General features: G+C 67.1%; 85 protein-coding genes, 1 tRNA gene and 3 pseudogenes (1 of these 89 cut by a window edge). 34 read left to right on the forward strand and 55 right to left on the reverse strand.

What is annotated here, in order from left to right; translation table 11 throughout:
- Positions 1–93, forward strand: partial view of a Ku protein gene (locus tag AE618_RS26495; protein ID WP_054212048.1) — the end only. 750 nt of this gene lie to the left of the window's left edge; 93 of the gene's 843 nt are visible here — the last part of the coding sequence; the start codon falls outside the window, past its left edge; it ends in the stop codon at positions 91–93.
- Between the two features lies 1 nt (position 94).
- Here AE618_RS26495 and AE618_RS26500 read toward each other — a convergent pair whose 3' ends face one another.
- The 12 genes from AE618_RS26500 to AE618_RS26555 form a co-directional block, all read right to left on the reverse strand.
- Positions 95–883: a Ku protein gene (locus AE618_RS26500; protein WP_054212049.1), complete on the reverse strand. Its 789-nt coding sequence runs from the start codon at positions 881–883 to the stop codon at positions 95–97.
- Between the two features lie 72 nt (positions 884–955).
- Positions 956–3,580: a DNA ligase D gene (gene ligD, locus AE618_RS26505; RefSeq protein ID WP_054212050.1), complete on the reverse strand. Its 2,625-nt coding sequence runs from the start codon at positions 3,578–3,580 to the stop codon at positions 956–958.
- A 158-nt stretch (positions 3,581–3,738) separates the two neighbouring features.
- Positions 3,739–3,987 (reverse strand): hypothetical protein, encoded by a 249-nt coding sequence (locus AE618_RS26510; protein WP_054212051.1) that lies wholly within the window; start codon positions 3,985–3,987, stop codon positions 3,739–3,741.
- A 46-nt stretch (positions 3,988–4,033) separates the two neighbouring features.
- Positions 4,034–5,203, reverse strand: coding sequence for a mandelate racemase/muconate lactonizing enzyme family protein (locus tag AE618_RS26515; protein WP_054212052.1), 1,170 nt, complete (start codon positions 5,201–5,203; stop codon positions 4,034–4,036).
- 9 nt (positions 5,204–5,212) lie between these two features.
- Positions 5,213–7,234, reverse strand: coding sequence for an NADH:flavin oxidoreductase (locus tag AE618_RS26520; RefSeq protein ID WP_082365609.1), 2,022 nt, complete (start codon positions 7,232–7,234; stop codon positions 5,213–5,215).
- Between the two features lie 35 nt (positions 7,235–7,269).
- Positions 7,270–8,217: an ornithine cyclodeaminase family protein gene (locus AE618_RS26525; protein WP_248311036.1), complete on the reverse strand. Its 948-nt coding sequence runs from the start codon at positions 8,215–8,217 to the stop codon at positions 7,270–7,272.
- A gap of 5 nt (positions 8,218–8,222) precedes the next feature.
- Positions 8,223–9,776 (reverse strand): FAD-dependent oxidoreductase, encoded by a 1,554-nt coding sequence (locus AE618_RS26530; RefSeq protein WP_054212055.1) that lies wholly within the window; start codon positions 9,774–9,776, stop codon positions 8,223–8,225.
- Between the two features lie 31 nt (positions 9,777–9,807).
- A complete protein-coding gene (locus tag AE618_RS26535; RefSeq protein WP_054212056.1) occupies positions 9,808–11,499 on the reverse strand; it encodes an ABC transporter ATP-binding protein in 1,692 nt (563 codons plus the stop codon).
- A gap of 7 nt (positions 11,500–11,506) precedes the next feature.
- Complete coding sequence (locus AE618_RS26540; RefSeq protein ID WP_054212057.1) at positions 11,507–12,325, reverse strand: ABC transporter permease; 819 nt, start codon at positions 12,323–12,325, stop codon at positions 11,507–11,509.
- Positions 12,322–13,284, reverse strand: a complete 963-nt coding sequence (locus tag AE618_RS26545; protein ID WP_054212058.1) for an ABC transporter permease — start codon at positions 13,282–13,284, stop codon at positions 12,322–12,324. Before AE618_RS26545 ends, AE618_RS26540 begins: the two co-directional genes overlap by 4 nt.
- Before the next feature lie 34 nt (positions 13,285–13,318).
- Positions 13,319–14,890, reverse strand: a complete 1,572-nt coding sequence (locus AE618_RS26550) for an ABC transporter substrate-binding protein (protein ID WP_054212059.1) — start codon at positions 14,888–14,890, stop codon at positions 13,319–13,321.
- A gap of 319 nt (positions 14,891–15,209) precedes the next feature.
- Entirely contained in the window at positions 15,210–16,235 is a 1,026-nt protein-coding gene (locus AE618_RS26555) for a GlxA family transcriptional regulator (protein WP_054212060.1), read from the reverse strand.
- Between the two features lie 738 nt (positions 16,236–16,973).
- Here AE618_RS26555 and AE618_RS26560 point away from each other — a divergent pair.
- The 7 genes from AE618_RS26560 (at position 16,974) to AE618_RS26585 (ending at position 22,375) form a co-directional block, all read left to right on the forward strand.
- Positions 16,974–17,369 (forward strand): hypothetical protein, encoded by a 396-nt coding sequence (locus AE618_RS26560; protein ID WP_054212061.1) that lies wholly within the window; start codon positions 16,974–16,976, stop codon positions 17,367–17,369.
- A gap of 110 nt (positions 17,370–17,479) precedes the next feature.
- Positions 17,480–17,668 carry a hypothetical protein gene (locus AE618_RS28315; protein ID WP_156330508.1) on the forward strand — a complete coding sequence of 63 codons (189 nt, stop codon included), beginning with the start codon at positions 17,480–17,482 and terminating at the stop codon, positions 17,666–17,668.
- 90 nt (positions 17,669–17,758) lie between these two features.
- Entirely contained in the window at positions 17,759–18,244 is a 486-nt protein-coding gene (locus AE618_RS26565; RefSeq protein WP_054212062.1) for a copper chaperone PCu(A)C, read from the forward strand.
- A 14-nt stretch (positions 18,245–18,258) separates the two neighbouring features.
- Positions 18,259–19,380 (forward strand): ABC transporter substrate-binding protein, encoded by a 1,122-nt coding sequence (locus AE618_RS26570; RefSeq protein ID WP_248311037.1) that lies wholly within the window; start codon positions 18,259–18,261, stop codon positions 19,378–19,380.
- 81 nt (positions 19,381–19,461) lie between these two features.
- Positions 19,462–20,571 carry an ABC transporter substrate-binding protein gene (locus tag AE618_RS26575; RefSeq protein WP_054212063.1) on the forward strand — a complete coding sequence of 370 codons (1,110 nt, stop codon included), beginning with the start codon at positions 19,462–19,464 and terminating at the stop codon, positions 20,569–20,571.
- Positions 20,568–21,632, forward strand: a complete 1,065-nt coding sequence (locus AE618_RS26580; RefSeq protein ID WP_054212064.1) for a FecCD family ABC transporter permease — start codon at positions 20,568–20,570, stop codon at positions 21,630–21,632. The genes AE618_RS26575 and AE618_RS26580 overlap by 4 nt, the downstream gene beginning before the upstream one ends.
- Positions 21,629–22,375, forward strand: a complete 747-nt coding sequence (locus AE618_RS26585; RefSeq protein WP_054212065.1) for an ABC transporter ATP-binding protein — start codon at positions 21,629–21,631, stop codon at positions 22,373–22,375. The genes AE618_RS26580 and AE618_RS26585 overlap by 4 nt, the downstream gene beginning before the upstream one ends.
- Positions 22,376–22,639: 264 nt before the next feature.
- On the opposite strand, the gene AE618_RS26590 is transcribed toward AE618_RS26585, so the two are convergent.
- From AE618_RS26590 to AE618_RS26610, 5 genes are all read right to left on the reverse strand, one after another.
- The gene (locus tag AE618_RS26590; protein ID WP_197280895.1) at positions 22,640–23,623 is read right to left on the reverse strand and encodes a helix-turn-helix domain-containing protein; all 984 of its coding nucleotides are present in this window, start codon (positions 23,621–23,623) and stop codon (positions 22,640–22,642) included.
- Positions 23,624–23,830: 207 nt separating this feature from the next.
- The gene (locus tag AE618_RS26595; protein ID WP_054212067.1) at positions 23,831–24,058 is read right to left on the reverse strand and encodes a hypothetical protein; all 228 of its coding nucleotides are present in this window, start codon (positions 24,056–24,058) and stop codon (positions 23,831–23,833) included.
- A 43-nt stretch (positions 24,059–24,101) separates the two neighbouring features.
- Positions 24,102–25,940 (reverse strand): SLC13 family permease, encoded by a 1,839-nt coding sequence (locus AE618_RS26600; protein ID WP_054212068.1) that lies wholly within the window; start codon positions 25,938–25,940, stop codon positions 24,102–24,104.
- A gap of 53 nt (positions 25,941–25,993) precedes the next feature.
- The gene (locus tag AE618_RS26605) at positions 25,994–27,205 is read right to left on the reverse strand and encodes a M20/M25/M40 family metallo-hydrolase (protein ID WP_054212069.1); all 1,212 of its coding nucleotides are present in this window, start codon (positions 27,203–27,205) and stop codon (positions 25,994–25,996) included.
- A 62-nt stretch (positions 27,206–27,267) separates the two neighbouring features.
- Entirely contained in the window at positions 27,268–28,818 is a 1,551-nt protein-coding gene (locus tag AE618_RS26610; RefSeq protein ID WP_054212070.1) for an AbgT family transporter, read from the reverse strand.
- Positions 28,819–29,210: 392 nt separating this feature from the next.
- Between AE618_RS26610 and AE618_RS26615 the strand changes: the two genes are divergently transcribed.
- From AE618_RS26615 to AE618_RS26655, 9 genes are all read left to right on the forward strand, one after another.
- Positions 29,211–30,389, forward strand: a complete 1,179-nt coding sequence (locus AE618_RS26615) for an alpha/beta hydrolase (protein ID WP_248311038.1) — start codon at positions 29,211–29,213, stop codon at positions 30,387–30,389.
- 139 nt (positions 30,390–30,528) lie between these two features.
- The gene (locus tag AE618_RS26620) at positions 30,529–31,623 is read left to right on the forward strand and encodes an AraC family transcriptional regulator (protein WP_156330509.1); all 1,095 of its coding nucleotides are present in this window, start codon (positions 30,529–30,531) and stop codon (positions 31,621–31,623) included.
- A 140-nt stretch (positions 31,624–31,763) separates the two neighbouring features.
- On the forward strand, positions 31,764–32,897 hold the full coding sequence (locus tag AE618_RS26625; RefSeq protein WP_082365612.1) for an efflux RND transporter periplasmic adaptor subunit: 1,134 nt from the start codon (positions 31,764–31,766) through the stop codon (positions 32,895–32,897).
- Complete coding sequence (locus AE618_RS26630; protein WP_054212073.1) at positions 32,894–35,983, forward strand: efflux RND transporter permease subunit; 3,090 nt, start codon at positions 32,894–32,896, stop codon at positions 35,981–35,983. The genes AE618_RS26625 and AE618_RS26630 overlap by 4 nt, the downstream gene beginning before the upstream one ends.
- Positions 35,980–37,131, forward strand: a complete 1,152-nt coding sequence (locus tag AE618_RS26635) for an efflux RND transporter periplasmic adaptor subunit (protein WP_054212074.1) — start codon at positions 35,980–35,982, stop codon at positions 37,129–37,131. The genes AE618_RS26630 and AE618_RS26635 overlap by 4 nt, the downstream gene beginning before the upstream one ends.
- Before the next feature lie 58 nt (positions 37,132–37,189).
- Positions 37,190–37,708, forward strand: coding sequence for a DUF1269 domain-containing protein (locus tag AE618_RS26640; RefSeq protein WP_054212075.1), 519 nt, complete (start codon positions 37,190–37,192; stop codon positions 37,706–37,708).
- A complete protein-coding gene (locus tag AE618_RS26645) occupies positions 37,705–39,444 on the forward strand; it encodes a hypothetical protein (protein WP_248311039.1) in 1,740 nt (579 codons plus the stop codon). Before AE618_RS26640 ends, AE618_RS26645 begins: the two co-directional genes overlap by 4 nt.
- A 101-nt stretch (positions 39,445–39,545) precedes the next feature.
- Positions 39,546–40,547 carry a patatin-like phospholipase family protein gene (locus AE618_RS26650; RefSeq protein WP_248311042.1) on the forward strand — a complete coding sequence of 334 codons (1,002 nt, stop codon included), beginning with the start codon at positions 39,546–39,548 and terminating at the stop codon, positions 40,545–40,547.
- Between the two features lie 50 nt (positions 40,548–40,597).
- Positions 40,598–41,653, forward strand: coding sequence for an AI-2E family transporter (locus tag AE618_RS26655; RefSeq protein WP_156330517.1), 1,056 nt, complete (start codon positions 40,598–40,600; stop codon positions 41,651–41,653).
- Here the strand turns inward: AE618_RS26655 and AE618_RS26660 are convergent.
- A complete protein-coding gene (locus tag AE618_RS26660) occupies positions 41,588–43,399 on the reverse strand; it encodes a metallophosphoesterase family protein (protein WP_082365626.1) in 1,812 nt (603 codons plus the stop codon). The two genes, AE618_RS26655 and AE618_RS26660, sit on opposite strands and share 66 nt — an antisense overlap.
- A 373-nt stretch (positions 43,400–43,772) precedes the next feature.
- On the opposite strand from AE618_RS26660, the gene AE618_RS26665 reads away from it, so the two are divergent.
- Genes AE618_RS26665 through AE618_RS26700 form a run of 8 tightly spaced genes read left to right on the forward strand, consistent with a single transcriptional unit; the run spans position 43,773 to position 51,148 of the window.
- Positions 43,773–44,285, forward strand: a complete 513-nt coding sequence (locus AE618_RS26665) for a Na+/H+ antiporter subunit E (protein WP_054212079.1) — start codon at positions 43,773–43,775, stop codon at positions 44,283–44,285.
- A complete protein-coding gene (locus AE618_RS26670) occupies positions 44,278–44,565 on the forward strand; it encodes a monovalent cation/H+ antiporter complex subunit F (RefSeq protein ID WP_054212080.1) in 288 nt (95 codons plus the stop codon). The genes AE618_RS26665 and AE618_RS26670 overlap by 8 nt, the downstream gene beginning before the upstream one ends.
- Entirely contained in the window at positions 44,565–44,855 is a 291-nt protein-coding gene (locus tag AE618_RS26675) for a cation:proton antiporter (protein WP_054212081.1), read from the forward strand. Before AE618_RS26670 ends, AE618_RS26675 begins: the two co-directional genes overlap by 1 nt.
- Positions 44,852–45,790 (forward strand): MnhB domain-containing protein, encoded by a 939-nt coding sequence (locus AE618_RS26680; RefSeq protein WP_054212082.1) that lies wholly within the window; start codon positions 44,852–44,854, stop codon positions 45,788–45,790. Before AE618_RS26675 ends, AE618_RS26680 begins: the two co-directional genes overlap by 4 nt.
- A complete protein-coding gene (locus AE618_RS26685) occupies positions 45,787–46,128 on the forward strand; it encodes an NADH-quinone oxidoreductase subunit K (RefSeq protein WP_248311040.1) in 342 nt (113 codons plus the stop codon). The genes AE618_RS26680 and AE618_RS26685 overlap by 4 nt, the downstream gene beginning before the upstream one ends.
- Entirely contained in the window at positions 46,125–47,645 is a 1,521-nt protein-coding gene (locus AE618_RS26690) for a complex I subunit 5 family protein (protein ID WP_054212083.1), read from the forward strand. Before AE618_RS26685 ends, AE618_RS26690 begins: the two co-directional genes overlap by 4 nt.
- Positions 47,642–49,285 carry a complex I subunit 5 family protein gene (locus tag AE618_RS26695; RefSeq protein ID WP_054212084.1) on the forward strand — a complete coding sequence of 548 codons (1,644 nt, stop codon included), beginning with the start codon at positions 47,642–47,644 and terminating at the stop codon, positions 49,283–49,285. The genes AE618_RS26690 and AE618_RS26695 overlap by 4 nt, the downstream gene beginning before the upstream one ends.
- 48 nt (positions 49,286–49,333) lie before the next feature.
- The gene (locus AE618_RS26700; protein ID WP_054212085.1) at positions 49,334–51,148 is read left to right on the forward strand and encodes an SLC13 family permease; all 1,815 of its coding nucleotides are present in this window, start codon (positions 49,334–49,336) and stop codon (positions 51,146–51,148) included.
- A gap of 171 nt (positions 51,149–51,319) precedes the next feature.
- On the opposite strand, the gene AE618_RS26705 is transcribed toward AE618_RS26700, so the two are convergent.
- The 12 genes from AE618_RS26705 to AE618_RS26760 all read right to left on the reverse strand — a co-directional run bounded on the left by AE618_RS26705 (position 51,320) and on the right by AE618_RS26760 (position 62,676).
- Entirely contained in the window at positions 51,320–52,807 is a 1,488-nt protein-coding gene (locus AE618_RS26705) for an alpha/beta hydrolase (protein WP_054212086.1), read from the reverse strand.
- A gap of 254 nt (positions 52,808–53,061) precedes the next feature.
- Complete coding sequence (locus AE618_RS26710; protein WP_054212087.1) at positions 53,062–53,469, reverse strand: LysR substrate-binding domain-containing protein; 408 nt, start codon at positions 53,467–53,469, stop codon at positions 53,062–53,064.
- Between the two features lie 214 nt (positions 53,470–53,683).
- Entirely contained in the window at positions 53,684–54,586 is a 903-nt protein-coding gene (locus AE618_RS26715; RefSeq protein ID WP_054212088.1) for a LysR family transcriptional regulator, read from the reverse strand.
- Between the two features lie 115 nt (positions 54,587–54,701).
- Positions 54,702–55,037: a ferredoxin gene (gene fdxA, locus AE618_RS26720; protein WP_054212089.1), complete on the reverse strand. Its 336-nt coding sequence runs from the start codon at positions 55,035–55,037 to the stop codon at positions 54,702–54,704.
- A gap of 13 nt (positions 55,038–55,050) precedes the next feature.
- Positions 55,051–55,830, reverse strand: coding sequence for an enoyl-CoA hydratase-related protein (locus tag AE618_RS26725; RefSeq protein ID WP_054212090.1), 780 nt, complete (start codon positions 55,828–55,830; stop codon positions 55,051–55,053).
- The gene (locus tag AE618_RS26730; RefSeq protein WP_282568532.1) at positions 55,830–56,996 is read right to left on the reverse strand and encodes a CaiB/BaiF CoA transferase family protein; all 1,167 of its coding nucleotides are present in this window, start codon (positions 56,994–56,996) and stop codon (positions 55,830–55,832) included. The genes AE618_RS26725 and AE618_RS26730 overlap by 1 nt, the downstream gene beginning before the upstream one ends.
- The gene (locus AE618_RS26735) at positions 56,993–58,348 is read right to left on the reverse strand and encodes an FAD-dependent oxidoreductase (RefSeq protein ID WP_082365613.1); all 1,356 of its coding nucleotides are present in this window, start codon (positions 58,346–58,348) and stop codon (positions 56,993–56,995) included. The genes AE618_RS26730 and AE618_RS26735 overlap by 4 nt, the downstream gene beginning before the upstream one ends.
- Before the next feature lie 17 nt (positions 58,349–58,365).
- A complete protein-coding gene (locus AE618_RS26740) occupies positions 58,366–59,199 on the reverse strand; it encodes an ABC transporter permease (protein WP_054212091.1) in 834 nt (277 codons plus the stop codon).
- Positions 59,196–60,020 carry an ABC transporter ATP-binding protein gene (locus AE618_RS26745; protein ID WP_054212092.1) on the reverse strand — a complete coding sequence of 275 codons (825 nt, stop codon included), beginning with the start codon at positions 60,018–60,020 and terminating at the stop codon, positions 59,196–59,198. Before AE618_RS26745 ends, AE618_RS26740 begins: the two co-directional genes overlap by 4 nt.
- Positions 60,021–60,024: 4 nt before the next feature.
- Positions 60,025–61,038, reverse strand: coding sequence for an ABC transporter substrate-binding protein (locus AE618_RS26750; RefSeq protein ID WP_082365628.1), 1,014 nt, complete (start codon positions 61,036–61,038; stop codon positions 60,025–60,027).
- Positions 61,039–61,193: 155 nt separating this feature from the next.
- Entirely contained in the window at positions 61,194–61,622 is a 429-nt protein-coding gene (locus AE618_RS26755; protein ID WP_054212094.1) for a deoxycytidylate deaminase, read from the reverse strand.
- 238 nt (positions 61,623–61,860) lie between these two features.
- Positions 61,861–62,676, reverse strand: a complete 816-nt coding sequence (locus AE618_RS26760) for a GntR family transcriptional regulator (RefSeq protein ID WP_082365614.1) — start codon at positions 62,674–62,676, stop codon at positions 61,861–61,863.
- A gap of 140 nt (positions 62,677–62,816) precedes the next feature.
- On the opposite strand from AE618_RS26760, the gene AE618_RS26765 reads away from it, so the two are divergent.
- Genes AE618_RS26765 through AE618_RS26790 form a run of 6 tightly spaced genes read left to right on the forward strand, consistent with a single transcriptional unit; the run spans position 62,817 to position 70,367 of the window.
- The gene (locus AE618_RS26765) at positions 62,817–64,163 is read left to right on the forward strand and encodes a M20 family metallopeptidase (RefSeq protein ID WP_054212095.1); all 1,347 of its coding nucleotides are present in this window, start codon (positions 62,817–62,819) and stop codon (positions 64,161–64,163) included.
- Positions 64,150–65,709, forward strand: coding sequence for an ABC transporter substrate-binding protein (locus tag AE618_RS26770; RefSeq protein WP_054212096.1), 1,560 nt, complete (start codon positions 64,150–64,152; stop codon positions 65,707–65,709). Before AE618_RS26765 ends, AE618_RS26770 begins: the two co-directional genes overlap by 14 nt.
- A 17-nt stretch (positions 65,710–65,726) precedes the next feature.
- Positions 65,727–66,674 carry an ABC transporter permease gene (locus tag AE618_RS26775; protein WP_054212097.1) on the forward strand — a complete coding sequence of 316 codons (948 nt, stop codon included), beginning with the start codon at positions 65,727–65,729 and terminating at the stop codon, positions 66,672–66,674.
- Positions 66,667–67,491, forward strand: a complete 825-nt coding sequence (locus tag AE618_RS26780; protein WP_054212098.1) for an ABC transporter permease — start codon at positions 66,667–66,669, stop codon at positions 67,489–67,491. Before AE618_RS26775 ends, AE618_RS26780 begins: the two co-directional genes overlap by 8 nt.
- A 22-nt stretch (positions 67,492–67,513) precedes the next feature.
- On the forward strand, positions 67,514–69,133 hold the full coding sequence (locus AE618_RS26785; RefSeq protein WP_054212099.1) for a dipeptide ABC transporter ATP-binding protein: 1,620 nt from the start codon (positions 67,514–67,516) through the stop codon (positions 69,131–69,133).
- Between the two features lie 16 nt (positions 69,134–69,149).
- Entirely contained in the window at positions 69,150–70,367 is a 1,218-nt protein-coding gene (locus AE618_RS26790) for a M20 family metallopeptidase (RefSeq protein WP_054212100.1), read from the forward strand.
- A 273-nt stretch (positions 70,368–70,640) separates the two neighbouring features.
- Here AE618_RS26790 and AE618_RS26795 read toward each other — a convergent pair whose 3' ends face one another.
- The 4 genes from AE618_RS26795 to AE618_RS26810 form a co-directional block, all read right to left on the reverse strand.
- Positions 70,641–71,774 carry an ABC transporter permease gene (locus AE618_RS26795; RefSeq protein ID WP_054212101.1) on the reverse strand — a complete coding sequence of 378 codons (1,134 nt, stop codon included), beginning with the start codon at positions 71,772–71,774 and terminating at the stop codon, positions 70,641–70,643.
- Between the two features lies 1 nt (position 71,775).
- On the reverse strand, positions 71,776–74,517 hold the full coding sequence (gene rbbA, locus AE618_RS26800) for a ribosome-associated ATPase/putative transporter RbbA (RefSeq protein ID WP_054212102.1): 2,742 nt from the start codon (positions 74,515–74,517) through the stop codon (positions 71,776–71,778).
- A complete protein-coding gene (locus AE618_RS26805; RefSeq protein WP_054212103.1) occupies positions 74,514–75,524 on the reverse strand; it encodes an HlyD family secretion protein in 1,011 nt (336 codons plus the stop codon). The genes rbbA and AE618_RS26805 overlap by 4 nt, the downstream gene beginning before the upstream one ends.
- Before the next feature lie 241 nt (positions 75,525–75,765).
- Positions 75,766–77,523 carry a PHA/PHB synthase family protein gene (locus AE618_RS26810; protein ID WP_054212141.1) on the reverse strand — a complete coding sequence of 586 codons (1,758 nt, stop codon included), beginning with the start codon at positions 77,521–77,523 and terminating at the stop codon, positions 75,766–75,768.
- 422 nt (positions 77,524–77,945) lie between these two features.
- Here AE618_RS26810 and AE618_RS28980 point away from each other — a divergent pair.
- Positions 77,946–78,136, forward strand: a pseudogene (locus tag AE618_RS28980) (IS3 family transposase); the annotation flags it as partial.
- Positions 78,137–78,192: 56 nt separating this feature from the next.
- Here the strand turns inward: AE618_RS28980 and AE618_RS29345 are convergent.
- The 5 genes from AE618_RS29345 to bcsA form a co-directional block, all read right to left on the reverse strand.
- Positions 78,193–78,390 (reverse strand): diguanylate cyclase domain-containing protein, encoded by a 198-nt coding sequence (locus AE618_RS29345; protein ID WP_432704530.1) that lies wholly within the window; start codon positions 78,388–78,390, stop codon positions 78,193–78,195.
- A gap of 174 nt (positions 78,391–78,564) precedes the next feature.
- Positions 78,565–80,310, reverse strand: coding sequence for a hypothetical protein (locus AE618_RS28985; RefSeq protein WP_054212104.1), 1,746 nt, complete (start codon positions 80,308–80,310; stop codon positions 78,565–78,567).
- Positions 80,301–81,413: a glycosyl hydrolase family 8 gene (locus tag AE618_RS26820; RefSeq protein ID WP_054212105.1), complete on the reverse strand. Its 1,113-nt coding sequence runs from the start codon at positions 81,411–81,413 to the stop codon at positions 80,301–80,303. Before AE618_RS26820 ends, AE618_RS28985 begins: the two co-directional genes overlap by 10 nt.
- Entirely contained in the window at positions 81,413–83,734 is a 2,322-nt protein-coding gene (locus tag AE618_RS26825) for a cellulose biosynthesis cyclic di-GMP-binding regulatory protein BcsB (RefSeq protein ID WP_054212106.1), read from the reverse strand. The genes AE618_RS26820 and AE618_RS26825 overlap by 1 nt, the downstream gene beginning before the upstream one ends.
- Before the next feature lie 35 nt (positions 83,735–83,769).
- On the reverse strand, positions 83,770–86,127 hold the full coding sequence (bcsA, locus tag AE618_RS26830) for a UDP-forming cellulose synthase catalytic subunit (RefSeq protein WP_082365618.1): 2,358 nt from the start codon (positions 86,125–86,127) through the stop codon (positions 83,770–83,772).
- Between the two features lie 126 nt (positions 86,128–86,253).
- On the opposite strand from bcsA, the pseudogene AE618_RS27670 reads away from it, so the two are divergent.
- Positions 86,254–86,460: pseudogene (locus tag AE618_RS27670) on the forward strand (integrase core domain-containing protein); the annotation flags it as partial.
- A gap of 241 nt (positions 86,461–86,701) precedes the next feature.
- Here AE618_RS27670 and AE618_RS26835 read toward each other — a convergent pair.
- The 13 genes from AE618_RS26835 to AE618_RS26895 form a co-directional block, all read right to left on the reverse strand.
- Positions 86,702–87,745, reverse strand: a complete 1,044-nt coding sequence (locus tag AE618_RS26835) for a TRAP transporter substrate-binding protein (protein WP_197280898.1) — start codon at positions 87,743–87,745, stop codon at positions 86,702–86,704.
- A gap of 37 nt (positions 87,746–87,782) precedes the next feature.
- The gene (locus AE618_RS26840; protein ID WP_054212109.1) at positions 87,783–89,087 is read right to left on the reverse strand and encodes a TRAP transporter large permease; all 1,305 of its coding nucleotides are present in this window, start codon (positions 89,085–89,087) and stop codon (positions 87,783–87,785) included.
- The gene (locus AE618_RS26845; RefSeq protein WP_054212110.1) at positions 89,084–89,698 is read right to left on the reverse strand and encodes a TRAP transporter small permease subunit; all 615 of its coding nucleotides are present in this window, start codon (positions 89,696–89,698) and stop codon (positions 89,084–89,086) included. The genes AE618_RS26840 and AE618_RS26845 overlap by 4 nt, the downstream gene beginning before the upstream one ends.
- A gap of 163 nt (positions 89,699–89,861) precedes the next feature.
- A complete protein-coding gene (locus AE618_RS26850) occupies positions 89,862–91,517 on the reverse strand; it encodes a hydantoinase B/oxoprolinase family protein (protein WP_054212111.1) in 1,656 nt (551 codons plus the stop codon).
- Positions 91,514–93,571: a hydantoinase/oxoprolinase family protein gene (locus tag AE618_RS26855; RefSeq protein ID WP_054212142.1), complete on the reverse strand. Its 2,058-nt coding sequence runs from the start codon at positions 93,569–93,571 to the stop codon at positions 91,514–91,516. The genes AE618_RS26850 and AE618_RS26855 overlap by 4 nt, the downstream gene beginning before the upstream one ends.
- A 361-nt stretch (positions 93,572–93,932) precedes the next feature.
- A complete protein-coding gene (locus AE618_RS26860) occupies positions 93,933–94,586 on the reverse strand; it encodes an ATP-binding cassette domain-containing protein (RefSeq protein ID WP_156330512.1) in 654 nt (217 codons plus the stop codon).
- Entirely contained in the window at positions 94,583–96,259 is a 1,677-nt protein-coding gene (locus AE618_RS26865; protein ID WP_054212112.1) for an ABC transporter permease, read from the reverse strand. The genes AE618_RS26860 and AE618_RS26865 overlap by 4 nt, the downstream gene beginning before the upstream one ends.
- Entirely contained in the window at positions 96,259–96,864 is a 606-nt protein-coding gene (locus tag AE618_RS26870; RefSeq protein ID WP_054212113.1) for a TIGR04282 family arsenosugar biosynthesis glycosyltransferase, read from the reverse strand. Before AE618_RS26870 ends, AE618_RS26865 begins: the two co-directional genes overlap by 1 nt.
- A gap of 3 nt (positions 96,865–96,867) precedes the next feature.
- A complete protein-coding gene (locus AE618_RS26875) occupies positions 96,868–97,560 on the reverse strand; it encodes a TIGR04283 family arsenosugar biosynthesis glycosyltransferase (RefSeq protein ID WP_054212114.1) in 693 nt (230 codons plus the stop codon).
- A 24-nt stretch (positions 97,561–97,584) separates the two neighbouring features.
- Entirely contained in the window at positions 97,585–98,817 is a 1,233-nt protein-coding gene (locus AE618_RS26880; RefSeq protein ID WP_082365630.1) for an ABC transporter substrate-binding protein, read from the reverse strand.
- Between the two features lie 52 nt (positions 98,818–98,869).
- Complete coding sequence (locus AE618_RS26885) at positions 98,870–99,937, reverse strand: radical SAM protein (RefSeq protein ID WP_054212115.1); 1,068 nt, start codon at positions 99,935–99,937, stop codon at positions 98,870–98,872.
- Complete coding sequence (locus AE618_RS26890) at positions 99,938–100,591, reverse strand: CDP-alcohol phosphatidyltransferase family protein (protein WP_054212116.1); 654 nt, start codon at positions 100,589–100,591, stop codon at positions 99,938–99,940.
- Between the two features lie 2 nt (positions 100,592–100,593).
- Positions 100,594–102,747, reverse strand: a complete 2,154-nt coding sequence (locus tag AE618_RS26895) for an FAD-dependent oxidoreductase (protein WP_054212117.1) — start codon at positions 102,745–102,747, stop codon at positions 100,594–100,596.
- A gap of 194 nt (positions 102,748–102,941) precedes the next feature.
- Here AE618_RS26895 and AE618_RS26900 point away from each other — a divergent pair, with 194 nt between their 5' ends.
- The gene (locus tag AE618_RS26900; RefSeq protein ID WP_054212118.1) at positions 102,942–104,081 is read left to right on the forward strand and encodes an FAD-dependent oxidoreductase; all 1,140 of its coding nucleotides are present in this window, start codon (positions 102,942–102,944) and stop codon (positions 104,079–104,081) included.
- Between the two features lie 22 nt (positions 104,082–104,103).
- Here AE618_RS26900 and AE618_RS28325 read toward each other — a convergent pair whose 3' ends face one another.
- The 3 genes and pseudogenes from AE618_RS28325 to AE618_RS28655 all read right to left on the reverse strand — a co-directional run.
- On the reverse strand, positions 104,104–104,259 hold the full coding sequence (locus tag AE618_RS28325) for a hypothetical protein (protein WP_156330513.1): 156 nt from the start codon (positions 104,257–104,259) through the stop codon (positions 104,104–104,106).
- A 171-nt stretch (positions 104,260–104,430) separates the two neighbouring features.
- A tRNA-Leu gene (locus AE618_RS26905) sits at positions 104,431–104,517 on the reverse strand.
- Between the two features lie 136 nt (positions 104,518–104,653).
- Positions 104,654–104,877: pseudogene (locus AE618_RS28655) on the reverse strand (hypothetical protein); the annotation flags it as partial.

Below are 104,877 nucleotides of genomic sequence, written 5' to 3' on the forward strand. Positions count from 1 at the left end.
CTGCGCGAAAGTGCCGAGGCGGGCGGGGGAAAGACGTCGGGGAAGGCGGCAGCTCCCAGGAAGACGGCCGCACCCCGCAAGAAGGCGAGCTGACTTAGGTCTTGCGCGGCTCCAGGCTCCGCTTGAGAGCATCCATGATGTTCACGACATTGCCCTCGCTGGCTTGAGGCTTGGCCGCCTTGGCGGGCTTGCGGCCCTTCTGCTTCGCCTTGATGATCGTCAGCAGTTCGTCCTGCACGGGGTCCGTCGCGAGGTCCGGCGACCAGTCCTTCGTGCGGCTCGTGATCAGCTTGTCCATCAGCGGGCGAAGATCGGCGTCGGGCTCGGCCTTCTTGATGCCTGCGAAATAATCCTTCTCCGGCCTGACCTCGTCGCCATAGCGCAGGGTCCACAGCACGATGCCGTTGTCGCGCGCCTCCAGCAGAACCGCGCGCTCCCGGCGATAGAGCACGACGCGCGAGATGCCGACCGTCCTGGTGCGCTTCATGGCTTCGCGAATGACCGCGAAGGCCTCCTCGCCGACCTTGCCGTCCGGCACCAGGTAATGCGGCGTATCGAACCAGATCCAGCCGACCGACGACCGAGGCGCGAAGGTCTCGATGTCGATCGTGCGCGTGCTCTCCAGCGCGACGGCGTCGAGCTCGTCATCCTCCAGCATCACATACTCGTCGTCGCCCTTGGGGTAGCCCTTGACCTCGTCGTCATCCGCCACGGGCTTTCCCGTCACGGCATCGACGTACCGGCTCATGATGCGGTGGCCGGTCTTGCGGTTGAGTGTGTGGAAGCGGACCTTCTCGCTTTCCGATCGGGCCGGCATCATCGCCACCGGGCAGGTCACGAGTGAGAGCTTCAGATAGCCCTTCCAAAACGTCCGCGGCGCCATGTCAGCTCTCCCGATGTGTCCCGGAGAACGCCGCGCGCAGGCTGATCGTTCCCGGCGATACCGAGGTCGGCATCAGGCTGCCTCGGCCCGCTTGCCCAGCTTCTTGATGGCATCGACGATCGAGCCGGCTGCGTCGTCATAGCCCTCCCAGGCCTTCGTCTTCTTCAGCAGCCCGGGCACGGTCCGGATGGTATAGCGCGAGGGATCGAGGCCGGCCTTCACCTGCGACCAGGTCAGCGGCATCGAGGCATGGGCGCCTGGCCGCGCGCGGGGCGAGAGCGGCGCGACTGCGGTGGCCATGCGATCGTTGCGCAGATAGTCGAGGAAGATGCGGCCGTTCCTCAGTCTCTTGGCCATGTTGACGACGTAGCGCGAGGGTTGGTCGTTGGCGAGTTCGGCACAGACGGCCCGGGCGAAGTTCTTCGCAGCCGGCCAGTCGACCGATGCGCGGCGTCCCGATGCCAGCGGTGCCACGACGTGAAGGCCCTTGCCGCCGGTCGTCTTGCAGAAGCTGGTGAGGCCGAGTGCGTCCAGCCTCTCGCGCATCTGCACGGCCGCGTCGATGACATCGTCGAAGCTGACGCACGGTCCCGGGTCAAGATCGAAGACGAGGCGTCCCGGCACCTCGGGGTCACCGGGCACGCAGTTCCAGGGATGCAGCTCGATGCCGCCGACCTGCGCGGCGGCAGCCAAGGCCTCGATGCGGTCGATCTGGAGATAGGGCTTCTTGTCGCCGAAGACGCGCACGAGCTCGAACAGGTTCGACGTTCCCATGCCCGCATGGCGCTGGAAGAACATCTCGCCATCGACTCCATCGGGCGCGCGGACGAGCGAGCAGGGGCGCCCCTTGATATGCGGCAGCATCCAGTCGCCGACCGCGGCGAAATACTCGGCCAGCTCCTGCTTGGAGACGGGCCGCCCATCCTCGGCATCTGGCCAGAGCGCCTTGTCGGGATGGCTGATGCCGACGCCCATCACATCGGCCCTGCCGCCACGCGAGCGCGAGAGCGAGTGTTGTGGCGTCGGCGTTTGCGTCGCTTCCGGGTCTGCGGGACGTTCGGTCTCGACCTCCTCGGCCGGCTTGTCGTCACGCAGCCCCTTGAAGGCGGCCTGGCGCACCATGCCGTCTCCGGTCCAGCCGGCGAACTCGATCTCGGCAACGAGCTCCGGCTTCAACCAGGTCACGCCCGGGTCGCGCTTGGGCGCCCCCACGCCAGTGAAGGGCGACTTTGCGGCTTCTGCTGCCCTGAGCCGGGGCAGCAGAGTGGCGACCTTGGCGGCGCTGTAGCCGGTCCCGACGCGGCCGATATAGACGAAGTGCGAGCCGCGGTAGACGCCGACCAGCAGCGACCGAAACTTGCCAGCAGTCGTGGACCAGCCGCCGATGACAACCTCGTGCCCCGCGCGGCATTTCGCCTTGGTCCAGCTGTCGCTGCGCCCGGAGACATAAGGGGCATCGACGGCCTTGGAGACGATTCCCTCCAGGGACAGCCTGCAGGCGGACTTCAGAACGGCGTCCCCGCCCGTTTCGAAATGCTCGACATAGCGGAGGACGACGCCGTCGGCATGCTGTGCGAGGCAGGTCTTGAGCTGCTCCTTGCGCTTGAGCAGCGGCTCCTCGCGCAGATCGGTCCCGCCGTCGAAGAGCATGTCGAAGGCGAAGAAGACCAGGTCGTCGGTCTTCTGTTCGGATAGGGCGGCCTGCAGCGCTGCGAAATCAGGCGAGCCATGGCTGTCGAGCGCGACGATCTCACCGTCGATGATCGCGTCGGGCAGGCCGGCCGCCGCCGCCGCGATCGCCTTGAATTTCGCCGTCCAGTCGAGCCCCTTGCGTGTCTTGAGCGTGACCTTCCCGGCCTCGATGCGCATCTGGATGCGGTAGCCGTCGAACTTGATCTCATGGACCCAGCCGGCATCATTGGCGGGTCGCTCCACGATCCTGCACAGCTGCGGCTCGATGAAGGCCGGCATCTCGGCAGAGGGGGCCTTGCGACCTGATCGCGCCTTCTGGGGCGCGCTTCGTTGCCGTGCGGCCAATCCCTTGCGACTGTCCCATTCCGCATCGGGTGCCAGCACGTCCTTCGCCAGCAGGAACGGTTTCGGGGATTTGCCCTTGCCGGCTGCAATCGCAGCCATTGTGCGTCCCGACGCGACAGAGGTGTCCACCTCCAGCACGGCCTCGCCATCGCCATCGACGGCATGCTCGTCCCGGTGCTTGATCAGCAGCCAGTTGGTCCGCTTGCCGCCGTCCCGATCCCGGCGCATCCGCACCAGCACGAAGCTTCCGTGCAGCCTTTCGCCATGGAGCGTGAACTTCAGATCGCCCTTTTCGAGCTGCCTCTCGGGGCTGAGCTTGCCCTCGGGCTCCCAATAGCCTCGGTCCCACAGCTGGACGGTGCCTCCGCCGTACTCTCCCTTGGGGATCGTTCCCTCGAAGTCGCCATAGGCGAGCGGATGGTCTTCGACCTCGACGGCGAGGCGCTTGTCCTGCGGATCGAGCGAGGGGCCCTTCGTCACGGCCCAGGATTTGAAGACGCCGTCGAGTTCGAGACGCAGATCATAATGCAGCCGCGTCGCATCGTGCTTCTGGATGACGAAGCGCAGGCGGTTCGAGGCCGCTACCGCAACATCGTCGCCAGGCTCCTTCGTCTTCTCGAAGTCGCGCTTGGCACGGTAGGTCTGGAGCTTGCTGGTCAAGGATCGGTCCCTCCGCGCTCGCTCAACGCCAGCGCCAGGGACCGGTTCCCGATGATGCAATTCGGTCAGGTGACGAGCGCGAGATCTGGCCCGGGGAATCGGGACAGACCGCGCCAGTCCATGCGCGCGACTGTGTCAGGCGCGAGGGGGGGCGACTGTCAGACGAGCGCGTCGATCGAGGTCAACTTGCCCTTGATGTCGGCGAGCGAGCCTTCATACTCCCATGTCTGCACGGTATCGTGCGGGCACTCGATGAAGATGTAATCCTCGGTGAAAGACAAAATCCTGTCGATCTTGATGATTTTCTCGACGAAGCCCTTCGACTCCACGGGGTCGATGATCAGTCGTCCTTCTTCGTCGTAGCCGTGATAGACGGATTTTGCCTTGATCTTCAGAGCGATGAACATCGTGTTACCTGCTTTTGTCGGGAGTGGGGGCGTCCTTGGACGACTGTCATGACAGCGCGTATTCGCCATAGATCGAATTGTCGAGCGCGGTGCGGCGCAACTGGACGCCGAAGCCCGCCGCATCGCTGACGGGAATGACGCCGCCCTTGACCGAGGCCTCGATCGGGTTCTCCAGCACCTCGACATGGCCGGGAATGCGCGCCCAGTAGGGGAAATGCTCCTGGATGTAGAAGTTCGGGATCGAGGCGGAAAAATGCATCCCGACCGCCGTCGACAGCGCGCTGGCGCAGATATGGGGCTGCACCTTCATGCTGTAGGCCTCGGCCATCGCCGCGATCTTGCGCGCTTCCAAGAGGCCGCCGGTGTTGCCGATGTCCGGCTGCAGGATGTCCACGGCGCGGCTCTCCAGGATGTCACGGAAGCCGTAGCGCGAATACACCCGCTCGCCGACCGCGATGCGCTGCGAGATGTTCTGCGCGATCTTGACCAGCGCGCCGACATCGCCGGGCACGGCCGGCTCCTCGACATAGGTGATGTCGAGGTTCTCCACCTCGCGGCAGAAGCGGATCGTGTCGTCGGTGGTCAGCCCGGCCGAGAGGTCGAGCATGATTTCGACATCGGGCCCGACGGCGCGGCGGATCTCGCTCACCGTCTGGACGGCGCGCTTGACGATGCTGCGGTCGCTGGCGGCGCGGAAGGAGGGATGACGCAGCCTGCCCTCGGGCATGATCGTGACGAAGGGGTAGAATTTCAGTGCATCATAGCCGTCCGTGACCGCCTTCGCGGCGGCGTCCGGCAGCTGGCTGTCCTGCGTGCAGCCGAAATACCAGCCGTTGCAATAGGTCCGCAGGCTGTCCTGGACGCGCCCGCCGAGGAGTTCGTAGACCGGGATGTTCAGGCTGCGCGCCTTGATGTCGAGCATCGCCTGCTCGATCGCGCTCATCGCCGCATACACGATCGGCCCGCCGCCCTTGGCCCAGAAGCCGTGGTCGTAGATCTCGGTCCACAAGGCCTCGATGCGGAACGGGTCGATCCCGCCCATCATGTAGCGCTCGATGATGTCCTTGAGCATGCCGGCCGACGCCGTGCCGCCGATGCCATAGGCGATGCAGGCCTCGCCGAGACCGATGATGCCCTCATCGGTCTCCAGTTCGAGGATGACCGGGCGGATGCCGCCGCTTTCGATCAGGTAGATGCGTGCCGAAGTGATCTTCATGTCGCTGTCTCAGATGTCCTTGCAGAGCCGCATCGCATCCAGCATGACGGCGTGGATGTCGCGCGACGAGATCGCGTCGCCGATGCGGTGCAACTCGTAACGCCCCTCGGGATTCAGCGAGAGCGACTGCCGCCCGCCCGCGACGAGCGCGTCGAGATCGGTCACGCCGTCATTGACGGCGCCCGCGCGCATCTCGTGATAGAGCTCATCCATCGGTATCGTCCCGCGCTCGATCACCATGCGGTCGCAGGACATCGTCTCCTCGACCTCGGTGTATTCGTTGACGAAGGTCGCATCGAGCCGGTTGCCGTTGCGTATGATCCGCTTCAGGCGCCGGTCGGGATGCAGCGCCGTGCCGGCGCGGTAGAGCTCGCGCATGATGAACGGCCGGTCGAGATAGCTGGTCTCGATGCCGGCCTGCTTGTCGGGCGTGACATAGACCAGCTGCGCGCCCTGGTCGGCCAGCATCTCGGCGCTGGCCGCGCCGGTGATCGTGCCGAGCCCGTCATAGAGCAGAACCGTGCCTTGCGAGACGCGCGGCGTCTCCAGCATCTCCCAGACCGTCTCGGCAAGTTCGGCACCCGCGACCTCGTTCTCCATCCTGTCCGGCAGCCCGCCGGTCGCGATGATCACGACGTCCGGATTCGCCGCTGCGATCGTCTCGGCATCGGCATAGCTGTTGTAGTGGAAGACGACGCCGAGCCGCTCGGCCTCGGCCAGGCGCCAGTCGACGATGCCGATCAGGTCGCGCCGCCGCGGAATGCGGGTTGCGAGCAGAACCTGCCCGCCGGCCTGCGAGGCGGCCTCGTGGACGATCACCTCATGGCCGCGTTCGGCGCAGATCCGCGCCGCCTCGAGCCCTCCGGGCCCGGCGCCGACGATGACGACGCGACGCTTCGTCTGCGCCTTGGCAATCAGATGCGGCAGCGTCGCCTCGCGACCGATCGAGACATTGTGGATGCAGCGTCGCTGCCAGGAGCAGTAGGTCGCGCCGACGCAGGGACGGATACGCTCCTCCTCACCACGGGCCAGCTTGTTGACGATATGGGGGTCGGCGATGTGGGCGCGGGTCATGCCGACCAGTGAGATTAGCCCTTCCTGAATGGCGTAGCGCGCCGTGGCGAGATCGGTGATCCGCGCCGCGTGGAAGACGGGCAGCGACAGCTGCTTTTTGACGGCGGCGACGGGCGCGAGCTGCGGCGCCAGGCCAACATGCATGCCCGGCATGTAGTCGGCGAGGCCGACCTCGGTGTCGATGCGGCCGAAGGTGAGGTTGAAGAAATCGATCAGGCCCGAGCGCTCGATCAGCTTGGCCATGTCGAGATATTCGGCGCCCGTCATGCCCTCCTCATGGCCCTCGCCGACGGCCATGCGTACGCCGAGGAGGAAGTCGTCGCCGACCCGCCTGCGGATTTCCTCCAGAACCATCAGCCCGAAGCGGGCGCGGTTCTCCAGCGAGCCGCCGAATTCGTCGGTGCGGCGGTTGACGAGCGGGTTCCAGAACTGGCCGACGAGATGGCCGTGGACATGGACCTCGCAGCCGTCGAGCCCGCCTTCCCGGCAGCGCCAGGCCGCATCGCCGAACTGGCGGATGATGCGGTCGATGTCGTGCTTGTCCATCTCCTTGGTGAAGCCGCGATGCGACGGTTCGCGATAGCGCGAGGGCGAGACGGTCGGCAGCCAGTTGTCGGAGCGCCAGTGGCTGCGCCCGCCGAGATGCGTGATCTGGCACATGATGGCTGCGCCGTGGCGATGCACACGCTCCGAGAACTCGCGGAAATGCGTGATGATTCGGTCGTCGCCGACGCTGAGCTGGCCGAAGACCGAGCCGGAATCGGGCGAGACGTTGGAGGAGCCGCCGAACATGGTCAGCCCGATGCCACCCCTGGCCTTCTCCTCGTGATAGAGCTGGTAGCGCTCCTTGGGCATCGCATCCTCGCCATAGCTGATGGCGTGGCTGGTGCTCATGATGCGGTTCTTCAGCGTCAGATGCTTGATCGTCAGCGGTTGCAGCAGCGGATCGGAGGACATGGCCGGGCTCATTTGTGAGGCAGTGAAAAGGCGGCTCAGCCTTGATCCGCGGGGGCAAGGCGCCCCAGCAGATGGCTGGCGAGGAAAAGGTCGAGATGGCCGGCGCCGCCATTCTTGAAGAGCGTCGGGCGCGTTCCGGGCTGAAGCGCAATCTCACCGCGACAGAGCGCGAACAGGTCGCCGCGGACGTCGTCGCGGGTGATGACGCCGCTGCGCAGCGGCTCGATGAATTCGCCGGATCGCTCCAGGCAGGCATAGTCGTCGACGAAGATCGCGGCGCGGCGGAGCAGCGCATCGTCGCCCTCGCGCATCTGGGGCGTGAAGGACCCGATCAGCCCGACATGCGCGCCCGGCGCGACGAGATCGCCCTTGACCAGCGGCTCGGTCGCCATGGTGGCGGAGATGACGATGTCCGCCTGCGGCAGTTCGGCATCGAGGTCGAGGCAGGCCTCGGCCGGTGTGCCCGCAGCCTGCAGCGTCGCTGCCAGCGCCTGCGCGCGCTCGGGCGTCCGGTTCCAGATCGAGACGTGCTTCAGGGACGGGCGCACGGCGCGCATCGCTGCGATGACATAGGGCGCCAGCGCGCCCGCCCCGATCATCAGCATCCGGCTGGCATCCGGGGGCGCCAGGAAGCTCGCGCCGAGCGCGCTGTCGCAGGCCGTCTTGCGGAAGATCAACGCCTCGCCGTCGATCACAGCCTGCGCCTTGCCGGTATGGGGATCGAAGACGAGGTAGAGCGCATCGACCGTCGGCAGGCCGTAGGTTTCGACGTTTCTCGGAAACGAGGTCACGACCTTGATGCCGAGCGCCTCGCCCGCCTGCCAGGCCGGCACGGCCAGCATCATGTCGGGGTGCCCGCCCTCATGCGGCTGGTCGAGCGCCAGCCTCGCGATGGTCGGCTTGTCCTTGAGATGGCCGAGCCGCATCGCCTCGATGGCGCCGGGCCAGTCGAGCAAGCGGTGGACCGTGTCTGCGTCGACCATCCGCATCAGGCGGCGACTTCGGACGAGGCGGCGTCGGCGGGCAGAGCGCGCGGCTGGAAATTCTCGGCGATGAAGCGACGATAGGCTTCGACCTCATGGCCGATCCGGGCCTCGTCCCAACCCAGCAGGTCCGCGACCGTCTCGGCCGCCTGGCGTGCGTCGGCAAGGCCCATCCCCGGCGTCCAGCCGACAGGCACGCGACGGAACAGGAGATCGATCAGCGTCTCGACCTGCTCATGCATGGCGGCGTGGCGCAGTCGCTCGGACGACAGCGGCGCGTCGCCCGGCATCGGTTTGGCGGCATAGGACAGCGGCGTCGGAGCGCCCGATGCCTGCCCCATCTGCGCGACGCGTGCCGCGATCGTCCGTCCGGCATGGCGATGCGTCATGATCGGGCAGCCCGTCACGGTCAGCGCGCCAGGCATGCCCTCAGTGGCCATGTCGTGAATCATCAGGGATTTCACGCCCGAGGCGGTCTCGCTCGTCGTGCGCGGTCGCACGCCGGCCCAGCGATAAACGATGTCCTGCGTGGTCAGGCTGAGCGAGGGCAGGGCGCGATTGGCCTCGGCGATGATGAACTCGGCCTCCTCGGGCAGCACGCGCACCGAACCCGGCTCGTCCTCGAAGATCGTCTCGGTCGGGCCGAAGAAGTGATGGTCGCCCCAGGGCATGCAGTAGAAGGGCTGGCCGATGCTGCTGATCATCTCGAAGCCCGTGCCCCGGCAGGAATCCGGCAGCTTGACGACGAGGTTGACGCCTTTGATGCCGACGAGATGCTTCTTCGTCGGCACCGGCCCCGATGTCTTGCGCAGCAGGCGGTCGGCCCAGGGGCCGGCCGTGTTGACCAGCGTGGCGGCCTCGACGGTCGCGGTCGTGCCTGGCGAGGTCGCGTCCTCCAGCGTCACGCGCCAGCCGCCGCCGGGCAGCGGATCGAGCCGCGTCGCGGTGGTGTAGTTGCGGATGGTCGCGCCGCAGCGCTCGGCGTCGAGCATCGTGTCGAGGCAGATCCGCTCCGCCCACTGATACTGGTACTCGTCAAAGACGGCGACACTGGCCAGGCGCTTGCTGTCCATCAGCCCGACCATGCCGAACTGCCGCGCCGCCTCTGCCGCCGGCAACCGACGATAGGACAGCGGCACCTTGGAGGATCCGAACAGGCCGAGCGCGCGATAGCCGAGATCGACCTTCCAGCCGGGATACTCGCCACCTTCGAAGACGGGGAAGAAGAAGCTATGCCGGCTGACGCGCTCGGGCATGGTGCTGGCGAGTTCGGTCCGGCACTCCATCGACAGCTTCGCCATGCGAAGGCGCTGGAGCAGGTCCTTCGGGCGGTAGGCGAAGCGCCACAATGCGTAGTCCGGCGAGAAATAGGCCAGGCCGGAATAGAGCAGCCGGCTCGAGCGGCTCGACGTACCCGAGCCGAAGTCGCCCTTGTCGACCACGAGCGTGGTGCGCCCGCCAGACGCGATGTGCTGGGCGGCGCTGGCGCCGACGACGCCGCCGCCGACGATGATCACATCGAAGGAGCGGCCGTCGAGTTCCGTGAGGGGAGCGCGCATCTGGGGTCTCCGATGGGCTTGAGGTCGGCGGTCAGGCGGCGTCGGGTCGCGAGGCTTCGAGTTGCGTGGCGAGCGCCGCGCGCATCGCAGCGGCGTCTTCGAGCCAGCCCTGCCGCAGCTCCGGCACGGAGGCCACGAGCAGGCGGGTATAGGGGTCGGTCGGCGCGCTCAGCACGGCCGCGCTCTCGCCAGCCTCGACGACGCGGCCATGGCGCAGCACCGTGACGCGATCGGCGATCGAGGCGACCGTCGCGAGGTCATGGCTGATGAAGATGATGGTCAGGCCGAGCTCGTCGCGCAGCCGCTTCACCAGGGCGACGATCTGGCCGGCCACGATCGTGTCCAGCGCCGAGGTGATCTCGTCGCAGATCAGGATCTCGGGTTCGGCGGCGAGCGCGCGCGCGAGATTGACGCGCTGCTTCTCACCGCCCGAGATCTCCGTCGGATAGCGATCGAGATAATGCGCGGGCAGGCTGACCATGGCGAGCAGCTCGCGCATCCGGGCCTCCGCGGCCGCGCCCTTCAGCCCGTGGAAGAAGAACAGCACGCGCCCGAGAATGCGCCGCAGCCGGTGCTTGGGGTTGAGCGCCGTGTCGGCCATCTGCACCGCGAGCTGGACCCGGCGGCGCTGGGCCGCGGTCCGCTGCGCATCAAGCCCGGCCAGCATTTCGCCGTTCAGCGTCACGGTTCCCAAGGCGGGCGCATGCAGGCCGGCGATCACGCGCGCAAGCGTCGTCTTGCCCGAACCGGATTCGCCGATCACCGCGACGATCTCGCCCTTGCCGACCTGGAGATCAACGCCGTGCAGCGTCGGGATCTGAGGCACGCCGCCGGCGACCTTGCCATAGCCGGCAGTGAGGCCGGCGACCGTGAGGGCCTTCGCCGCGCCCTGCGCGGCGCGGGGCGGCTTCTGCGCGAGGGCACCGAGGGACAGGTGCTGGCAGGCGGCGATCAACTCGCGGGTGTAGTCCTCGCGCGGGCTCTCGATGATCTGGCGGGTCTCGCCGATCTCGACGATGCGGCCGGCCCGCATCACGGCGATGCGCGTGGCGATCTGCGCGACGACGGCGAGGTCGTGACTGACGAAGAGCGCGGCCGTCTGGTTGTCGGCGATGACCTGCTTCAGCAGGCGCATCACCTCGACTTGGGTGGTCACGTCGAGCGCGCTGGTCGGCTCGTCGCAGACCAGCAGCAGCGGCTCCTCCTGCATGCCCATCGCGATCATGAAGCGCTGAAGCTGCCCGCCGGAAACCTGGTAGGGGAAGCGGGTGCCGATGCGGTCGGGAGTCGGCAGGCTGATATAGGAAAACAGCTCCCGCGCCCGGGCCCGCGCCTGGTCGGGCGTCTGGCTGCGATGCAGCAGCGCCGATTCGATCACCTGGTCGCCGAGGCGGATGCGCGGGTTGAAGGCGGCCGCCGCGCTCTGTGCGATATAGGACGCGGTCTGGCCGCGCATGCGGTTCAGCACCGCCTGGGGCGCCTTCAGCATGTCCGTTCCGTCCAGCCGGACGCTGCCGCCAGTCGTCACGAGACCCGGCCGCAGATGCCCGAGCGCCGCGAGTGCCAGCGTCGTCTTGCCCGAGCCGGATGCGCCGATCAGCGCCAGAACCTCGCCGCGCCTGACCTGCAGCGAGACCGCGTCGAGCACGGTCGTGCCGGCCATGCTGGCGATCGAGAGATGATCGACCGCGAGGATGGTGTCGTCTGCGCCCGTGCCGCTCATGGCCGCCTCAATGCCGTGCATCGCCGTCGAGCGCGTCGACGAGCATGTTGAGAGCGATCGAGACCAGCGCGATCGCGATCGCGGGTCCGACGGCTGCGAGCGGATTGGTCGAGAGCCCGCCGAGATTCTCGCGGGCCATGCCGCCCCAATCCGCCATCGGCGGCTGCACGCCGAGGCCCACGAAGCTGAGGCTGCTCATGAACAGGATGGCGAAGCTGGCGCGGATCGCGAAATCGGTCGCGAGTGGCTTGACCACATGGGGCAGCATCTCGCCGAACAGGATCCAGGCCATGCCCTCGCCGCGGGAACGCGCCAGCTTGATGTAGTCCATCTCCTTGAGATCGTTGCCGAGCGCGCGCGCGATCCGGAACACGCCGGCCGAATACACCACCGCGGCGATGCCGATGATGACCGAGACGGAAGACCCCAGCGCGGCGACGACGACCAGGCCGACGATGATCTTCGGCAGGGCCAGCACGACATCGACGATGCGGCTGAGGACCGCGTCGACGAAGCCGCCGCGCGTCGCGGCCAGCAAGCCGAGCGTATCGCCGATCAGATGGGCGAGCAGCGTCGCGCTCAACGCCATGAACAGGGTGATGCGCGTGCCGTCCATCAGCCGCGAGAGCACGTCCCGGCCAAGGTAGTCGGCGCCGAGCCAGATGCCGGCGACGGGCGGGCTGAACGGCTCGTCGGAGACGAAATCGAACGGATCCTGCGGCAGCGCAAACAGCGAGACGACGGCAATCAGCGCAAAGGCGATCAGGATCGCGGCGCTGAAAACCAGCGTCGGCGAGAGCCGCCTGCGGGATGCGACGCGGCTCATATCGCGTCCATCGGGCGTTGCGGCAGGGAGCGCGGATCGAAGACGCGCGCCATCACGTCGGCGAGCAGGATCAGCAGCACATAGGTCGCGCAGAAGATCATGGCGCAGGCCTGCACCACCGGCAGGTCGCGCGACTGCACCGAATCGATCATCAGTCGTGCCAGGCCGGGATAGGCGAAGATCGTCTCGACCACGACGATGCCGCTGACCAGATAGGCCGTGTTCAGCGCCACGACATTGGCGATCGGCCCGACCGCATTGCGCAGCGCATGGCGCGCCACGACCCGGCGGCCGGGGACGCCTTTCAGGATCGCCATCTCGATATAAGCTTGCGTCAGGATGTTGCCGAGGATGGCGCGCGTCATCCGGGCGATCTGCGCGGTGACGACGACGACGAGGCTTGCCGTCGGCAGGAGCAGCGCGCGTGCCGTCTGGCCGAGGCCGGACCCTGTGCTGAGATAGGCGACGGCCGGCAGCCAGCCGAGATTGACGGCAAACAGCAGCACCAGCAGCGTCGCGAGCAGGAATTCCGGCGTGGCCGAAAGCGCCAGGATGACGATCGAAGCGCCGCGGTCGAGCGCCCGCCCGTTCCACATCGCCATGACCACGCCGAGCGCGATCGCCAGCGGCACGGCGATCAGCGTGGTGATGCCAGCCAGCAGGGCGGTGTTGGCGACGCGCTCGGAGAGCAGGCCGCTGACCGGCGACTTCGTCACCAGCGAGCGGCCCCAATCGCCCTGAACGGCGCCGACGAGCCACTGCAGATAGCGCTGCAGCGGCGGCTGGTTCAGGCCCATCTCGATGCGCAGCGCCTTCACGTTCTCCGGCGTCGCATACTGGCCGAGCGCGACCTGCGCGACGTCGCCGGGCAGGATCTCGCAGGCCCAGAACACGAGCAGCGAGACGATGAAGAGCAGCAGCAGCGTGGCCAGCAACCGCCAGGCGATGAAATGAGCCACGCTCCTACTCCGCTCCGCTCCGACCCGTCATGGATCAGGCGTCGAGCCAGATGCGGTCGGTGAAGTTGAACCCGCCCAGGCTTCCGATCGGCAGCGGCGTCAACCCCTTGATCTTCTTCGAGACGCCGTCGACGTAGTTGAGGAAGGTCGGGATCATGATCGCCCCCGAATTGTGGATGATCGTCTGGATCTCGCCGTACTGCTCCTTGCGCTTGGCAAGGTCGAACTCGGCGCGGGTCATGTCGATCAGCTTCTCGAGGCGTTCGTTCTCGAAATGCGAGAAGTTCCAGACCGCGCCCTTCTTCCAGCTCAGATTGAGCAGCATGTTGTAGGTCGGGCGGGGGTGAAAATTGGTCGCGAAGAACGGGCGCTTGCCTGCGACCGCGGTCCAGTAGCTCTCGGCCGGCTCGCGCTTGATCTGCAGGTTGAGGCCGGCGCGCATCGCCTCGCGCTGCATCAGCTGGCCGATATCGACGCTGTAGAGCACGCCGTCGCCCATCGAGAGCTCGATCGGGCTGGCACCGATGCCCGATTTGCCGAAATGGAACTTGGCCTTGTCCACGTCGAGTTCGCGCTGCGGCAGCGCCGCGTTGTAATAGGGGCTCGCGGGGCCGATCGGATGGTCGTTGGCGATCGTGCCGTAGCCGCGCAGCACGGTGTCGAGCACGCGCTTGCGGTCGATCAGGTACGACAGGCCAAGCGCGAGGTCGGTGTTGTTGGAGGGCGCACGGTCGACCGCGGCCTGGATCGCGGTGTAGCGCGTGCTGGGTGTGACGAAGACCTCGGCATTGCTGGACTTGGCGACCTGCTCGATGCCGTTGCCGCGCAGTTCGAGGATCATGTCGACATCCCCCGAGAGCAGCGCGTTGGCGCGCGCCGACGCATCGGGGATCGGGAACATCTCAAACTGGTCGATATAGGGCTGGCCCTGTTTCCAGAAATTCGGGTTGCGCACCAGCACGGTGCGGATGCCGGGCTGGAACTCCTTGACCGTGAAGGCGCCTGTCCCGATCGGCCTGGCGAAGTCATAGGTGCCGTTCTTGACCAGCGCGAACTGGAAGATGCCGATCAGGATCGGGAAGTCGACATCCGGCTGCGCCAGCTCGAAGACGATCTTGCCGGGGCCGTCCGCCGTCACCGAGCTGATGTTGGCGATCAGCTGCTTGGCCGTCGAGGCGACCTTGTCCTCGCGATGGCGCAGGATCGAGAAGATGATGTCGTCGGTGGTGAGCGGTGCGCCGTCGCTGAAGCTGACGCCCTTGCGGATCGTGAAGACCCAGCGCGTCGCTTCCTTGTTGGCTTCCCAGGACTCGGCGACCTCGGGCTGGGCCTCGCCCTTCTCGTCCATCCGGGTCAGGTAGCTGTAGACGCTGGTGCCGCGGATATAGTCGTTGCCCTTGTCGTAGCGGGCGGAATCGAAGGTGTCGCCCGTCGACTGCTGGAACAGCGCCAGCCTCACCGTGCCGCCGCGCTTGGGCGTGCCCTGTGCCAGGCTGCGGCCGGAGCCCGCGAGCAGTCCCGTCGTCAGCAGGCCTGCGCTGAAGGCGCGCCGCGTGAGTGCGCTTGCCGGCAGGGAACTGCCGGTCATCATCGAACCGTCTGCCATTCCATTCACCCTCTTGTTTGACGGCGTCTTTGACGCTCGCAGGTCATGTTGCTTCACCGCTCCCACCCGCCGGCCGGGTTAGACAGTGCAGGTGCGGAGGACCATGCGCATCTGCATTGGATACTGACATCGAGTCAGTGCGGAACTGCGATATTATTAAAATAAACTCAGTATTCGATGATCGAATATTGAATTCAACAAAATCAGAACAAGATGATCTTTGGAAAAAGCGCGGCCGGACGATACGCCTGATATGGACAAACGAAGTTCCCGGTATGGACAGGGACGGCCGTGCCGGCCTGGTGGTTCCGGCTTCGCCTCAGACCATGCGCTTCGGGTCGAGCTGGACCTGGTAGGGGTGCAGGTCTGTCAGCGGCGAAACCCGGTCCGGCTGCGTCGGCTGAAGCAGTTCCGAGGCCCGGTCCTCCGAAGGCGAGACGCCATAGGCCTCGCGATAGCGCTCGAGAAAACGCGGATAGGAGCGGAAGCCGCAGCGCATCGCGATGGCGGTGAGGTCGATGCGCGTCGCCCTCACCAGCTTCCGCGCCCGCGCCAGGCGGATCATGCGGTAATAATCGAAGGTCGAGCAGTTGAAGGCGATCTCGAAGAGGCGATCGAGGTGGCGGCGCGACAATCCGAGATGCTCGGCGATCGCCTCGATGTCGAGCGGGCGGTGGATCGCCTCCTCCATCATGCGGCAAGCCTCGCGCACGGGCTGCGGGAAGCCGTTATAGGCCGAGGTAAACAAATCGTCCTGATAAGCGCCGATCTCGCGCCGATAGGGGAAGATGATGATGTTGGCGACGCGCGCAGCGACCGCCTTGCCAAGGTGCTCGGAGACCAGATGCAGCATCATGTCGGTGGCTGCGGCGCCACCGGCGCAGGTCATGCGTTTCTCGCTCCAGGTGTAGACCTTCTTGACGAAGCTCACCTTCGGGAAGAGCGCCGCGAACATCGGCAGGTTGTTGAAATGCGCCGTGGCCATGTGCCCGTTGAGCACGCCGGCCTTGGCGATGTGATACACGCCGCTCTCGATCGACCCGATCATCTTGCCGTGTCTGTCGAAGCGCCGGATCAGGCTCAGCGTCTCGGCGTTCTCGTAACTGTCGTGCCGGAAGCTCGACAGCACGACGAGCGCGTCGAACTCCTTGAGGTCGCGGACATGCATCTCGGCCTGAAGCGGAATGCCCGAACTCGACGCGACCTGCGCCTGCGTGTCGTGGACAAAGACGGAGCGGAAGGGGGGCTCGGGATAGAGCGAATTGGCGACCCGCAGCGTCTCGCTCGCGCAGACGGCACCGAGCAGCGAGAACTCCGGCAGCAGCAGGAAGGCGATTGTGTACATTCGCTGTTCTCAACAAAGCGTCGCGCATGACCGGACGAGGGACGTCGCCGGAGCCGATGGTGCTCGACGACATCCAGAGGTTACAGCACGATCCGCACGCGCTCGGCCATCGGCTATCTCAACCCGGTCCAGTTCGAAACGAGCCCGGGCCTCGCTTGACGGAGCGATTAGAGGATTGGCGGCAGGCCACTCCTCGCACCTCCGGCGGCCTCGAACGCTGCGGCTAGCACCCCATGGAGCGGCCAACGCATGCGCTTGACGCAGCGGTATGAGGATGCATTGTGGCGCTTCGGCGCGTTACCGGGGGGCGACCATGAACCGATCGAGCAGCAGACTTCTGGCAATCATGGGAGCCGCCTTGCTGTGGTCGGCGTCCAATGTGGCAATCGTGAGCCCCGCTGAGGCGGTTGTCTGTGCGAAGGGCGTCTATCGCGCCGGATGCGTCGGGCCCAACGGCGCCGTCGCAACCACGCGCGTCGCCCCGCGTCGCCACGGAGCAGCCTGCCGCCGTTACGGAGTCGTCGGCGGTGTCCGCCGATGCGTGGTCTGGTAGGCGCACCGAACACGTCGAGGTCGATACGGCTTGATGCATCCTGCCGCGTCGCAGCGTTGGGGGCGTAGCGGCGTCTTTGCGCGCCGTCGCCCTCTCTGGATCGTCGCGTCCTGGACGCTGGGTCGCGGCGCTTTGTCCCTTCCCGTTCGCCGCTTCAGCGATTAAGCAGAAGGCAAGGAGACATCATGTCGTCGAGTGGCCTGGGCAGCAGCAGAAAGAACTGGGTCGCGATCTGCGCGGCCTATCTGCTCGTGCTGCAAGTGCTGTTCGCCGGCTGGGCCGCGGGTAGCTACGCCCATGACGTCGCTCTCGACCGAACCCTGGCGCTGACGAACTGCCTGCCGGGCAGCGATTCCGGATCTGCCGGCGGTCACGGCGATACGCAGGCTCACGCCGGCATGGACTGCTGCACGGCCGGCTGCCCGATGCTCGTCGGTGCCGATCGGGTCCGGCCGGAATTCCAGCTCCTGGCACGGCGGCCCGCCGATCACGTCGCCTTTGCTCGCCGGCTCGACCGGCCTGTCGGATACCTGTCCGACCACTCGCCGGGCAATCCGCGCGCACCACCCGCTCTCGCCTGAACCGCCGTCCGGCGCCTGGCGTCCGCGACGGCTGTCTTCAGCCTGCCGCCGGTCGTCGCTAGGGTGATTTTCGCCTGGTCCGACGCCGTGACGGCGCGGAATCCGGTGCCATGCCATCCCATCCATTGGCTCGCTTCGCGGGCTGCTTCGCGACTGGCGCAGGTGCCGCTGCGATCGCGCTCGTCGGTCTCGATCAGGCCGCCCCGCTCGCCGTCCCGCTGAAGGCCGCCTGGCTTTGGCTCAGCGGTACCGGCGCGGTCGCGCTCGGCATCGCTCTCCCGACGATCGCGCGCCTCTGAAAGCCCGCCGACAGGCCGGGCTCAAGCGCCTTCGCGCCCGACATCGAAAACAGGACAGGAAATGCCCACCACAACCGAGAGGACGCCTTCATGAACAAGCCCATTCACTACATCGCTGCGATCGCGCTCACCCTGACCAGCGCTGTAGCGCTGGGGCATGATTTCGCCGCCGGAGCACTGAAAATCGGCCATCCCTGGACGCGTGCGACGCCAGACGGCGCCAAAGTCGCCGGCGGCTATCTCACCCTGCAAAACGGCGGCTCGGCTCCCGATCGCCTCCTGGGCGGCAGCAGCGACATCGCCGGCCGCATCGAGATTCATGAAATGGCGGTCAAGGACGGCGTGATGACCATGCGCCCGCTCGACAAGGGCCTCGAGGTCAAGCCCGGAGCCAGCGTCGAGCTAAAGCCCGGCGGCTATCACGTGATGTTCATGGACCTGAAGCGCCAGCTCAAGGAGGGCGAGACCGTCAAGGTCACGCTGAGCTTCGAGAAGGCCGGAATGCTGCCGGTCGAGTTCGCTGTCCAGTCCGTCGGCGCTCGCGAGCCGAGCCAGGGCTCCGGCCACAAGCACTGAAAACGGGAACCGTCATGTCCATGCACAAGCTCGCATCACTCGCGCTCGGCGCCTTCGCCCTCGTCGCCTCGGCCGTCTCGGCGCTCGCCGCCCCCACCGAAATCTCCGATGCGCTCGGCCGCAAGGTCACGGTCGATCTGCCGGTCAAGCGCGTCGCGATGAATTTCAGCTTCGAGGAGTTCACGGCCGTCTCCGGGATCGATGGCTGGAGCAAGGTCGTCGGCATCTCGAGAGGGCCATGGGAGGGCTGGCGGCCGCTGAACTTCAGCCGCTACGTGGCTGTGATCCCCAACCTCGCCGCCATGCCGGATATCGGCCAGACCGATGACGGCAGCTTCAGCGCCGAGAAGGTGATCGGGCTGAAGCCCGACGTGCTGCTGATGTCGGAATGGGGCTACAAATCCGCCAAGGCGCAGATGGAGCAGATCGAGGGTGCCGGCATTCCGGTCGTCATCATCGATTACAACGCCCAGCTCCTGGAACGCCATCTCGCTTCGACCCGCGCACTCGGCAAGGTCATGGGGCAGGAGGCCCGAGCCGAAGAGCTCGCGACACTCTACCAGAACAGCTTCGACGACATTCTAGCCCGCGTCGCCAAGGCCAAGGCCGCCGGCGTGCCGACGAAGAAGGTCTATGTCGAACTCGGCCAGGCCGGAGCCGACACCATCGGCAACACCTACAACGACACCATGTGGGGCAAGATCGTCACCACGCTCGGCGCGCAGAACATTGCGACCGGCAAGATCCCCGGCCCCTGGGGGCCGCTGAACGCGGAAGCGGTCATCGCCGAGAACCCGGACCTGATCGTCTTCACCGCCTCCTCCTGGGTCGGCAAGCCGAAGGCCGTGCGGACGGGCTACGACGTCACCCCGGAACAGACCCGCGCCGGCCTGAAACCTTATTCCGAGAGGCCCGGCTGGACGGAGATCAGGGCGATGAAGGCCGGCGAGGTCAATGCTATCGAGCATGGCCTGTGCCGGGCGCTCTATGACTTTGTCGGGATGCAGTATCTCGCCAAGCGGCTCTATCCCGACCAGTTCGCAGACGTCGATCCGGTCGCGAGCCTCAAGGCCTATCACGAAAAATACCTTCCGATCGCCTTCAGCGGCACCTGGATGCTGCCGCTGAAGCCCTGAAACGCACGCGGGTCGTCCGGGTCGAGCCTGCTGATTGCGCGTGCCCCGGGTGAAGCCTTCCTCGCCATCACGGAGACTATCATGATCGGTCTTTTCAGGGCCCTGCTGGTTGCAGCTGGCCTGCTTTTCAGTTGCGCGGCATCCCTGGCGGCGCCCACCGAGATCACCGACGCGCTGGGGCGCAAGGTCACGGTCGAGCTGCCGATCCGCCGCGTCGCGGTCAATTTCAACTTCGAGGAGTTCACGGCGGTCGCGGGCGTTGGCGGCTGGCAGAAGGTCGTCGGCATCTCGCGCACGGCCTGGGAAGGATGGCGGCCGGCGATCTTCAAGCGCTATGCCGCCGTTATCCCCAACCTCGCGGCCATGCCCGATATCGGCCTGATCGAGGATGGCAGCTTCAGCGCCGAGAAGCTGATCGCGCTGAAACCGGATGCCTTCCTGCTCGCCGACTGGATGTTCACGGCGCTAGGCAGCGAGCGCGAGCGCATTGAGGCGGCGGGCATCCCGATCCTCGTCATCGACTACAACGCCCAGATCCTCGAACGCCACTTGGCCTCGACGCGGGCGCTCGGCAAGATCATGGGCGCCGAGGCGCGGGCGGAGGAGCTCGCGACCTTCTATGAGAGCCAGTATCGCGACGTTCTCGCCCGGGTCGCGAAGGCCAACGTCGCGCGCAAGCCACGCACCTATGTTGAGGTCGGGCCGGACGGCGCCGAGACCGCGGGCGTCAGCTACGCCACGACGATGTGGGGCAAGATCCTGACCTTGCTCGGCAGCGACAACATCGCCGTCGGCAAGCTCGCCGGGGCTTCCGGGCGGATGAACCCGGAAGCGGTCATCGCCGCCGATCCGGAGGTGATCTTCATCGCCGGCTCATCCTGGGCCAACAAGCCGAAGGCGGTGAAGACGGGCTACGACATGACGCCCGAGCAAACCCGCACTTCGCTCGCGCCCTATGCGGCGCGGGCCGGATGGGCGGATCTGTCGGCCGTTCGATCCGGCAACGTCAACGCGATCGAACACGGGCTGAGCCGCTCGCTCTTCGATTTCGTGGCCATGCAATATATCGGCAAACGGCTTTATCCGGCGGCCTTTGCCGACGTCGATCCCGACGCCTCATTCCGGGCCTATCACGAGAGGTATCTGCCCGTGGCCTATGGCGGCAGCTGGATGCTGCCGCTGAAGCCATGAGCGCGCCGCTCTCCACCGCGCTCGGCGAGGGCGCCGTCGATGCGTTGTATGCCCGTCTCGCCGGGCGGCGGCGCATGGTCCTGCTCGTCGGGCTCGCCGCGATCGCCGTCAGCCTGGTTCTCGATGTGGCGACGGGGCCGGCACTGCTTCCGATCGGAGCCGTCGCAAAATCGGTCTTCGGTCTTGCGCAGGACCGCACCATCGATGCGATCGTCTGGTCGATCCGCCTGCCGATCGCCTTCGTGGCGCTGGCCGTCGGCGCCGCGCTCGGTCTCTCCGGCGGGATCATGCAGACCATCCTGAACAACCCGCTGGCATCGAGCTACACGCTCGGCGTCTCGGCGGGGGCGGGCTTCGGCGCGGCGCTGGTCATCGTTTTGGGCGTCGCCTTCCCGTTGCCCGAAACCTGGGCGATTCCCGCGATGGCCTTCCTCTTCGCAGGGCTTGCCTGCGCTGGCGTCTATGCGATCGGCAGCCTGCGTGGCTCGTCTCCGGAGATGCTGGTGCTGGGCGGCATCGCGCTGCTCTTCCTGTTCCAGGCTCTGCTGGCTCTGCTGCAATTCGTCGCGTCGCCCGAAGCGCTGCAGCAGATCGTGTTCTGGCTGTTCGGCTCCCTCCAGAAAGCCAGCTGGTCGAAGCTCTGGATCATCGTCGCGGTGCTTGCGCTGGCGCTGCCGCCGCTGCTGCTCGATGCCTGGCGGCTGACCGCGCTGAAGCTCGGCGACGAGCGGGCGAGGGGCCTGGGCGTGGATGTCGCCCGTCTGCGCATGCGCTCCTTCGCGATCATCTCGGCCCTGACCGGCGTCGCGGTCGCCTTCGTCGGGACGATCGGTTTCGTCGGCCTCGTCGCCCCGCATATGGCGCGCATGCTGGTCGGGGAGGATCAGCGCGGGCTGCTGCCGGCCTCGGCGCTGTTTGGAGCGCTGCTGCTGTCGCTTGCCTCCATCGCAAGCAAGACGGTGCTGCCGGGCGCGATCGTGCCGATCGGGATCGTCACCTCGCTGATCGGCGTGCCCTTCTTCGTCTGGCTCATCATCCGCAGCCGGAGGGCCTTCTGGTGAAAGTCCGGATCGAGGATCTCTCCGTCCGCTACGGTGCGACGACGGCGCTCGCCGGCCTCGACCTGACAGCCGAACCCGCCGCAGTCCTGGCCGTCATCGGACCCAACGGCTCGGGCAAGTCGTCGCTCATCAAGGCCGTCGCAGGGCTGGTGCCGCATCGAGGCCATATCGTCTTCGAAGCCGGGAACGGATCGGAGCGACGCATCGGCTACATGCCACAGGATATTTCGAGCCGTGCCGCGCTCACGGTTCTGGAAGCGGTCCTGCTGGGGCGCCTGGGTCGGCTGGGCTTGCGTGTGAAGTCGAGCGATCTCGCCATGGCAGGCGCGGTGCTGGACGAACTCGGCCTTCGCCATCTCGCGGGGCGCTATCTGGGCGAGCTCAGCGGTGGTCAGCGACAGCTCGTCTTCCTGGCGCAGGCGCTGGCATCCGAACCCAACCTGCTCCTGCTCGACGAGCCGATCAGTGCGCTCGACATCCGCCACCAGTTGGAGGTCATGCAGATCGTTCGCCGGCTGACGCATCAGCGTCGCCTGACGACGATCGTCATCCTCCATGACCTCAACATCGCCGCTCGTTTTGCAGACCGCATCGCGGTCATGTGCCGGGGGCGGTTGATCTGCCATGGCTCGCCGAAAGCCGTGATCGAACCCGCTATGATCGCCGAGGTTTTCGGCGTCGAGGCGGCCATGTCCTCGACGCCGGATGGTTCGTTGATCGTCACACCGCTGAGGGCGGTGTGACGGCCTGCTGCAGCGGAAAGGCGGCTGACATCGGAGGCCCCGGGGCCCAGAGTACGGCGCTTGGGGCATGCCTCGATGCCCGTGTCATGGTCGCAATGCGCTTCTGGTCGATCGCATGCGCCTGCGACCGGGCGACGACCCTTCGGCCCGTTCTCGCTTGGCATGTGCGATCGTTCTTTGCCGCACAGCGCAGGCGGTCGGCGTCGAAGGAGTGTCGCAAGGCGACCAAGCCAACTCCGGTCGCCAGCGCGATCGTCGATCCCATCAGAACTTCAGCAGGCATTCCCGCAACGTCACTGGCAGATCTGACGCCGGCGCGGTTTGCCTGACGCGCAGCATCTGGCCCGCGACCGCTGCGGCGCGGACATCGCGCGGGTTCAGGTCGAATTCCTGCTTGAAGGCGCGGCTGAAGCTGGATGCATCCTCGAAGCACAGCGCATCGGCGATGGCGTTGATGCTGGCGCCATTGGCGGTATCGGAGAGATCCGCATATCCGCGCAGCAGGCGCCGGTGCCGGATGTAGCGCGCGACACCGCCATCGTCCTGGAAAAGGCGGTAGAGCTGCGTGCGAGACATCCCGACCGCGCGGCAGAGCATGGTTGCGTCGAGCCTCGGCTCGCGCAGGTTCTGGTCGATGAACTGCCGGACCTTTTCCCGCCGCGTCACACTGATCTGGCTGGAGGCGAGGTCGAGACGGTCCGCCGAGGGGGCGGTACAGGCCAGCACCATGGCGCGTACAGCATTGGTCAAGCGCGGCATGTCCGCTGCCTCGAGCTCACCGAAGCTGCGCTGGAGCAGGCCGATATAGTCTCCCAGGAGCCGGCCGAGAGGCGTGTCGAGGGCCTGTGCCTGCGCCGCGTCGAGCAGCGGCGCGAGTTCCCGGAAGCTGTCGCGGGGCAGGTAGAGTTGCAGGCGCTCGTCGCTCGACCGCTGGCTGACGAGCTCGCGGCCGAGCGAGGCGACATAGGGCACCGAAGCCGGGACGTCGAGGGTAAGCCCCCCGCCGCCCGATCCCAGCGTCCGGCGATGGCCGAGCGTGATCACCCAGTGGTCGATCGGGTTCGAGCGCAGCAGCGCGGTATCGCGCACCGCGGTAAGGGCAGGGGCCTTGACGTGACTGAGGCCGAATTCGTCCAGCGTCCAGACCACGCTGGTCGCGGCGAAACCGGCCTCGCTCTCGTGCAAAGCGATGTTGAAGACGCCGTCGAACCAGCCTTGCCACGCGTCGAACTGTTCCCGAATGGGCAAGTCCGTGGTCGTGAAGCGGACTGGAATCATGATGCCCCCCGGCATGTCGAGTGCCGGAGGGTAACACGGCGGGCCAGGAAGTGACATGCGCAGCGAGATGCCGCGAATGCAGAAGCCGCGTGGCTCGAGATCTCGGCGGCATCTACGGCAGACGGCTCCTAAGCGCCGGAGGTCGCCTGCCTGTCGCGAATGCGACCCGGTTGCCGATCACCAGCGGCGGCAGACCTGGATCCGGCGCGTCTGCCAGCGACCGCGATGGTCGCGGAAGCGCCGTGTCTCCCACCAGCAGCGGCGTCCGCGATGCCACTGCACCTGCTCGACCCCGGACTCGTCGCTGAGGCCCGGCACCGCGGCGACGGGAGCGGCGGAAGCGCCGCCGCCGGAGAGCCCCGCCCAGCCCAAGGCCGCGGCGACGGCGAATGCACGAATCCACATGGTCGTTTCCCTTCCCGATTGAGGCGGTGCGTGCGCCCGCCGCTCAGAAGCGCCAGATCAGCGGCACGATGAAGACCGCCACGATGAAGAACCAGATCAGCAGGGGCAGGCCGAGCTTCCAGTAATCGCTGAAGGCGTAGCCGCCGGGTCCCATGACCATGAGATTGGTCGGGGTGGCGATCGGGGTCAGGAAGGCGCCCGCCGCTGCGACCGCCGTGCTCATCAGTACGGGCTTGGGCGAGATGCCCATGCTGGCGGCGGCGGCGACGCCGATCGGGATCACGATCAGCGCGGTGGCGGTGTTGCTGATGAGCTGCCCCATCACCGCCGTGAGGATGAAGAGGCCGGCCAGCAGCGCCATCGGCCCGGCGTCCCCGACCATCAGCACGAGCCGCTCGGCCAGCAGCTTGGCCGCGCCGGTTTCGACCATCGCCGTCGAGAGCGGCATCATGGCGCCGACAAGGATGACCGTTGTCCAGCTGATCGCGCGGTAGGACTGTTCGACGGTCATGATGCCCGTCAGGATGATGGCGCCCGCGGCGAGCAGGCCAGCCACCGCCGGCGGCACGATGCCGGTGGCCAGCAGAAGGACCATGCCGAACAGGATGATGACGGCCTGCTTGGCGCCTGGCCCCATCGGCACGGCCTGACGGCGGACGAGCTCCGGTGAACTGACGACCAGCACGTCGGGGTCGTCGAGATGGGTGTCGAGCGCCTTCCAGGTGCCCTGCAGCAGCATGGTGTCGCCGGCTTCCAGCACGATGGCGCCGGCCTGGGTCGTGGCGCTCTGCGCCGCGATCTCGTTGCCGGAGCGCTGCACGGCGAGGATGATCAGGTCGCCGCTGTCTGTGACCATGCCCGGAAAGACGCTTTGCGCGATGAGGCCGGACCGCGGCGGGATCACCACCTCGGCGAGGCCCGAGCGCCGGTTGAACAGCGTCTCTTCGCCGGCGCCAGTCGCTGCGCTCTCGTCACGGAAAGCCAGATGCATGGCGGCCGCGAAGTTGGCCGCGGCCTCCGTGTCGCCGCGCAGCAGGACATGGTCGCCCTCGGCGATTGCGTCGCGACGCAGCGGGCCGGCGCTGTCGCCCTCCTGGATCGCGACGAGCTGCAGGCCGGGGAAGGCGGCAAGGTCGATCGAGGCCGCCGGCTTGCCGACATAGGGGCAGGTGGCGCGCACGCGCAGCTGGTAGATCCCACTGGCGAGCCCGTACTGCTCGACCAGCGTCTTGGCATGGCGGCTGAAATCGGCCGGCATGGTCGCGCCGTTGCGCTCGGGCAGCAGCTTCTGGCCGAACAGGATCATGATCGCCATCGACCCGGCGAGCAGCGGAATGCCGGCGAGAGCGAATTCGAAGAAGCCGAACCCACCGACGCCGGCATCCATGCCGGCCTCCGAGACGAGGACATTGACCGGCGTGCCGGTCAGGGCCAGCATCGAGCCGGCATGGGCGGCGAAGACCAGCGGCATCAGGAGCTGCGAGGAGTTGCGCTTCAGCCGCACCGCGATGACCACGACCACGGGCAGGAGCGCCGCCACCGCACCGTTGACGCTGATCAACGCGGTGAGCAGCGAGACCAGCCCCATGGTGAGCAGCAGCAGGCGGGTCCGGCTCTCCTCGCCCGCGCCTTTGATCAGGAGCTGCCCGGCCCAGGCGGTGACGCCGGTGACCTCGAGGCCCGACGACACCACGAAGAGCGCGGCGATGAAGATCACCGCCGGGTCGCCGAGCCCGCCCAGCGCCTGCGGCAGGGTCAGAACGCCGGTCGCCCAGAGCGACAGCGCCGTGCCCATCGCCACCAGCACGACCGGCACCCTGTTCGTGACGAACAGGACGACCGCCGCGGCGATAATGAGGGCTGTATAGGCTATCGGGCTCACGCGTCAGCTCCTCGTTGGGCCTTGTTCGACGGGCGCGCCGCCGGAACGGTCTGTTAGTCCTCGAGCGTCGCCATCAGGATGCCGAGCCGGCAACCCTTCTCGTACTCGTCGAGCTTCACGAATTCCTTGATCGTATGGATCTCGGCCTGGCCCGCACCGATCGTGATCGTCGGCACGCCGGCCCTGTCGAGCCAGTTCGCGTCGAGACCGCCATTGGAGAAGATATAGGTAGGCTCCAGGCCGAGCATCCCGAGCGCCTTGGTGGCGCGCTTCACGACCGGCGAATCCTGGTCCAGACGGAAGGGCGGGTAGGCCGCCGCGCGCTTGAACACGACCTCGCCGGTTGCACCCTCATGGTCGGTCACGGCCGCCTTGGCCTTGGCGAAGGCCGCCTCGAAACCGTCGACGATCTGGGTGGCGAAGCTTAGCTCCGGGCTGCGCGCCTCGCCCTTGAGGAAGGCATAGTCGGTGACGACATTGGTGGCGTCGCCGGCCGGCTTGCCGTCCCGGCCGCCAAAGATGCCGATATTGCTGCTGCCGAAGGCCTCGCCCTTGACCACCTTGCCGAACCAGCCGGCGGTGCGGGCTTCCGTCAGGCCGATCGCGCCGATCATCGTCGCCGAGATGCCCTTGTCGGGCGCGACGCCGGCATGGGAGGCACGGCCGGTGATCTCGACCTCCCAGTTCTCCTGGCCGACCGCGCCGATGATGAGCTCGGAGGCGAGCTGGCCGTCGACATTGATGCACATCGCCGGGCTCTTGAGGTCCGCGGGGTTCAGCTCGCGGGCGCCATGCAGGCCGCTTTCCTCGCGCACCGTGAACAGCAGCGTGATCGGCGGATGGGGCAGGCTGTTCTTGATCAGCGTCTCGGCGAGCACGACGAGGAGCGCCACGCCGGTTCGCGCATCGCCACCCAGCGCCGTCGTGCCATCGGAGACGATGCGGTCGCCCTCGCGCCGCGGCTTGGCGCCGGCGCAGAGCGGCACCGTGTCGAGATGGGTCGAGAACAGAAGGCGCGGCCCCGGCTTCGTGCCCGGCAACTCGACGATCAGGTTGCCGGTCTGCGTCGGCAGCGGGATGCGGCTGTTGGCGTCGTCATAGCGGATCGCGGAAGCCGGCACGCCGATCTTGATCAGCGCCTCGCTGACGGCGGCCGCAATCGCGGCCTCCTCACCGGTGACGCCCTCGACCGAGAGGAAGGTCATCAGGTGATCGATCGCCGCCTCGACGTCGAGGGGGATATTGGCAGTGCTCATGACATCCATCCAAGTTGAGGGCCCGTTTTAACGACCGGGCCTGGCTTGTCTTCAAGGTTGGGCACGAAGCCTCAGAGGCCCCAGGGCAATCCCAGCGTCTTCCAGACGACGAAGAGGGCGGTCCACACCACGAACATTCCGGCCAAGTAGGGCAGCATCAGCGCCACCAGGGTGCCGACACCGGCATTGCGATCGTATTTCTGCATCAGGCCGACGACCATGGCGAAATAGGCGTTGAGCGGCGTGATCATGTTCATTGGGCTGTCGCCGATCCGATAGGCCGCGAGCACCGCTTCGGGCTCGACGCCGAGCTTCATCAGCAGCGGCACGAAGACGGGCGCAAAGATCGCCCATTTGGCGATGGCCCCGGTCAGCAGCAGGTCGATGATGGCGACGACGACGATGAAGCCCAGCAGCAGCGGCAGCGCGCCGATATTGGCCGACTGGAGCAGGCCGGCGAGGCTGAGCGCCATCACCGTGCCCATGTTGGTATAGGTGAAATAGGCGACGAACTGGCTCAGGATGAAGAACAGGAAAATCGTGCCGCCGAGGCCCTTGATCGATTTCTCGATGGCCGCGATGACATCGGTCAGCGTGCGCACCGTCCCGGCCCCGATGCCGTAGCACCAGCCGCTCGTCAGGAAGATCAGCATGATCAGGGCGATCAGCCCATTCATGAACGGTGAATTGCCGATCAGTTCGCCGGTCGTGGGATTCCGCAGAGGCGCGCCCGAGGGGACGGTCAACAGAAGGAATACAACGATCAGCCCGAGCAGCCCGAAGCCGGCAAAGCGCAGGCCACGGGATTCGGACTCGGACAAAAGCGCAGCCTGATCCGTCGTCGTGCCCTCCGCCGCCTTCGTCGCGTCATAGGGTCCAAGCCGCGGGCCGACGATCCTGTCCGTGATGAAGGCGATGGTGATCGTCAGCACGACGACCGACGCGACCGAGAACCAGACGTTCGAGGCAAGGCCGATGGTGCGGGCCGGGTCGACGAGGCGGGCGGCGTCGTTGGTGAACTCGACGAGCACGGCGTCCAGCGGCTTGATCAGCATGTTGACCGTGAACGCCCCGGCCACGCCCGCGAAGCCGAGCGCGAGACCCGCCATCGGGTTTCGACCGACGGCCAGATAGGCGATGCCGGCGAGCGGGATCAGCACCAGATAGCCCGCATCGGCCGCGATGCTGGCGGTGATGGCGACGAAAGCCAGGATGTAGGTCAACGCCGCGGGCGGCGAGATGATCACCAGCTTGCGGATGAGCGCGGTGACCAGACCCGATTCCTCCGCCACGCCCGCGCCGATCATGGCGGCGATCATCAGGCCGACGGCGGTAAAGGCCATGAAGTTCGGGACCAGCGAAGAGTAGATGAACCGGATGCCCTCCGCATTGAGGAGGCTCCGGATCGCCGTCGAGGCAATCTCGATCTTGTGGGTCTCGGGATTGATGCGCTCGTAGGACACCTGAGTGCCGAAGAGGCCCAGCACGGCCGAGAGCACGATCACGATGCCGATCAGGATCAGGAAGATCACGACCGGATGCGGCACCATGTTGCCGACCTTCTCGACGCCGTCGAGGAAGCGTTGCATCGTGGTCTTGGGTGCGGTGCTCTCCATCGCCATGTCGGCCTTCCTCCCCGGCCGGGAGCGGCCCCGGCGACAACGACCCGCCCGCCGGGTCCATGGCCCGGGCGGAGGCTAGGGGGCGAACTTAGTGGCATGAGCCGTTGGGGCATCGGCCCAGAATCCCAAAGCTTGGGCCGGCTGTCCCAAAATGGCGAGAAGCGGGCGACACGGGGGGCGGCGGATCCCTTCGTGACGAAGGCAAGGCGTTGAGGCTTGTCTTCGAAGCGTTACGTCGTTTCAATACCGCAGCGTCATAAGCGGGCGGCTGGTCGGCCGGCCTTGTTGCGATGCGCCTGGTCGATGAAGAGTTCGGAGTTTTGCGTCATGCCGGAACAGCAACCGAAGACGCGAGACGGCGTCCCGGGACGGACCGGCTACAGGGGGCAGTCTTGAACCTTGCACCTGCGCCGGTGCGCGCCGGTGTCCACCACCGAGCGGCGCGTATCGCGGCGATGCTCGCCACCGGCCTGCTGATGGCGGCCTGCGCCTCCGCACCTCGCGGACTGCTCCAGACGGTCGCTCCCGTTCCGGACACCTATCAACTCGACATGCTCACCGCGACGACGCGGGCGGTCTCGGACGAACCCGGCGTGCTCTACGACGGCGAGCGGGGCAGGGGCGTCTCCTTCAGCAACATCGTCGTCTCGATTCCCCGTAACCGGGAGCCCGGCACGATCCAGGTCCCGCGAACGGTCCCCGGCAATCCGGCGACGGACTTTACGGTCAGCGCGGCGACCTCGCTGCGGAAATCGGATCTGCCGCGCTGGTTCGCCTCGGCGGGCGGTCGCAAGCGGCGCGCCTTCATCTTCGTCCACGGCTTCAACACGCCCTTCGACCGGGCCGTCTTCCGCTTCGCGCAGCTTGCCCATGACTCGGACGCGAATGCAGCGCCGATCCTGTTCTCCTGGCCATCGCGCGGGCGCCTGCTCGACTACCGGCTCGATCTCGACAATGCGTCCTATTCGCGCTCCGACCTCGCCGAGGTGCTGATGATGGCGGCGCGGAGTCCGGCCGTGGGCGAGATCGTCGTCCTGGCGCATTCGATGGGCGGGTGGCTCGCCGTCGAAGCGCTCAAGCAGGTCGCGCTGAAGAACGGCGGCATCCCGGCCAAGATCAACAACCTCATCCTGGCGTCGCCGGATCTCGATGTCGGGGTCTTCCGGCGTCAGATCGAGGATATGGGGCCGCGCCGTCCGCGGATCACGATCTTCGCCTCGCAGAACGACCGGGCGCTGCAGCTCTCGCAGTTCCTGGCGCGCGGCGCGACCCGGCTGGGGGCGATCGACCTGTCCCGCGAGGACTACCAGTCGCAGCTCGGCGACCTGAAGGGCATCACCGTGGTCGACATCAGCGCGATCAAGGCCGGCGACCGCGTCAACCACGACACCTACGCTTCGAGCCCCGAGATCGTGCAACTGATCGGCAACCGCCTGATCGAAGGCCAGGTCATCACGGATTCGGACGTGACGGGCACGGGAACGGCGCTGGAGACGGTCGGCTCCGCGGCCGGTCTGCTGATCACGGCCCCGATCCGTGTCTTCGACGCGGCGACGACACGCAGGGAGTGACGCAGGGTTTCTTGACCAAGGCCGGTCGTGTCGAGACAATTGAGCGACATCAACACACGGAGGACACCCCAGACTACATTCTGAACGGGACGCTCGGAAGGCAAGGCGCACGCAACGATCCGCATTCACGGAGGTGATCATGGCACTGTCCGCAAGCCCTCAACCGATCTTCACGGTGGGACCTGTCCTCTCGCCGATCACCATCCAGCTGGACGAGTCCGCGCAGGAGCAGCGCAGCTGGATACGGCCCTCCACGGCAGCGCTTCCCGTACGCGCTGCGCCCTGGATGTCCCCGGAGCCTCGCGCCGCGGTCGAGTGGCGGTTCGGCGATCTCACTTTGATCCGCGACGCCCGGCCGATCGGCCAGCCGCCGGCTGGCACGCCACGCGGTCAGCGGCTCCGGCACCGAGGCTGCATCGCCCTGCTTTGCAGCGAAGCGGAAGCCGGCTCACCGACGCTGTTCGTCTCGTCCCGTGCCGGTCCCGCGCTCGCTGCGCTGGAGCAGTCGGCGCGCCGATTCGGCAATGCCGAAGAACGGCTGGCGCTGCTCGTGCCCAGAGACTGGCTGGAAGGCGCGAGCGCGGCGACGGCCGAGCCGGTGCGTCGGATCGAGACTGAAACCGGCCCAGCCGCGCTCCTGGCAGGCTTCATGCGGCAACTCGCCGGCCAGTCGCGGCATGTCAGCGAAAACCAGGCCAGAAGCCTGGCGATCGCGATGCGAGCCCTTCTGGAAGCCTGCATCGCTCCCGCCGGAAACGCTGTTGCGGCCAAAGCGACATCGCCGTCGTCGAGCACCGTGGAACGCGCGCGCCAGATCGTCCAGCGTCACATGGGCTCGCCTGATTTCGGCCCGTCACAGCTGGGCCGCCTTCTGGCGATGTCGCGTTCCAAGCTCTATCGCCTGCTCGACGGTGACGGCGGCGTCGCCCATTTCATCAACCGCGAGCGCCTGCTGCAGGCGAGGCGCGATCTGACGACGCCGGGCGAGCCGCTCTCGGTTCATGCCATAGCCAGCCGCGTCGGCTTTCGCGATCATTCCACCTTCAGCCGCGCGTTCCGCAGGGAGTACGGTTGCAGTCCGAGCAGGTTGCGCGAACGACTGCAATCGGCCCATCCCGAACCGGGCCGCCCCGGGCACGGGCTGCAGGACGCACGACGGGCCGACCGCCCTTTCTGCACCCTGTGCAAAGGCCGCGGGGAGAATGGGATGAACAGCCCAGATTTGGGATTCTGAGCTGATCCGGCCGGGTGATGGTGTTGGTAGTTTCCCGGCCGATGCCCGGAAACGGGGCGCGATGGCGCTCGCCGGGCGCCACAGGAGGCGGTCCTCGTTTCCGGCGTGCAACGGACAGTCGCGATGCGGGTGAACGACTGATGCGAAAGCCCAATCGGCAAGACGGTTCGGGACGTCTCGACGGCAGCCATCGCCAAGGCGGCGTCGCGGCCGCTCTCGCACTTCTGATTCTCGTGGCCGCCGGCTGCCAGCGCCAGAGCGAGACCGCTCCCGCGCCAGTGGTCCGGACGGTGCGCACCATCACCGTCGAGGCGCCGCGCCAGCTCGCCGATCTCGGCTTCAGCGGCCATGTCGAGGCGCAGGACCAGGCTTCGCTCTCCTTCCGCATTGGCGGCCGCCTGGCGGAGCGCCTCGTCGGCGTAGGCGCCACGGTGGCCGAGGGGCAGGTCGTCGCGCGGCTCGATCCGGAGAACGAGCTCAACGACCTGCGCGCGGCGCGTGCCGCGCTGACGGCTGCCGAGGGCGCCTTGCGCAAGGCGGAGAACCAGCATCAGCGGCAGGAGCATCTTCTGGCGCGCGGCATCACCACCCAGGCCGATTTCGAGGCCGCCGAGCAGGGACGCACCGCCGCGCGCGCCCAGGTCGAGGCGGCCCGCGCCCGCGTGAGAACGGCGCAGGACATCGTCGCCTTCACCACCCTCAAGGCCGATGCGCCGGGTATCGTCACCCGGGTCGGCGCCGAGCCGGCCGAGGTCGTGGCGGCCGGCCGGATGATCGTCCAGCTTGCCCGGCGCGAGGGCCGCGACGCCGTGTTTTCGCTGCCGGCCGAAGCGGTCCGTGCCATTCCCGCCGACGCCACGGTCCATGTCGCGCTCGCCAGCGACACCTCCGTCAGCGTGCGCGGCCATGTCCGCGAGGTGGCGCCCCAGGCCGATCCGGTCACGCGGACCTTCCCTGTCCGCGTCGGCCTGGCCGACCCGCCGGCCGCCTTCCGGCTCGGAACCACAGTGTCCGGCACGATCCGCGGCGGCGAGGCCTCGGGCATCGCCATCCCCGCGACGGCACTGACCGCGCAAGGTCCGGCCATCGGCGTCTGGGTCGTCGACCCGACGGCTCTCACCGTCTCGCTGCGCCGGCTCGAACTCGTCTCGCGCGACCCCGCGACGGCGATCGTCGGCAAGGGGCTGGCGATCGGCGACATCGTCGTCACCGCCGGCGCCAACCTCCTCAAGGAAGGGCAGCGCGTGCGCCTGTCCGGGACCGAGGCACGATGAGCTTCAATCTTTCCCAATGGGCCCTGAAGAGCCGCTCGGTCGTGATCTATCTCATGATCGTGGCGGTTGCGGCCGGCGTCTTCGCTTTCGTCAAGCTCGGCCGCAACGAGGACCCGGCCTTCGTCATCAAGTCGATGGTGGTCGTCGCCGCCTGGCCGGGCGCGACCATGGAGGACACGCTCAGCCAGATCACCGAGCGGCTCGAGCGGCAGATCGAGGAGACGCCGGGGCTCGATTTCGTCCGCAGCTTCACCACGCCGGGCCGGACGACGATCTTCGTCAATCTGAAGCAGGACGTTCCGGCCCATGCCGTGCAGGAGACCTGGTTCAAGGTCCGCAACCTCGTCGCCGACGTCCGCCACACCCTGCCGGCCGGCACGGTGGGCCCTTTCTTCAACGACCGCTTCGGCGACACCTTCGGCATCATCTATGGCTTCACCGCCGATGGGTTCACCGGGCGCGAACTGCGCGACCATGTCGAGGCGGCCCGCTCGCGGCTGCTGCTTGTCCCCGACGTCTCGAAGATCGAGGTCATCGGCGCCCAGGACGAGCGCATCTTCATCGAGTTCTCGGTGCGCGAACTCGCCAATCTCGGCATCGACCGCTCGGCCCTGCTTGGCGCGCTGCAGAGCCAGAACGTCGTGCGCCCGGCCGGCGTGGTCCAGACTCAGGACGAGAAGTTCTCGCTGCGCGTCTCGGGCGCCTTCCAGTCGGAAGCTGACCTGCTCCAGATCAACTTCCCGGTTGGCGACCGCATGGTGCGCCTGGCCGACATCGCGACCGTCAGGCGTGGCTTCTCCGACCCGCCGCAGCCGATGTTCCGCGTCAACGGCCAGGCTGCGATCGGGCTCGGCATCGCCATGCGCGATGGCGGCGACATTCTGGCGCTGGGCGCCAACATCAAGAAGGCGATGGCGGCGATCACGGCTGATCTCCCCGTCGGCATCGAGCCGCGGCTGGTGGCCGACCAGTCCGTGACGGTCGACGAGGCGATCGCCGACTTCATGAGTTCGCTCTGGCAGGCGGTGGGGATCATCCTCGTGATCAGCTTCATCAGCCTCGGCGTGCGGCCGGGCCTGGTGGTGGCCCTCTCGATCCCGCTGACGCTGGCCGTCGTCTTCGCCGTGATGAACGTCATCGGCATCGACATGCAGCGCATCTCGCTGGGCGCGCTGATCATCGCGCTCGCGCTCCTCGTCGATGACGCCATGACGACGACCGATGCGATGGTGACACGCCTCGCCGCCGGCGACGAGAAGGCCAAGGCGGCGACCTTCGCCTTCGAGAAATACGCGGTCGCGATGTTCGCGGGCACGCTGGTGACCATCGCCGGTTTCGTGCCGATCGGCTTCGCCGCCAGTTCGGCCGGCGAATACACCTTCTCGCTCTTCTCAGTGGTGAGCATTGCGCTGGTCGTGTCCTGGTTCGTCGCCGTGATTTTCGCGCCCGTGCTCGGCATGGCGCTGCTCACAGTGCCGAAATCCTCGGGCAAGCCTTCGGGGCCGGGGCGGATCGAGCAGGGTTTCCGCGCGATGCTGTCGGGAGCGATCCGGGTGCGCTGGCTGACGATCGCCGTCACCATCGGGCTGTTCGCGGCGGCGATGCTGGCGCTCCCGCTGGTGCCGCGTCAGTTCTTCCCGGCCTCCGACCGGACCGAGCTGCTCGTCGACATGACGCTGCCGCAGAACGCCTCGATTTATGCCAGTGAGGCGCTGGTCGAGCGCTTCGACGCGGCGCTGAAGGACGATCCCGACGTCGCGCGCTGGAGCACCTATGTCGGGCGCGGCGCGATCCGCTTCTACCTGCCCCTCAACGCGCAGCTGCCGAACGACTTCTTCAACCAGGCGGTGATCGTCGCCAAGGACGTCGCCGCCCGCGACCGGCTGCAGAAGAAGCTTGAGAAACGCCTCGCCACGGAATTCCCGAATCTGATCGCGCGGGTCTATCCGCTCGAACTCGGCCCCCCTGTCGGCTGGCCGGTGCAGTACCGCGTGACCGGCCCCGACATCGCCGAGGTTCGCGGCATCGCGATGAAGCTGGCGCAGGTCGTGGCGGGCAATCCCCACACCGACCAGGTCAATTTCGACTGGATCGAGCCCTCGCGCGAACTGCGCCTGCGGGTCGACCAGGACGAGGCCCGCCGCCTCGGCCTGAGCTCGGCGGCGCTGGCCGCCATCGTCAACACCGTCGTCTCGGGGACTGTGGTGACCCAGCTTCGCGACGACATCTACCTCGTCGACGTCGTCGTGCGGGCGCAAGGGTCCGATCGCATCTCGCTGGACACGCTGCGCACGATGCAGGTGGCGCTGCCGGGCGGGCGCTCCGTGCCGCTCTCGCAATTCGTCACCTTCAGCTACGATCTCGACGCGCCGCTGATCTGGCGCCGCGACCGCGTGCCGACATTGACCGTCGCCGCCGACATCAAGCCCGGCGTCCTGCCCGAGACCGTCGTGAGCGCGCTGGCGCCCGGCATCGAGGCGCTCAGAAAGACGCTGCCGCCCGCCTATGGCATCGCCACCGGCGGCACCGTCGAGGAGAGCGCGAAGTCCCAGGCCTCGGTCATCGCCGTGGTGCCGGTGATGCTGCTGATCATGTTCACGGTGCTGATGGCGGAGCTGCGCAGCTTCAAGCTCTTCGCCATCGTCATCAGCATCGCGCCGCTGGGCATGATCGGTGTCGTCGGCGCGCTGCTCTTGTCGGGCAAGCCGCTCGGCTTCGTCGCCCTGCTCGGCGTGCTGGCGCTGATCGGCATCATCACCAAGAACGCGGTCATTCTCATCGGGCAGATCGAATCGGAGCGAGCCGACGGCAAGAGCATCACGCAGGCCGCGCTCGACGCCGCCTCGACCCGCTTCCGCCCGATCATGCTGACGGCGATCTCGACCGTGCTGGGCATGATCCCGATCGCGCCGACCGTGTTCTGGGGGCCGATGGCCTTTGCGATCATGGGCGGGCTCCTGGTCGCGACGGTGCTGACGCTGGTCCTGCTGCCCGTGCTCTACGTCACCGTCTTTGGGGGACGTTCGCCCGCCGCCGATCCGGCCAAGGGCACTGCGCCCGACACAGTGGGAGCGGCTGCGCGATGACCCGTCCCCTTCCAGGCAAGCCGGCCTTGTTCCGTCACACGAGACGGCTCTCGCCCCTTTGCGGCCTGCCGCTGCTGCTCGTCCTTTCAGCCTGCGACCGCGCCGAGAAGGCGCCTCCGCAGGCCGGTCGCCCGGTTCAGGTGGTCAAGGTCGAGGCCAGCCTCCTCACCGCGGGGATCGAGCTCAGCGGCGAGATCCAGGCCGAGAAGACGGTCTCGCTCGCCTTCCGGATCGCCGGGCGCATCGCCGAGCGGCCGGTAAATGTCGGGGACCGGGTCGCACCCAGGCAGATCGTCGCCAGGCTCGACCGGACGATCGAGACCAACGCCGTCGCCGCCGCCGAGGCGGCGCTGGCAGCCGCGCGCGGCGAGGTCGTGACAGCGCGCAGCACCTTCGAGCGGCAAGAGCGGCTGATGGGCCAGGGCTTCACCACCCGCCCGCGCTTCGATGCCGCGCAGAAGGCGCAGGAAACCGCGCAGGCGGCGCTCGAGAATGCCGAGGCCCAGCTCGAACAGGCCCGCGACCGGCTCGGCTTCACCGATCTGCGGGCCGATGTCGCCGGCGTCGTGACGGTGCGCAGCGCCGAGCCCGGCGAGGTCGTCCAGCCCGGTCAGCCGATCCTCCAGGTCGCGCGCGAGGATGGCCGCGATGCGGTCTTCGCCGTGCCGGCCCGCGTGCTCGAGGGCAAGACGGGCGATCCGATCGTCCGCGTCGCGCTCGCCGAGGCGCCGGGCATTAGCGCCACTGGGCGGATCCGCGAGATCGCGCCGCAGGCCGATCCCGTCACCCGCACCTTCCAGGTCCGGGTCGGGCTGCAGGATCCCCCCGAGGCGATGCGGCTGGGATCGACCGTCGTCGGCTCGGTCGCGACGACCTCGGCGCGGATCATGTCGATTCCCGCCAAGGCGCTGACGACCTCCGGCCGCGGGGCGGCGGTCTGGATCGTCGATCCGAAGACCTCGACGGTCAGCCTGAGGCCGATCGACATCCTGCGCTTCGATCCCGACCACGTCGTCGTCTCGCAGGGGCTCGCGCCTGGCGAAACCATCGTCGCGACCGGGGTGCAGGCTCTGCATCCTGGCCAGCGCGTCGCGCCGCTGCCGCCCGCGGCCAGTGCGGCGAACACGGCCGCCAGGGCGCCCGGCTGACCTCGACCCCATCGCCGGCTGCGCGGTGACCGCCTTTGTCAACCCAAGGACATTTCCCATGAGTGATCTGGTCTTCATCGCCTTCCCGACCGAGCAGAAGGCCGAGGAGGTCCGCCAGAAGATCCTGGCGATGCAGCGCGAATACCTGATCGAGCTTGGCGACGCCGTCGTCGTGGTCAAGGACCAGGCCGGGCAGATCAAGCTCAACCAGTTGGTCAACCTGACCACGACCGGCGCGGCCTCGGGCGCGCTCTGGGGGACGCTGATCGGCTTCATCTTCATGGCGCCGCTGCTCGGCACGGCGCTGGGCGCGGCCTCCGGTGCGCTGGGCGGCAAGCTGACCGATGTCGGCATCAACGACCAGTTCATGAAGGATACGGCTGCGGCGCTGCAGCCCAACACGGCCGGGCTGTTCCTGCTGATCCGCAAGATGACGACCGACAAGGTCCTGGCGGATCTGCGCGGCAGCGGCGGCACGCTGATGAGCACCTCCTTCGACGAGACCAAGGAAGCGGCGCTGCGCGAGGCGCTCGCCGCCGCGGCCCCCGGCGAGACGGTGACGCCGGCGGCGACATGATCGCGCCCGGGGTAGGCGGCCCCATGGCGGAGCGGGCGCAATGGACGCTCGCGACGGCCAGGCTCGCCGACTTCCAGCCGCTCCTGCCGGCCGAGGAGGAGGTCGTCGCCCGCCTGCTCAGCGGCACCTATGATCGGCTCGGCGACGGCAGCCGGCCGACCGCGCCGGACCCGAGCCGCGTCGTCAGGGCCGCCTTCCTGCGTTTCTTGATGCTCGGCGGAGAACCGGGCTGCCGGCCGCACGAGAAGGGCATCCGCATCACCGGCGCCTGGATCGTCGATACGCTTGATCTCGAAGCCTGCCATGTCTTCCGCGACATCGGCCTGATCGACTGCCATTTCGAGGCAACGCCGATCCTGCGCGCGGCGATCATCAACCGGCTCTTCCTCGACGGCTCGTCTCTGCCCGGTCTCGAGGCCGAGCGGTTGGAGGCGCGCGGTGGCGTCTATCTGCGCGGTGCGCAGGTGAATGGCGAGATCGCCATCGGCCAGTCGCGGCTGGGCGGCAACCTCGAATGCGACGGCGCGACGATCCGCGTCGCCGGCGGCCATGCCATCGACGCCAACGCGATCGAACTGCGCAACCTGCTGCTGAGAGGGGCGACGCTGCGCGGCGGCCTCGCCATCGCCGGTGCGCGGATCTCCGCCGATCTCGACGCCGCCGGCGCCCGGATCGAGAGCACAGACAGCCTTGCGGTCGACGGCACGGAGGTCGAGATCGGCGGCAGCGTCGTGCTGCGCAAGGCCTCAGCCGAAGGCGAGGTTAGGCTCGTGGCCTCGGTGATCGGCGGCGATCTCGATGCCAGCGGCGCGACGCTGACCCATCCCGGCGCGATGGCGCTCGATATCAGCCGTTGCGCCATCAAGGGCGCCTTCTTCCTGCGCGGCGAGGCCTCCGTCACGGGCGCCCTGTCGATGACCGGCGCCTCGATCGGCACCATCCATGATGAGGTGGCGTCCTGGCCGGGGCAGGGCGATCTCCTGCTCAACCGCTGCCGCTATGGCGCCTTCATCGCCGCCCCCGTGGATGCAGCGAGCCGGCTCGACTGGCTCTCGCGGCAGGCGCCTGAACGCTGGGGCGAGGATTTCTGGCCTCAGCCCTATGAGCAACTCGCCGCGGTCTTTCGCGAGATGGGTCATGGCGAGGACGCGCGCGCCGTCCTCATCGTCAAGGAGCGGCTGCAGCGACGGGCGCGGCGGGCGCGGGCGAAGAACCCGCTCTGGCGCGCGGCGCTGACCGTGGCGGACGGCTTCCTGGCCGCCACGCTGGTCTATGGCCGCCAGCCCCTGCTCGCCTTCGTCTGGCTGATCCTGTTCTGGCTTGTGGGCGTCGGCATCTTCGGGATGGCGGAGAGGGCGGGCGCCTTCAAGCCCAACAGCGCCGTCGTGCTGCGCTCGCCGGAGTGGACGCTCTGCGGCGTCGAACGCACGCAGCAAAGGCTGCTCGGCGCGCCGCCCCAAGCTGTGGACGGGCGCGCAGCCCCAGGCCAGACGCAGCTCGCCTGCTATCGCGAGCAGGGCGAGGCCTCGAGCTATCCGGAATTCAACCCGTGGTTCTATTCCCTCGACACGCTGTTGCCCGTGCTCGATCTCGGTCAGAAATCCTTCTGGCGGCCCAATCCGATCGGCCGTCACGGGCGGGTCGCGATCAGCTATTTCTATCTTCAGGCCATCGTCGGCTGGGCGCTGAGCCTGTTGGCGGTGGCGGGCTTTTCCGGCCTGGTGAAATCGCCATGATCGGGCGCGATGCAATGCTGCGGGGGTGACAGGTGAGCAAGGTTCCCAAGACGCCGGACAAGGCAGCCGCAGTCGCGCGCAGCGAAGGCCGCACCCCGCTCATCATCGATCTGGCGCTCCAGGGCGGCGGGGCGCATGGCGCCTTCACCTGGGGTGTGCTGGACCGCATCCTCGAGGAGGACTGGCTGACGATCAGCGCGATCTCGGGGACATCGGCCGGTGCCATGAACGCCGCCGTGCTGGCTTCGGGCTTCGCCAAGGCCGGTCGCGAGGGTGCGCGGCAGGCGCTGGAGGCGTTCTGGCGCAAGACCTCGGAAGCGGCGCGCTTCAGCCCGTTCCAGCGCAGCCCGCTCGATGTGCTGCTCGGGCGCTGGACGCTCGACAACTCGCCGCTCTTCGTCGCGATGGACCTGATGTCCCGCGTCGTGTCGCCCTACAGCCTCAATCCCGGCGGGGCGAACCCGCTGGCCGACATCCTGGCCGAGGTGATCGATTTCGAGGCGCTGGCGGGCGGCCCGATCAAGCTCTTCGTCACCGCCACCAATGTCCGCACCGGCCGGGGCCGCGTCTTCCGCAATGCCGAGATCACGCCGCAGGCGCTGCTGGCCTCGGCCTGCCTGCCGACGCTGTTCCAGGCGATCGAGATCGACGGCGACGGCTACTGGGACGGCGGCTATTCCGGCAATCCGACGATGACGCCGCTGATCCAGGAGAGCGACGCGCTCGACACCATCCTGGTTCAGATCAACCCGGTCGAGCGGCCGGGCACGCCGACGACCGCCCGCGACATCCTCAACCGCCTGAACGAGGTCTCGTTCAACAGCGTCCTGCTGAAGGAACTCAGGATGATGGCGCTGCTGCGCAACGGCGCCAATCCCAGGGATCGGGAGGGTGCGCGCTGGGCCGGGATGCGCCTTCACCGCGTGACCAGCGACAGGATGGCGGAGCTCGGCTATTCCTCGAAGCTCAACGCGGAATGGGAGTTCCTGACCATGCTGCGGGCGGAGGGGCGCCAGTCGGCGGAAGCCTTTTACAGGGCACACAGGGACGATCTCGGCCGGCGCTCGACGCTCGATCTCGACGAACTCACGCAAGGCGTCTGATGACGCCCGTTTTCCCTCCATCAGACCAGCGAGAACCACCCGGCATGCCCATGACCAGCGGCAGGATTCATCAAGGCGCGCAGGTTCTGATCGCGATCATTCTCGTGGTCGCGGCGTTGTCGGTCGCCAGCTCGGTCTTCGCGCCCGTGGCGTTTGCGCTGTTCATCATCGCGTTGGTCTGGCCGCTGCAGCGCAGCCTGCAGGGCTTCCTGCCGCGCATGCTGGCGCTGGCGATCAGCATCGTGGTGATGGTGCTGGCCTTCCTCGCCTTCGGATCGCTGATCGTCTGGGCTTTCGGCCGGGTCGGGCGCTGGATCGCGGCCGATGCGGCGCGCTTCCAGCAGTTCTACGACCAGGCCACGCTCTGGCTCGAAGGCCATGGCATCGCCGTGACCGGGCTCTGGGCGGAAAACTTCAACGTCGCCTGGATGCTGCGCATGGCGCAGACGATCAGCGGCCGGCTGAACACGACGATGAGCTTCTGGCTGGTCGTGCTGGTCTATGTCATCCTCGGCCTGCTCGAGGTCGAGGATTTCGGCCGCAAGCTCAGGGGCATGCGCAACCGCCTGGTCGGCGACGTGCTGCTGCGCGGCAGCATGCAGACCGCCGCGAAGCTGCACCGCTACATGATGGTGCGGACCGCGATGAGCCTGATCACCGGCGTCCTGGTCTGGGGATTCGCGACCGTGGTGGGCCTGCCGCTCGCGGCCGAATGGGGCTTCATCGCCTTCTCGCTGAACTACATCCCCTTCCTTGGACCACTGGTCGCCACCGTCTTCCCGACGCTGTTCGCGATGACGCAGTTCGGCTCCTGGCAGGCGGTGGTCGCTGTCTTCGCCTGCCTGAACCTGATCCAGTTCATCGTCGGCAGCTATATCGAGCCCCGCGTCGCCGGCAGCGCGCTGTCCATGTCGCCGACGCTGGTCCTGTTCTCGGTGTTCTTCTGGAGTTATCTCTGGGGCGTGTTCGGCGCCTTCATCGGCGTGCCCCTGACCATCGCGCTGCTGACCTTCTGTGCCCAGCATCCCGCGAGCCAGTGGCTAGCGGAGCTGTTCGGCTCCGGAGCCCCCGAGCCGGTCCCGGCCAACGACGTCGTCAAGGCTTGAGGGCTCACCCGGCGCCCCGGGCAATTCAGGCCCGATCTCGATCCGCTCCGGCGTCATCAGCGCCAGCCCGCCATCGGCCGCCGCACCGAGATGGTGGATGTAGAAGGCGGTCGGCTCGTCGTTCATGGCCTCCATGACCGGGGACGGCGCCGAGACAATGCGCAGCGGGCCGCAGCAGCCAATCCAGTCGACATGGCGGTGGCCATGCATCGCGACGAGCCGGTGCGCCTGCCGCTTCAGCAGGCGCACGAAGCGGCTGCCATTGATCAGCGCCGTGCCGATCCGCTCGGAAAAGGCCTTGGCCTGCTGCGGATACTCGACCGGGTGGTGATGCAACGCCACGACGAAGCGCGCACGGGGATACTGCGCCAGAGCCGCCAGCGTCGCCTGCATGTCCTCTTCCGCCACGAGGCCGAGCGCATTGGTGAAGGAGAAATGCGTCTCCGCATTCGAGTTCAGCAGCACCACGCCGAGCCCGTCCGGCTCGGTGGGCGGCAGCACCATCGGGAAGGATGCCTCCCAGACCGCCGACAGTCCTCGCGACAGGCGCAAGCCCCCGGCATCGGCGAAGGCTGCGATCGCGGCGCGATGCGGCTGCAAGCGCTCCGACAGCGTCTGGCCGATCCGGCCCGCCGTCTTGTCGACGACATGGACGCGCGCGCCCTGCACGGACTCCATCACCGAGAGCGTCCGCATCTGGCGCAGGCGCTTTCCGGGGCTGCCGGGTAATTCGAGCCGCGCCGGATTGGCCCGGTCGACGATGTTGACGTCGTGGTTGCCGGGCAGGATCAGGCTCAGCGCCGCCAGCTCCGGATGGCGAGCCAGCGCATCGAGGAACTCGGCCCATTCGGCCGAGCGGCCGGCATCGGTCATGTCGCCGGTGATCAGCACGAGATCGAGCGGCGCGGCTGCATGGATCGCAGCCAGCCGCGCCAGCACCAAAGCCAGCCTGTCGTTGCCACGCGGGCCGGCGCGGCCGCTCTCGATGCGAAAGCCGTAGCGCTCGCCGACGACATGGATGTCGGAGAGATGCACCACCCGCCACGTCCGGTCTGACCCGAAGGCCTCGTCGAAGCCGGCGAGATCGCGGGGCTGGTCCATCGTCCCGTCAGCGATGCCCCAGAGCAGTGCGGCGCCAGCGAAATAGGCGCTCATCACAGCGATGGTGTTGGCGAGCGCCGGCCGCACCAGCCTCAGGGGATAGGCGAGATCGGCAATCTCGCCAGACCAGCGCGTCGCTGGCCAGACGGCCGCCGTGATCGCGAGCGCGATCAGCGCCGCGCCGAGGCCCGCCGCGAAAGCCGTCAGCGACCGCAGCCGCGCGCGGCTGTCCTCGCTCGCGTCCACGGAGAGAAAGCGCTCGGCGAAATGGCGCAGGCCTTCGCGGGCGAGCACATAGCCCGGCTGGACGGCCAGCGAGATCAGCGACCAGAAGCTGCGTTCCACGGCCCGCAGCAGGGGCCGTAGGCCGAACCAGCCGATGGCGGCGACCAGCCCCAGCAGCAGGAACGGCCCTATTCCGGCCAGTGCCAGGATCCGGTCCGAGACGTTGTCGAACCAGGCCGTGACGACGAGGGGAGCAACGCCCAGCATGACGCCGGGCACCAGCGCCAGGATGATCCAGGCCAGGGCGAGCTTGGGCAGGTTGATCTCGCCCAGAAGCGTGCCGGCGATGGCGAGCAGCGAATGCGTCTTGGTGCTGCTGGCGTCGTCTTCGGCGTCGCCGCCGCGCGGCTCGATCAGCATGTGCCAGGCGCCGATGCGCAAGCTGCGGCATGAGCCGAGCTGCTCCCTGGCGAGAGAACGGACGCGTCCGGACGAGGCTCAGCAACCATTGATGCGACCCGAAACGGCCCACCCGAAAATGGGACGGCGGGCACAGAACTGAGACAGGCGGCAGATGCCCGCTTCTGGAGTGAATGCTAACCTGACGGCAGCGCAGATTACAAGATCATATTCGTCAGACAAGCCAGAGATTATGTTTTCTCATGAAGACGCAAAGCACAGTTTCGTCTTCGAGCGGTTTATCTGCCGATTTGTTTTGTGTTTCGTCTTTGGAGCGCTGTTCACGGAGGTGTGAATCGCTGCGCTGCGCGCCGGCCGATGGATCCTCCTCGCCATGACCGTACCGTCATCTCCGCGCCGGCCCCTCTGGCGGCCGAGCCTGCTGGGACGAGGCCTGCTCTTCTTTGCGCTCTGGCTCGTTTTGATCGGTGCGGCCCTCAAGGATTGGCCGGTCGGCCTCGTCGCGGCCGCCGCCGCGACCTGGGCCAGCATCCCGCTCTGGCCGCCGGAGAGCCGGCTGTCGGCGACCGGGCTCGCCCGCTTCGTCCTGCGCTTCCTGCCGCAGGCGGTGGCGGCGGGGCTCGACGTCGCACGCCGCGCCTTCGCCCGGCGCATCGCGATGAAGCCGGGGATCGTGACCTACCGGGCCAGTCTGCGGCCGGGTCTGGCGCAGGGCGCGCTCTGCGCGGTGATGAGCCTCCAACCGGGCAAGCTGCCGGTGTCCTGCGCGGCAAGGGGCGACATGCGCGTGCATTGCCTGGACAGCGACGCATCCGTCACGGCCGAGCTTGCTGCCGACGAGGCGGCGTTCCTGCGCATTCTGCCGGGAGGACGCGCTGGTGGCTGAAAGCCTCACGCTCATTGCTCTCTTCGTCCTGCTGGCCAGCGCGGCCGGGCTGGCGATCGTGCTGCGCTCCCACATCGCGATCGAGAAGCTGATGGCGGTGCAATTGCTCGGCACCGGCGGCGCCGCAACCCTGCTCCTGCTCGGCGCGGCCACCGCGCAGCCGGCGCTTGCCGATGTTGCCCTGCTGCTGGTCCTGCTGTCGGCCTTTTCCTGCGCGGCCTTCACACTGGGGGAGGGCGAGTCCCCTGAGGCGGCCGCCAAACCGGACGAGCCGTCGTGATGGGGCTGGCGGACGCGTTCACGCTCATCTGCGTCGTCGCCGGCGCCGTGCTGTTCCTGGCGGGAACGCTGGGGCTGCTGCGCTTTCCCGATACGCTCAGCCGCCTGCACGCGCTGAGCAAGGCGGACAATCTCGGGCTGGGCCTGATCGTGCTGGGACTGATGCCGCAGCAGGCGAGCCTCATGGGCGGAGCCAAGCTTGTCTGCATCTGGCTCCTCGCGCAGCTCTCGGCCGCAACCGCGAGCCAGCTGATCGCCGGCATCGCCGCGCGCCGGAAGCCGCAGGCATGAGCCTCGTCTTCGACATGGCGCTGGTCGCAGGATTGATCGCGCTGGCGCTGCATGTCGTCGTCACCCGCGACGGCCGAGGCGCCATTCTCGCCTTCATGGCGTTCGGCCTGCTGCTCGGCATCGGCTGGGCGCGGCTCGCTTCCGTCGACGTCGCGCTGACAGAGGCCGCGATCGGCGGCGGCCTGACCGGCATGCTTTTGCTGCGTGCCCAGGCCCATCTCGTGCGCCATGCCGCGCATCCAGCCGCGCTCCCGACCGACCGACGGCGCTGGCTCGTCCCGGCGCTCAGTTGCGGCCTCGTCACCCTGGCTTTGGCTGCGGTCGTGCTTGCCTTTCCCCGGCCGGCGCCGAGCCTGGCGCATCAGGCGGTCGCTTCGCTGGAGGCCACCGGGCTCGGCAATCCCGTCACCGCCGTGCTGCTCGCCTATCGCGCCATCGACACGCTGCTGGAGAAGATCGTGCTGATCCTCGCGCTGGTCGGTGTCTGGTCGCTGAGCCGCGATGCCGCCTGGGGCGGCGCCTCGCAGCTGCGGCCGGCTATCATCCCGGAGCCGCTGGTCTTCCTGGCGCGGGTGATGCCGCCCTTTGGCGTCCTGATCGCGGTCTATCAGGTCTGGGTCGGGGCCGACCTGCCGGGTGGAACCTTCCAGGCCGGCACCATCCTGGCCGCGATGGCGCTGCTCGTCATGCTGGCGGGCCTGCGCCTCGCGCCGCAAACACAAAGCAGGGCGCTGCGGCTGATGCTGGCGGGTGGGCCGGCGCTGTTCGTGCTGGTCGGCTTCCTCGGCGTCGCGGTTGCGCAGGGGTTCCTGTCCTATCCGGAAGCCATCGCCAAGCCGCTGATCGTCGGCATCGAGGCGGCGCTGACGCTGTCGATCGCTGGGACGCTCGCCCTGCTCGTCGCCGGCCCGCCGGACAGGGCGCCCGAGCCGTGAGCGCGATCGCCCTGACATCGGCCTCGCTGTTTGGCCTGTGTGGCGCCGCGCTCGTCGGCATCGGCCTGTTTTGCATCCTCACCCATCCTGACCTGCTGCGCCGGATCATCGGCTTCAACATTCTTGGCGCAGGCATCTTCCTCGTCTTCGGGGCCGTCGCGCGCCGCGGGGCAGCGATGGGCTTAAGTGGCGATCCCGTGCCGCAGGCCATGGTGATCACCGGCATCGTCGTTGCCTTCGCTGCAACCGCGCTGGCGATAGCGCTGCTGCGACGCCTGGCCTCGCTCACCGGCAGCGCGACGCTCGAAGCCGCGACGCCTCCCCGGAGCGAGACATGACTTCGGCCTATGCCGCGACACCGGGCGGGCTGCTGCTGGTGCTCGCCGTCATGCTGCCGGCGGCGGCCGTGCTGGCGATGCTGGTGCTGGGCCCGCGACGGACGCGGGTCGTGGCGCTGGCGACGCTGGCGCTCGGCCTCGTCGTCGCACTCGCCATAGGACTCGAACTCGTCCGCAGCGGCACGGCGTTGATCTATGTACTCGGCAACTGGCAGCCGCCGCTCGGCATCGCGCTGCGCGCCGATGGGCTGTCGGTGATGATGCTGGCGGTCACCGCCGTCGTCATGGCGGCGACGGGGCTGTTCGCGCGCGACCTCTTCGGGCTCGACCTCGCAACCGCGGACGGGCGCCTGGGGACGAGTTTCTGGACGCTGCTGATGGGGCTGTGGAGCGGGCTGAACCTCGTCTTCGTCTCGCAGGACCTGTTCAATCTCTATGTCGCGCTCGAACTCCTGACCTTCGCCGCCGTGCCGCTGGTCTGCCTCGACGGGCGCGGCGAGACCATGGCCGCAGCCCTGCGTTACCTGATGTTCGCGCTGCTCGGCTCGATGCTCTATCTGCTCGGCGCCGGTCTGCTCTACGGCGCCTATGGCACGCTCGACATCCGGCTGATCGCGAGCGCGAGCCAGCACGGCCCGGCGATGGCCATCGCGCTGGCGCTGATGATCCCCGGCCTGCTCGCCAAGGCGGCGCTGTTTCCGCTGCATTTGTGGCTGCCGCCAGCCCATGCCGGCGCGCCCGCCGCCGCCAGCGCGGTGCTCTCGGCGCTGGTGATCAAGGCGCCAGTGTTCCTGATCCTGCGGCTGGTCGCCGACATCGCCCCGCCGGGTTCGGCCGCCGTCGCGGGACAGGTCCTGGCGGTGCTCGGCGCGGCATCCATCCTGTTCTGCAGCATCATGGCGCTGCGGCAGGAGCGGCTGAAGCTGATGATCGCCTATTCGACCGTGGCGCAGATCGGCTATCTCTTCATCGTCTTCCCGCTGGCAGGCGTCGGCGACGGGACCGCGCCCTGGGGCACGATCGCCTGGACCGGCGGGGCGCTGCAGCTGACCTCCCATGCGCTCGCCAAGGCGGCGATGTTCATGGCGGCGGGCATCGTCGCCGAGGCTGTCGGGCATGACCGCATCCGCGATCTCGGCGGGTTCGGCCGCGCCCCGCCCCTGCCCCCCCCCACCTTCGGGTGGGCGGGGCTGTCGCTGATGGGCATCCCGCCGAGCGGCGGCTTCATCGCGAAATGCCTGCTGCTGACGGCGGCCGCGATCGGCGGGCATCTCTGGCTGGCGCTGACGATCCTGGCGGGCGGGCTGCTTGCGGGCGGGTATGTCTTCCCCGTCATGGATCGCGCTCTCGCGACGCCCGCCGAACCGCTGTTGCTGCGCAAGCCGATCCCGCTGCGGCTCGAGCTCGTCCCGCTGGTCCTTGCGGTGCTGGCGGTGGCGCTCGGCTTCCTCCCGCTCGCGCCCTTCGGCCTGCTGCAGATCGGACGGCCCGACATCGCTCTGGCGGTGTCGCCATGAGTGCGGCAGCGAGCGCCGCCGGGCTGCTGTTGGCCGCGGCGCTGCTCGCGCCGCTGGCGCTGGCGGCCGGTTGCCTGTCGCGCGCCTTCCGGTCACGCGTGCCGGGGCTGCTCTGGCTCGCACCCATCCCCGCGCTGCTGGCGGCCGGGCTCCTGTCCGCCGGAACGGCCATAGCCTTCCCCGTGCCGTTCCGCATGACGCTGGCGCTCGACCAACCCGGCGCGATCCTGCTTGGCGGCGCGGCACTGCTCTGGAGCGCGGCAGGGGCCTATGCCGCCTCCTATCTGCGCGGCAAGCCGGGGCTGACGGGGTTCTGCGTCTGGTGGCTGCTGACGCTGGCGGGCAGCCTCGGCGTCCTGATCGTCGCCGACATCGCCGGCTTCTACCTGCTGTTCACGCTGGCGAGCCTCTCGGCCTATGGGTTGGTCGCGCATGAGCAGACTGACGCGGCCAGGCGGGCCGGCCTCGTCTACATGGTGCTGGCGCTGCTGGGCGAGGCCTTCCTGCTCTTCGCCTTCGTCATGCTGGCGGCCGGACAGCCCGATCCCAATCCGCTGATCCGCGATGCGGTGGCGGCGCTGCCGGGCTCGCCGATGCGGGACGGCATCGCGGTGCTGCTGATGCTGGGTTTCGCGCTCAAGATGGGGCTAATCCCGCTGCATGTCTGGCTGCCGCTCGCCCATCCGGCCGCGCCGATGCCGGCCTCGGCGGTGCTCAGCGGCGTGCTGGTCAAGGCCGGCGTCATCGGGCTGATCCGGTTCCTGCCGTTCGAATCCGCGCAGCCGCTATGGGGCACGGTGCTCGCCACGGTCGGTATCCTGACCGCCTTTGTCGGCGCAGCGCTCGGCGTGGCGCAGCGGCGCCCCAAGACGATCCTGGCCTATTCGACCGTCAGCCAGATGGGCCTCGTCGCTGCGATCCTCGGCGCCGGGCTGGCCGCTGGCGATGCCTCCGCGCCGGGGCTGGCTGCCTATTACGGGTTGCATCACACGCTGGTGAAAGGTGGGTTGTTCCTGGCCGTCGGCGTCGCCTTTGCCTCGGGCGGGGCGCATCGCGTCCCGGTGTTGCTGCTCACCGGCCTGCTGGCCCTCAGCCTCGCCGGCCTGCCTTTGACCAGCGGCGCGCTCGCCAAGCTCGCGGTCAAGCCGATGCTGGGCTACGGCCTGTTCAGCATCGCCGTCTCGCTCGCGGCCGCCGGCAGCACGATGCTGATGCTGCATTTCATCGCCGTGATGGCGCGCGAGACGGCCGACAACCCGGCCGCGAGCGCCCCATTGGCCGAAACCCTGCCGTTCCTGATCGTCGCCGCCGCATCGTTCATCATCCCCTGGTGGCTTTACCCGACCCTGTCTGGCGACCCACTCGCCAGCGCCTGGAGCCTCGCTTCGCTGTGGAAGCTCGTCTGGCCGATGATGCTGGGGGTCGCGATCTTCATCGGCACGGGCCGCTTCGCGGGGATGGCCGGGCGCGTGCCGGAGGGCGACATCCTCGTCCTGGCGGAGCGGCAGGCTCCACGCCTCGCCCACCTGCCGGCCGCGATCGAGCGGCTCGATGGGCGGCTGCGGCTCTGGCCCACGGCCGGCCTCGTGTTGCTTTGTCTTGTCATCTGGCTTGGCGGCGGCTTCCTGCTGGCCGCATAGATGATGACCGGCCGACCGGCCCCGCCTCAAAGCCCTGGACGCGCCCTCGTGAACGCCATCGAAAGCACAACCCTCGTCGTCGCGGTGACGATCGCGTTCTTCGCCTGGAACCGGCTGCCGGTGGTCGTGGTCGCGATCGGGGCGGCCCTGTCGCTCTGGGCGCTCGGCGTCGTCACGCTGGAACAGGCGCTGGCGGGCTTCGGCGACCGTGCGGTGATGTTCGTCGCCAGCCTGTTCATCGTCAGCGCCGCGCTCGACAAGACCGGCGTCACCGCCTGGGCCGGGCAGATCCTGATCGCCAAAGCCGGCGAGAGCAAGAACCGCCTGCTCGTGATCATCATGGCCGCGGCCGGTGCGCTCACCGCGCTGATCAGCGGCGGCGGCGCGGTTGCCGCGCTCATGCCGGTCGTGGTGCTGGCGGCGATCCGGCTGCGGCAATCGCCGACGCTGCTGCTGATGCCGCTCGCCTTCTCGGCCCATGCCGGCGCCAACATCCTGTTGACCGGCGCGCCCAAGAACATTCTCGTTTCCGAGGCACTGGAGGACAGCGGCCTGCCCGGTTTCGGTTTCGCCGAATTCGCGCTCGTCGGCCTGCCGCTGCTGGCGGGGACGATGCTGATCATCCTGCTCCTGGGCAAGCGCCTGCTGCCGGCGCAGGGCAATGCACGCCTGCCCGCTGATTTCAGCCGGCATGCCCAGACGCTGGTCGAGCATTACGGGCTCACCGACGGCTTCTTCCATCTGCGCGTGCGGGCGAGCTCCGAGCTGATCGGCACGCTTCCAGCGGCGATCGACATCTCGCAGCAGGAGGGCGCGATCGAACTCGTCACCGTTCAGGCCGGAACAACCGGCATCGCGCGCGGGGATCAGCCGATCCGCGAGGGCGACTATCTCCTGGTCAAGGGCGAGGCAGGGGCGGTGGCGCGGCTCTGTGCCGCCTCGCATCTCGCCCCGCGCGACGCAGCCGATGACGGCGATGCCGCCGGGGCCCTGCTCAACCGCAGCACGGGGCTGGCCGAGGTGGTGATCCCGCCGCGCTCGGCCTTCATCGGCAAGGCGGTGCATCCCGGCATGACGACCGAGGGCGGCGACCTGATCGTGCTCGCGGTCCAGCGCGGCGGCGCCGATCTTGATCCGGCGGACCTGGCCCTGCGGGCCGGCGACACGGTGCTGCTCAAGGGCAGTTGGAAGGCGCTCGACCTGCGGCTGGCGGATGCCGACGTGCTGGTCGTCAATTCGCCCGATCTCGTGCGCCGGCAGGCCGTGCCGATGGGCGCTGGCGCCGGCGTCGCGCTGGCTGCGCTCGGCGCGCTCGTCCTGCTGCTGGCGACCGGCTTCGTGCCGCCCGCGGTCGCCGCGCTCATCTGCGCGCTGGTGCTGATCGGTGCCGGCATCCTCTCGGTCGAGGAGGCCTATCGCGCCATCCACTGGACCACGATCATCCTGATCGGCGCGATGATGCCGCTCTCGATCGCGATGGTGCAGTCGGGCGCGGCCGATCTCGTCGCGCGCCAGCTCGTGGCGCTGACCGGCAGTGGCGGGCCGACGGTCTTCCTCGCCGGCCTGTTCCTGCTCACCGCCTGCCTCGGCCAGATCATGAGCAACACGGCCACGACGATGCTGGTGATCCCGATCGCGATGGCCGCCGCCGCCAGCATGGGCGTCTCGCCCCGGCCGATCCTGATGAGCCTGTGCATCGCCGGCTCGGCCTCTTTCATGACGCCGATCGCGACCTCGACCAACCTGATGGTGATGGGCCCGGGCGGCTATGCCTTCGGCGACTACTGGAAGCTCGGCCTGCCGCTGATGATCTGGTTCTTTGTCATGGCGGTGTTCTACGTGCCGCTGATCTGGCGGTTCTGAAGGGGCGGCTAGACCTCATTGACCCTGTTCGCCTGAGCGCCGTCATCCCGGGCGACCGCAGGGAGACCCGGGATCCATGCCTGAACCTTGACCTGCAAGTGCTCCGGAACGGATCCCGGATCTCCGCTTCGCTACGTCTGGGATGACCCGCGTTTGAGGTCGACCGGCTTTCTATTCCGCCTTCTCCGCCGCCGCAGCCCCAACCGGCCCTCCGAGCCGCTCGTCGATCCGGCCGAGCAGATAGGGGTAGAACGGGTTCGAGGACATCCGCAGCAGCGCGTCGAGATTGACGATCAGCGTGCCGCGCTCGCCGCGCGCCGCCACCGAGCCGAGCTGGATGCCGAAATCATCCGCCGGATCGGGCGTCATGCCGTAGAGCCCGTCGGTCAGCGGGAACGGCAGCGCGACATGCGAGAGCGAGAACACGTCGCGCGGGAAGGCCAGGCCGAGCGGCCGTTCCGTCTCCTCGCTCGCGCCGGCCTCGGTCACGCGCTCGACGACCTCGCTCGCATCCGGGCTCGCATTGGTGATGACCGAGAGCCGGAAGGCGCGCGGCGTCGGCGGCAGCATGCGGCCGAGCAGCGTGTCGGCCGAGCTGTTCAAGAGCGGGCCGAACTTGGCGCTGCGGTTGAGGTCGAACAGCACGAGCTCGCTGCCATTGGCCGGCAGATGGGCATAGAGCGACGTGATGATCGCGCGCGTCGAGACCGTGAAGTCCATCACCGACTGGAAGGTGATCAGCGGCGGCAGATCCTTCAGCCGGCCCTCTCGCGACTGCCTGATGATCTTTTGCTGCAGCGCCGCCGTGAGCAGATGCGACTGGCGCGCCCCGTTCACGGGGAAGGAGTTGTATTTGAACGGATTGAACTCGGGCAGCACGCTGAGCCATGCCGCCTTGGCGAAGGACGGCAGGATCGCGGGCAGGGCGGCGAGCCCAGCGAAGCGGGCGAAGGCGGTGATCCCGACCATCGGCGAGATCAGCACGACGCGCTCCGCCCGCGGCAGCGTGCTATCCTCCAGCGCGTCGAGCGCGTGCATGAGGGCGAGAGCGCCGCCGTTCGAGAAGCCGACCAGATGCAGCGGCGCGGACGGTCCAGCCAGGCGTCGCGCCTCGCGGACGGCGAGGCGGGTCGCGGCCAGCCAATCCTCCCAGTCGACCTCGGTGAGCCCGGCCGGCACGGTGCCGTGGCCGGGCAGGCGCGGGGCCACCGCGACGAAGCCGCGCTCGCGATACTGCCGCGCGACATGGCGCAGGCTGTAGGGCGAATCCGTCAACCCATGCAGGAAGACGGCCGCACCTTTCGGCGGCCCCTCCGGCTCCAACACATAGGAGCGGTTCCAGTCCTGCGCGAAGCGGCCGGGGTAGATCGGGCTGCCGTCGAAATAGCGGTTCACCGGCACGCGCTCGGCCGGATCGAGCTTCTGCGTCACCTCGAGGCGGATCGAGGCGAAAGCCGCATCTTCGGCCGCCAGATAGGCGCGCCAGTCGCCGTGGTCGAGCTCGGCGATCGAGAGCTCGGTGGGGATATAGGTATGCCAGGGCTCGAGCGGGGCGCCCCGCTCGGAATCATAGACCCGCAGCGCAAGCAGGGAGACAACCACAATGGCGAGAATGGCGGCGGTTCGCTTCAGGATGCGGCCGACCCGATGAGCCGTCATAGAGTGTGTTCCTTCAGCCGCCGTCGCGGGATTTCGGGGACCGCCGCGTCACAACCGGTCCGGTGCCCCTTTGGGTGGTGTCCGATCAGGTTGGTCCGGACGGCGTGGGCGGGTGTTCTTCCTGCGAGGCTACCATGGCGCCTGTGGTGTTTGTACCAGGCGAGCCATCGCTGGGCTTCGGCGTGCGCATTTTGCGAGCTGTGTGACACTTTGGCGATCGAGGCGGCTCGCCTGCTCAAGGATCGCGGGGGGACCTAATCCAGATCTGACGGTGCAAGTCGGCGAACGTTGCGGCGCAGGATCGTCTCAAAGGTGGCCAGCGCGGGTGACACCGACCTCCCGCTCGGGCGGATCATCACGATGTCCCGCGCGATGATAGGGTTCGAGAGCGGTTGCGAGACGATTCTGCGATGAGGCGCGGCCGCGAGCGCATAGGTCGGCAGGACCGCGACGCCGAGCCGCGCTTCGACCAGCGCCAGCGCCGTCGTGATCTGCGAAACTTCGTAAGCGGGCAGCAGCGGCATCCCGACCGTCTTATAGGCGACCTCGATCAGCAGCCGGATGCCACTGTCGCGCGTCAACGTGATCAGCGGCTCGCCCTGCAGCTCCCGCCACGCGACAGCGGTGCCCGCGAACCGGCTGGCCGGGCTGCAGAACAGCATCAGGCTGTAGGGCTCAACTCTTGAGAAGGCTGAGCTTCCATGGAGACCGCCGCCGACATTGGTTTCGGTTTATCCATCGCTGCCTGGGCGAGGCGGAGCCTGGTCGACATCATCTTGAACGGCGCTCCGCCATCGCGACCACCTGCGCGTGCAGCGTCCAGCCTAGCTGCCTCGATCTGCCATCGAAGCGCCAGCGGCCAAACCTCGACCGCGTTCAGTTCGAGCTTAGGCGCCGTAGGTCGTCGATCAGGCTCTTCGCGAGCTGGGCGGCCGGGGGCGACGGCTCTCGGCTCGCGGGGCTGATCAGCCCGATCCGAAGCACATTGACCCCGGGCGAGGTCAGCGGGCGCCAGGCTATCTCGCCGTTCTCGATCTCCTTGAGGAAGCCGAGCCGCGTGAAGAAAGCGATGCCGAGCCCCAGTTCGATGCAGACCCGGATCATCTGGATCGAATTCGATGTGATCTTTGGTTTGAGCATCGCCTTGAATTGGCTGAAATCCGCGTCGATGTCCGCCCCGCGGGGCAGCGGTCCGGCCTGATCAAGCACCGGGTAGGACCGGGCTTCGTCGAAGGAGACGCTGAGGCGCGCCGTGAGCGGATGGTCGACCGGCATGACGACGCCGATCGGCGCAGGCACCTCGGCGATGAAATGCACATGGGCGGGCAGCGGGCTGACGAAGGTCAGGCCGATGTCAACGGCGCCGTCGCTGACCATCTGTGCAATGTCTGCGGGGGCTACCGCGAGAACCGTGTGGTTGATCGCTGGGAAGTCTCTGCCGAAGCGTGCGAGCGCCCGCGGCAGGAAATCGACGAGAAGCGAGTCGAGCGCCGCGATCGTGACATGTCCGGAACGGGCCTCGCGCAGATCGTCGATTGCGGCGCGCACCCTGCCATAGCCCTCGATGGTCGCAGTGATGTGCTGCAGCAGCAGCGCGCCGGCTACGGTGAGGCGCATGCCGCCCGGCAAACGGTCGAAGAGGGGGCCGCCGAACTCGTCTTCCAGCTTGAGGATCTGGCGGTTGATTGCGCTGGCCGCGACGTTGAGCTGCCCGGCGGCGCGGCGGATCGAGCCCAGCCGCGCGACCTCCCGGAAATAGAACAGGGCGGCGGCATGCATCGGCCGGGCTCCTCAGTGTCATGCCGCGATCCTCAGAATCGCGGCATGACCCTCGATGGTTACGTTGTCGCATTGTCTGCACGCGAACCGGTGGTCACGTCGCTCGAAAATGCTGTCAGCTCGCGGCCTTCTTCGGCCAGGCCGCCACCATCGGATGGTCGAGCGTCGTCGTCAAAGACGGGTCGGCACCGCCGGGCTGGCCCCAGCCAGTGAGCTCCGGGCCGAAGAAGTCCCGGTTGACCGCGGGCCAGGCCGCCAGCTCCGGCGGCAGACGGTCGTCGGCATGGATTGCGGCGACGGGACAGACCGTCTCGCACAGCCCGCAATCGATGCATTCATCAGGCTGGATGTAGAGCGTGCGCCCGCCCTCGTAGATGCAGTCGACGGGGCAGGCGGCGAGACACGCCTTGTCCTTGATGTCGATGCAGGCGTCGGTGATGACGAAGGGCATTGGCCGGCTCCTCTTAGCGGCCCTGCCAGACCGGCTTTCGCTTCTCGCGGAAGGCGCGCACGCCCTCCTCTGAATCCTCCGAGCCCAGGGCGGCGACCAGTGCCGGCAGGCGCAGCGCCTGCGCCTCCTGCGGCGAGAGATGGCCGGTGCGCCGCATCACCTGCTTGATCGCGCGCAACGAGAGCGGCGCGCAGGCGAGAATTTCCGCGACCCAGCGATCCACTGCGGCGTCCAGCGCATCGCGGCTGGCCACCTCGTTGATGAGCCCGAAGGAGAGCGCTTCCGCCGCCTTGATCCGGCGCCCGGTCAAGAGCATGCCGAGCGCGTGGCGATGCGCGATCTGGCGCTGGAGCAGCACCATGCCGCCGTCCAGCGGCAAGCGGCCGACACGCGGCTCCGTCAGGCCGAAGCTCGCCTCCTCCGCCGCGATCACGATATCGCAGCCCAGCACCATCTCGAAACCGCCGCCCACGGCATGGCCGTTGACCCGGGCGATCACCGGGATATCGAGCGTTTCGCGCAGCGCGATGCCGCCGAACCCGGCCGGCCGCGACGCTGCCCAATAGCCGAGGCCGGTCTGGCCGGGATCGACATTGCGCATGTCGGCGCCCGTGCAGAAGGCGCGGTCGCCCGCTCCGGTGAGCACGACGACGCGGACGGACGCATCGGCCTCGATCTGCCGCCAGATCGTCTCCATCTGCATCTCCGCCTCCCGGTCGAGCGCGTTCAGCACCTCCGGTCGGTCGATGGTGACGCGGGCGACATGGTCGGCGATGGAGAGGCTGACGGGCATCAGGCGACCTTGCCGAAAGCGGGCAGCCCGATCTCGCCCAGAACGGCCTCGGTGTGCTCGCCGAGCCCGGCCGGAACGATCCGGATCGCCACCGGCGCGGCCTCCATGTGAATCGGCGAGCCAATGACGCGCACCCGCTCGGTCGGCCCATCAGCTTCCAGGATCATGCCGTTGACGCTGGTCTGCTCATCGGCGAGAGCCTCTTCGAGCCGGCGCACGGGCGCGCAGAGCAGGTCCTGCTCCTCGAGCCGGGCCAGCCAATAGGCGGTGGTCTGCGTCAGAAAGCGCTCGGCAAAGAGCGCCTGCAGCGCGGGCTTGTTGGCGACCTGCAATTCGTGGCCAGCGAAACGCGCATCTGTCTTCAGCCCGGGAAGGTCGAGCGCGGCGGCGATGTCGCCGAGCGGATCGGCCTTGAAGGCGCCGACCATGACGAGCGCGCCGTCCTGCGTCTCGAACACGCCGGTCAGCGGCATCGCGCCCCAGTTCACCTCGCGCCCGCGCATCATCTGCGCCGCGGCCTCCTGCGTCTGTGCCGCCAGCATGGAATCGAACAGCGAGACGCTGATCCGTTGGCCCTTGCCGGTCTGATGGCGCTGGAGCAAAGCGAGCAGGATGCCCTGGACCATGTGCATGCCGGCAGAATAATCGGCGAAAGTGGTCGAGAGCACGGCGAGCGGCTGGTCGGCATTGGCCCGGCGATGCATCACGCCCGACAGCGCCTGGGCCAGCACGTCCTGCCCGCCCTTGTGCGCATAGGGGCCGGTCAGGCCGAAGCCGGTGCCGACGGCGTAGATCAGCCGCGGATTTCGGGCCGACAACGCTTCGTAGGAGAAGCCCATCCGCTCCATCACGCCGGCGCGGAAATTGTTGACCACCACATCCGCCTCGTCGATCAGCCGCAGGACAGCGTCCTTGGCCTCCTGCTTGCGAAGATCGAGCACGACGGAGCGCTTGTTGCGGTTGAGCGAGCAGAACACCGGCCCTTGCAATCCGGCCGGGTCGTTCGGAAACGATGTGCGCGAGAGATCGCCTGTTGGCGGGCGCTCGATCTTGATGACGTCGGCGCCATAGTCGCCGAGCATCTGGGTGGCGACCGGGCCCATCATCACCTGGGTGAAGTCGACGACCTTGATGCCTGACAGCGGCAGTGCGGCAGCGGTGGTCACGCGGCATTCTCCAGAGTGGTGGCATTGGCGGAAGGGATGTCGCCCGGGTCGCCGCCCTGGGCCCGCACCTTCCGGCAGATCGCCTGCGGGGCGACATCGCGCAGGCGCTGGCCCGAAGCGACGGCGAGCGCCGCCGCCACGCCGGCCGACTGGCCCATCGCCATGCAGGGCGGGATTTCGCGCGACATCTTCTGCGCCTGCTCGGTCGCGGAATAGTGGCGGCCGGCGACGACGAGCCCGTCGAGGCTGCGCGGCAGCATGGAGCGATAGGGCGTGTAATAGTCGCGGCCGCGCGCCACCGTGTCGGTGAAATGCACGCGGTCGAGCACGTCGCGCTTGGTCACGACATAGTCGCCCTGAAGGAGTCGAGTCTGGCGCACGCCGAGCTGCGGCGCGACATCGACCACGAAGCAGTGGCGGAAGCCCGGCATGTTCTCGCGCACATAGTCGACCAGCGCATAGAGCTTGTTGCGGCCCTCGAAATCGGCGCGGGTGAGGTCCTCCACCGACAGCGCATCGAAGCCAGGCATATGCGGGCAGTTGCACCAGACGACGCCGGGCAGCGGCGTCTTGAGCCACCACATGTCCCAGGAACCGCCCATGATGCGCTTGGCCTGACGGTCGATCGTCGCGAAAGCTTCCGGCTCCTCGTGCTGGAAGCGTTCCGCCTCGTCGGTATCGACGCCGCCGAGGCGGAACACGGTGGTGACGATGAAGGAGCCCTTCTCATGCGCGGCCCCGGCCGAGGCTGCGACGTCGAGATCGCCCGAGGCGTCGACGATCACGTCGGCCAGGATCGCCTGGCGGCCGGCCTTGGTCTCGCAGATGATGCCGGTGACCTTGCCGTTCTCGACCAGCGTGCGCGAGAACCAGGAATGCAGCCTGACGTCGATCTTCGCCTCGGCCACCATGTCGTTGGCCGCGCGCTTCCAGCCGTCGGGGTCGAAGGACGCGGCCATGACGATGGGTTGCGGCTTGGTTTGGGCGCGGAAGTCATGGGCGCCCCAGCGCGCCCATTTGCGGTGCATCGCCCAATCCTGGCGGCGCTCCTCTGGCGGAGGGTAGACGCAGGCTCCTCGTGCCGCCATGCGCTCGATCATCTCCATGCAGATGCCCTGCACGGTGACTTCGTCGCCATTGTGCATGTCGTCGAGCACCAGCACCATGCCGCCCGAGGCGAGGCCGCCGAGATAGGGGTAGCGCTCGACCATGGTCACAGCGCAACCTTCGCGGCGGGCGGCGATCGCGGCGGACATGCCGGCCGGTCCGCCGCCGACGACGAGGACGTCGGTTTTTGCGACGACCGGGACGGAGCCGCCCGGTTCGGCGATGATGGTCGCAGTCATGGTCATCTCCGGATTTGGGCGCGTCAATGCGCGTTCGAGGGCTGCCAGCGCACGAGCCGGCGCTCGAGCATCGTCACGCTGAGGAAGAACAGCATCGAGAAGCAGGAGGCGACGATCACGGTCGCGTAGAGCAGCGCCGAGTCAAAGGAATAGGTCGCCTGGATGATCAGCGCGCCGATGCCGACATTGGACCCGATCCATTCGCCGACGATCGCGCCAACGACGGAGGTCGAGGCCGAGATCTTCAGTGCCGAGAACAGATAGGGCAGCGAGTTGTAGAGCCTGAGCTTGAAGAAGACCTCGCGCTTCGAGGCCGAGAGCACCCGCATCAACTCCATGGCCTGCGGGTTCACAGCCTCCAGGCCGCGCACCATGTTCACCAGCGTCGGGAAGAAGCAGATCAGCGCCGCGATCGCGATCTTCGGCTCCATGCCGTTGCCGAGCAGCAGCACCAGGATCGGCGCCTTGGCCACGACGGGGATCGTGTTGATCAGCACGACCGTGGGGAAGAAGGTCTCTTCCAGCGTCTTCTTGTGAACGAAGGCGGTTGCGATGACGATGGCAACCAGGTTGCCGAGCAGGAATCCGGACAGGGCCTCGATGGCCGTCGGGACGAGATTCGCGAGCAGCACGTCGCCCTTGCTCACCAGCGTCTGGGCCACCAGAAGCGGGCTCGGCGCGACGAAGGGCGGAACCTTGAACAGGTAGACGAGTGCGGCCCAGACGCCGAGGAAGGTCGCGACGCCGACGAAGGGGAGGAGGCGGCGGCGCAGCAGGATGCGACGCTGGGCCTGGCGGAAGCCCTCTTCGGCGTCGGCGACGGTTTCGTTCTGCGAGATCGCGGTGGCAAGCGTCATTCCGTGCCTCCCAACGCAGCGCGCAGCACCGTGGCGATGCGCATGAATTCGGGCGTCTCGCGGATCGCGAGCGTGCGGTCGCGCGGCAGGTCGATATCGACCAGCGAGGCGACACGGCCCGGATTGGCGGCGAGCACCAGCACCTGCTCGCCGAGGAAGAGCGCCTCATAGACCGAATGCGTCACGAACAGGATCGTCGTGCCCGTCTCGCGCCAGATGCGGCGCAACTCCTCGTTCAGCCGGTCGCGGGTGATCTCGTCGAGCGCGCCGAAGGGCTCGTCCATCAGCAAGAGCCGCGGCCCTCCGAGCAGCGCCCGCGCAATCGAGACGCGCTGGCGCATTCCGCCGGAGAGCTCATGAGGAAAGCTGCCTTCCCACCCTTCCAGCCCGACGAGCTTGAGCAATTCGCGCGGCGTTGGCATGCCGTCGGCAAGTCGCTGCCGCCCGCCGACTTCGAGGGGAAGCTCGACATTCTGCAGGGCCGTCCGCCAGGGCAGCAGCGCCGCATCCTGGAAGACGAAGCCGAGCGCGCGCTGGAGCCGTGCCTGCTGCGGCGTCTGCCCGAGGACCGTGACCTGCCCGGCACTCGGCGCAATGAGATCGGCGACGACCCGCAGCAGGGTGGACTTGCCGCAGCCGGAAGGCCCGAGCAGGCTGAGGAAGCCACCGGTCTCCACGGAGAAGCTGACATTGTCGAGCGCCGTCACGATGCGTCGCTCGGTGACGAACCGCACCGAGAGATTGCGGCAGGCGACCGCCATGCCAGCCGCGGACCGCGGTACCTCGGCGTGGCGCGGCTCCATCATGGCGAGCGCGGCCATCGTCTCAGCCGATCCGCGGCCGCGCGTCGGCCGTCGCCTTCAGCACGTCGAGCGTCATCACCTCGGAGAGCTTCGGCGTCCGCTTCGTGAACTGTCCGAGCGAGGCGTAGAGATCGATCTGCTGCTGCCAGACGGCCGCGTCCATCGTGCCCCAGCCCTCGGCCTTGGTCTGCGGGCCGAAGGAGAAGGACAGCATCACGTCGAGCGCCTCGCGCTCGTCGGCCGCGATCAGGTTCGGATATTCCTTCACGAGGAGCGCTGTCGCCTGGTCGCGATTGGCATGAGCGAAGGCCCAGCCCTTGGCCGAGGCACGCAGATATTTGGCGATCAGGTCGCCCTTGGTCTTCAATGTTTCGGCCGTGGCATAATAAGGCAACGCGTAGAGCTTCACGCCGGCGTCCCAGAGCGACAGGGCGACCTTGTCGGGCCCCAGCACCTTGAGCGCCGTGGAATTGGTCTGCCAGCCGGTGACGACATCGACCTGGCCGGTCAGCAGCGGCGCCATGTCCGCGCCGATCGGGACGATCGTGACGTCCTTCTCGGAGATCTTGTTCTGCGCCAGCAGCGCGCGCAGCAGGATGATGCCGGTGGACTGGATGCCCACCTTCTTGCCGATGAAATCCTTCGGCTCGCGCACAGGCTTCTTGGCCAGCGAATAGAAGGCATAGGGATGCTTCTGGCAGCCGGCTGCGAAGCAGACCACCGGCAAGTCCTGCGAGGCGGCCAGCATCAGCGACGGGCTCGACGACACCTGGCCGACCTCGAAGCGCCCGCTGGCGACGACGGCGACGCCATCGACATTTGGCCCGCCGGGCTGAATGCGCATATCGATGCCTTCGGCCTCGTAATAGCCGAGCGCCTTGGCGCAGACTTCACCGATCTGATTGCCGCCGGCGATCCAGCCGAGCTGCATGTTCAAAATCGTCTTGCCCTGGGCACCGGCCTCGAAAGAGATCAACGGTCCCGACATCGCTGCGGTGGCGGCGGAGCTGAGAAATCTGCGTCGGCTGATCGACATGGTGACGGTCCCCTTCATGACGCTTCGAGGCGTCTTGAAGGAGATTAGATCACCGCCACGCGTACTCAGATATAAGAATATTTCGTCCGAAGTGTTGCCGTAATGAGATCGTGCCCAATCCGGCGCCAGCTGCCTTGCGGCTGCTCAGCCTGGTGTCACGACTCCGGCAGCGAGACCTGCCGCACCTCGACGCCGCCCTCAGCCAGGATGACGCTCGACCGCAGGAAGGAATGCCCCCAGACGGGGTCTTCGAAGGCCGGAGCCGGCGTCTCGACGCATGTGATGCCGGCATCGACGATCGCCCGCGCGCAATCGATGCAGGGGAAGAAGGTTGTCGCGAGCCGCGCGCCGGCCGTGGCATGGCCCTGCCGCGCCGCGGCGAATATGGCGTGGCGCTCCGCATGCTCCATCCAGACGAAACGCCCGTCGCCCTCGTGTCGTTCAGGAAGGTCCTGCACCCCGGCGGGGAAGGTGTTGCAGGCCGTGATGACGGTGCCGTCGGAGAGTCGGAGGCAGGCGCCGACCTGCCGTACCTTGTTGGGGCTTTGCCCGGCGACGTCGAGGGCCAGCAGCATATCCGTCATCAACGTGCCTCGTCAGGGAGAAAGCAGGATCGTCCGAGTATGGGATGCGCCAACGGCCTAGGCAAAAGGATGTGAGGCATCGGTCTCGGAGAAGCCGGACGAATTCGAACGGAAGGCCGGCTTAGCTTGACTGAGCGCCCACGAAACCGGCAGCAGGCCAGGCAGCGTGGGGTGCCTGCAGTCCGCAGCATCTGCGCGCAGGCGCGCCGACCGCTCATCACGAAACACCCGTAGCCCGCTACCTGACCTCGTTGATGTAGCTGTGGGCCCGCGTCGTGGCCCGGTGATACCCTAATATGGTCGGCGTTCCCGCCTGATCGTAAGCGACTTCGTCGATCGTCAGCACAGCCTCCCGCCCGGCGAGGCCAAGCAAGGCGATATCCTCGTCATTGGCAATGTCAGCGGTGATCTGCTCGCGCACGGCCGAGATGCGGATGCCATAGCGCTCCAGCAGATGCAGATAGAGCAGCGCGGGCAGGGCTGCCGGCTCGCACGGCAGGCCAGGGAGACGGTCGGCCGCAAGGACGAGCCGGTCATGCATCACCGGCCTGCCATCGGCGTGGCGGATGCGGCGAATCTTGATGACCCCGGCGTCCGGCTTGAGCTGCAACAGGACGGCCTGCTCCGGCGTCGCTGCCGCTCGCTCCACGCTCAGCATCTCGCTGGTTGATCGAACCAGACTGCCATCCGCCCGGTGCAGCCGGAAATACTGGAAGAAGAAGCGCAGGCTGTGATGCGGGCTGCGGCCGGTCACCACCGTGCCGGTCTTGCGACGGCGCGAGAGCAGGCCTTCTGCAACGAGATCGCTCATGGCCCGGCGCACGGTGCCGACCGCGATTCCGAACCCCTGGGCAAGCACCGTTTCGTTGGGAAGCACCATGCCCGGCTTCCATTCGCCGACCAGGATGGCCTCCGACATATGGCGCTTCACCTTCTCGTAAAGCGGCGCGGCATCGCTGTTGGCGAGGTTGGGCAGCGCAGGGTGGGCGCTCGCCTGCGGCGTGACCGCTTCTGAGGCAGGGGCCGTCGCTATTTTGGCATTGACAGCCGGCATAGGCTCGTTCCTATTTCTATATAGTTTATATGAAAGAGAGGCTCTTGCAAATGGCGACGCCTTCATCGCCGGTTCGCATTCTCCATCGCAGATCGTGGCTGCGCGCGACAAGCGTCGGCTCGGCGTACTAAGCGGTGTCGATGCGCGCTCCCGTCCCGATCCCGGACTCTCCCGCCTTGGCGCAGGCCATGGCGTGGCTCGCCGATGAGGTTGAAAGCGCTGCCGCCGATCTCGGCCGAATGATCGCGGTCGATACCTCGTTTCCGCCAGGGCGGGGTTACGATGCCTTCGCCGATCTGATGGAGGTGCTTGTCGCGCCGCTCGGCTTCACGCATGAGCGCGTCGTCGTCCCGGACGCGCTCTGGCATGTGCCTGGGGGGCCAGCCTTCGGCCCCCGGACGAATCTTGTCGCCACACGTCGCGAGGGCAAACCCGTCTGCGGTCTGTATTTCCATGTCGATACCGTGCCCGCAGCGCCTGGCTGGGAGAGCGATCCCCTGTGCCTGACGCGCCAGAGCGAAAAGCTGGTCGGTCTCGGTGCTGCCGACATGAAGGGCTGCATCGCCGCCGTGCTGCTGGCGCTGCGCGCGGCCGAGGCTTGCGGTGTCGCGCTTGCCTATGACCCGATGCTGCTGTTCTGCACCGACGAGGAAGGCGGGCTCTATCCCGGTATCCGCTACCTCGCCGAGCAGGGCCGCCTCGAAGGCCATATCCTGAATTTCAATGGCAGCGCCGATGCGCGGATCTGGGCCGGCTGCTTTGGTCTGTTCAACCTGCTGGTCCGGGTGCGCGGCCAGGCCGTTCATGCAGGCGAGGGCAATCGCTCTGGTGCAGGCCTCAACGCCATCGAGGGGGCTTTGCCGCTGCTGCAGGCGCTCGCCGATCTGAAGCCCGCGATCGCCGGCCGCGTCTCTGCCCTGCCGCCACCGCCTCATGCCAAGGGGCCGCTTGCTCCGCAGCTTGGCATCGTCGCCGTCAACGGCGGAACCTGCGGTGGACAGGTGCCGGCTTTGCTCGAGATCACGATCAATCGGCGTTATGCGCCCGAAGAATCATTCGAGGATGCGCGAGCCGAGATCGAGGCCATGGTCCGCAAGGCCATTGCCGAGGCGCCGGGCCTCAGCGTCGAGATCGACCTGATCGGCCATCTCATCCCGACCGGCGACCCAACCGGGCCGCACTGGCCGCGCTGGCAGCGCGCGATGGGGCAGGGTTTCGGCTACGAGCAGCACGAGTTCCGCACATGGGGCGCCGCGAGCTGTTCCGATTTCGGCTATGTCCAGCGCACGGGTATGCAGGAAGTCCTGCTCGGCGGATTGGGCCGTCCGAGCCGCAACATCCATTCGCCGGGCGAGCACACCACGATCTCCGATGTGATCGCGCTGGCGCGCAGCGTGCTTGCCTATCTCGCTGCCGATTTCGTCCCCGAGCTCATCCCCGAAAACGCCTATCCCCAAACTGAAGGAGCGCCCCATGTCGAGCCTTGATCGCCGTCGATTCCTCGCCGCTTCCGCCGCGCTCAGCGGGTTCGCCATGACTGGCTTCGATGTCGCCGCGCAGGCGCAGGCTCCTCGCCGGGGCGGGACGCTGCGCGTCAGCGTCGACCAGGCCGCGGCCAAGCTAAATCCGCTGCTGACCCGGGTGAATCCGGAATATCTGATCTCGGAGCTGCTCTATTCGGCGCTCACCCGTCTCAAGGTCGATATGAGCGTCGAGCCGGACCTGGCCGAATCCTGGAGCAGTTCGGCCGATCTGCTGGAATGGACCTTTAACCTGCGCAAGGGCGTGACCTTCCATGATGGCAGCGCCTTCACGGCAGCCGACGTGGTCGCGACCTTTGAGGCCATCCTCGACGCCAAGACCGCCTCGCCGGCGCGTCAGAATGTCGGCCCGATCGCCAAGGTCACCGCCAAGGACGACGCCACTGTCGTCTTCACGCTCTCGGCTCCCTTCGCCGACCTGCCGGTGACGCTCGCCTACACCAACGCCAAGATCGTGCCGGCAGCAGTGATCAAGGCCGGACTCGGACGGCTCGACCGCGAGGCGATCGGCACAGGGCCGTTCAAGCTCGTCTCCTTCGAGCCGGAGCGGCTGATCGTGGTTGCCCGCAACGATGCCTATTACGACAAGGCGCGGCCTTATCTCGACCGGATCGATGTCGTGGTCTACCCCGACATCAGCGCGGAGAGCTCCGCCCTGATCGCCGGTGATACCGACCTGATCTCGACAGCACAGCCGACCGAGTATGGGCGGCTGGCGAAGGCCACCGGCGTCAAGGGGCTGCGCGTCCCGTCGGGCCAGTTCTGCAACGTCAATTTCGGCTGCGACACCAAGCCGTTCAACGATGTCCGCGTGCGGCAGGCGCTGGCCCTGACGATCGACCGGACGGCGATGGTCGATTTCGTCACTGAGGGCTATGGTACGCCGGGCAACGACACCCCTCTCAACGCCGCCTATCGCTTTTACTCCGAGCAGGCGCTGAAGAAGCCCGATATCGCCAAGGCCAAGGCTCTTCTGGCCGAGGCAGGCCATCCAAATGGGCTCGAAGCCACGCTGATCGCCTCCGACCGCCCCTCGCTGCGCACGCAGATGGCTGTCGCGCTGCGGGAGATGGCCAAGCCTGCCGGCTTCCGGATCAATGTCGAGACGATGCCGCACGCGACCTATCTCGATCAGGTCTGGAAGAAGGGTTCGTTTTATGTCGGCTTCTACAACATGCAGGCGACCGCCGACGCCATCTTCGCGCTGCTCTACACCTCGAACGCAGCCTGGAACGAAACGCGCTGGAACAACGCCGCCTTCGACAAGGTGGTGAACGAAGCGCGCGCGACGGTCGACGAGGGCAAGCGTCGCCAACTCTACGCCGAGGCGCAGAAGCTGATGCATGCCGAAGTGCCTTCGATCATCCCGACCTTCTTCGACCTTCTCGCCGCCCGGCGCGAATGGGTGCAGGGCTATGAACTGCATCCGCGTGGTGCGGTGTTCCGGCTCGATCATGTCTCGCTGGGCGCCAACGCGCCCAAGCGGGCCTGAGAGCAGGGATCGCGGGCGTGTCGCCGGCCTATATTCTCAAGCGCATCGTGCTGGTCGGCTACACGCTGCTCGTCGTGTCACTCATCGTCTTCGCGATCACCCAGATCCTCCCCGCCGATGCGGCGGTGATGATGCTGGGCGAGAACGCGACGGCCGAGGCGCTCGCCGCGCTGCGCGCGCAGATGGGGCTCGATGCGCCGATCTGGGCGCAATATGGCCATTGGCTGGCCGGCGTGTTGCGGGGCGATTTCGGCGTCTCCATGCGCACCGGCCAGCAGGTCGGGCCGGTGATGATCGAGGCCCTCGGCCGGTCGCTGCTGCTCGCGCTGTTCTCGATCGTGCTGATGCTGATGCTGGCCTTGCCGCTGGGCATCATCGCCGCCGTCCGGCGCGGCCGCATCGCCGACCTCGTGGTCAGCGTGATTTCCTATATCGGGGTCTCGCTGCCGGAGTTCGTCACGGCCACGCTGGTCGTGCTGGTGCTGGCCGACTGGCTGCAATGGCTGCCGGCAACCGGCTACGTGCCGCTGACCGAGAACCTGCTGCAGGGGCTGCGGCATCTCGTCCTGCCGGTGCTGACGATTTCGGTGATCCTGATCGCCCATGTCTCGCGCATGGTCCGCTCGGAACTGGTCGATGTGCTGCACACCGACTACATCCGCGCCGCCCGTCTCAAGGGATTGCCCGGGCGCACGGTTCTCTACAAGCACGCCTTGCGCAATGCGCTGCTGCCGACGATCACGATCGTGGCGCTCGATATCGGCTACCTGCTCGGCGGCGTCATCGTGGTCGAGGAAATCTTCGCGCTGCCCGGCATCGGCCGCCAGCTCATCGTCGCGATCCAGAGCCGCGATCTGCCCTCGATCCAGGCTGGCGCGCTGATCATGGCGGCGACCTATGCCGTCGCCAGTTTCCTCGCCGACATCGCCTATGCCCGGCTCGACCGGAGAATCCAGTATGATTGAGCTGTTGCGCCGCGTGTTGCGCTCGCCGCAGGGCGCTCTCGGGCTTGTCCTGGTGGGGCTGATCCTGCTCGTGGTCATCCTCGGGCCGTGGATCGCGCCCTACAACCCCGAAAGCCTCGCGCCCCTGCAGCGCTACAAGCCGCCGAGCGCGCAATTCTGGCTCGGCACCGACCAGTATGGCCGCGACATCCTGAGCCGCCTGCTGCATGGCGCGCGTGCCACGGTGGTCCTGGCGGTCTTCGCGACGGCGCTCGGCACGCTGGCCGGCGCTCTGATCGGCACGATCTCGGCCTTTCTCGGCGGGCGCAGCGACGAGGCGATCATGCGCACCGTCGATGCGGTGATGTCGATTCCGAGCCTGCTGCTGGCGCTGCTGATCGTCAATCTGCTCGGCAAGAGCAGCCTGAATGCCCTGCTCGCCATCGCCATCGCCTTCACGCCCGGCATGGCGCGGGTGACACGTTCGGTCGCGCTGGCCGTGCGCAAGCAGGACTATGTCAACGCCGCCATCGCGCGCGGCGAGAGCGCCGGCTTCATCGTCTGGCGCGAGATGCTGCCCAATGTCGTGGCGCCGATCATCGTCGAGATGACGATCCGCGTCGCCTTTGCCGTGATGCTGTTTGCGACGTTGAGCTTCCTCGGCCTGGGCGCGCAGCCGCCTGCCTCGGAATGGGGGCTGATGGTCGCTGAAGCCAGGCGCTTCATGCATCTGAGCCCCTGGATGATCCTCTGGCCGAGCCTGGCGGTCGCCTTCGTGGCGATCGGTTTCAATCTCCTCGGCGACGGCCTGCGCGATGCGCTCAACCCGCGCACATGAGGCCAGTCAGCATGGTGCTTTCATGACGCCGATCCTCGACATCACCGGCTATTGCCTCGACTACGCCACGCCGGCGGGCTTCACCCGCGCGCTCGACGAGGTCACGCTCAGCGTCGCCAAGGGCGAGGTGCTGGGTCTCGTCGGCGAATCGGGATCGGGCAAGACCTCGCTGGCCTGGGCGATCATGCGCCATCTCCCCGAGAGCGCGCGCGAAGCAGGCCGCATCAGCCTGGTCGACAAGGATCTGACGACCGCAAGCGCAGCCGAGATCGACGCGTTTCGCGGCCGGCGCATCGGCATGGTCTTCCAGGATCCCAGCACCTCGCTCAACCCCACCTTGCCACTGGGCGAGCAGCTGGCCGAAGTGCTGGAGCATCATCGCGGGCTGACCCGCAAGCAGGCCTGGGCCGAGGGCGAGGCCATGCTCGCCAGGGTCGGCCTCAAGCTTCCCGCGCAGATGATGCAACGCTATCCGCACGAGGCCTCAGGCGGCGAAAAGCAGCGCGTGGTCATCGCGACCGCCTTCGCCTGCCAGCCCGAATGCATCATCTTCGACGAGCCGACGACGGCGCTCGACGTCATCACCGCGCGCCAGATCCTCGATCTCTTCGGCGAGCTGCAGGCCGAGACCGGGGTCGCCTCGCTCTATATCTCTCATGACCTGGCGTTGGTCTCGCGGGTCGCAAACCGGGTCGCGGTCATCCATCGCGGCCGCATCGTCGAGCAGGGCCGGGTGCAGGACGTCTTTGCCGCGCCGCAGGACGCTTATACGCGCGATCTGCTGGCAGCCGTCCCGCGGCCGGACCATCGCCTCGTCGAAGCCGGACCGGGAATGGAGGTCAAGGCGCTGGTCGAGGTCGACAAGGTCAGCGTCCGCTATGGCCGCAAGCCCTTCCTCTCAAAGCTGCTTCGCCGCGAAAACACCCAGTTTACCGGCAATCGCGAGGTCAGCCTGTCGGTGCGGGAGGGCGAAATCCTTGGCATCGTCGGCGAATCCGGCTCCGGCAAGTCGACCCTGGCGAAAGCCCTGACGGGCCTGAACCCGTTCGAGGGCGAACTCCGCTTTGCCGGTCGACCCATCGGTGGGCTGAAGGACATGGACAGGGCCTATCGGCGCGACGTCCAGATCATCTTCCAGCACCCTGATTCCTCGCTCAATCCGCGCCAGCGGATCCGCGAGATCCTGTCGCGCCCGCTCGCGCTTTACGGAACGCCCGAGCAGCGCAGCGACAAGACCGCGATCGGTGCCCTGCTCGAACAGGTGCGACTGCCGGCCGGTTATGCCGATCGCTATCCCCACCAGTTGTCCGGCGGCGAGAAGCAGCGCGTGGCCATCGCGCGCGCCTTTGCCTCCCGGCCGAAGCTGGTGATCTGCGACGAGATCACTTCGGCGCTGGACGTCTCCGTGCAGGCCTCCGTCATCGAGCTGCTGGTCGATTTCCAGAAGCGCTTCGGCACGGCCTATCTGTTCATCACGCACGATCTCAACCTGGTGCGCCAGATCGCCCATCGCATCGCGGTGATGTATCGCGGCGACCTCGTCGATCTGGTCGATGTCGCCGACCTCTCGGGCGGGGCGCTCCACCCCTACACCCGCTCGCTGATCGATGCCATTCCGGCCCCTGCCGCTATCCGAGCCTGACTTCAAGGATCTTACGATGGACCGTACTGCCCTTCTGGCTCGTCTCGACGAGAAAGCCGCCCTCGATTTCCTCAGCGCGATGGCGCGCCACAAGAGCTATTCGGAGACCGAGGGCGAGCGCGTGCTCGCCGCCTTCATGGCCGACAAGATGCGGGAGATCGGCATCGAGGCGGAACTGCAGCCCGTCGTCGGCGAGCGCGTCAACGCGATCGGCCGTTTGAAAGGGGCTGGCGGAGGCAAGAGCCTGCTCTTTAACGGCCATCTCGACACCAATCCGGCGACCGAGGGCTGGACTGTCGATCCATGGGGCGGGCTGGTCGACGACCAGTTCATCTACGGCATCGGCGTTTCCAACATGAAAGCGGGCGACGCGGCCTATTTCTGCGCGGTCAAGACACTGATCGATGCCGGCGTGAAGCTGAAGGGCGACGTCGTGCTGACCTTCGTCGTCGGCGAGCTTCAGGGCGGCGTCGGCACGGTCGCCGCGATCCGCAACGGCGTGAAGGCCGACTACTTCATCAATTCCGAACCGACCGATCTGCAGGCGATCACGATGCATGCCTGCGCCTTCACCTTCGTGATCGAACTCACCGGGAACACCCGCCACCTCTCCAAGCGAGAGCAGGCGGTCGACGCCATCGTCGCGGCCTGCGACCTGATCCCCCGCCTCAATGCGATGACCTTCTCCGGTGCGAAATCCGAGGAGCACCGTTCGATCAACCGGGTTCATGTCGGCATCGTTCATGGCGCGCTCGGCAAGGAGCTGCATGAATGGCGCGCGCCGCAGGTCGCGGACTTCGCCAGGATCAAGGGCTCCGGGCGCTATGCGCCCGGCCAGACCGAAGCCGGAGCCGTTGCCGACATGCGAGCCGAGCTCGATGCTCTGGAGGCGCGCTTTCCTGGGCTCAAGGCCACCATCCGGACGGAGAAGGCCGAAGGCCATCGCTCGATGCCGGCCTTCGAGGTTGCCAAGGACGCCCGTATCGTCAAGACGATCAACGCGGCTTACGAGGAGGTGCGCGGCCAAAGACAGCCGATGGGCGCGATCGCGCCGCCATGCTTCTTTGGCACCGATGCCGGCCATCTTTATGCCGAACTTGGCATGGAAGGCATCGTCTGCGGACCGGGCGGGCGCTACAACACCATGCCCGACGAGCGCGTCGAGATCGTCGATTATCTCGACATGATCCGGATCTACATGCTCTGCATCCTCGATATCTGTGAGATCGCCTGAAACAGCCTGCTGCCGGTTTCCTGGACGGTGGGTTGATCCAGTCCTGTCTTCATTTCGAGCTCGACCGGGCTGAGACAGCCGATGGTCGAGTGCGGCGGACGGTCTTGCAGAACCGCTCGATGCCGTCGCTGAAATCAAGGTCGGCATCGATCCTATCGACGGCCGCTGCGATCTGATCAATTCCCGCTCAAGAGAGTAGCCGCCGGCCTTGTCCAGGCCGTCGCCATCCAGGAAATCGTCAGCGTAGCCAATGCCATCCGGAAGCCATTTGGCTCAGCCGAAGATGACTTTTCGGAACCGCATGAGCGCGATGGCGAAATAGCTCGCGCCGATCGTCGCCAGAAAGAGCAGTTCGGACCAGACGACGTCGAGACCGGCGCCCCGGTAGAGCACTGCCTGTGAGAAGACCACGAAATGAGGCGTGGGGGTGAAAATCCGCATCGTCCATTGCAGCCAGACCGGCATGCTTTCCATCGGCGTGGCCGAACCCGACAGCAATTGCAGGACGACGAAGACGGGGATGGCGAGAAGGCCGAACTGCCCCATCGTGGTCGCGATCGTGCCCAGCAGGATGCCGAGCGCCGCGACCGAAAAGGTATAGATCGCAGCTCCCAGGATGAAGAGGGAGAGCGAGCCGGCGATGGGCACGCCGAGCAGCCACTCAACGACAAGCACGAGCGAAAGCGCGGCCGCGACGAGGATGACCAGCGAATTGGCCATCATCTTTGCGAGCATGATCTCGACCGGTGTCACCGGCATGACCAGGAGATGCTCGACGGTTCCCTGCTCGCGCTCCCGGATCAGCGCCGCGCCGGTCAGCACGATGGTCAAGAGCGTGACGTTGTTGAGGATCTGCATGACCGAACTGAACCAGCTCGAGTCGAGATTGGGGTTGAAGCGCGCCCGCGTGACAAGGTTGATCGGAAGCGTGCTCGTTGCCTCGCGCCCGGCCAGCAGGTTGGTGATTTCCTGGGCGATGATCTGCTGGATGTAGATCGAGCCGTTGCCGGCCTGCGTCATCGCCGTCGCGTCGACGTTGAGTTGCAGCCCGGTCTGCCGTCCGGTCTGGACATCCGCCTGGAAGCGGGGCGGAATCTCGAGGACGAAGACGAGCCGGCCCGCATTCATCTCGCTCTCGATCTCAGCTGGTGTGATCAACGTCACGGTCTTGAAGAGCGGCGGGCCGAAGACGCCGAGCAGGCTGCGCGAGAAGTCCGAGCGATCCTCGTCGACGATGCCGATCGTCAAGTCCCGCGCCTCCAGATTGGCACCGGTCGCGACCGTATAGACCGCAATGCTGAAGGTGTAGGCCACCAGGACGAACATGACAGGGTCGGCCCGGATGCTGCGCAGTTCCTTGAGCGCGAGCTGGAGGATGTTCGAAACGTGGATCGCGAGCCGCTTCATCTCATGCCTCCTGCTTGTTGAGGGCAAGCTGCGCGAGGATGAGGAACAGCAGGAAGAAGCCGGCCAGCACCACGAGATTCGGCCATAGCTCGGCGAAGCCAAGAGCCTTTGTGAAGACCCCGACACTGACCGGCTGATACCAGGCCGGCGGCAGGGCAAGCCCGATGAGACGCCCGCCGCCAGAGAGAGAAGCAACAGGCACCATCAGCCCGGAGAAATTGACCGCCGGGATGATCGAGAGGATGGCCGTCGCGAATACCGCGGAAACCTGCGTGCGCGTGAAGCTCGAGATGAGCTGGCCGAACCCCGTCGTGCTCGCCACGTAAAGCAGGGATGCAAGCGTGAGGAGCCATGCCGACCCCTTGATCGGGACGTCGAAGACGAGCCCGGCCAGGATCGTCAGCAGCACGAAGCTCACCATCGCCACGGCGATATAGGGAAGCTGCTTGCCGAACAGGAATTCGAACTTGCTGATCGGCGTCGAGCGGAAATTGGCGATCGAGCCCGTCTCCTTCTCGCGCACCACAGCGATCGCCGACATGATCGCAGGTATCAAGATGAGCATCAGCATGATCACGCTGGGCACCATGGCGTTGGCGCTCTTGAAAGCCTGGTTGTAGCGAAAGCGCGTCTCGACCGAGACGGCAGTCGGGGCATGGCTCGACGACGCGTGCGCGGCGGCTATTCTCTGTGCGTATTGCGTCGCCAGACCCGTCACATAGCCGCGCGTCGTCTCGGCCCGGAACGGCATCGCACCGTCGAGGGCAATCGACAGCCCAGGCACGCGTCCCGCCTGAAGGTCGCGCCCGAAGGACGGTGGGATCTCGATGGCCAGTTGCAGTTCGCCGCTCTTCAGGCGCGCCTCGAGCTCCGTTGCGGAGCGGATCGGACTGCGTTCGTCGAAATAGCGCGAACTCGAGAAGCTCTCGATCAGCTGCCGGCTTTCCAGCGAGTTGTCCTGGTCGAAGGCGGCAAAGCGCAGGTTTTCGACATCGAAGGAGATGCCGAAACCGAAGGCGAGCATCAACAACAGCGGCGCGAAAAAGGCAAAGCCGAGTCGGATCGGATCGCGCAACAGCTCCATCGCTTCCCGCCGCGAGCAGGCCCATAGCCGTCCGCGATCGAAACGGCGGAGAGGCCGCGCCCGTTCGACGGACTGTGGCGGAACCGACGCGGGGACAGGATCACCCGGGGCGTCGCGGACGGTCCCGGTGGCCTGCTCGAGATAGGAGATGAATGCCGCTTCCAGCGAGGCGCTGCCGCGTTCCCGCACCAGATCCTGCGGCGCGCCGACGGCAAGAACGCGTCCGGCATGCATGAACGAGATGCAGTCGCAGCGTTCCGCCTCGTTCATGAAATGCGTCGACAGGAAGATAGTGACGCCGTCATCGCGCGAGAGGTCGATGAGAATACGCCAGAAGGCATCGCGGGCGATGGGATCGACACCTGACGTCGGCTCGTCCAGGATCAATATCGCCGGTCTATGGAGAACGGCGACCGCCAGCTGCAAACGTTGGCGGATGCCGAGTGGCAGGCTTTCGGGACGCGCATCGGCGACGTCGGCAAGGTCGAAGCGCGAGAGCAGTTCGGCGATGCGCCCGGGAACCTCGGCCTTGGGCAGGTGATACAGCCTGGCGTGAAGCTGCAGATTCTCGAGCACCGTGAGTTCGCTGTAGAGCGAAAACGATTGCGACATGTAGCCGACACGCTGGCGCGTCTCCATGTCGTCGGCCGCGAGCTGCTGGCCGAAGAGCTTCGCCGTCCCGCTGCTTGCTGGCAGGAGCCCGGTCAGCATCTTCATCGTCGTCGACTTGCCGCAGCCATTGGAGCCGAGGAAGCCGAAAATCTCGGCCCGTGCGATCCGGAAACTGACATGGTCGACCGCGACGAAATCGCCGAAGCTGCGCGTCAATCCTTCAGCCTCGATCGCTGGCGTGGGGTCGTCGGTGAACGGCTGCGGCCGCAGCACAACCTTGTGGTGCTGATTGCGCTTGGTCTCAGGCAGCAGCGCGACGAAGGCCTCGTCGAGACTCGCTTCGCCCGCCTTCGCGCGCAGTTCTGCTGCCGTCCCGGTCGCGATGGCCTTGCCATCGTCCATGGCGATCAGCCAGTCGAAGCGTTCGGCTTCTTCCACATAGGCGGTCGCGACGATGACGCTCATACCTGGGCGACGCGCGCGGATCGTGTCGATCAGGTCCCAGAACTGCCTGCGCGAGAGCGGATCGACGCCAGTGGTCGGCTCGTCGAGGATGAGCAGGTCCGGGTCATGGATCAGCGCGCAGCACAGGCTGAGCTTCTGCTTCATGCCGCCCGATAGCTTGGCGGCCGGGCGCTCCTTGAAGGGAGCAAGCCCTGTCGCCGTCAAAAGTTCATCGATCCGGCGCTGACGCTCTGCAGCGTCCTGGCCGAACAGGCGGCCGTGAAAGTCGATGTTCTCCAGGACGCTCAGCGTCGGGTAGAGGTTTCGACCCAGCCCCTGGGGCATGTAAGCGATGCGTCCGACGAGCGCTGTCCTGACCGTGGGATCGGCCATGTCGCCGCCGAGCACATGGACTGTGCCTGTCTGGATGATGCGCACGCCCGCGACCAACGCGAGCAGGGTCGACTTGCCGACGCCGTCTGGCCCGATGACGCCGATCATCCGTCCTGCCGGAATGTCCAGCGTCAGATCGTCGAGGGCGATGCTCTGGCCATATCGATGGGCGACCCGACCAAGGCGGGCGACCGGCACGGTATCCGTCATGGCAACTTCACGGCGAGCGTGTCGGGCCAGACAGCGTCGGGCGCCGTGCGCACGAAGCCAAGGCCGCGCACGCCGGTCTTGACCTGCCTGTGATATTTGGCGAGCAGTTCCGAGTTGAGCTGCAACTTGACCCGGAAGACGAGCTTCTCTCGCTCTTCTGCCGTCTCGACGCTCTTGGGCGTGAACTGCGCATCGGCTGCCACAAAGCCGACGGTCGCGGGGATGACGTATTGCGGCACGGGATCCAGTATGATGCGCGCCGCGTCGCCAAGCGCCAGCTTACCGGCCTGCGAGGCCGGCATATAGACCGTCATGTAGACGTCCGACAGATCGAGAATGGTGATGACGCGGGCTCCGGCCGAGACCACCTCGCCGCTGCGGGCGATCTGATACTGCACGCGGCCGCTGCGCGGTGCCACCAGGACGAGGTCGACCAGAATAGCCTTGACCTGCTCGGCATCGGCTTCGGAGGCGCGGATCGCGAATTGCGCCTGATCGCGCTGGGCTTCCGCTGCGCGCAAAGCAGCGTCTGCAGCATCGGCCTTGGCGAAGCGCTGGTCGTAGACCTGCTTGCTGAGATACCCTTTCTCGACGAGTTCCTTGCCGCGCTCGACATCGTTGCGGGCGAAGAGCTGGTCGCTCTTGCGCTGCGCGATCAGGGCCTCGGCCTCCACCAACGCCTGCCGCGCCCGGAGGACCTGTGCCTGGGCGGAACGAAGCTGGGCTTCGTATTCCGGCGAGGCCACGCGCGCCACGACCTGCCCGGCGGTGACCTCATCGCCCTCCTTGACGCTGACCTCGGCGAGGCGCCCGGCATATTTCGAGGCGACGTCGATCTGCGTCGCCTCTATGCGACCATTGGTCTTGACGATGCCTGGAGGCATCGCGTCTCCGCGCAGGCGTTCGATCAGCGCCTTCAGCCGAGATTGCGCCTGAGCAGCTGGAGGGACCGCAGCGAGAGAACAGATCGTTGCCAGGGTCATCATGGTCAGGTGGGCGGATCGCATTCCCGTGTCTCCGGTCAGTCGAGCGGGCTCTCATGATAGTGAGAGAAAGCTGTCGCTCTTGCGACGAGTTGTCGTGTTCTGCTGCGAGGCAACCGCTTGCGCAATCATGTGGAAGCCGCGATCGGCATCGACTCCCGAGCCTGTGAGCGAGCTGCCGGCATCGCGGGCTAGGAAGGCGGCGACGCGGCCGACATCATCGATAGGCGGCGGTTCGTCAGCAAAGGCTGGTCCATCTCGATCTTCAGCGTTGCAGCACATAGCTGCCGGGCGCATCGGCGAGGGGCGTGAGCCCATTCGCAGCGTCGCCCATGGCAGGTGGCGCAATCCGTTCGGCCGAGGAATGGCTGGCTAGCCAGTCGATCCAGGGCAGCCACCAAGATCCCTCCCGGGTCTCGGCGCGCTCGGCCCATTCGTCCGCGCCGAGGCTGGCATCGCCGTGATGGCGGGTCGCGATGCGGAAGTGACGGCGCGGATGGCCGGGCTCGCTGACGATGCCCGCATTGTGCCCGCCGCTTGCCAGCACGAACGTAACCTCCGCATCGACGAGCGCATGGACCTTGTAGACCGAGCGCCAGGGCGCGACATGGTCGCGCTCGGTTCCGACAATGAAGAGCGGCGTGCGGATGTTCTGCAGGGAGACGGGATGTCCGTCGACCATCAGGTGCCCGGCGGCGAGCGCGTTTCCGAGGTAGAGCTTGCGCAGATACTGCGCATGCATCTTGTAGGGCATGCGCGTCGTGTCCGCGTTCCAGGCCATCAGATCGTTCATCGGCGTGCGCTCGCCCATCAGGTAGTCATGGACGATGCGCGACCAGATCAGGTCGTTGGAGCGCAGGAGCTGGAAGGCGCCGGCCATTTGCCCGGCATCGAGATAGCCCCGGTTCCACATCATGCTCTCGAGAACGTGCAACTGGCTGTCGTCGATGAAGAGCGCCAGTTCGCCGGGCTCGGTGAAGTCGGTCTGCGCGGCAAACAGCGTCAGCGATCCCAGCCTCTCGTCGCCCGAGCGCGCCATCGCCGCAGCGGCAATGGAAAGCAGCGTCCCGCCAAGGCAGTAGCCGGCCGCGTGTATCTTGCGGTCGGGTACGATCACGCCGACCGCATCGAGCGCCGCCATGATGCCGAGCGTCCGGTAATCGTCGAGGCCGAGATCGCGATCCTGTTCCGTCGGGTTGCGCCAGGAGACGCAGAAGACCGTGTGACCCTGGGCGACAAGATGGCGGATCAGCGAGTTCTGCGGCGAGAGATCGAGGATGTAATATTTCATGATCCAGGCGGGCACGATCAGGATCGGTTCGGCCGCTACCGTTTCGGTCGTTGGCGCGTACTGGATCAGCTCGATCAGATGATTGCGGAAGACGACCTTGCCGGGCGTCACGGCGACGTCACGCCCAACGACGAAGCCCTCGGTTCCAACCGGCGGCTCACCTGTCGCTTGCCGGGCGGTGTCCTCGAGCCAGTTTCGGAAACCCTCCACGAGATTGGCGCCACCGCTCGCCAAGGTCTTCTCGACGACATCGGGATTGGCGAAGGGAAGGTTGGAGGGAGAGGCCATGTCGAGGAGCTGGCGGGTCGTGAAGGACACGACATCCTCGTGGTGGGGCGTCACGCCGGGCACCTCATGGGTGACATTGTGCCACCATTGCTGGTTCAGCAGGAAGGCCTGGGACCAGACATTATAGGGAAAGCGGCGCCAGGCCTCGCTGCGGAAACGATCATCGCCTGGTAGGGGCTCAATGCAGGCCGGAGCTTCGGCATTCAGTCCGGATGCCGCGACATGGCCGAGAAGCCGGCTCGCCTTGCGCCCGGCCTTATAGGCGAGTTCCGCCCGTTTGCCAGGTGCCGCCGCCAGATGGATCGACCAGTCGATGAAGGCGAGCGCAAGCGCCGCCGGCGAGAGACCGCCGGTGAGCTGCGCGCTCAAGGCCTCGCGCGCGCGGTCGATCGAAGCAAAGGCTTCGAGGCTCAGAGCCTCGGATTTGGCGTCGAAGTCCAGCATCGAGGCGCTGGTGGGGTGGGAGGGAGCCAGGGCAGTCATCCGCAGTCCTTTCGCATCGGGCCGGCAGTCCATGTCGACATCAAGCCCTGCGGGCCGCCGGCCCATATTGGAGGAAGCCACCGTGGGAGATGGCGGTCGTCAGCGTGCGGTCGAACAGGCGGTAGACAAGGGGGCGTCGACATCGGCCACGATATCTGCGGTTGCGTTGACTCATCGAAAGCTCGCGGGAGCCGGGAGATGCTGGCTTCGAGGCCGAGCATGCGTGTGGTGTGCGCGCAACGGCAGACGACGCCAGTTATCGACAATGTCGGGGCTCCGGCCGAACCCGTCAGCAGGACTGCGCACCGAGGCCTAGGAGCTCATCTGTCGGTCGTCGTTGATCTCGATCAACGTCGCGATCGGCTACTGGCTCCGGCGTCATCGGTGACCTTGAACGGCGTGTTGCGGCGGCCGTCGAGCGTTACAACCATGCCCGCTACAACGAGAGCCTCGGCAATCTCACGCAAGCCGATGTCTGCTTCGGCTGCGGGCAGACCATCCCGACCGACGCGAAAGGATCAGGCGCCAGGCCATCCAGGAGAGACGGCTGCAGCACCACCAGCAGGCCTCATAAGCTCAAACCCGGACGAACCAGAACCTCCGTTCCTGAGACGCCGGAACAGTCTCAAATCATCTGACGCCGAACAACAGTGCGATCCGCATGCCTGCTGCGATCCATCGCGTGATCGCGTTCCGCACCGACGTTTCGTCGATGTGGTGCATGATCACAGCGAACTCGTCGCCTCCGATCCGCGCGAGCACATCGGAGGAACGGATTGACGATGTCAGGACCTGGCCACCGCGACCAGGGCGGTATCGCGACGGCATGGCCGTACCTGTCGTTGACCGTCTTGAAATTGTCGACGTCGATCACGACAAGGACTGCACGGCCGAAGCGGGGGCGCTGCGCTTGACGCGTGATGGCCCCGTCACATCCGCCGGACCCCGCCGATAGAGCTGCGACCCAAATGGATTGCGGCGAGGCATCGCAGGTTATCCCCCTCAGTTGTACCACCAGCGATGCGGATTGCCGCGAGTCTGGATCTCGACGAGAAACTCGCCGTGCTCCGTCGTCTTGCTGGGCTTGATCGTCTTGAGCTTGCTGAAGATCTCGCCGGCGGCCTTGTAGTTGGTCGCGTTGTAGTGCGCCCAGGCACGCAGTTCCTGCATGCCCACCGGCATCGATCTCTGATGATTGTCGAGCAGCGCGGCCGCTTCCGCGAACTTTCCAGCCTCGTAGAGCCGGACGCTCTCGCGCATCGCGCTGGTCATCACGCCGCCTCCCGCGACGCGCCGCGCGGACCGCGGCGAGGTCGGGTCCTGTCCACCCAGACGATCCAGCGAGGCGACCGCTGGATAGTGCTGCTTGTAGGCATTGACGGTCGCGAGCGCGGTGGCGTTGTCGTTCAGCCTGCGGGCCGTGACGACCAGACCGACGACGGCCTCCTCGGACGGAGCCCAGGCGATCGAGCGCTCGAACCACGCACGGGCGAGCGCGAAACTCCTGGCGTTGTAGAGGCTCCATCCCAAGGCCTGCGCGCCCAGAGCCGACCGATCCTTGTTGATGACGTCTTCGAGACGCGCCTGCCGCTCCGGCGTGAGCGGTTTCGCCATCGGGCCGGTGATGTCGGACGCGACGATCTCGATATAGGCCTTGCGGATCAGAGCGTCCGCGTCGCGATGGCGATAGGCGAGTTCCTCCGCCTGATCGAGGTCACCTGCGTTTCGCAGCGCCAGAACATAACCCTCGACATATTTCGGTTTCGCGGCTGTCTTGACGGCCAGAGCAAACCACTCTTTGGCGGCGGCGTAGTCCTTGCGCCCGAACTGGAGCCATCCCAGCAGCGCGGCGTCGTCGGCCGTGCCGCGGCGAGCCGAGGTTTCGATCAGCTTGAGCTCGCGGGCATCGGGCATCTCCGTCGTTTCGCCGTTCGAGGCCTGGCCGATCTTGCGGCGGATCATGTCGATGCCGACCGCATCGAATTCGGCTCCGGCGCCTCGGCGCTTGCCCAGCGCGATCAACTCCTGGACGGTCGGCGCCGGCAGGACTGTCGAGGCCTTCTGCACAGTGGCCAGGCGTTCCTGACTGTTGTCGCAATTGGTGAGGATGTAGCGATAGACCTCGACCGCCCGGGACGGTTCATCGATGCCGGAGAAGGCTTCGGCGACGCGCCAGAGCAGGTCGATCTCGCGGCAGACGAGGAGATCCTCGGCGGCCGTGGCGAGTTCGATGACACGGGGCCAGTCTCGGCCATCCGCCGCGATGGCGATGGCTTCGCGCCGCTCGGCCTGCACGAGCTTGCTCGCGAGGTCGGCGGATGGCGCGAAATCCGGCCGTTCCGCCTGCAGGTTTGCGATCCGCTCGCGCAGCTCTTCGTAGCGCTTGGCGGTGAAGAGAGCCCAGAGCGGCTGCTCGTCGATTGTCGCGCCGCTCTGGCTGAAGAGATCCTCCGGCGGCTGCCAGCTGGAATGCAGCGTCTTCAGGCGGCGGATCTCGGCGGCGACGCGGGCGGTGTCGCCCTGGCCAGCATAATAGCGCAGGGCGCTCTCATCGACCGCCTTGGTGGCTGTCTGGGAAGAGGCGCGGGTTGCGCTCGTGGGAGCGGCCAGCCTGAGGCCGACCGCCCTGGCGGCGCCCGGCTGCTGCGTCGGCGCCGGCACGTCGTTCTTGAGGGCATTCTGCGCCTTTGCCGGACCAAGCACGACCATGGCGGCGATGGTGGAAATCAGAAGCGACTTCAGAGACATCTTGGCCTTCTCTCACTGATTGCGAGCGTGCTCAGCAGGGCCAGCGTTGCAGGGTAGTAGAGTTCGTTCGCGGCGGTTGCCAGCGACGCCGGAACCGGGCGGCCGGCAGCGACGCACTGGGTCAGGGCAAAGATCAGGCGGTAGCCGGCCCCATCGAAATTGCCGCTCGCCTTGCCGTCGTCGATGTCGAGGATGAAAGGCCCGATGTCCTCCGTCGGGTTCCACATCGCAACGAACGGCCGCAGATGCTCAGGCGGAACGTGGTTCGACCATGCCAGATACAACGGGATTCGAATCGCATTGTAGCTGAAGCGTCGCTCGAACTGTGCCGCCGGCGCACTCCGCTCGGCACCCAGCGCGAGCCATTCCGGCGGCACGCGCAGCGGCCCGAAGCGGCCTTCGCTGAGGAGCTTCAGGCCGGACCGTCGCAATCCGGCCCAGTCATGCTCAACTGCCATGACCTCGAGCCGGTCGATGGCCGGAAAGACCCAGTAGGACAGGTTGACCACCGGGCCATCCGGTTGTGATTTGGCATCAAACCCGACTACGCCGGGCAGGAGGACCGGGCCGACACGCGTGGTGATGACGTTGTGCTTGAAGATCGCCGCAGCGATGCGCTTCATCGCCTGCGTGTATTCGGGGACATCCCAGCGGAGTCCGGCCTCGCCCAGCGCCCAGGCGATCAGAAGGTCGCCGTCGCTCGCGTTGTTGCGATCGGTGACGTTGGGCGTGCTGCCCGGCTCCCAGCGCCAGGCCGCCAGCCCATCGCCGCGGATGTAAAGTTCGCGCGCGGTCCAGCGCCAGATCCGATCGAATGTCTCGCGATCCTGCGTGGCGACCGCGAGCACCAGGGCGTAGCCCTGCCCCTCCGAATGGCTGATATTGCCATTGCCGTTGTCGATGACGCGGCCATCCGGCTTGACGAAGGCCGCCTTGTAGGCCGGCCAATTCCTGGCGAGCAGCATGGCGCCCTGTGGTCCCTGTTGCAGCGATGCGGCCCGGTTCACGGCCGTCCCCTCCGGACGCGGCGCCGCTGCCGTGCCGCTGCTGGCAGTCAGTACGGCGGCAAGCGCCGCGCCGGTGAGCCTCGGACTGGCGGCCATCACGTCCGCCGCCCCTTCAGAACCAGCGCCGTCGTGACCGCGAGCAGCAGCGACAGCATGATCAGGCCCCCGAGATAGTAGCTCTGGTTCAGCGAGAGCCACCCCGCGACGGAGAGCCTGAGATTGGCCGGCGATGGATAGGCAGTCGGAAGGTAGTGCCGCTCCTGCGCGGCCCGGTTCTCAGGCGCCCAGCTTTCCAGGCGCAGCAGCGCAGCCTCGCCGTTGAAGCGACTCCAGGCATGGGCCGTTGTCGCCTTGGCGATCAGTGCGTCGAGCACCTCCGGATCGGAGGCCAGAATCATCGTCTTGATGTCGGGGAGCGGTCGCCGCTCAAAGACACCGCGCCAGCTCTGCGGTGGCATCGCGCCGATCTCCTGTAGGATCGTCAGCCCGTCGCTCGCCAACAGGGGTGAGACATCGCCGGCCCGCTTGCGCATGTCACGCTCGATGAGGCCGAAATCGTCCAGCCATGTCGTGATGGGGCCGAGATCGCCACGCAGCAGGCTGCCCGCGAGACTGCCGACGGCACCGACGCGCAGGCGCTCGGCGAGCGACGTTGCGCTGCCTTCGCCGGTTGCCGCGAGGGCCATCTCGGCGACCGCCGCAGCATCCGATGTTTCGATCTCACGCATGCCCGCCTCGGCAGCGACGGTTGGCTCGGCGGCCATCATCGAGCGCGCGAGCGTCTGCGACGCTTCGCCCGGGGGCCCGAAGAAGAGCCCCGAGGTCCCCGGATCATCGAGCCCGCCGAAGCGGAAGTTGACGGGCACTGCGGCGCGCGCCGCAGCGCTCATCCGGCCGATCCAGGTCATCGCCGCGTTGAGATAGGCCGGGCTGGCCGAGGAGACGGCAACCGTCGTCGGCTGCTCGCGTCCGAGATAGGGATAGGCATGGCTGAGGGTCGCCGACAGGCTCGGCAATGTGGTGACACGGGCCAGCGAGCCGAAGCTGAGGCGGCTCGTCCCCGCGATGAGCAGCCGCGGATGGGAGGGGCGAGGCGCGGTCGCGTTGCAGGCCCGGTCGGAACCGGTCATGTCGGCCTCGACCGTGACCGTGTTGGCGCCGGCCTTGAACATCTGGATCGGCAGGTCGACGCGGCTCTGTTCGAGTTGGGACGAGCCGCCCTGGTTGACCGGCACAACGGCGGCGATCTGGTCGTTGATGCGGATGTTGACGCGCCGGCCTGCGGCGGCGGCGCCGAGGAATATCGATTCGAGATCCAGCCGTGCCGCGCCATAGGGAGCGGCAAAGAAGTCGCTCGGCATGGTGAGCCGCATGGACGACTGAAAGAAATTGCCGTCGAAGGCCCTGCTTTCGAAGCCGAGTTCGCTGAAGGTCAGCCGCACGCCCTCGCGCACCGGGCGGCCAATGGTGTTGGCGAGGGCTCGGCGCCCTGGCTCCGAGCCCATTTTGTTCGCTGTGTTCGCCGCCTCGATCAGGCGCTGGAGCGTTCGCTCGCGGTCGGGCCCGGACGAGAGCGTCAGCATCGTGCGCCCTGTGACCGCGTCGTGCAGATATGAAAGGCCAGGCTCCCCGTCCAGCGACGTCGAACCGGCAGGCGGATTGCCGCTCAGGACGAGGTCGATCCCGGGGCCCTCGCCACGCGCCTCGGCGACGTCGATGATCGGTCGCTGAATTCCGGCCGCAAGCACGATCGCATTGATCGCCCGCATCGCAGCGTCGAGTTCGGTTGCCTCGGCGGTCGCGGCCAGGCGCAGACGGATCGGCGTGCGTTCGACGCCGCTCGCGGCCAGCGCCGGCAGATCGGCGACGCGGCGAAGCACCGGCATGCTCTGAAGGCCCAGAAAGCCGCTGCGGTTGAGCGAAATCGCGCTCCACAGCTCATAAGTGGCTCGCACACTGCAATCGACGCGGTGGCGCTGGCTGGCGATCAGGCGAACCGAATTGTAGCCGGGCACGACCACGCCCGGTGGGATCGCAAGCGTGGCGATGGACTCCGCCGCGCTTGAATCCAGCCTCAGTTCGCCAACGGTCTGGTCGTTGATGCGGACTGTCAGGCGCGAGGTTTCAGGCAGATTCGAAACGGCGCTGAGATAGCTGACGCGGAACGCCGTTGCGCGCAGCGCCTCGGCCTGCGTCAGGAAGATCGCCCGCTCGTCCACGCTCTGCTCGCCGTTCAGGCGCAGAACGTCGTCCATCATCGCCAGCGGTCGGAAGCTCGCTTCCGAGATGGGGCGCTGCCCCGGACGAGCGGGCTGGGAGAGCTTGAGATTGGTTCCTGGCAAGGCCGTCTGGGCCTGCGCGGTGATCGCCAGTCCAATTGTCGCAAACAGCAAGATGATACTGGGCCGCGCACGCATGGCAGATGCTCCGGTGGTCATAGCAATGAAGGGGCTCAGGCGCGGGTGCCGGGCGCGAAATCGGCCAGGCTGACGTCCGGCACGCGTGCGCTACGCCCGCTCGCTGGCGGTGCCACGGCGGGCCGGACGACGGCGGGGGCCGGTTCGGAAGCAAGGCCGGTTTGCGGCAGCGCTTCGGGGGAGCGTATGCCGGGGGGCGGCAAGACGGCCTGCTGGCCTGTCGCGTTGGCCCGGACGTTGCGGCGGAACAGGAGGAAGAACAGACCGCGCAGGGCCTCGCGGGCCGCCCAGACCAGGGTGCGGGCGGTGCCGACGAGCAGGCCCTGGCGGTTCTGGCGGGACGCCCGCAAAGCCCGCATGGCCGACAGATCGCCATAAGCGATATCGGCGATGATGCGATAGCGATCGCAGTTGTTGCCGAGGAAGCGCAGGCCGAGCGAGCGGCGATCGTCGACGCTGGTCGCGGAGGTGATCGCCACCTCTGCCGAGAGGGGCGCGCCCGCCCGGCTGTCGATGCGGATGGTCGCCTGATGGCGACCAGGCATCACCAGCTGGCCGAACTGACGGCCATCGCCACCGGCGATCTCGGCTTTCAGGCCACCGACGGATGCGTCCTTCACGATGATCGGCACTTCCTGGTCGCCGATGAGCAGCGAGCCGCGGCGGCTGACATCGAGCCGCTGAATCTTGCGGCGCTCTCGGCGCTCGGAGACCACGCCCAACGCAAGACCGGCCATGACGGTGTTGAAGACGTTCCAGGCTCCGATGACGATCAGCAGATCGCGGGCGGCCGGTTCCATCGCGTAGCGATATGCGGTGTAAACGAATGTCGCGAGCAGGAAAGCGAAGATCGCGTAGAACGGCCAAGCCAGCGGCGACAATTCATCCTCGGCCAGCGAGTTGCCCTTCTGCGTGACGTTGAATTTCGGCGCGCGAGGGTTGGCGATGACGCTCATGACGGCGCGCAGCAGATAGACGCTCTGGATGTATTCGTAGAGTTCCGAAATCCAGGGCCAGCGCAGGCTCCCATAGAGGTAATGCTGGATCAGGATGACGGCGACGATATAGGTCAACGTATAGGCGACGAAACTCTGCGGCGACGCGTTGTAGATCTGCAGGTTGAAGAGGATGAAGAACAACGGTGAGATCATGAAGATCAGCCGCGATAGCGGAAATAGCCAGAACAGGTTGCTGGAGGTGTAGCAGAGGCGCTGCGGGAGGCTCAGACCTTTGTTGAAGAGCGGGTTCTTCAGCATGAAGATCTGCAGCATGCCGCGGCACCAGCGCGAGCGCTGTCCGATGAAGGACTCGAAGGTCTCCGGCTGCAGACCCGCGATCAGCGGCTTGTCGACATAAAGGCTTTTCCAGCCGCGCGAATGCAGTTCCAGTGCGGATTCGCAGTCTTCCGTGATGGTGACGCCGGCGAAGCCGCCGACTTCATCCAGCGCCGCACGCCGCAGCACCGCCGCCGAGCCGCAGAAGAAGGCAGCGTTCCAGCTGTCCAGCCCCTTCTGGATCGCGCCGTAGAACATCTCGTTCTCGGACGGCATCGCCTTGAAGGTCTGGAGATTGCGCTCCAGCGGATCAGCATTGATGAAGAAGTGCGGTGTCTGGACCAGGAACAGCTTCGGTTCAGTGGCGAAGTGCCCGACAGTCTCGCGCAGGAACTCCCGCGCCGGGACATGGTCCGCATCGAAGACGACGACGAGGTCGCCGGCTGAATGCGCGAGGCCGTTGTTCAGATTGCCGGCCTTGGCGTGGACGTTGCGCTCACGCGTCAGATAGGTGACGCCGAGTTCGGCACAGAGCTGCTGCAAATCGGCGCGACGGGCTCGCGCCGTCAGCGAAACCGCATCGTCGAAGGAATAGAACTTCTCGTCGGTGCCACCGTCGTCCAGCAGGAAGACTTTCAGCTTGTGCTGTGGATAGTCGAGGGCCTTGGCCGCCGCCAGCGTCGTGGCGACGAGGTCGCGCTCTTCGTTGTAGGAGGGAACGAAAACATCGACCGACGGCAGGTCCTCTTCTCTCAACTGTGGCGCGGCCGGGCGTGTGATGGGCTGGGCATTCACGAACAGGCCGAGGGCGAGCATCGTGATGCAGAACAGGTCGGCCACCAGCAGCAACATGCCGGGGATGAAGTCCGCGATCTGACTTGGGTCGGGTATTGTCTCCGCAATGCGCCAGTACAGATAGCGAATGACGATGATTGAGCCCAGCGCGAGAAAGATATGACGAAACACGCCACCGAGACGAAGCCAAGAAATAACGATCATTAAGCCGATTGAAATGATCGAAAAAAAGAAGTGAAGTTTCGTGCCGATAGGCTGAGTTACGAAAAAAACGAACGATACAGCAGAAAAAATCCACGTCGTGCGCATAAAAATATCAAACATTTCGGCCGCCTCATCTCGATTTGCGGCTCTCAATAATTATAGAATCTTACAGTATCTTCTTTTAATTTGACGATATTTTGCTGTCTTGCTGTAACGCTTTGTTAAGCATCAAGCCGTGGAGACTTCACTCAGGGGGCTTCGCTTGATAGACAGACACGGAACATTCCGGACCGAACGCCGCAACGCCGCTGGTTTTTGAGCCTGCCCGATGCCCGGGAGAAAGTGGAGGCTGGGCGAAGGGCGTACAACGAGCTACGACCTCATCGTGCGATCAGGAACAAGACCCCGATATCGCGCGTCAATCGGTCACCGGCTTCCCACGGTGACCGTTGACCCCCTGAAAGCGGCCAGCAGGGCCGCCCAGCATAGGGGCAGGCTCACCTCGGACCTTCCCCAGCCCGCGCTGTCGCAAAATCGGGAAGCACTTGACAGGGCCCGGTAGGGCCCTCGTCAGAGTCTGGCTTCACGGCTTGGGCGAGACGGTTGCCGCCCTGAACCGTCCCCTCTTCGCCGCTTTTCTGCCGACAAGGGCTGGCAGGGACGAGCGAAGACCGCTCGTCCCTGCCAAACCGCTCTATTGGCCGATCTTGACCTTCAGGAACTCGCCGATCGTGCCGTTCCAGGTTGTGACGCATTCCGCGCCGCAGCGGCCGGCGAAGGCGGGCAGGATGACCTTGGTCAGAGCGTCCTTGCGCAGCGCTTCGTCTTCCGCCGTCACGGCGACAAGCTTCATCGCCGCCGGGGCACCCTCGCTGCAGGCCTTGCCGGTATTGCAGTCGAGGCCGGTCTGGGTCTCGGTCTTGGCCTGATCAAAGATCGAGTCCTCGAGCTTGCGTAGGTTGGTGGCAAGGAAGGCCTGAACCTTCGGATCGAGCGTATTCCACCATTTCAGATTGGCGAGCTGGGCCGAGAGCCCGAAATTGATCGGCATCGGCGAGATGAACTTCGCCGCCTCATGCCATTTCGAGCGATAGCCCGAGAGCGCGCCCGTGATGGCGCAGTCGATGACGCCGCTCGCCAGCGCCGGCTGAACCTCGGCGAAGGCGAGGTTGATCGGCGAGCCGCCGATATGGCTGACGAAGGCCTGCTGCGAGGCGCCGGACGCCCGGACCTTGCGGCCCTTCAGGTCCGACACCTTGGTGAAGGCGTCGCGGCAATAGATCACCTGTGCCTGGTAGGTGCCGAAGCCGAGCAGCTTGAGGCCATGCTTCTCCTCGAGGAACTTGGCGTAGGTCGGGCGGAAGACGTCGACGACCTTCTGCAGTTCCTCGACCGAGCCGACGAGGCCGACGAGATCGGTCGCCTCGTTCATCGGGACCTCGCCTGAGTTATAGTTCAGCACGGTTGTCGCGAACTGAAGGGTGCCAGCCGAGACGAGCCGGAAGATCTCCGGCCCCTTGAAGCCGAGTTCGGTGAAGGGCTTGACCTGCACCTTGATGGCCCCGCCGGATTCCTTTGGGACCGTCTCGTTCCAGAACGGCACCTCGCGGTTGGTGTACATCGACAGATTGCCGATGCTGCCGACGGCGTTGAAGCTCGTCGCGGGCAGGCCCTGGGCGTGGGCGGCGCCGCAGAAGAGGGTGCCGGCAAGGGCGGCGATCGGGACCAGACGTTTCATCGCAAGCTTCTCCTCTTTCGGTTGGGTCATGACGGCTTCAGCCGCCGGCTTTCGGGTTCAGGATGGTCGGCAGCCAGAGTGCCAGCTGGGGGAAGGCGATCAGGATCGCGATCATCACCAGCATCGCCAGCACGAAGGGCAGCGCGCCGATGCACAGGTCCATGAAATTGCCTTTCCCGCGCACGGCCTGGACGACGTAGAGGTTGAGGCCGACCGGGGGTGTGATCAGCGCCGCCTCCATCAGGATGACGAAGATGATGCCCCACCAGACCGGGCTGTAGCCGAGCGCCGTGATCACGGGGACGACGACCGGCGTCGTCGCGATCATCATCGACAGCGTCTCCATGAAGCAGCCGAGGATCAGGTAGAACACCACGATTGCCACGAGCATGCCGAGCGGCGGCCAGCCCAGCGACAGCACGAGATCGGTGATTGCCTTCACCAACCCGATCGAGACCATGACGAAGTTGAGGAAGAAGGCGGCGATGACGATCAGCATCACCATGCAGGTCGTCCGCACCGTGCCCTCGAAGGCATGCAGCAGCACAGGCAGGGTCAGCTGGCGGTTGGCCGCGACGAGGCACAGGGTCGCCATCAGTCCAAGCGCAGCGGCCTCGGTCGGCGTCGCGATGCCGGCATAGATCGAGCCGACGACGACGAGGAAGAGCCCCAGCGGCGGGATGAGATGGCGCAGCCCCGCGACGCGCTGGCGCCCAAGGTCGCCGGTGTCGACCTTGGGGCCGGCCCAGTCCGGCCGGTAGAGCGCCAGGCCGAGCACGATCAGCGAGAACAGCCCGGCCAGCAGGAAGCCAGGGATGAAGCCCGCCGCATAGAGATCGGCCACCGACGTGTCGGTCAAAACGGCGTAGATGATCATGTTGATCGAGGGCGGGATCAGGATGCCGAGCGTGCCACCGGCCGCGATCGAGCCCAGGAAGAGCGGCCGGTTGTAGCCGCCCTTGTCCATGTTGGGGATCGCGACCGTGCCGATCGTCGCCGCCGTCGCCACCGACGAGCCAGAGGTGGCCGCGAAGATCGCGCTCGCGGCGATGTTGGTGTGGATCAGCCGGCCGGGAACGCGCGCGAACCAGGGCGAGAGCGCGCTGAACAGCCGCTCGCTCATGCCTGAGCGATGCATCAATTCGCCCATCATGATGAACATCGGGGCGGCGATCAGGATGAAGTCGTTGGAGGAGTTCCAGGCCAGCTCGCCCACGGCCCCGGTCATTGGGAAGAAGGCGTAGTTGGCCTGCAGCACATAGGCCATCAGGGCGAGCGCCGCCGCAACGGGAATGCTCAACCCCACCAGGGCGACGAGCAGGGACAGCGCGGTACCGATCACGAGCGGGCCTCCACGCCGGCGGCCGGGTTCTCGACACCGGATTGCTCGATTTCCTCGGTCACCCGCAGCGAGCCGATCAGGGCTTCGAAGCCGGCCCGATCATGCGCCATTAGCCGGGCGATCGCCTGGATCGGGATCAGAACCGCCATGCAGGCGAACCAGACCAGGCCGACGCACCAGACCCCCTGCGGCAGCACCATCGGGACCTGTAGTTGCGACACCGACTTGGCGTTCAAGGCCCAGGATTGTGCCAGCGTCCCCCAGGCGAACCAGGCCAGCGCCACGGCGATCAGCGCCAGCGACAGCGAGGCGACGATGTCGCAGACGATCCGGACCTTGCCGGGCAGCACGTCGAGCAGGATGTCGACCCGGATATTGGCCTTGGAGGTGACGGTGAAGGCCAACCCCAGCCCGATGCAGGCCGCCAGCGCATAGCCCGAGATCTCGAAGCTCTCGACCATGCCGCGCTTGAACAGGTAGCGCGTGATCACGTCGATGGTGATGAGCAGGCTGCAGCCGAAGAGCACGATCGCACCGGCGGCCCAGGCCAGGATGCGCGAGATGCGCTGCGGCAGCGGCTCGTCGGGAAGAAGGCGGGAGAAGTCACTCATGCCGGCTTTGGGGCGCGAGCCCGGGCAAGCCGCCCTGGGCGATGCGAGCGCGTGGTCGGTTTCATCAAGGCCGGTCTCCAGGCGCCCGCTGCGCCTCGTCTTCGCATGTGACCATGCGTCGGGGGCGTCATGCAATAGTCCCGCCAGCGCGATGCCGCGCCGGTCATGTGACGTATCCATCGGCCCTGTCGGCGGCGGTCGCCGCGGGGTCGCGCTCGCCGGGGTCGCCATGGCCGCCGCCGCCGGGCGTCTCCGTGCGGACGATGTCGCCGGCCTTCAGCATGCAGCCGATGGTCTTGGCCGCCAGTTCCGTGACCTGTCCGTCGCGGATCAGGCTGAGGCGGCCGCCGCGCCCCGGTTCGCCGCCGGCCAGCCCGTAAGGCTGCGAGGCGAAGGCGTCGAAGGAGGCGTTGAGCAGGCCGTGCTCGGCGATGAAGCGCCATTCGCGCACCAGCCCCAACCCGCCGCGCATCCGACCCGCGCCGCCCGAACCGGGCAGGAAGCCGTAATGCGTGAAGCGCAGCGGGAAGATCGCCTCGATCATCTCGATGGGCGTGTTCTGGCCGTTGTGGAATCCGGCCGAGAGGCCCGAGGGGCCGTCCGCCTCCGGATGGCCGCCCCAGCCGCCGATCTCGGCGTCGAAATAAACCTGCCGGCGGCCATCCGCATGGCGGATATTGACCGCGTGGTTGAAGGTCACGCCGTAATAGGAGGCGGGGATGCGCTCGGGAACCGCCTCCGCGAAGGCCTTCAGCACCGCGGTCGCGATCCGGTGGCCGGTCAGCATGCGCATCGAGACCGGCGCAGGAAACTGGGCGCTGACGAGCAGCCCGTCCGGTGCGCTGACGGTGATCGGCCGGTAGCAGCCGGAATTGGCGGTCGCTTCGATGCCGGACGCCGCGATCACGGCGTAATAAACCGCCGAGCGGGTCGTCGCCATCGTCGCATTGATCGGCCCGCGCGCCTGGGGCGAGGAGCCGGCGAAGTCGACGGTCAGCGCATCGCCTGCGATCGTCAGCGTCACCGCGATGCGCTTTTGCCCGGTGTCCATGCCATCACCGTCGACGAAATCCTCCGCCTGGTAGACGCCGTCGGGCAGCGCGGTCAGCGCCGCGCGCATCGCCGTCTCGGAATGGTCGAGCAGGGCCTCGCCGACATCGCGCAGCGTCTCGACGCCATAGCGCGCCGCGAGCTGCCGCATCGCCCGCGCCCCGACCTCGAGCGCCGCGATCTGGCTGAGGAAATCGCCGCGGAAGGTCTCGGGCTCGCGAACATTCTGCAGGATGGTGGCGAAGAGATCGTCCTGCATCTCGCCTTCGCGGACGATCTTCACCGGCGGCAGCCGCAGGCCCTCCTGGAAGATCTCGACCGCATGAGCGTTGTAGCCGCCCGCTGCGCCGCCGCCGACATCGACATGGTGGATCAGGACGCAGGTGATGGCGATGCGCGCGCCCTCGACGAAGATCGGCTTGAAGGCGAGGAAATCCGGCAGATGCTGGCCGCCGCAATAGGGATCGTTGGTGACGACGACATCGCCCTCGCGCCAGCGCTCCAGCGGCAGATGCCGGGCGATGATCTCCTGCAGGCAGAGCTCCATCGAATTGAGATGGACCGGCATGCGCGCCGCCTGGGCGATGTTGCGGCCCTCGCCGTCGAACACCGCCGTCGAATAGTCGAGCAGCTCGCGCACCGTGGTCGAGCGGCTGGTGCGCCAGACCGTGATCGACATCTCCTCGGCGGCCGAGACCAGCGCATGCGAGACGATTTCGAGGAGGACGGGATCGACCTTGCTCGTGCTCCCAATTCCCGCTTCGCTCATGCTCCCAACTCCCGCTTCGCGATGAGATCGCCGGAATCAGCCACGTCGAGCGACCAGCCCGCGGGGATCAGCAGCGTCGTGTAGTCCTGCTCGATGATGGCCGGACCATCGACCCGGGTTCCCGCAGCGAGGCTGTCCTGCTGGTGGACCGGCGCCGAGATCCAGCCGCAGTTGAGGTGGACGTCGCGATGGCGCGGTGCGGCTGACGATACCGGCACCGGAGCAATGTTGGCCGCCATGCCATCGAGCATCCCGATGGCAGCCAGCCTCAAGGTGACGAGCTCGACCGTCTCGGAGGGGTCGTCGAAGGAAAAGCGCTGGCGATGGAGCTCGTGGAAGCGCTGGCAGAGCGCCTCCAGCTGCGCATCGTCGTCGGGGGCAGCGGCAAGCGGGACGAGAAGCTCGAAGGCCTGGCCGCGATAGCGCAGGTCGGCAGCCAGATCGAGACGGCAGTTGCCGCTGGTAAGTCCGTCAGCGGCGAGGAGAGCCTCTCCCTCGCGCAACAGTTCCGCAGCGAGATCGCGCAGGGCAGCGCCGGCGCCGGGCTTCAGCAGCAGCACCTTCGTCCGCGCCAGGTCGTGCACGACGTCGGACTGCAGGATGCCATGCGCGGAGAAGGTCGACGGATCCTTCGGAAAGATCACGGTCGTCATGCCGAGTTCCTCGGCGACTTCGACGGCATGAAGGCCGCCTGCACCCCCAAACGACATCAGCGCGAAATCGCGTGGATCCAGTCCTCGCTCGAACAGCGAGAGCTTGATCGCACCGGCGAGCTTGGCGACGAGGACGGCGAGGATGCCCGACGCGGCTCGATCGCGTTCGAGTCCGAGCGGTTCGGCGATGCAGCGGTCGAGCGCTGCCCGCGCACCGTCGAGATCGAGAGCAAAGGTCCCCCCGAGAAAGGTGACCGGATCGAGCCGGCCCAGGATCAGGTTGACGTCGGTGACGGTTGGTTCGGTGCCGCCGCGGCCGTAGCAGACGGGTCCCGGCTTGGCACCGGCGCTGCGTGGCCCAACCTGCAGGCGGCCCGAGGCGTCGAGCGAGGCGATCGAGCCGCCGCCTGCGCCAATCGTGCGCATGTCGACCATCGGAACGCGCATCGCCAGCCCATCGACGTCACCCTGCGTGACGACAGTGCGTGACCCATCGCGGATCACCGCCACATCGTAGCTCGTGCCCCCCATGTCGACGCCGACGACGTTGGCGAAGCCGAGTTGGCGAGCGACGCCCTCCGCTGCCAGCACGCCGCCCGAAGGGCCCGACAGCAGTAATTTGACGGGCGCTTCGCCAGCCGCCCGCGGCGTGGTCGCGCCGCCATTCGACTGTACGAGATAAAGCGGCGCGCTGAGGCCTTCCGATGCGATGCGTTTCAGCAGCGAATCGACGTAGCGTCGAACGACCGGGATCAGCAGGGCGTTGAGCACGGTGGTGGAGGTGCGCTCGAACTCCCGGATCTCTGGCGAGACCTCGTGCGAACACGACACGGCGACATCCGGCAGGCGCTGGCGCAACCGGTCCCGTATGGCGATTTCATGAGCGGGGTTGGCGAAGCCGTTCAGCAGGGCGACCGCGCAGACGCTGGCGCCGGAGGCCGCGACCCTGTCGATCGCATCTTCGACGCTGTTGGCATCGAGCGGCGTCAGCACCTCGCCGACCGGCCCGACCCGCTCGACGACGCCGAAACGCCGGCGCCGGGGGACGAGAACGGCGCGCGCCTCCGGCTTCAGGCGATAGATCTCGGTGCGGGCATGCCGGCCGATTTCAAGGACATCCTCGAATCCCGCCGTGGTGATGAGCGCGCCGTCCGGAAGGTTTCGGGTCAGGACTGCGTTGGTCGCGATCGTTGTGCCGTGCATCAAGAAACTGATGTCCGACAGCGCAAAGCCGAAGCGGGATGCCGCTCCCTTGATGGCGTTCATCAACCCCAGGGACGGGTCGTCGGGTGTGGTTGCCGTCTTGAAGCTGTGGGTCTCGCCGCTGGCTTCGTCGAGAAGCTCCAGATCTGTGAAAGTCCCGCCGATATCTACGGCAATTCGGATCCGTCTCGGTAGCATGCGTGAATGGATCCCAGCGGTCATGAGCACGGTCGCGCATCATGCAAGATGCAGACCCGGGGCAGACTGAAGTCAAGGTTCATAATTGGCGGAATCGCCAAAACCGGACCATTCAAAAGCGCGTCACGGCCGTCACGCCGACCGCTTCGAACTGCTCCATGCCGACGCGTGCGTCGATGGCACATCCCGATACGGCACTCCTGAAGACGTCTGTGGTCACGGTGTTGACGGCGGGCGGTCACCACCGTTGGACCGTGATCGGAAAGCGCTTCCAGGGTGGCTCGCACGCATTGGGATCACCCATTGGCGCGCGGGCCACTCGCCAGGAGGTCGAATAGGAGGCCGATCGCCGGTCGCCGCCTCACAACATGACGACGCGGCCATTTGCGGCTTCGGCATCCTGGGGGTCGTGTGTCACCAGCAGAACCGGCAGGCCCCGCCGCCGCGCCTGATCGAACACCATCGTCCGAAAGGAACCGCGCAGCTCTGCATCCAGTCTTGAAAACGGCTCATCCAGCAGGAGCGCCCGCGGCTGGGACAGCAAGACCCGCATCAGCGCTGCGCGCGCCCTCTGCCCGCCCGACAGCGTCGCCGGATCGCGGTCGGCGAAACCGTCCAGCCCCGCATCCGCGAGCGCCGCCTCGACGAGGCGCCTGCGCTCAGTGCGGTCGCGGATGGAAGCCGGCAGGCCGAACATCAGATTTCCGCCGACGGACAGATGCGGGAACAGCAGATCGTCCTGAAACAGCAGACCGATGCGCCGACGTTCCGGTGGCAGGCGCGAGACATTGTCGCCATCGACGAGGACCGCGCCTTCCGCCGCGAAGACACCGCCGTCCAGGAAACCCGCGACGAAGGCAAGCAGGCTCGACTTGCCGGAGCCGCTAGGCCCCATCACCGTCGCCACGTCACCCGGCGCGACGGTGAGGTCGAGCGCCGTCACGAGCGTCGTCACCCCCAGTCTGATCGTCACGTTTCGCAAGGCGAGCGCGCCCCGTATGCGATGTCTGGTCATGCAAGGCCCCGACGGTGGCGGAAGACGATCCGCGGGAGGGTCAGCGCGAGCCCGTAGCAGAGCAGGGGCAGGATCGTCTGCGTGAAGCCGAGCACGCCGATCGTCGCGCGGTCGGCGCCGCTCGCCAGCGTCAGGGCCTCGGTCGTGATCGTGGCGATGCGCCCGGCCCCCGCGAACACCGTGGCGAGATATTGCGCGACACTGACCGCGACGCCGACCGCAGCGGCGACCAGCAACGGCCGCAGGAGGATCGGCAGCTTGACCCTGAAGAAGATTCGCGCCGGCGAGGCGCCGAGGCTCGCCGCGCTGCGGGCGAGGCGCGGATCGAGCGCGCGCCAGGGATCGGCGAGGCTGAGGAAGACATAAGGCAGCACGAAGACGAGATGCGCCCAGATCACCGCCGGCAGCGTGGCGTCGAGGCGTAGCCGGACAAGCGCGACCTGCAGCCCGAACAGAAAGGCAATCTGCGGCACCAACAGCGGCAGGTAGAGCAGCCAGAGCAGCCCGTTGCGCGGCTTGCGCTGCCGCCGTGCCTCCTGTTCGAGACAGCCGACGCACAGGACCAGGGCGACCGCCGTCGCGGCGGCCGCGATCAGCACCGTCGTCCCCAGGCTTCCCTGCAGGCGTTCGCCCGCCCCTGCCCAGGCCGACAGGCTCCAGCGCAGCGGCAACGCAGCCGGGAAGGGCCAACTGGCGGCAAAGGACCAAATCGCCAGGGCGAGGAGCGCGAGCAACCCAGCTGCGAGGACGACCCCGGTGGGAACCGCGGCGACCGGCAAGAGCCAGTCGGCAGCGCCCGAGCGCCGGCCGCGTTCGAGCCAGAGGCGACCGGCCTTCCCCACGCCCCACTCGGCCAGGCGGCAGATGACGAGCCCGGCGACAACCAGGCCGAGTTGCAAGGTGCCGGCGGCCGACGCCGGCAGGTAGCGGGCGAGGTCGTAGTCCGAGAACCAGCGCAGGGCGAGAACGGCCAGGGGTGGCGGGTTGCCGGGCCCCAGCACCAGCGCCTGATCGACGACGGAGAGCGAATAGGCGACCACTGCATAGAAGGGCAGCCGGATCTGCGGCCAGAGCTGCGGGAGGACGAGCTTGAGCCAGGCGCTGCCACGCGAATAGCCCATGCTGCGGGCGCAGGCGATCAGGCGTTGCGCGGGCACCTGTCCCAGTGCCGCGGCCAAAGCGAGGACGAGATAGGGAATTTCCTTGGTCAGGAGCCCCGCGACCAGGCTGAGGCCATAAGGATCGCGGATAGTGACGAGGTCGCCCGGCGGGCGGGTCCAGCCGGTCCATTCGGGCGAGATCAGCCGGACGATCCAGCCCGAGGGGGCGAGCAGGAAAGCAAGACCCAGCGCGATCGCGGCATGGGGTGTGGCCAGAAGCGGGGCCAGCGCGGACTGGACGCGGCCGAACGCGCGCGTGCCCGAGAGCATCGCCACCAGCGCCACCGCACCGGCCAGCGACAGGAGACTGGACAAGACGCCGACGCTCAGCGTCAGCCGCAGCGCCGAGCCGAAGCCCGGCCAGGCGAAGAGATCGCGCCAGGGCGCGAGTGAGAGATCGTGCGCACCGATCGCCGGCAGATAGCCAAAGGCCGGCAGCAGCGTCCCCGCCAGCCCGACGAGGACCGGGGCGAGAAAGACGAATAGGGTCGCCGGCGGCAGGAGGGCCAGCATCAGCGCGTCTCGGCGACGACCGGCAGGCTGAGCCAGCGCCGCCAGTCTGCCGCCTCATCCACGTCGAACAACAGGTCGATCTCGGCGATGCGGCTCCCGACGAGGCTCGCCCGGCTGTCGGCGAGCGCGCATGGGCCCGACCAGCGAACCCCTCGGAAGGCGGCAGCGGGACGGTAGCCAGCGCGCAGGCCGACGAGCCAGTATCCGCCGTCCTCGGCCGGTCCGAAGACCGCATCATGGCGGTGCAACGCCGCGAACGCCTTCGCCACGAGAGGAGCCGAAACCCCGGGAATGTCCGACCCCACCAGGACGACGCGCTGCCGTGGGGTGCGCGCGAACTGGTCGCGCATGCGCGCGCCGAGATCTCCCCGGCTTTGTGGGCGACGCGGGATCGTGCCCGGCCAGAAATGCGCCCCGACGGCTCGCGCAGGCTCGACGGCGAGGATCGTGGTCCAGCGCCGGTCCCGCGCGACCCGACGCAGCAGCGCCGCCGTCGCGGCGCGGTAGAAGCGCAGGGCCTCGACGGTGCCGATGTCCCGGGCCAAGCGAGTCTTTGCACGGCCTGCGACCGGCGCCTTGACCATGATCACGAGGGTCTGCCGCATGGATCAGCCATAGAGCCGGGCGATGACATGGGGTGGCACGCCGGCGAAGAACAGAGACAGGCAGCCGAGATTGCGCAGCGGACGCCGCAGATAGCCGTCGCGGCGATAGCGCGCCGCGCTGGTGATGGCGCGAGTGGTGAGGATGGACAGGCGGTGGCGGCCGATCCGGCGCACGAGATCGACGTCCTCCATCAGCGGGATCGGGCGGAAGCCGCCGAGCCGGTCGTAGAGTGAGCGCGGGATGAGCAGACCCTGGTCGCCATAGGCCAAGCCCAGCCATCGACAGCGTCGGTCGACCCAGCGTTCGATCCGTCTTGCGGCGGCAGCGTCGTCGTCGAGCGCGAAGGTGAAGGCGGCGGCGCGATCGGTATTTCCCGAGGCGACGAACCCTGTCACCTGCGCCTCCCAGCCGGGCTCGAGCCGGGTGTCTGCATGCAGGAACAGCAGCCAGGCGCCGCGCGCGGCCTGTGCGCCGAGAGCCAGTTGCTGGCCACGCCCGCGCGATCCCGACACCACCCGGGCTCCCGCGGCTCGAGCCGACGCGACGCTGCCGTCGCGTGAGCCGCCATCGCTGACGACCAGTTCCTCGACCAGCCCCGTCGCCCGCGCGCGGTCGAATTGCGCGAGCGCCATCGCAATCGTGGCGTCGGCGTCGAGCGTCGGCATCACCACCGAGAGGGTCGTGTCCGCGATCATGGTCGCTGTTCCGCGGCTGCGGCGTCACCGCACATAGCGCCGCTCCCATTCCGCGGTGATCCGCGTCGTCCAGGCTGGGTGTGGTTCCGCAAGGACGGTGCCGAGCTCCGCATTGGTCGGCAGCGCCGGCACGCCTTCTGGACGCGCGAAGAGCGCCCGGCTTGCCGGTGGCACCTTGTCGAGATCGAGCACCGTGAAATTGCCCATGTGACGCGGATCCTGCGCCCGAGCCTGCGTCTCCGGCTGCAGCAGGAAATTGGAGACCACCATCGCGCCCTCCGGGTGGGCGGCGTTGTAGGGGATCGCCACGAAGGAGGTGTTGCCGATGGTGCCGCGCTCCAGCACGAAGACGCGCGCGCTGTCCGGCAATTGCCGGTTGGCGATGGCTGTCGCTGCTTCGGCCGGGCTGAAGGAAATGTAGAAGTCGATCTCGCCATCGACCAGCAGTTGGCGCTGGGCGGGGCCGGTCTCCGGAAACTCCAGCCCCTGTCGCCAGAGATGGGGACGTAGCGCGTCGTACCAAGCCCAGAGCGGCGCGCTGGCCGCCGCGAAACCGGCATTGTCGGGCGCTGTCTGCAAGACCAGGGCGTCGGAGACGAGTTCGGCGAGCGCCTGTTTCAGGAAGGTGGAGCCGAGGAAGTTGCGGATCGTCGGATGCGTCAGCCGGCCCGGATTGGCCCTCGCCCAAGGGACCATCGCAGCAATGGAGCGCGGCAGGCTGGAGGCAAGCGTTCTGGCGCTGTCGTAGAGATAGACGACCTGCGCCATGCGCCAGGGCGTCGCCATCCCCTCCACCGGCACCGTGAAATCGACGATGTTCGAGCGCTTGCTGGTGGTGTCGACGAAGGCCCAGTTCGGCAAAGCCTCGACATAGGGACCAAACAGCAGCGTCTGCTCCTTCATCGTCAGAAAATTCGGCCCATTGATCCAGATCAGGTCGACACTGCCGCCGGTTGCGCGCCCGGCCTGTTTTTCGGCGAGCACGCGGGTCACGGCTTCGGCGGTGTCGCGCAGCCGGACATGGTTGATCGTGACGCCATGGGCCTTTTTCACCTCCTGGCCGACCCAGGCGATGAAGCTGTTGGTGCGTTCGTCGCCGGCCCAGGCGTTCCAATAGACCGTCTGCCCCTCAGCCTTGGCGAGAATGGCTGGCCAATCCGCAGCCTGCGGCGAGCGCGGCTCTGCCAGCGCGCCGCCGCCTATCAGAGCGGCGCCTGCGGCGCTGGCCAGTCGAAACGTGTCGCGACGTGTGATCATGCGGGTCGATCTGTCCTTCATGGCGTGGTTCTCAGCGAGACGGTCATCGGCGTCATTCGGCCGCAAGGGGATGCCGTCTTGCCAGCCGTTCGCTGCGGATCCGGGCGATCACCGGACCCAGCACCTCCTCGTGGAACCGGTCGCAGCCGATGCAGAGATTGCGATACGCACCGCCCTTGGGCTGAACCGTCTGAGCTTTCGCGAGATAGGTGTCGAGGTCCCAGCCATAGGCCAGGCCCATGCGCTCGGGGTGGCCGGCATTGATCGCCTCATAGACCGGGTGTCCGACGAGCGAGTCGAGCATGCCCTCGAGCGGCTCCTCGGTCAGATTGCCGATCGGCAGCTTGGTCTTCATGCAGCAGGGGAAGACGTCGCCGGCCGCATCGATCGCCACCTCCGAACCGGAATAGCGGTGGTTCAGGAAGTTGAGACCGCCCGACCAGCGGTTGCAGAAATTGTCCGCCATGGTGGCGGTGGACAGTCCGTTTTTCCACGCCCGCCCGCGCGGCCAAAGTCGGCCGATCCAGGCATCAGGCGTCGCGCCGAAGAAGGAGAACAGCGGCCCGTCCTCCTCATGCCATCTGCGGGTCTGGTGCTGCAGGCCCGAGCGCTGCAAGCCGGCGGCCTCGAACCAGCCGATTAGCCGCTGCTGCAGCGGGTCGCGCTTGGCTCCCTCCATGCCGACATGAAAATCGTCCATGCCCGCGACCGAGATCATCCAGACGCCGCGCGCGACGAGGTCGCGGATGATTTCCTCGGTGAGCAGATCGCCCGTTGTCTGCACCACGACATTGACGCCACCGCGCCCCGCATAGCGTTCGCGCAGCGCCTCCAGAAGCGGGTAGAGCGCAGGCTCCCGGATCGGATCGATCAGCACCTCGCCGCCCGAGAGGATGATGCGGCCGCGACGCTCCTGCCAGCCGCCGCCGGCAACAGGCTGTTCCAGATCGAGATAGGTCATGCGATCGGGCAGGTTGGCCAGGACGCGCGGCCAGTTCTGCAAGGTCTGCCCGACCACGTCTCCAAGGGCGTTGCGCACATAGGGCCGGAACCGATCCTCGTAGCAGTGAACGCATTTCCGGTGGCAGGCCCAGGTGATCGACCAGTAGATGGATTCCATTCAGGCTTCCTCGTTCGTTGGCACGGCGCGCGTCGTCGGTTCGGAAGGACCGCCGAACGCCACCCAGCCCTGGCGAAGCCGCGTCAGCGTGGTGACGAGGCAGGCGGCGGCGAAGACATAGGCGATGAGTGCAAAGGACTGAGGGAAGACGCACATCAAGGCCAGGGCCGCGATCGTCTCGGCGCCTTCGGTCAGGCCGGTGAGGTAGTAGATACCCTTCTGCGGATAGACCTCGCTGGTCAGGCCGCGTTTGGCGGCGATGACGGCGAAGGCGAGGAAGCTCGATCCCGTGCCCATGAAGGCTGAGAGCAGGACCGCCGCCGGCAGCGCGTTCCGGGCCGGATCGGCCAGCGCGAAACCCAGCGGGATGCAGCCGTAGAAGGCGAAGTCGAGGGTGATGTCGAGGAAGGCGCCGCGCTCGGTCGGGCCGTTCAGCCGCGCCACCGCCCCGTCCAGCGCATCGAACAGCCGGCCGACCAGGATCGCCACCAGCGCAAACCCGTAGAACTGCAGGGCCAGCGCCGGCACGGCACACACGCCGATGACGAAGCCCGTCACTGTCAGGCTGTCTGCGCCGACGCCGTGACGCGCCAGCGCCGCGGCGACCGGCTGCAGTCCGCTTTTGACGACCGGCAGGAGAAAGCGGTCCAGCATGGCTAGCCCCGCCGCCAGCGATGGAAGCGCGCGACCAGCGCCAGCAGCCGATGCGGGACATGGGCCCGCTGCCAGGCACCGGCGGCATATTTCGCCGCCTCCGGATAGGTCGGATAGGCGTGGACGGTCGAGAGGATCTTCTTAAGCCCAAGCCCATGGCGCATCGCCAGCGCGAATTCGGCGATCATCTCGCCGGCATGGTCGCCGACGATGGTCGCGCCGAGGATCGTGTCGCCGCCCTCGCTGGTCAGAACCTTGACGAAGCCCCGACGCGCGGCGTCCGCCACGGCGCGGTCGAGTTCCGTAAGATCGTAGCGCGTGACCTCGAAGCGAAGGCCGTTGTCCCGCGCCTCGCGCTCGTTGACGCCGACGCGGGCGATCTCGGGATCGAGGAAGGTCACCGCCGGCATGACGCGGTAATCCGCCTTGAAGGCATGCAGATCGCCGAACAGGGCATTGACGCTGGCATACCACGCCTGATGGGCCGCGGCATGGGTGAGCTGGAATGGCCCCGCGACATCGCCTGCCGCGAGGATATTGGGGAATTTCGTCTGGAGCCAGGCGTTGGTCTCGATGGTCCTGCCGGTCGGGATCCCCAGCTCCTCCAGCCCGAAGCCCGAAAGCCGTGCGCTGCGTCCCACGGCGCAAATGAACTCGTCGAAGGGCAGCTTTTCGCGCACCCCGTCCCGCTCGACGAGCAGCGCCTTCGACGCTCCCGAGCCCTCGCAGGCCAGCGCCTCATGCCCGGTCAGGACCGTGATGCCCTCGGCCTCCAGCGTCGCCTTCGCGAAGGCCGAGACCTCGTCGTCCTCGCGGGCGAGGAGGCGTGCGCCCATCTCGACCAGGGTGACGCGCGAGCCCAGTCGAGAAAACGCCTGCGCCAGTTCGACGCCGATCGGCCCGCCGCCGAGGATGACGAGGCGTTCCGGCGCGGCGTCACGGCCGGAGAAGCGTTCCCACAGCGTGTCGGAGGTGACGTAGCCGCTCTCGGCGATCCCGGGCAAAGGCGGCACGAAGGGCCGCGCGCCCGTGGCGACGATGATCGCGCGCGTCGTAAGGACTTGAGCCTCGCCATCCGTCCGCGCGATCTCGACCGTCCAGGGATCGCGGATGCGGGCATGGCCGGCCACGACGTCGACGCCGAGTTGCGTGTAGCGCGCGACGCTGTCATGGGGCTCGATTGTGGCGATGACCTCCCGAATGCGGGCCATCGTCGCCCTGAAATCGACGGAGGCCGGCGCCGCAACCAGCCCGTAGCGGCCGGCGTGGCGGATCCTGTGGGCGAGTTTGGCGCTGGCGATCAGCGCCTTGCTCGGCACGCAGCCATAGTTCAGGCAATCGCCGCCCATCTTGTGCGCTTCGACGAGCGTCACCTTCGCGCGGGCGGCCGCGATGACATAGGCGCTGACGAGGCCGGCCGCACCCGCGCCGATGACCACGACGTTGCGGTCGAAGCGCTCGGGGCGTGTGAAAGGCGCATACAGCGCCCTTCTCCGGTAGAGCGAGAACGCGACCTTGCTGAGCCAGGGAAAGATCCCGAGCAGGGCGAAGGAGGCGAGAACGCCCGGCGAGGCGATATCGGAGGGCTGGTCGATCTCGGCCAGCTGGGCACCGGCATTGACGTAAAGCAGCGTCGCCGGGAACATGCCGAGTTGGCTGACCCAGTAAAAGGTCCAGGCCCGGATCCGCGTCAGCCCCATCACGATGTTGACGAGGAAGAACGGAAACACCGGGATCGTCCGCAGCGAGAAGAGATAGAGCCGGCCGTCGCGCGCGATGCCGTCATCGATCGCCCTGAACGGCTTCGCGAAGCGCCGGCGCAGGCCGTCCCGGAACAGATAACGCGTCGCCAGAAAGGCGAGCAGCGCTCCCAGGCCCGACGCGAAAGAGGCGAGCAGCGTGCCTTCGACCAGACCGAACAGCGCCCCGGCCGCGAGCGTCATCAGGCTGGCGATCGGAAGTGACAAGGCGGCGATCGCGAGATAGGCGACGAAGAACGCCAGGCGGAAGCCGATCGGACGCTGCTCGACCTGCGCCAGCAAGGTGTCGAGATGAGTCTTGAGATCGTCGAAGGTGGGAAGGCGATCCTGGAACATGACGGCGAGTGCGCCCACCGTGACGGCCGCAGCCAGGATTAGATAGGATCGCTTCGTCATCGAGGCCCGATCATCAGAGGAATGGAAGCGAGAGATGGAGTGACGTCCCCTTGCGATCCGCCAGTACCCATGAAGCTTGTTCGTCGCACAGACCGGTTTCGTTACGTCTCCCGCTTCGCACACCAAGCCGGGATCTCCCCCCTGACCGATCCTGCCGGGCAAAAACGGCCAAGGGAACGATCGAGAGGACACGGATGATGACGCAAGCTCCGGGCGATGTCGTCCTCATCGGCGGCGGCCACACTCACATTCAGGTTATGACCGCCTTCGGCCGCAGGCCCGAACCCGGCCTGCGTCTGGTCCTGATCAGCGACCAGACGCATGCGCCGTATTCCGGCATGCTGCCCGGCCATCTGGCCGGGCTGTATCGACGCGACGAGATGCTGATCGATCTCGCCGCCTTGGCCGAAGCGACCGGCACGACACTGATCCTGGCCCGCGCCACCGGCTTGGATCTGGCGCGCAGGCAGGTGCTTTGCGATGGCCGCGCGCCCGTGGATTATCACCTGGCGTCGATCGATGTCGGCATCATCCCGGACCTGTCGGGGATCGCGGGAGCGGACCGCGACGGCCTCGCAGTCAAGCCGATCGGCAGCTTCCTCGCGCGCTGCGACGCCATTCTGGGCGCGGCCGTGGATGAGGGGCGCCTTCGCGATGTCGCCGTCGTTGGCAATGGCGCGGCCGGCGTCGAACTCGCCTTCGCTCTTGCCGCCAGGCTGCGCGCGAGGGCCCAGGCTTCGCCGCCCGCCCGCATCACCTTGATCGGGTCCGGTCCGGTGGTGGCGACGCTCAATGCCGGGGTCCGGCGCCATATCCACCGCGCGCTCGATCGCCACGGCATCGCACGGCGGGACGGCGTCCGCATCGTCGCGGTCGAAGCGGGCGCCGTGGTGACCGCGACCAACGAACGCATCGCAGCCGACACCGTCCTGATCTCGACGCGGGCGCGGCCGCCGCGCTGGCTTGGCGAGACGGGGTTGGAGCTGTCACAGGACGGCTCGGTCGCGACGGCGCCGACGCTTCTCGCCATGGGACGCGAGGATGTCTTCGCCGTCGGCGACTGTGCCACGATTCTGGAGCATTCGCGCGAGAAGGCGGGCGTCTTCGCCGTGCGGCAAGGGCCGGTTCTGGCCCGCAACATCCGCCGGCGCTGGCGAGGCGAGGAGCTGGAGCGGCACCGGCCGCAGACCGCCTATCTCGTCATCCTGATGACGGGAGACGGCCGCGCCATCGCCGGCCGCGGCGCCTGGCTGGCGGCGGAGGGGCGTCTCGTCTGGTGGCTCAAGGACTGGATAGATCGACGATTTATGGCCAGGTTCCAAACCGCGATCTGAACCTGGCCGTTTCGGCCGCTTCTCAACTTGCGCCCAATTCGCCTCGCCGCTGAGGCAGCCGGTTGAGCGCGATCTTGAAGGAGTTCCTGGCCCCACGCGCGCTCTTGGTGCGCAGCGACACATAGGCCTTGTTGGGGACGGTGACGGTAGCCGATTCGTCGGCCATAGGCAGGGTCACGGCACGACTGCGCGCAGCTCGTTCGGCACCCAAACGTTAAGGTCGTAGCATCCCGACTTGGTAGCGAAGGGACGGGCATTGCAAGGTCCGTGTGTGAAACCGCTGCGTGAAAGCGGACACCCGATAAGCCCTTACAAAACCGTATCTCTTTGTCCTGCTGAGGAAAAAGAGTGGTGCCCAGGAGAGGACTCGAACCTCCACGCCCTTGCGAGCGCCAGCACCTGAAGCTGGTGCGTCTACCAATTCCGCCACCTGGGCAACGGCGGTTCGTTTACGGAGCCGGCGTGGTACTGTCAACGCCTGCGGAGCGATTTGTTGCAGATCATCGGAATTTCAGGGGAAAGGATCGGTCCGGTCGCCGCGGCTGTTGCGGCCGCGGCGGAATTCGGCCCGATCAGGCGGCGCGGCGCGAAGACTCGGGCACGGCGTAGACGGGTTGGGCGTCACGCGATCCACCAGCCCCCGCGCCCTCCTGTCCTGTCCTGAAGGCTGCGACGAGGTCGTTGAGCTGCCCGATGCGGGAGGAGAGCGAGGCGGCCGAGGCCGCGCTCTGTTCGGAGAGCGCGGCGTTTTGCTGGGTCATCTCGTCGAGATGAGCGACCGCCTGGCTCATCTCGT

The sequence above is a fragment of the Allobosea vaviloviae genome (assembly GCF_001298265.1).
Taxonomy (GTDB): domain Bacteria; phylum Pseudomonadota; class Alphaproteobacteria; order Rhizobiales; family Beijerinckiaceae; genus Allobosea; species Allobosea vaviloviae_B.

Coding starts and splice junctions, on each gene's coding strand:
- AE618_RS26675 (WP_054212081.1), top strand. CDS start 44,565: ATGGGGCTGGCGGACGCGTTCACGCTCATCTGCGTCGTCGCCGGCGCC.
- AE618_RS26855 (WP_054212142.1), bottom strand. CDS start 93,571: ATGCTACCGAGACGGATCCGAATTGCCGTAGATATCGGCGGGACTTTC.
- AE618_RS26755 (WP_054212094.1), bottom strand. CDS start 61,622: ATGACGGATATGCTGCTGGCCCTCGACGTCGCCGGGCAAAGCCCCAAC.
- AE618_RS26705 (WP_054212086.1), bottom strand. CDS start 52,807: ATGACGGCTCATCGGGTCGGCCGCATCCTGAAGCGAACCGCCGCCATT.
- AE618_RS26680 (WP_054212082.1), top strand. CDS start 44,852: ATGAGCCTCGTCTTCGACATGGCGCTGGTCGCAGGATTGATCGCGCTG.
- AE618_RS26710 (WP_054212087.1), bottom strand. CDS start 53,469: ATGCTGTTCTGCAGCCCGGCCAGCCGGTTCGCGGGCACCGCTGTCGCG.
- AE618_RS26620 (WP_156330509.1), top strand. CDS start 30,529: ATGGCACTGTCCGCAAGCCCTCAACCGATCTTCACGGTGGGACCTGTC.
- AE618_RS26530 (WP_054212055.1), bottom strand. CDS start 9,776: ATGCGCGCTCCCCTCACGGAACTCGACGGCCGCTCCTTCGATGTGATC.
- AE618_RS26845 (WP_054212110.1), bottom strand. CDS start 89,698: ATGAGTGACTTCTCCCGCCTTCTTCCCGACGAGCCGCTGCCGCAGCGC.
- AE618_RS26850 (WP_054212111.1), bottom strand. CDS start 91,517: ATGAGCGAAGCGGGAATTGGGAGCACGAGCAAGGTCGATCCCGTCCTC.
- AE618_RS26595 (WP_054212067.1), bottom strand. CDS start 24,058: ATGTGGATTCGTGCATTCGCCGTCGCCGCGGCCTTGGGCTGGGCGGGG.
- AE618_RS26690 (WP_054212083.1), top strand. CDS start 46,125: ATGACTTCGGCCTATGCCGCGACACCGGGCGGGCTGCTGCTGGTGCTC.
- AE618_RS26535 (WP_054212056.1), bottom strand. CDS start 11,499: ATGAGCGGCACGGGCGCAGACGACACCATCCTCGCGGTCGATCATCTC.
- AE618_RS26785 (WP_054212099.1), top strand. CDS start 67,514: ATGACGCCGATCCTCGACATCACCGGCTATTGCCTCGACTACGCCACG.
- AE618_RS26805 (WP_054212103.1), bottom strand. CDS start 75,524: ATGCGATCCGCCCACCTGACCATGATGACCCTGGCAACGATCTGTTCT.
- AE618_RS26550 (WP_054212059.1), bottom strand. CDS start 14,890: ATGGCAGACGGTTCGATGATGACCGGCAGTTCCCTGCCGGCAAGCGCA.
- AE618_RS26795 (WP_054212101.1), bottom strand. CDS start 71,774: ATGAAGCGGCTCGCGATCCACGTTTCGAACATCCTCCAGCTCGCGCTC.
- AE618_RS26645 (WP_248311039.1), top strand. CDS start 37,705: ATGATCGCGCCCGGGGTAGGCGGCCCCATGGCGGAGCGGGCGCAATGG.
- AE618_RS26810 (WP_054212141.1), bottom strand. CDS start 77,523: ATGCTGGACTTCGACGCCAAATCCGAGGCTCTGAGCCTCGAAGCCTTT.
- AE618_RS26510 (WP_054212051.1), bottom strand. CDS start 3,987: ATGTTCATCGCTCTGAAGATCAAGGCAAAATCCGTCTATCACGGCTAC.
- AE618_RS28315 (WP_156330508.1), top strand. CDS start 17,480: ATGCCATCCCATCCATTGGCTCGCTTCGCGGGCTGCTTCGCGACTGGC.
- AE618_RS26770 (WP_054212096.1), top strand. CDS start 64,150: ATGTCGAGCCTTGATCGCCGTCGATTCCTCGCCGCTTCCGCCGCGCTC.
- AE618_RS26560 (WP_054212061.1), top strand. CDS start 16,974: ATGTCGTCGAGTGGCCTGGGCAGCAGCAGAAAGAACTGGGTCGCGATC.
- AE618_RS26900 (WP_054212118.1), top strand. CDS start 102,942: ATGATGACGCAAGCTCCGGGCGATGTCGTCCTCATCGGCGGCGGCCAC.
- AE618_RS26825 (WP_054212106.1), bottom strand. CDS start 83,734: ATGCGTGCGCGGCCCAGTATCATCTTGCTGTTTGCGACAATTGGACTG.
- AE618_RS26790 (WP_054212100.1), top strand. CDS start 69,150: ATGGACCGTACTGCCCTTCTGGCTCGTCTCGACGAGAAAGCCGCCCTC.
- AE618_RS26605 (WP_054212069.1), bottom strand. CDS start 27,205: ATGGATGTCATGAGCACTGCCAATATCCCCCTCGACGTCGAGGCGGCG.
- AE618_RS26640 (WP_054212075.1), top strand. CDS start 37,190: ATGAGTGATCTGGTCTTCATCGCCTTCCCGACCGAGCAGAAGGCCGAG.
- AE618_RS26820 (WP_054212105.1), bottom strand. CDS start 81,413: ATGGCCGCCAGTCCGAGGCTCACCGGCGCGGCGCTTGCCGCCGTACTG.
- AE618_RS26880 (WP_082365630.1), bottom strand. CDS start 98,817: ATGATCACACGTCGCGACACGTTTCGACTGGCCAGCGCCGCAGGCGCC.
- AE618_RS26655 (WP_156330517.1), top strand. CDS start 40,598: ATGACCAGCGGCAGGATTCATCAAGGCGCGCAGGTTCTGATCGCGATC.
- AE618_RS26525 (WP_248311036.1), bottom strand. CDS start 8,217: ATGGTCGACGCAGACACGGTCCACCGCTTGCTCGACTGGCCCGGCGCC.
- AE618_RS26765 (WP_054212095.1), top strand. CDS start 62,817: ATGCGCGCTCCCGTCCCGATCCCGGACTCTCCCGCCTTGGCGCAGGCC.
- bcsA (WP_082365618.1), bottom strand. CDS start 86,127: ATGTTTGATATTTTTATGCGCACGACGTGGATTTTTTCTGCTGTATCG.
- AE618_RS26760 (WP_082365614.1), bottom strand. CDS start 62,676: ATGCCGGCTGTCAATGCCAAAATAGCGACGGCCCCTGCCTCAGAAGCG.
- AE618_RS26725 (WP_054212090.1), bottom strand. CDS start 55,830: ATGCCCGTCAGCCTCTCCATCGCCGACCATGTCGCCCGCGTCACCATC.
- AE618_RS26875 (WP_054212114.1), bottom strand. CDS start 97,560: ATGATCGCGGACACGACCCTCTCGGTGGTGATGCCGACGCTCGACGCC.
- AE618_RS26715 (WP_054212088.1), bottom strand. CDS start 54,586: ATGCATGCCGCCGCCCTGTTCTATTTCCGGGAGGTCGCGCGGCTGGGC.
- AE618_RS26575 (WP_054212063.1), top strand. CDS start 19,462: ATGATCGGTCTTTTCAGGGCCCTGCTGGTTGCAGCTGGCCTGCTTTTC.
- AE618_RS26860 (WP_156330512.1), bottom strand. CDS start 94,586: ATGACCAGACATCGCATACGGGGCGCGCTCGCCTTGCGAAACGTGACG.
- AE618_RS26740 (WP_054212091.1), bottom strand. CDS start 59,199: ATGACGCTTGCCACCGCGATCTCGCAGAACGAAACCGTCGCCGACGCC.
- AE618_RS26570 (WP_248311037.1), top strand. CDS start 18,259: ATGTCCATGCACAAGCTCGCATCACTCGCGCTCGGCGCCTTCGCCCTC.
- AE618_RS26610 (WP_054212070.1), bottom strand. CDS start 28,818: ATGGCGATGGAGAGCACCGCACCCAAGACCACGATGCAACGCTTCCTC.
- AE618_RS26580 (WP_054212064.1), top strand. CDS start 20,568: ATGAGCGCGCCGCTCTCCACCGCGCTCGGCGAGGGCGCCGTCGATGCG.
- AE618_RS26890 (WP_054212116.1), bottom strand. CDS start 100,591: ATGCTGGACCGCTTTCTCCTGCCGGTCGTCAAAAGCGGACTGCAGCCG.
- AE618_RS26865 (WP_054212112.1), bottom strand. CDS start 96,259: ATGCTGGCCCTCCTGCCGCCGGCGACCCTATTCGTCTTTCTCGCCCCG.
- AE618_RS29345 (WP_432704530.1), bottom strand. CDS start 78,390: ATGCCGTCGCGATACCGCCCTGGTCGCGGTGGCCAGGTCCTGACATCG.
- AE618_RS26835 (WP_197280898.1), bottom strand. CDS start 87,745: ATGAAACGTCTGGTCCCGATCGCCGCCCTTGCCGGCACCCTCTTCTGC.
- AE618_RS26885 (WP_054212115.1), bottom strand. CDS start 99,937: ATGGAATCCATCTACTGGTCGATCACCTGGGCCTGCCACCGGAAATGC.
- AE618_RS26780 (WP_054212098.1), top strand. CDS start 66,667: ATGATTGAGCTGTTGCGCCGCGTGTTGCGCTCGCCGCAGGGCGCTCTC.
- AE618_RS26565 (WP_054212062.1), top strand. CDS start 17,759: ATGAACAAGCCCATTCACTACATCGCTGCGATCGCGCTCACCCTGACC.
- AE618_RS26750 (WP_082365628.1), bottom strand. CDS start 61,038: ATGTCGATCAGCCGACGCAGATTTCTCAGCTCCGCCGCCACCGCAGCG.
- AE618_RS26735 (WP_082365613.1), bottom strand. CDS start 58,348: ATGACCATGACTGCGACCATCATCGCCGAACCGGGCGGCTCCGTCCCG.
- AE618_RS26630 (WP_054212073.1), top strand. CDS start 32,894: ATGAGCTTCAATCTTTCCCAATGGGCCCTGAAGAGCCGCTCGGTCGTG.
- AE618_RS26520 (WP_082365609.1), bottom strand. CDS start 7,234: ATGTCCTCCGATCCGCTGCTGCAACCGCTGACGATCAAGCATCTGACG.
- AE618_RS26895 (WP_054212117.1), bottom strand. CDS start 102,747: ATGACGAAGCGATCCTATCTAATCCTGGCTGCGGCCGTCACGGTGGGC.
- AE618_RS26660 (WP_082365626.1), bottom strand. CDS start 43,399: ATGCTGATCGAGCCGCGCGGCGGCGACGCCGAAGACGACGCCAGCAGC.
- rbbA (WP_054212102.1), bottom strand. CDS start 74,517: ATGACGGATACCGTGCCGGTCGCCCGCCTTGGTCGGGTCGCCCATCGA.
- AE618_RS26555 (WP_054212060.1), bottom strand. CDS start 16,235: ATGTACACAATCGCCTTCCTGCTGCTGCCGGAGTTCTCGCTGCTCGGT.
- AE618_RS26515 (WP_054212052.1), bottom strand. CDS start 5,203: ATGAAGATCACTTCGGCACGCATCTACCTGATCGAAAGCGGCGGCATC.
- AE618_RS28985 (WP_054212104.1), bottom strand. CDS start 80,310: ATGTCTCTGAAGTCGCTTCTGATTTCCACCATCGCCGCCATGGTCGTG.
- AE618_RS26500 (WP_054212049.1), bottom strand. CDS start 883: ATGGCGCCGCGGACGTTTTGGAAGGGCTATCTGAAGCTCTCACTCGTG.
- AE618_RS26870 (WP_054212113.1), bottom strand. CDS start 96,864: ATGCGGCAGACCCTCGTGATCATGGTCAAGGCGCCGGTCGCAGGCCGT.
- AE618_RS26540 (WP_054212057.1), bottom strand. CDS start 12,325: ATGAGCCGCGTCGCATCCCGCAGGCGGCTCTCGCCGACGCTGGTTTTC.
- AE618_RS26745 (WP_054212092.1), bottom strand. CDS start 60,020: ATGGCCGCGCTCGCCATGATGGAGCCGCGCCACGCCGAGGTACCGCGG.
- AE618_RS26665 (WP_054212079.1), top strand. CDS start 43,773: ATGACCGTACCGTCATCTCCGCGCCGGCCCCTCTGGCGGCCGAGCCTG.
- AE618_RS26625 (WP_082365612.1), top strand. CDS start 31,764: ATGCGAAAGCCCAATCGGCAAGACGGTTCGGGACGTCTCGACGGCAGC.
- AE618_RS26695 (WP_054212084.1), top strand. CDS start 47,642: ATGAGTGCGGCAGCGAGCGCCGCCGGGCTGCTGTTGGCCGCGGCGCTG.
- AE618_RS26635 (WP_054212074.1), top strand. CDS start 35,980: ATGACCCGTCCCCTTCCAGGCAAGCCGGCCTTGTTCCGTCACACGAGA.
- fdxA (WP_054212089.1), bottom strand. CDS start 55,037: ATGCCCTTCGTCATCACCGACGCCTGCATCGACATCAAGGACAAGGCG.